The following is a 107,715-nucleotide window of genomic DNA, read 5'->3' on the forward strand; positions in this document are numbered from 1 at the left end:
CCGGCACCGCGCGGGCCGCCGCCCCCGCGCGCCTGAGCCGCGGCCGCGGCGCCCCAGCCTGACCCACCGCAGTTTCATGCCCGCCCGGCACGGCGCCCGGGGGCCGGATCCGCCCGGCCCCGGCGCCGCTCCGCCGCGCGTGCAGCCGATCGAAAGTCACCGAACATGACCCCCCAGCCCCCCACCCCGCCGGCGGCCCGGCCGCTCTACCAGGCCGTCTGGCGCTGGCATTTCTATGCCGGACTGCTCGTGCTGCCCTTCATGGTGCTGCTCGCCGTCACCGGCGCGCTCTACCTCTTCCGGGAGGAGATCGACGCCATCGTCCACCGCGACCTGATGCGCGTCGCCCCGGTGAGCGCCGAGTCGGCCCTGCCGCCCTCCGCGCTGCGCGATGCCGCCCTGCAGGCCGTGCCCGGCACGGCGACGAAATACGTGAGCCCCGCCGCCCCCGACCATTCCGCCGAGCTGGACATCCGCGCGGCCGACGGCACGCTCACCGCCGTCTACCTCGACCCCGCCACCGGCGCGGTGCTGGGCAGCCTGCCCTACCGCGGCACCCTGAGCTGGACCGTGCGCAACCTGCACAGCCTGAAGATCGCCGGCCCCTGGGGGCGCGCGCTGATCGAGATCACCGGCGGCATGTGCATCCTGCTCGTGGCCACCGGCGTCTTCCTGTGGTGGCCGCGCGGCCAGGGCGGCGGCGTGGTCAGCGTGCGCGGCACGCCGGGGCGACGGGTGTTCTGGCGCGACCTGCACGCGGTGCTGGGCCTCGGCGCGGGCGGCTTCATCCTGTTCCTCGCGATCACCGGCATGCCCTGGTCGGGCATCTGGGGAGCGAAGGTGAACGAACTCGCCAACGGGCAGAACTTCGGCTACCCCGCCGGCCTGCGTGTGCAGGTGCCGATGTCGGACACCGCGCTCGACGCGGTCTCGCCCGCCACCTGGTCGCTCGGGCAGGCGCGGGTGCCGCTCTCGGGCCCGGCCTCCGGCGCGGATATCGGCATCGACCGCGCGGCGGAGATCCTGCACGCGCGCGGCATGGCGGCCGGCTACACGCTCGCGCTGCCCGCGACACCCGAGGGGGTCTACACCGGCTCGGTCTATCCCGACGACCTCTCCGCCCAGCGGGTGATCCACCTCGACCGCTACTCCGGCACCGCGCTGCTCGACATGAGCTACGCCGATTACGGGCCGCTGGGCCGGGCCCTCGAATGGGGCATCAACGTGCACATGGGCCAGCAATACGGGCTCACGAACAGGCTGGTGATGCTCGCCGCCTGCCTCGCCATCGTCGGGCTCGCGGTGACAGCGGCGGTGATGTGGTGGAAGCGCCGGCCGGCCGGCCGGCTCGGCATCCCGCCCTGCAGGGCGGACGGCCGGGCGCTCGCCGGGCTCTTCGCCATCCTGCTGGCAGGCGGGGCGATCTTTCCGCTCACCGGCGCGGTTCTGGTGGCGCTGATGCTGCTCGACCGGCTGTTCGTGGCCGGGCGCCCCGCCGCCACCGCCGCCTGACCGCCGGCGCACCCGCCCTCGCCGGCGGGTGCGCTCAGCCCTCCACGGCCACGCCGAAGACCACGATGAGCAGGCCCAGCACCGCGAGCCCGGCGAAGCCCGCCTGCACCGCCGGCCAGGCCCCGCGCCGCCGCGCCCCCGCCAGCGCCACCGCCGACTGCAGCGCGTAGTAGAGCGCGAAGGCCCGCGAGGCGTAGGCGATGATCTCGAAGACATCCGCCATCCAGGTGAGCGCCAGCCCCACACCCACCAGCAGGGCGTAGCCGCTGCGCGGGCCGATGCGCCCGGCCGAGAGCTCGGCGATGAGCCCGCCGGAGCCGGAGGTGTCGGCCACCGCGGCGCTGAGCTGGGCGGCCAGCGCCGCGGCCACCAGCATCAGCGGCAGCACCGGGGCCACCACCTCCATCATGTCGATGATCGCGGTCTCCTCGAGGCGCAGGTCCGAGCGCTCGAAGACGTAGGAGATCAGGCAGATGTAGACCACGTAGATCGCCGTCGCGAGCAGCTGCGACCAGCGCATGGAGCGGATGCGGGTGCGCGCGTCGTAGGCCGCGCCGAGGTAGCGCGAGGTCTCGAAGCCCTGCACGGTCACGATCAGCCCGAAGAGCAGCGCCACCGCCTGCCAGCCGGTGCGCTCGGGGGCGAGGAACACGAGGCTGCCCGCCGACGCGCTGCGGCCGAAATGCAGCGCCAGCCCCGCCAGCAGCCCGGCGATGATGGCGAGCTTGAGGCTCACCGTCACCTGCTCCACCCGCTCCAGCGCGGCGAAGCCCCGCGTCCAGCCCACGACGAGGATGAGGAGCAGCATCGCGCTGGTGAGCACCCGGGCCGCGAAGGCGGTGTCGTAGGGCGTCAGGCTTACCCCGAAGGCGCCGAAGAGGTTGAGGTAGTAGGCGACGGAGATGAAATAGGCGAAGGCGAGCGCCCAGGAGGAGGCGGTTTCGAGCGCGGTCTCCGGCCGGCCACGGGCGTCCTCGCCCGCCTCGATCACGCCGATGTTGTAGCGGATGGCACTGCCGAAGGCCCAGGCCACGGCGCAGAGCGCCAGCATCGCGAGCGGTGCCCAGGCACCGTAGGAGGCGTCGAGCACCGGGCCGAGCACGAGGAAGCCGCTGCCGATGATGGAGGCGAGCGGCGTGACCGTGGCGCGCCAGCCCCGCCCGCCGCGGCGGTGCAGCCACCAGAGCCCGGCGACCCCCAGCAGGGTGGCGCCGAGAATCAGGAGTGTATCGCTCAAGTCTGGGGTCTCCGGAGTGCCGGCCCGCGCCGCGCGGGCCACTTGCGACGTGCTTACGTCTCCGGCCCGGCCCGATGCAATGCCCCGGGCTCGCGAGTCACCCGGCGCCCGGCGCGCGCGGTGCCGATCATTTCGATACGGAGGATACCCGCAGCCGCCGGAAACCCCGCCCGGAGGGGCGGATAATGGCCCGCCTGGCGGGCCGTTTCACGGCGGAAGGGTAAATGGTGCACCCGGAGCGATTCGAACGCCCGACCCCCAGATTCGTAGGCAGTGTGAAGTCACTGATATTGCAGGGAAAGGCCGGCAAACCGCCGGAAAATTTTCCCTTGCGGATCAAGGGCATATTTTTGAGCCGCAAACTGGATCGCGGCCGGACGAGAACGAAAAGGCCGACCCTGCGGCAACAGGATCGGCCCGAAATCACACTTCGAAGCAAGCGCTCCACGCGGATTCTAATCGCTTCGCCCCTCCCCCCGCAAGCGTGACGCGCGTCCTCAACTTCACCCGCGCATTCAACCAGCTGACAGCCATCGAACAGGAAGCGGCTTTCACGTCGCTCCTGCGGCACTTCGAGCTGCCGGAAAATGAAGAAGTGCCGCCGTTTATGACCTCGCGCGAGACCGCGAAAACGTGGGCGGAGAGCACACCGCTGGATGAATTGAAACACGTGATGGTCGCCTGTTGGCACTGTCTGCCCTCAAGCGACCGCCGCTCTTTCCTCAAGCGCTTCGGGGGAGGACTGCGCAATGCGTCATGAGATGTTGCAGGGGCCAGGCGGCCACTCCCTTGATGAGCTGTTGTACTACATGCGGTCTGTTGCTGGCCGGTCCGACAACGAATGGGAGCGCAACTTCGCCCGCTCCATGCTCCGGCATGGGAAGCGCACCACGTGGCACCCGTCCCCCAAGCAGGAACGCATCATGCGGAGGATGGTCTCCGAGATGCTGACCGACGAGGACGCGAGCCTGATCGATGACGAAAGCACAGACGAAGGAGGGCGTTTCAACCACGCCTGACCGCGAACCTGTGTCGATTGGACGGTTCAGACGGTGGCGTTCGACACAGCACTAAGGCCTGCCACGGGGCGATCCCATAGGCCAACCGCAGCCCGAAAGCTCGAAGCGGGGGATCAGGCGCCAGACCCGGCGTCTCAAGTAGCGAGCAAGCCCGAGGCGGGGTCACACGACCTCGGGCGCCCAAAGCGATGGACCGGCTCCGTTGAGCAGATCTTCACGCGAAGGGCTAGGGACCAACCTGAGGATTTTCCTCGGGCTGGTCACCCTATGCCCTTCGCTCCGAACCTCACCATTGAGCAGAGAGACAGAGGACCACATGAACGAAGAAGCGCTGACGAATTGGAGGAAGCTCGGAGACATCGTGCGCGAGCTTTGCCAACGACAACCCGAGCCCCGGGGGCGTTCCTGATGGCTGCATGGCCCTACAACACGAGCAAATGGGCAAAGCTCCGCAATACCAAGCTTTCAGCTAGACCTCTCTGTGAGATCTGCGAGCGGCGTGGCCTTGTCGAAGAAGCCGTTGCCGTCGATCACTTCGTGCCCGTGCGCCAAGGTGGCAGCCCCTTCCCCTCGCTGGACGGATTGTTGTCTCTCTGCGAACGCTGCCACAACGAAAAGTCGGCGGCGTTTGACCGGCAGGGTGGCAAGCAGTTTCGTCGCCGCTTCAAAGGCTTTGATGCTGACGGCAATCCGATTGATCCGTTCGACGTCTGGCACGCCGCGCGCCCCCGGGGGGCCTCAAAGGACGGGCGTTAGCGGCCCCCTGACCGATGACACCACTGCACGTTTACTTAATAACCAAATGAAATCAGGAGATTGAGCACATGGGACAACGCGGCATCGGTGCAAAGCCAAAGAACCTGAGCCTCATTGAAGGAGGCGCTCCGGACCTCTTCAACCCTCAGGGACGGCCGCCCATGTCCCGCGCAATGCCGTGGGAAGCACCCGGCTTGTCGCGTGTTGATCGGGTTGTGGCCTTCCTCGAGTTCCTCCCGATCACCCAGGGCGCGCTTGCCGGCCAGAAACTCCGGGTGCGCCCGTGGCAGCGGCGCTTCCTCGAAGCCGTCTACGCCGAGGACGAGAACGGCGAGCGCACGGTGCGCACCGCGGTGCTCTCGATGCCGAGGAAGAACGGCAAGACCCAGATCGTCGCCGGGCTGGCTCTCTGCCATCTCATGGGGCCTGAGGCGGAGCAGCGGGGCGAGGTGTATGCCGCCGCCAACGACCGCTTCCAGTCGGGCAAGACCTTCAACGAAATCGCCGCGATCCTCGACAACCTGCCCGAGCTCGACAACCGGGTGAACGTCACCAAGTTTCGCAAGGAGATCGAGGTGCTGGCCGGCGCTGGCAAGGGCTCGATCTTCGCCGCCCTCTCCGCCGATGCCGCCGGCAAGCACGGCCTCTCGCCCAGCTTCATCGTCTACGACGAGCTGGGCCAGGCGCCGAAGCGCGACCTCTACGAGGCGCTGGACACGGCAATGGGCGCACGCGATGAGCCGCTGATGACAGTCATCAGCACTCAGGCGGCCGATGACCATGCCGTCATGTCCGAGCTGGTGGACTACGGCATGAAGGTGAACGCCGGGGAGATCGAAGACCCCGCGTTCCACCTGACCTTCTACGGCGCATCCGACACGGACGATCCGTGGGACCCGGAGACATGGGCAAAGGCGAACCCGGCTCTTGGTGACTTCCGCAGCCGCTCCGACGTGCAGCGGCAGGCCGCCCAGGCGCAGCGGATGCCGAGCGCGGAGCACAGCTTCCGGAACCTGATCCTGAATCAGCGCGTCTCGGCCCACGTCCGGTTTCTGGCGAAGGCGGAGTGGGATGCGAACGGCGGTGAGCCGGACCTCGCCGCGCTCGCCGGCCGCCCGTGCTTCGGCGGGCTCGACCTCTCGGCCTCCCGCGACCTCACCGCCTTCGTGCTGGTGTTCCCCCAGGACGATGGAAGCTTCGACGTGGTGCCCCGCTTCTACCTGCCCGAGGCCGGCCTGCGCGACAAGTCGGAGGCCGACCGCGTGCCCTACGATGTGTGGGAGCGGCAAGGGTGGCTCACGACCATCCCCGGCGCGACGGTCGATCCGTCCTTCGTCGCCCATGACATTGCCGAGGCGGCCGCAGAGTTCGACCTTCAGGGGCTCGCCTATGACCGCTGGCGCATCGAGGATCTGAAGCGCGAGCTGAACGCCGTGGGCGCCGACCTGCCGCTGAAGGAGTTCGGCCAGGGCTTCAAGGACATGGCCCCGGCCATCGACATGCTGGAACGGCTGGTCGCCGAGGGCCGGCTGCGCCACGGCGGCAACCCGATCCTGACCATGTGCGCGGCGAATGCCGTCATTGAGAGAGACGCGGCGGGCAACCGGAAATTAGCCAAGCATAAGAGCACTGGTCGTATTGACGGAATGGTGGCATTGGCGATGGCTTTAGCTGCAGCGGGGAGGCCGGCAGAATGCGCCCTACCGGCGTGCCTTCTGGAACTCCTCTAACAACAACGTTCGTTGGATACTTTTCATTCACAAAAGACTCAATTAATGGCGAAATAAATACTGAAAAAACAACAATAATCATCGAAACACACGATATCCATATTGATATACGTGAAATTCTCTCAATTTGATATCTATGCTCCGCCTCTGAGAGAATTTCGCGGGCCCTCTCATAGCCGGCATCCGTGAGAAAGGTGGCCATACCTGTCTCTTCATGCGAATTCCAGTACTCAGGCCTTGTATACGAGCTCGGAAAGTGAAGCCCATGGAGTTTTATTTTCTCTACTAGTATTTCCGTGCTTCTTCTCTGAATAGCCTCCCATGTAACTAAACGCCGACGCGAATATTCTACAAGGGTAGATTCATCAATATTATCATAATTTTCTCGTGAATATTTTAGATACGTCTTTCTCTGCTCTTCCTGAGATTTCTCAAGCTTCTCCAAGTCTGACTCAAGATGCTTAAGCTTTTCACTTCTCTTCATTCCTTCAACCTAACTCCGATCCCTCCACCGTTTTCAGGGATGAACTCGACTCCTGCTTTTTCTAGCGTCGCGCGGAGCCTGTCGAGCGTCGATTGCTTAGCGTCGGAGCCGTTCTCGATCCGACTGATCGTGTTCGCTGTGACACCGGAAAGCTCTGCGAGATCGCGAACGGATAGGCGCGTCGCAGCGCGGGCCATGCGAAGCTGAGCAGGCTTCATTTGTACAATGTCCAAATTTGCATTGACGTAGTCCCATTTTGGATGGTATTTGGACACTATACCAATCTACAGGGACAATCACCATGCTGAACATCACTCGTCGCGCCGTTCTCGGCGCGCCCGCACTCGCTCTGCCATCAGCCATCCCCCTCACCCTCCAGGCGGCGCAGCGCAAGGATCCGCACCCTCTATATCTCGCCCGCTGGCGCGAGGCACGGGACGCTATCAATGCCCCCGGACTTGATGAGGACAGCGTCGAGGCCGAAGCGCTCTACAGCGAGATGTGCGTTGCCGAGCAACTCATTTCCACGAGGCCGGCAGCCACTGCGAGGGGCCTTGTTGCCCAGCTCGTGTTCTTTCGGGAGTGCTTCCCAGCGTTCGTGGATTTCGGCTATGGCCCGGATTGCCATCCTCTGACCCTAGTCGCCTGCGCCGAAATGACTGCGCGACGACTGGCGGAAATGAGGTGATCGCCCTCAGGGGCCTCCAATGTACCGAAATACACTTAGTGTACATTGCGCAATAAGGCTTGACAGGCACCTATCTGAATCATATGCATTTGGCATCATGAAGAGCGGACCTTTCATCCAGTGCATTGCCGACACGTACCGCGTCGAGGAGAAGACCGTGAAAACGGTCGCTCGCTTCCTTAAGGAGGCGGGGCTGCTCACCACGGGGGCACGCGGTGTCAACGCTCCTGACATGACCGCACGCGACGCGGGGCGGATGACCATCGCCTTGCTCGGCTCCGACCGTCCCGGCCGGGCGGTTGAGACGGTTTCGGCCTTCGGGGCACTGACGTGCGACCCTGAACAGTCTAATGTCCCCCAGTCGATCATCGCGCCCGACGCCGACTATTGGCCCAGTCTCGACGAGACGCTGGAAGCATACTTCTCGGCCGAGGCCAGCGGGTTGAGTGATCGCGTGGCTTCGGTGGAGCTGCGGCCGCACAACATGACGGCCGAGATCGAACTGCTTAAGGGTAACAGCGATCTCACGCCGCGCCTCGTCTTCACCCTGTCGGCCGCGACCCGCGAGGAATTGAACAGGGCCTATGAAGGGATTTCCGCCCATCAAGGTATCCGCGTGGCGCGCTCGCTCGGCGCGGGAGACCTTCTCCCGCTGATGGTCGCGATCCACGAGGCGTAGGACCCACAACATAAAACCGGCCGGGGCGGCCAATGTCGCCAAACCTCACCCGCCCCAGCCTCGACCTGCAAACCCCAAACGGAGAATCGCAGATGCATTCCCTTAACACGATGCGCGAGCAGCGCGCATCAAAGGTTGCCGAAATGCGCAGCCTGAGCGAGGCGGCGCAGTCCGCCAACCGCGACCTCGACACTAGCGAGCGCACCCGCTTCGACACCCTCGAAAGCGAGGTGCGCGGCCTTTCCACTCGGATCACCGATGCCGAGAAACTGGCCGAGTTCGAGCGCCTCGAGGAGCGCGGCGAGCAGGTGAGCGGGCCGATCGGGCGCGAGCTGCGCGGCTACTCCGTCGCCAAGGCGCTCACCGAGGGCATGAACGGTCGGCTCTCGGGCCTCGAAGCCGAAATGCACCGCGAGCTGTCGCGGGACCGGAGCGAGACGCGGGGCGTCATGGTGCCCACCGAAGTGCTGTTCGAGCGCCGCGACCTCTCCACCACCACCCCGGCCGATGGCCCCGGATCCAATCTCATCGCCACCCAGCTCGGCTCGCTGACCGACCGCCGCCGCGCCGCGCTCAAGGTGGAGAGCATGGGCGCCACGGTGCTGCGCGGGCTGACCGGCAACCTCGACCTCCCCCGGCTGACCGAGAGCGGTAGTGCCGGCTTCGTGGCCGAGCGCGCCGACGCCACCCGCAGCGACGTGAAGTTCGCCAAGGTGGGCATGACGCCGAAGACGGTGAGCGCCGAATATGCCATCTCGCGCCGGATGATGTTGCAGAGCCAGACGGCGCTTGAGCCGCTCCTGCGCGCCGATCTCGGCTACCTGCTCTCGCAGCGGCTCGACGCCGCCGCCATCATGGGAGGCGGGGCCAACGAGCCCGTCGGCATCCTCGCCGACGCCGATGTGGCATCCCTCACCGCGGCCTCGCTCTCCTCGGACCTGACGGCCGATCTCATCGCGGCGCTGGAACTGGACGACGTGACCGGCACCACCGCGTTTCTCACCCACACTTCCGTGCTGGCCCAGGCGCGCAAGATCAAGGATGGCGACGGCCACGTCATCCCCCTCGCTGAGCTGTTCCACAACCAGCGCGTCGAGGCGTCCACGCAGGTGCCGGCGACCTCGCCCGACCCGCTTGCCTACCCGCTGATCTACGGCGAGTGGGCCAGCCTCTACGTGGGCTACTGGTCGGGCGTGGATATCCTCGTGAACCCGTACCACGCCGACGTGGCCTCCAACGGCGGCGCGCTTCTGCATGCCTTCCTCGACGCCGACGTTGTCGTTCGCCACAAGGAAGGCTTCCGCTGGGCCGAGGTGAACTGATGATCACCCTGATCGAGGCGAAGCAGTACATCCGCATGGACTTCGCTGACGATGACGCGGAAATCGCGGACATGATCGAGGCGGCGGTGCAGCACCTCGCCTCGATCGGAGTGGACGTTACCACCGAGCCCGTTCCAGCCCCGCTCAAACAGGCGGGGTTGATGCTCGTTTCTCACTTCTACGAGGGGCGAGGGGTCATGAACGACGAAGCAAGCAGACTTTCCCCGGCATTCTTCAGGCTGATTGCTCCCTACAGGGAGATCATGCTGTGAGCCAGGAACGCCGCTCCCTTCCCGCCGAGCTGCGTGCCAACGGCCGCCGGCTCGAAGGCTATGCTGCCGTGTTCAATAGCGAGGCGCGCATTGCTGACGCTTGGACCGAGACCATCGCACCCGGCGCCTTCGCCGGCTCGCTCACGTCCGGGCGGGACGTGCTGGCCCTTGTGGACCACGATCCGACCCGCATCCTCGGCCGCACGCGCTCGGGAAGCCTCGCGCTCAGCGAGGACAGCCGAGGGCTTGCCTTCAGGATCGACCTTCCCGACACGCAGTCCGGCCGGGACGTGCTCGCCTTGGCCGAGCGCGGTGACCTCGGCGGCATGAGCTTCGGCTTCACCGCACGAGACGAGCACCGGGACGGCGACCGCCGCGAACTTCGTGCCGTCGATCTGTTCGAAATCTCCGTTGTCGCGGCTTGGCCCGCCTATCCGGACACGCTGGTGCAGGCGCGAGGCCGCCATTGCGCGGGACCGGGGCTGTCCTACGCCGCCCGCACCATCCGCATCATGGAGGCGATGAAATGGGGCTCCTGAGTCGCTTTCTCGGCCGCGAGACGCGCGCCACAACCTCGCTGTCCGATCCCTACTTGGCCGAGTTCTTCGGCCAGGGCGGCGGCGCCCTCAGCTTCGTGGACCCGACCCGAGCCTCCGGCATCGCGGTGGCGCATCGGTGTGTCATGCTGATCGGTGAATTGCTCGCCGGCGTGCCGCTGCACGTCTATCGCCGGGACGAAAAGGGCGGGCGTGATCGCGCCGCCGATCACCCCACCTACCCCGTGCTGCACGACATGCCGAACGAGATGCAGACGGCCTTCGACTTCAGGCTGGCCCTTGTGCTCGATGTGCTTCTGGCCGGCAACGCCTACGCGGAGATCATCCGCAACGGGCGCGGCCAGGTAGTCGGCCTCCGCCGGATCGATGCGGCGAGCATCTCAGTGGAGCGCCTGCGCAACGGCCGACTTCGCTACACCGAGGCCGGCGCGCCCGCGAAGGTGTTCCTGCAGGATGAGATACTGCACATCCGCTACCGCCTCGCTCGCGACGGGGTTATGGGACTGTCCCCGATCCAGATCGGGAGGGAGACCTTCAATCTCGCACTCACCCAGGGCGACACGGCCGCCAAGCAGGCCGCGAAGGGCTTCCGGCCGGAGGGCGCCGTGGTGTTCGCGCAGTCGATCAATCCGACACAGAAGGTGGAGGTTCTGGACAAGCTGCGCCAGAAGATCGAGCGGAACGACAGCACCAGCGGCATCATGGTTCTGGACGGCGGCGCCGATTGGAAGCCCTTCGCCTTCAGCTCGAAGGATGCGGAGTTCCTCGAAAGCCGGAAGCTGACGGCCCTCGATATCTGCCGCGTCTATGGAGTTCCGCCGAGCGCGGCCGGCATCACCGATAACGCGACCTACAGCAACATCGGAGAGGAGAGCCGGGCTCTCGTGCAGCGGTGCCTCGCGCCGATGGCGAAGCGGATCGAGCAGGCCATGAACATGGCCCTCCTCACCGCCGAGAGCCGCAAGGTGTTCTTCGTGGAGCACGATCTTGCCGGCTTGCTCCGTGGTGACCTCGCAGCCCGCTACAGCGCCTACCGCGTCGGCCGGGATGGGGGATGGCTTTCCGCGAACGAAATCCGGAGGATGGAGAACCTCCCCGAGATCGATGGTGGCGACGAGTTCCTGTCGCCCCTCAATATGCAGGCCGTCGGCCAGGTGGAGGGCGAGTGATGGCGAAGGCCCATTTCACCCAAGCCGATATCAAGCGCGCCCTCAAGGTTGCCCACGACGTGGGGCTTAACGTCGCCGGATACCGCATCGAGCCGGATGGAAGCATTCAAGTCATGACGGCGGAAGCTGCCGAAAGTGCGGCAGATCGCGCCTTGGCCGTCTGGGAGAAGTCGAATGCCCCGCGCTAAGCTGAAGGGCGTCAACACGGTGAAGAAGCGGCTCTCGGATGGCACCGTGCGCCGCTACTACTACCATCGAGCCTCCGGCACCCCCCTGCCCTCGGACCCGAATTCCCGCGAGTTCCTGCTCGCCTACGCCGAGGCGGAGAAGGCGCGGCCGAAGGATGCAGGCACCATCGCAGCCCTGATCCGCAGCTACTCGCTGAGCCTCAAGTTCGAGCGGCTGGCGACGAGCACCCAGAAGGAATACCGCCGCATCCTGACGAAGCTGGAAGATCGCTTCGGCACGATGCCGATTGCCGCCCTCGCGTCACCCAAGGTGCGCCGGATCTTCCTCGACTATCACGAGGAGATCGGCAGAGAGCACCCGCGCGAGGCCGACAATCGGATGACCCTGCTCCAGGTCGTCTTCAACTACGCAATCTCCCGGGGCGAGCTGCGCGACAACCCGATTGTGGGCTTGGAGCGCCTTCACCGGGCCGACCGGGCCGAATTCGTCTGGACCGAGCGGGACGTGACCGGCTTCATGAAGGACGCGCCCGCAGAGCTGCAACAGGCGCTGGTGCTCGCCATCTGCACCGGCCAGCGCTACGGCGACCTGATCCGCCTCCGCTGGGCCGACTATGACGGCAACGCCATCACCCTGCGCCAGCGCAAGACGGGCGCCCGCGTCAATGTGCGCTGCCTGCCCACGCTGCGCGCCATGCTCGACGGCATGCCGAAGCGCGGCCCCTTCATCCTCACCCGGCCTGATGGCCGCCCGTGGTTCACCGAGAAGAACGACAAAGCGCTTTCGAAGGCATGGCGCGAGCACGCCCGCGCGGCGGGAATCACCGAGCTGCATTTTCATGACCTGCGCGGCACGGCGGTGACCACGATGAACGAAGCCGGCCTCACGCCGCAGCAGATTGCTTCGGTGACCGGCCACACCTTCAAGTCGGTGCTCACGATCCTTGAACGCTACAGCGCGAGGACGCAGCGGCTCAGTGATGCGGCGATGCTGGCTTGGGAGAACGCTCAGGCAACGGGTTTTGCAAACCCGTTGCAAACCACCCCCCTGACCGCCGAGGCGGTCTGGAAAAAAGAGGAGTGATTGCAAGGTGGTAAATGGTGCACCCGGAGCGATTCGAACGCCCGACCCCCAGATTCGTAGTCTGGTGCTCTATCCAGCTGAGCTACGGGTGCGCTGTGCGGCGTTATCTATCGGGCGACTCGGGGGTATGCAAGAGCGAATTTCGCGGGGAGGTGACAGTTTTTTCTCCCTCCCCCGGAAGCGCGTGCGCACCGGGCAGGTAGATGCGGAAACGCGTGCCCTCGGTGGAGGTGTCGAGCAGCTCGAGACGGCCGCCGTGGCCGCGCACCAGCTCGGCCGCGATGGCGAGGCCCAGCCCGCTGCCGCCCCGGCGGCCCGAACCGCGGAAGGGCTGGAAGAGATTCTCCAGCGCCGAGGTGGGCAGGCCCGGGCCGTCGTCGGCCACGATCACCTCCACGCCCCCCTCCACCGCAACGGCGCTGACGCAGATGATGCCGCCGCCCGCGACGTTCTCCAGCGCCTCGCGCGCGTTGCGCATCAGGTTGCCCAGCACGCGGAAGAGCTGGTCGGGGTCGGCCTCGCAGACCAGCCCCTCGGGCACATCGTTGCGCAGGCAGATGCCGGAATTCTGCGCGCCCAGCAGCTCGCCCTCGCCGATGTCGTCGACGAAGGGGCGCAGCAGCACGCGGCGCGGCTCGGGCGGCGGCTCCTCGGTGCGGCCGAAGTCGAGCGTGCGCTCGCACAGGTTGATCGCCCGGTCGAGCGAGGCCACCAGCTTGGGCGCCACGCGCTTCACCCTGGGGTCGCGGCTCATGTCGATGCGGTCGACCAGAAGCTGGGCGGTGGTGAGCATGTTGCGCAGGTCGTGGCTGATTCGCGCCACGGCGCCGCCGAGCTGGGCCAGCCGCTCCTTCTGCTTCAGCGCCGAGTTGAGCCGCGCCTGCATGTCCTGCAGCGCGTGCTCGGCCTCCGAGAGCTCGCGCATGCGCGAGGAGGGGCGGATGATGCGGCGCGGGTCCTCCGGCGCCTCCTGGAAGCGCGACATGTTGTGCGCCACGCGCTGGATGGGCCGGGTGATGAAGCGGCGCAGCGCGAGGAACAGCAGCACGGCGGCCACGGTGGAGATGGCGAGCGAGAGCGCCGCGATCCCCTGGCCGTGGGCGATGAGCTCGGCGCGCAGCGGGTCCTCGGGCAGCGTGACCTCGATGACCATGCCGCCGCCCTTCACCGGCGGGCCGATCACCCGGATGATGCGGCCGGGAGGCGCGAGCAGGCAGCGCACCGCGTCGCTGAGCAGGGTGAATTCGCTCGCCTCGCGCAGGTCGAAGGTCTCGTCCACCGCGCCGGAGAAGGGCGAGGACAGCACCAGCTCGCGGCGCTGGTCGCGCTGCAGCACGATGTTGAGCACGCCGGCGTTGTCGAGCAGCTCGGCCTCGAGATCGGGTTCGACCATGTCGTCGGGCGTGGCGAGCAGCGCGAGCGAGGCGATCTGCGCCCGTTCCAGGTGCTCGCGCAGGTATTCAACCCGGAAGCGCGACACCGCGGGCACCAGAATCATGACCTCCGCCAGGAGGACGAACAGTGTCGTCAGGAGAATGAGACGCCCGGAGAGGGTATTGAGAAGCATGGGGCCTGTGCCTGTTCGCGCGTAACACGCCGTGTTCACGCAAAAGTAGGGCTTGCCAGGCGGGACGACAATAGCAGCGCCCCGGCCGGACCCCTGCCGCTAGCGCGGCGCGGCGGCCTCGTGCAGCACCGGGCCGGCATAGTCCGGGGTGTCGCGCAGCCAGTCCCTGTAGGCCGAGATCAGCCCGAAGCGCCGGGCGATGAGATATTCCCCGGTGGCCGAAACCGGCCGCGATGCGCGCATCGACCGCACGCCGGTCTGCGCCGAGAGGAAGCGGCGGGTGTTGATGCCGGTGATCAGGCTCCTGAACGCCCCGAGCCGCGCGAGATAGGCGCGGCTCGACGCCCGGGCGGCGGGGCCGGCGGGCCCCGGCAGCGGCCCGCGGTCGAGGATGCGCAGGGCACCGGCGCAGCTCTCGGCGAGAATCACCACCAGCGCCGCCTCGCCCTCGCGCGGGAGGAAGCGGGCACGGTTCTCGTAGTGGCGGCACAGGGCGCGCAGCTCCGGCCCCGGACCGGTGCCGAATCCGCCCTCCACCGCCCCCGCCGGGCGGGCGGAGCAGAGCGCGATCAGCAGGAGGGTGAGGATGAGCCTGGCTGTCATAATTCTGCAGCCTAGCACGGCTATGATTAACGGAAGTGTTCTGTCGCACGGTTTCCCGAACGATTCCGGCCCCGGCATCGCGCGAACCGGCGCCCCTGCCCCGATCCGGAATTGACAGGCCGGGCGCTTGCCTCTATGGAAGCCGCTCGGAATGACCGGGGCCCCCGTGCGAGACAGATGCGCGCGCGCCCCGCCCGGCTTCGGTCGGGACGACACGAAGCAGGAGCGAAACCAATGAAGCGCACTTACCAGCCGAGCAAGCTCGTTCGCGCCCGCCGCCACGGCTTCCGGGCGCGCATGGCCACCAAGAACGGCCGTCAGATCCTGAACCGTCGCCGCGCCCAGGGCCGGAAGAAGCTCTCCGCCTGAGGCGGCGAGACAGGTTCGAGACGATGACACCGCCGGGAACGGGATCGGCCGAGGGAAACCCCGGGGCCGAAGCCGCCCCGGCGGTTTCGTTTTGCCCGCCCGACACGCCTGCGCCCGACGCCCCGCCCCGGGTCTCGACGCTGCTGAAGCGGCGCGATTTCGTGGCGGCATCGAAGGCGCGCCGCCAGGCCATGCCCGGCATGATCGTGCAGGCGCGCCGCCGCGCGCCGGGTGAGGCGGAGGGCATCCGCGTGGGCTTCACCTGTTCCAAGAAGGTGGGCAACGCCGTGGCGCGCAACCGGGCGAAGCGCCGGCTGCGCGAGGTGGCGCGGCTCAACCTCTCCGGCATCGGCCACGCCGGCTGGGACTACGTGCTGATCGGCCGCCGCGAGGCCACCGCCGTCCGCCCCTTCGAGACGCTGGCCGAGGATTTCCGCACCGCCATCGCGAAACTCCACGCGAAGCGCAAATGAGCGCGCCCCGTGGCAGTGCACGGCGTGGCAGTGCACGGCGTGGCCATGCCCCGGGCTGTGGCTGCGCCGCGCGCATGAGCCTCGGCGCCCGGCTGCTCGCGCTGCCGGTGCGCGCCTACCGGCTGGTGTTCTCGCCCTGGGTGGGGATGAACTGCCGCTACACGCCCACCTGCTCGGAATACGCGCTGGAGGCGCTGGAGCGCCACGGCGCCCTGCGCGGCGCCTGGCTCACGCTGCGCCGGCTGCTGCGCTGCCACCCGTTCGGCGGCTCGGGCATCGACAACGTGCCGGACTGACGACTTATCCACAACAGCCCTTGCCGCAGGCGCCGGCTCCACGGTATCAACCGCCATGCTCGACACATCCGACATCCACCCGCTCTTCCACGGCGCCCCGGACAGCACGGAGTTCCGCAAGCTGCGCAAGCGCATCGTGCGCCAGACCCGCGAGGCGCTGGACGCGTTTCACATGGTGGAACGGGGCGCGCGCTGGCTCGTCTGCCTCTCCGGCGGCAAGGACAGCTACACCCTGCTCGCGGCACTCACCGAGCTGCAGTGGCGCGGGCTGCTGCCGGTGGAGATCCTCGCCTGCAACCTCGACCAGGGCCAGCCGAACTTCCCCGCCACCGTGCTGCCCGAGTTTCTCGAGCGCATGGGCGTGAAGCACCGGATCGAGTACCAGGACACCTATTCCATCGTCACCGACAAGATCCCCTCCACCAAGACCTTCTGCGCGCTGTGCTCGCGCCTGCGCCGCGGCCATCTCTACCGCATCGCGCGGGAGGAGGGCTGCTCGGCCGTGGTGCTGGGCCATCACCGTGACGACATCCTCGAGACCTTCTTCATGAACCTGTTCCACGGCGGGCGGCTGGCCACCATGCCGCCCAAGCTGCTGAACGAGGAGAAGGACCTCTTCGTCTACCGCCCGCTCGCCTTCGTCTCGGAGGCGGATTGCGAGAAGTTCTCGAAGGCGATGAACTACCCGATCATCCCCTGCGACCTCTGCGGCAGCCAGGAGGGCCTGCAGCGCGCCCAGGTCAAGCAGATGCTCGACGGCTGGGAGCGCAACAGCCCTGGCCGCCGCCAGGTGATGTTCCGCGCCCTGATGAACGCCCGGCCGAGCCACCTGCCCGACCCCGCGCTGTTCGACTTCGCCGCGCTGATGCGCGACACCCCTCCGCCGCCGGCAGAATAACCGCGCCGGCCGGCGGGCCGCGGCGCTTGTACCGCAGGGCCCCGCGCCCCAATTCCCCTTGACGTTGTCGGCCCCAGACTGTTCAAACCGGGCGGACTTTCCAGACCCATTTCGAGCCGGAGCCCCCGATGGACAACCAGAACAGGAACATGATCCTCGCCATTGCGCTGAGTCTCGTGGTTTTCATCGGCTGGTACGCCATCTTCCCGCCCGAGCCGCCGCAGGAGCCGACCCCGGCCGAGCAGACCGCCGAGCAGCGGGAGGCGCAGGAGCCCCAGGCCCCCACCCTGCCGCAGGACCCCGTGGCCGAGCGCGCCGAGGCCCTGGGCCAGACGCAGCGCATCAAGGTGGAAAGCCCGCTGCTCACCGGCTCGATCTCGGTGAAGGGCGGGCGCATCGACGACCTGCACCTCAACGCCTTCAAGGAAACCATCGAGCCCGGCTCCGACACGGTGGTGCTGTTCTCGCCCACCGGCAGCGCCGAGCCTTACTTCGCCACCTACGGCTGGCTGGTTGCTCCCGGCTCCGACACGCCGACGCCCAACCCCAACACGCCCTGGCAGGTGGAAGGCGCCGACACGCTCACCCCCGACAGCCCGGTGACCCTTTCCTGGGACAACGGCGACGGCCTCACCTTCCGCCGGGTGATCTCGCTCGACGACCGCTACATGTTCACCATCGAGCAGACGGTGGAGAACACCACCGACGCTTCCGTCTCGCTGATCCCCTACGGCTACGTGGCGCGCCGCGGCACCCCGCCGGACGCGCATAACCGCCTGGTGCACGAGGGCGGCATCGGCGCGGCCGACGGCACGCTCACCTACCCCGGCTGGGAGGACATGGAGGACTTCGAGGGCGTGGGGCCGAACGGCGCGCGCTTCGAGAAGATCGACGTGACCGAGACCGGCTGGATCGGCCTCACCGGCAAGTACTTCATGGCCGCGATGGTGCCGGAATTCGGCCAGCCCTTCGAGGCCTTCTACCGCTACGGCACCGTGGGCCAGACGCCCGAGCACCAGACCGAGGTGCGCCTGCCCGCGGTCGACGTGGCCGCCGGCGAGACCGCCTCCGTCACCACCCGGCTCTTTGCCGGCGCGAAGGAGGTCAAGACCCTCCAGCACTACCGCGACACGCTCAACATCCCGCAGTTCGACGACGCGGTGGACTGGGGCTGGTTCTACTTCCTCACCAAGCCGATCTTCGAGGTGCTGCACTGGCTGCAGGGCCACATCGGCAACATGGGCTGGTCGATCATCCTGCTCACCTGCCTGATCAAGGCGGTGCTCTTCCCGCTGGCCTACAAGTCCTACGTCTCGATGTCGAAGATGAAGAAGCTCCAGCCCGAGATGGAGGCGCTGAAGAAGCGCGCCGGGGACGACCGGATGAAGCTCCAGCAGGAGATGATGGCGCTCTACAAGAAGGAGAAGGTGAACCCCGCCGCGGGCTGCCTGCCGATCCTGCTGCAGATCCCGGTGTTCTTCTCGCTCTACAAGGTGCTCACCGTGACGCTCGAGATGCGCCACGCGCCCTTCATCTGGTGGATCCACGACCTCTCCGCCCCGGACCCGACCTCGATCCTCAACCTCTTCGGCCTGCTGCCCTGGGGCGTGCCGGAAGCGGGCTCGATGTTCGCCCTGCTCTCCATCGGCGTGTTCCCCATCCTGATGGGTGTCACCATGTGGCTGCAGCAGAAGCTGAACCCGGCGCCGGCCGACGCCACCCAGGCGATGATCTTCGCCTGGATGCCCTGGGTGTTCATGTTCATGCTCGGCTCCTTCGCCTCGGGCCTGGTGATCTACTGGTGCGCGAACAACATCCTCACCTTCGCCCAGCAATATGCCATCATGCGCTCGCAGGGGGTCGACGTGGACGTGTTCGGCAACGTGAAGCGCAGCTTCAAGCGCAAGAAGAAGGACGCCTGACATGGCCGCCGCCCTTGCCGCGATCTACCGCCACCCGGTGAAGAGCCTCGGTGTCGAGGCCCTCGACGAGGTGCGCCTCGAGGCGGGGCAGACCATGCCGGGCGACCGGGTCTGGGCCGTGGCCCACGAGGCCTCGAAGTTCGACCCCGCCGCCCCCGCCTGGGTGCATTGCGCGAACTTCGCCCGGGCGGCGAAGGCCCCGCAGCTCATCGCCGTCACCGCAGCGCTGGCGGAGGACGGCGAGACGGTCACCTTCTCCCACCCCCACCGCCGCGACCTCACCGCGAAGCCGGACACGGCCGAAGGCGCGGCCGCGATCGTGGAATGGATGAAGCCGCTGGTGCCCGAGGGCCGGGCAGCGCCCGCCGCCATCGCCCGCGCGCCGGGCCGCGGCATGACCGACACCGACTTCCCCTCGATCTCGCTGGGCAGCGTCGCCACCCTGCACGCGCTCTCCCACGCGGCGCGCCACCGGCTGTCGCCGCTGCGCTTCCGCATGAACCTGTGGTTCGAGGGCACCCTGCCCTGGGAGGAGTTCGAGTGGGTGGGCCACCAGTTCACCCTCGGCGGCGCGCGGCTGCGCGTGGCCGAGCGGGTGGGCCGCTGCTCGGCCACCACCGCCAACCCGGAGACCGGCGAGGTGGATGTCGACACCCTCAAGGTGCTGCGTGACACCTGGGGCCACACCCAGTTCGGCGTCTATGCCGAGGTGATCGAGCCCGGGCTCGTGCGCCGCGGCGACACGCTCAAGCGCGTCTGAGAGGCACCGCATGGAACAGGTCTTCACCCTCGCCGAAGCCCCCGACGCCGCCACCGCCGAGGCGGGGCGCAAGCTCTTCGCCGGCGAATGCGACTTCGTGAAGGGCGTGGTGGCGATGTCGGGCCTGCCCGATGCCGACCGGCTGGAGATCTGCTTCGCCGGGCGCTCGAACGTGGGCAAGTCATCGCTGATCAACGCGCTGACCGGGCGCAAGGGCCTCGCACGCGCCTCCAACACCCCCGGCCGCACGCAGGAGATCAACTTCTTCGATCTCGCCGGCGGCACGATGTACATGGTCGACCTGCCCGGCTACGGCTATGCCGAGGCGCCGGTGAAGGTGGTGCAGAAGTGGCAGGACCTGCTCAAGGCCTATCTCGCCGGCCGCCAGACCCTGCGCCGCGCCTATGTGCTGATCGACAGCCGCCACGGGGTGAAGCAGGTCGACCACGACATCATGAAGCTGCTCGACCGGGCCGCCGTCTCCTTCCAGTGCGTGATGACCAAGGCCGACAAGCCCGGCCGCGCCGAGCTGGAGCGCACCATCGCCCAGACTGCCGAGGCGCTGAAGCAGCACCCCACCGCCTTCCCCGAGATCATCCTCACCTCCTCGGAGAAGGGCGACGGCCTCGCCACCCTGCGCGGCGCGATCTACACGCTGAGCCAGCAGGGCTGACCCTCCCTGCCCCTCAGCCCGCCGGGCTGAGCAGGCCCTGGCGCAGCCGCCGCGCCCCGGCCCAGAGCGCGAGTGCCACGCCGGTGGCAAGCACATACCACGCCGGGCGGATCGAGTAGTCGAACTGCAGGTTTGCCGCCAGAACGGCCGAGGCCGGCGCATTGGTGGCCACCGCATACCAGCCCGCCTCCAGCCCGGCGGTGGCAAGCCCCGAGACCACCCCGATCCCGGCCCAGACCAGCGGCGAGGCCAGCGACAGGCCGCGCGCCTGCGCCCCCCGCGCCGCCATCATCAGCACGAAGAGCCCGGCCATCAGCACGGGCTCGGTCACGTCGAGCTTCGACTGCATGAAGAAATGCAGCAGCCCCAGCACCGCGATGAGGTAGACCGCCCGGTGCAGCCGCTGCCAGTTGCGCCCCAGCCGGCGGATGGCCGAATCGGTGGAGGTGACCCCCAGCGCCACCAGCCCGGCCAGCGCCACGAACCCCACCACGAGATACCAGCGCTGCACGATCTCGCTCACCGTGCGCGCGAGGCTGCCGGTGTCGACCGCGTAGATGGCAAGATGCGCCAGCACGTAGAACATCGCCGTGAGCCCCAGCATGCGCCGCGCGATCACCAGCCGCGGCAGGCCCAGCCGGCGCAGCGGCGTGATGGCGAGCGTGATGAGCAGGAAGCGGATGGTCCAGAGCCCGGTGAAATGGATCACCTCCTCCAGTGGCCGCGGGCCCAGGTCGGCGTTCAGTGCCCGCCAGCCGATCCACAGCGCCGGCGCCAGCGCCCCGGCAAAGGCGATGCTGCGGATCCAGGAAAATCTCCCGGCGCGGTCTGTCCATGGCGTGTCCATGCGGGCTCCTTCCCTGCGGCTCTCCTGCCTAATCTATGCGATCGGCGGGCAAATGGATGTTTCAGCGCTTCACTTCTGCGGCAGCCCGGGTGAGAGGCGCCCGCGCCAAAGAACTGGCCTCGGGGCGCGACTGTGTTTAAAAGCGGTCCGATCCTGCCACCCCCGGAGACCCGAGAATGGAGAAATCCGCTGCCATGAAACGCGACTGGATCGCCACAGCCCGCACCCTGAGCGAAGCCCTGCCCTACCTGCAGCGCTACGACGGGGCGACCGTGGTCATCAAGATGGGCGGCCACGCGATGGGCGACGACGAGGCCATGGCAGCCTTCGCCCGCGACATCGTGCTGATGAAGCAGTGCAACCTGCACCCGATCATCGTGCATGGCGGCGGCCCGCAGATCGGCGAGATGCTCAAGCGCCTCGCCATCCAGTCCGAGTTCGTGAACGGGCTGCGCGTGACCGACGAGGCCACCGTCGAGGTGGTCGAGATGGTGCTCTCCGGCCGCATCAACAAGCGCATCGTGCAGGCGATCAACGCCCAGGGCGGCAAGGCCGTGGGCCTCTCCGGCAAGGACGCCAATCTCGTGATCTGCGAGAAGGCGATGAAGACCGTGAAGGACCCCGACAGCAACATAGAGAAGGTGCTCGACCTCGGCCTCGTCGGCGAGCCGGTGGAGACGCATCCGGAAGTGCTGCGCACCTTCATGGCGAGCGATTTCATCCCCGTCATCGCCCCGGTGGCCGCGGGCCGCAACGGCGAGACCTTCAACGTGAACGGCGACACGATGGCCGGCGCCATCGCCGGCGGCATCAAGGCCGAGCGCCTGCTGCTGCTCACCGATGTCTCGGGCGTGAAGAACGCCGAGGGCGAGGTGATCACCCAGCTCACCCGCGCCGATGTCGCCTCCCTCACCACCGACGGCGTGATCCGCGGCGGCATGATCCCCAAGACCGAGACCGCGCTGAAGGCGATCGACGCCGGCGTGGGCGCGGTGGTGATCCTCGACGGCCGGGCGCCGCATGCCTGCCTGCTCGAGCTGTTCACCGAGCATGGCGCGGGCAGCCTGATCCGGCCCTGATCCCTCCTGACAGGATGCTGTCAGGAGGGGGTGCCCATTGTCCTCCCCGAGGCCGCCGGCAGTCGGCGGCCCGGACCTGAAGGGAGACACCGATGGGCATCATCGCCAGCTTCACCTACCGCCGCCGCGCCGACGTGAGCGAGGAGGCCCTGCTCGAGGCCTCGGCCGCCACGGCCGAATGGTTCCGCGACCGGCCGGGCTTCGTCTATCGCAGCCTCGCGCGCGATGCGGACGGGCTCTACCACGAACTCGTGTTCTGGACCGACGAGGCCTCCGCCGCCGCCTCCGACGCGGTGTTCTTCGATCACGCACCCAACCGCACCTATGTCGACCTTGTCGACCGCGCCAGCCTCGAGCGCGCCCGCATGCCCGAGCTGCAGACCGCCCTCTACCGGGCCATGGCCCCCGCGTGAGCCGGCGGGCGGACCGGCTGTTCCGCCTCGTGCAGGAGCTGCGCGGCCGGCGGCTCGCCGTCACCGCCGCGCAGCTCGCCACGGCGCTGGAGGTCTCCGAGCGCACCATCTACCGCGACATCGCCGACCTGATGGCCTCCGGCGTGCCGATCGACGGGGCGGCGGGGGTGGGCTACCGGCTCGCCCCCGGCTACGACCTGCCGCCGGTGATGTTCACCCGCGACGAGGTTCTGGCGCTGCTGGTGGGCGGGCGGATGGTGCGCGCCTTCACCGACCCCGGGCTCGGCGCCGCCGCGGCCTCCGCCGAGGCCAAGATCCGCGCCATCCTCGACGACAGGGCCCGCACCGCGGCCGACCGCCAGCCCTACCGCGTGCCGCTCCTGCCGCGCGACGATGCCGCCCGCGCCCGCCACCAGCGCCTGCGCGCCGCCTGCGAGGCCCGGCTGCGCCTCGCCTGCCACTACCGCGCCCTCGACGGCACCGACAGCCTGCGGGTGATCTGGCCGCTCGGCCTCATCGGCTGGAACGGCGTCTGGACCCTCGCCGCCTGGTGCGAGCTGCGCGACGATTACCGCACCTTCCGCTTCGACCGGCTGCTGAGCCTCGAGCCCACCGGAGACTGCTTTCCCGACCGGGAGGACCGCAGCCTCGCGGGCTACCTCGCCACCGTGCCGCACGACCCCGCCTGAGCGGGGTTGACCGGGCCGCGCCGCGCGAAAAGGATCGGGGCATGACAGCCGATGATCTCATCGCCGACGCCGCGCGCTCCGGCCTCGTGGCCCTCGGGCCCGTGGCGCCGGGGGCAGGCGCGCCGGTGCCGCCGGGCTCGCGCAGCCTCGTGCTGCTGCAGCCGGACGGGCCGCGCTTCTGGCCGGTGTTCGCCGCGAGCCCGGAGGCGGCGGACGGCGGGCCGCACCCGCTCGACCGCTGGTCGCGCCGGGTGGTGGGCGGTCTCGCCGCGCGCGCGGGGGGCACGGCGCTCTTTCCCTTCGACGGGCCACCCTGGCCGCCCTTCCTGCGCTGGCTGCAGGCCGCGGGGGCCGCCGTCTCGCCGACGGGCCTGCTGGTGCACCCGCGCGCCGGGCTCTGGCTTTCCTGCCGCGGGGCCGTGGCGCTTGCGGCGCCCGCGCCCGAGCCGCCCTGCGCGCGCTGCCCCACCCGGCCCTGCCGCAGCGCCTGCCCGGTGGGGGCCTTCGGCGCGGGCGGCTACGATGTCGCGGCCTGCGTGGCGCATATCTCCGGGCCGGCGGGGGCCGATTGCCTCCTGCGGGGCTGCCGGGCCCGGCATGCCTGCCCGGCGGGCGCCGGCTTCACCCCCCTGCCCGCGCAGGCGGCACATCACATGAAAGCCTTCCTCGCCGCCCGCCGCGGCCCGGAAGGCGACGATGTTGCGTCAGTTTGATGACGTCCTTTCCTGTGGATAACCCTGTGGACAATCGAGCCGGCGCTTGACGCAGTGCAGCGAATTGGGGCCATCCTTGCGCCATGAAACATCTCGTTCTCATCCGTCACGCCAAGTCCTCCGTCGCCGATCCGACGCTCGAGGACAGGGACCGCCCGCTCAACGAGCGCGGTCGACTTGCTGCGCCGATCGCCGGTGCCTGGCTGGCCGAGCGGGCCCTCCGCCCCGACCATGTCTTCCTCTCCCCCGCGCTGCGCTGCACCGAGACCTGGGCGCGCGTGGCACGGCAGTTCGACACCGTGCCCGAGCCGGTGATCGAGAACGGCCTCTACATGGCCGACCCCGCCACCATGCTCGAGGTGCTGCACGGCGCCCCGGACGCGGCGCAGACCGTGTTCATGCTGGGCCACCAGCCCGGGCTGGCGAGCTTCCTGCGCCGGCTGGCAAACCGCGAGACCCCGGCGCGCTGCGCCCGGGCCTTCACCAAGTTCCCCACCGCCGGCATCGCGGTGATGAGCTTCGGGGACGGCCCCTGGGCCGAGACCGGCTTCAACAGCGGCCAGTTCGAGGATTTCGCCGTGCCCAAGGAGCTGGTCTGACCGCATCCGCCACGGCCGCAAACGCGAAGGGGCCCCGCCTGAACCTGCAGGCGGGGCCCCTCGCGTGTCTGCCGGCCGGGCTCAGTGCCCGAGGATCTGGCTCAGGAACAGCTTGGTGCGGTCCGACTGCGGGTTGTTGAAGAACTCCCGCGGCTCGTTCTGCTCGACGATCTGGCCCGCGTCCATGAAGATCACCCGGTTCGCCACCGCCTGGGCGAAGCCCATCTCGTGGGTGACGCAGAGCATGGTCATCCCCTCCTCGGCGAGCTCGATCATCGTGTCGAGCACCTCCTTGATCATCTCGGGGTCGAGCGCGGAGGTGGGCTCGTCGAAGAGCATGATGCGCGGCTTCATGCACAGCGAGCGGGCGATGGCCACGCGCTGCTGCTGACCGCCGGAGAGCTGGCCGGGATACTTGTTGGCCTGCTCCGGGATGCGCACCTTGCGCAGGAAGTGCATCGCGGTCTCTTCCGCTTCCTTCTTGGGGATCTTGCGCACCCAGATCGGCGCCAGCGTGCAGTTCTGCAGGATGGTCAGGTGCGGGAACAGGTTGAAGTGCTGGAACACCATCCCGACCTCGGAACGGATCTTGTCGATGTTCTTGAGGTCGGAGGAGAGCTCGGTGCCGTCGACGACGATCGAGCCCTTCTGGTGCTCCTCGAGCCGGTTGATGCAGCGGATGAGGGTCGACTTGCCCGAGCCGGAGGGGCCGCAGATGACGATGCGCTCGCCGCGGTTCACGGTCAGGTTGATGTCGCGCAGCACGTGGAACTCGCCGTACCACTTGTTCATGCCGGTGATCTGGATGGCCACCTCGTCGGAGACCGTCATCTTGGTGGTGGGGGCAGCAACAGCTTCCATGGCGGTTTCCTCAGCGATGGTCGGTCTTGAGCTTGCGCTCGAGATACTGCGAATAGCGGGACATCCCGAAGCAGCAGATGAAGAAGAAGAGCGCCACGAAGCCGTAGAGCTCCCACACGATGCCGTTCCAGTTCTGGTCGGCGCGGATCGGGGCGATGACCCCCAGCGGGTCGAACATCGCGATCACCGACACCAGCGTGGTGTCCTTGAACAGGCCGATGAACGTGTTCACGATGCCGGGGATCGAGATCTTGAGGGCCTGCGGCATGATGATCAGCCGCGTGGCCATCCAGTAGTCGAGCCCCAGCGCGTCGGCCGCCTCATACTGGCCCTTGGGAAGGGCCGCAAGCCCGCCGCGGATCACCTCGGCCATGTAGGCGGAGGCGAAGAGCACCACGAGGATGAGCACGCGCACCAGCAGGTCGAAGTTGGTGCCCGGCGGCAGGAAGTAGTTGAGCAGGGTCGAGGCCACGAACAGCAGCGTGATCAGCGGCACGCCGCGGATGAACTCGATGAAGCCCACGCAGATGGTCTTCACGATGAACAGCCCCGACTGCCGGCCGAGCGCCAGCAGGATGCCGATGGGGAAGGAGCCGGCGATGCCCACGATGCCGATGATGAGCGTGAGCAGGAAGCCGCCCACCAGCCGTGTCTCCACCCGGGGGAGGCCGATGGGGATGAGGTCGGCGATCAGCCCGCTCAGCGGGTCGACGATGAACATCAGCCAGACGATCAGCGCCACCGCGGCCGCCAGCAGCCCGCCCAGCGGCCCGCCGTGGTCGTTCACGAAGCGGAACACGTAGAAGGCCAGCGGGAAGCTCGCCATCACCAGCAGCGGGCCCCAGATCGAGCCGCCGAAGATGAGGAAGTAGCACAGCATCGGGTAGGCCGCGGTGAAGGCCAGCAGCCTGCGCGGCAGGTGCGAGGCCAGCACCGGCGCGGCGGCGACGATGAGCAGCAGGAAGGCGAGTATCGGCCGCCAGTAGGCGTCGGAGGGGTAGAAGCCGAAGATGAACTGGTTGAACCGCTCGTTGATCACCGCGAAGCAGGCGCCGGTGTCGATCTCGCGGCACTGGGCCAGGCTGTCGGCCACCCAGACCGAATGGATGAACCAGGGCGCGATGCTCACCACCGCGTAGACGATGATCGCGACCGAGATCACCGACAGGATGGCGTTGGGGATGGAGGAGAACAGGTTCTCGCGCATCCACTTCACCGGGCCGGTCTCGGAGGCCGGCGGCGGCGCGGGCGGGATCTGCGTCTGGGCGACGAAGCGGATGGTGTTGGACTGCGTGTCGCTCATCTCAACGCTCCTTCAGCTTCATGCGCTCGTTGTAGATGTTCATGAACACCGAGATCGTCAGCGACACGATCAGGTAGAAGGCCATGAGCAGCAGCAGGCATTCCATCTCGCGGCCGGTCTGGTTGAGCGTGATGCCGCCCAGGGTGCCGGTGGCGTCCATGTAGCCCACCGCGATGGCGAGCGAGGAGTTCTTGGTGAGGTTGAGGTAGTTCGAGATCAGCGGCGGGATGATGATGCGCATCGCCTGCGGCAGGATGATGAGGCGCATGGTCCAGGACGGGCGCATGCCGAGCGCGCTGGCGGCTTCCGTCTGGCCACGGGACACCGCGAGGATGCCGGCGCGCACGATCTCGGCGATGAAGGCGCCGGTGTAGAGCGAGAGCGCCAGCCAGAGCGCGATGAGGCTGTCGCGCATGTGGATGCCGCCGCGGAAGTTGAAGCCCCTGAGCTCCGGGTAGCCGAGGTGGAAGCCGAGTGCCACCAGCACCACCACGGGCGGGATCACGATCAGCCCGACGGAGGGCCAGAAGGTGTGCGGGCGCTCGCCGGTGGCGGCCTGCTTGCGCGTGGCCTGGGCGCCGAGGCGCTTCGCCCCCCAGATGCCGGCGGCCAGGGCCGCGACGAAGAGCACGAGGTCGAGGCTGATGCCGAAGTAGCCGCCGATGTCGAGCGTGCCGAGGCTGCGCGAGAACAGCGGCTCGGGCACGTAGAAGCCGCGGTTGGTGAAGGCCATGGAGCCGAGGACCATCGAGGATTCCGCGTCGTCGCCCCGGAAGGCGTTGGGGGCGGGCAGGCTCTCGTTGATGGCGGCGGCGAAGATCAGGATCCAGATCAGCACGGGGACGTTGCGGAAGCCCTCGACGTAGATCGTCATCAGCCGGGCCACGACCCAGTTGTTGGACAGGCGCAGCACGCCGGCGACGACGCCGAGCAGCGTGGCCGTGACACATCCCATCACCGCGATGAGCAGCGTGTTGAGGATGCCGAGCATGGCGGCCCGGGCGTTGCTGTCGGTGTTCTGGTACTCGATGAGCTGCTGGTTGATGTCATACCCCGCCGGCGTCCAGAGGAAGCCGAAGCCGAAGGTCTTTCCCAGCGCCTCGAGATTGCTGATCGTGTTGCTCACCAGCCAGCCGAGCGCGAGCATGAACAGCACGAGCGCGATGATCTGGATGGTGACGGATCGGTATCGGGTGTCGTAGAGGAGCATTCCGAGACGGAACGACTCCGAAGAATGCGGGTCCGTTGTTGCAGCCATGGCGCCCTGTTCTCCCTCGCTGGCTGGATAAGGCCGACCCCACTCTCCCCGTCGCGGCCGGTTGGTCCCGGTCCTGCGCTTGCCGTGAGGGTCGGTTGTGTCTGAGCCGCCCCGCGTTGCGGGGGGGCGGCCAGCTCGGGCCGCGCCGCCTGCGCGTGGCGGCGGCGCGGCCCTGGTCCGGGATCAGATCAGCGGAACGGCGGGGCGTAGAGCAGGCCGCCCTGGGTCCACTGGGCGTTCAGGCCGCGTGCGAGGCCGATCGGGGTCTTCTCGCCGATGTTGCGCTCGAAGATCTCGCCGTAGTTGCCGCCGGCGGCGATCGCCTTCACGGCCCATTCCTTGTCGAGGCCCATCATCGCGCCGTACTCGCCTTCGGTGCCGAGCATGCGGTTGATTTCCGGGTTGTTGGTCGGGGCCTTGGACATCTCCACCACGTTGGCGGAGGTCACGCCCAGTTCCTCGGCGATCACGAGGGCGTTGAAGGTCCAGCGCACGATGTCCGCCCACTGGTCGTCGCCCTGGCGCACGAGGGGGCCGAGCGGCTCCTTGGAGATGATCTCGGGCAGGATGATGTGATCCGCCGGGGTCTCGAAGGTGGCGCGGGTGGCGGCGAGGCCGGAGGCGTCGGTGGTGTAGACGTCGCAGGCGTTGGCGAGATACTTCTGCTGCGCCTCGGCGTTGGTCTCGATCGGAACCGGCTCGTAGCTCATGCCGTTGATGCGGAAGTAGTCCGCCAGGTTGAGCTCGGTGGTGGTGCCGGTCTGGATGCAGACGGTCGCACCGTCGAGTTCCTTCGCGGAGGTGACCCCGAGGTCCTTGCGCACCATGAAGCCCTGGCCGTCGTAGTAGTTCACGCCGACGAAGGTGAACTTCAGGTCCACGTCGCGCGAGTAGGTCCAGGTGGTGTTGCGCGCCAGCATGTCGACCTCGCCCGAGGCGAGCGCGGTGAAGCGGGTCTTGCCGGTGGTCGGCACGAAGTTGACCTTCTTGCCATCGCCGAGAACGGCGGCGGCCACGGCACGGCAAACGGCGACGTCGAACCCGTCCCACTCGCCCGAAGCGTCGGTGAATGCAAAGCCCGGCACGCCGGTGGCGACGCCGCAGTTCAGCGTTCCGCGGGCCTTCACGTCCTCCAGCGTCGCCGCGGACGCCATCCCGGCGAGCAGGCCGGCGGCAGCGATCGTGCCGAAGAATACGGATTTCTGCATAACTTACCTCTTCCCTGTTGGCCCTGTCCGGACCGTATCTGGACCTTGCAGTCCGGTTGTGGGTCAGACCCGGCTGACCTTACTGGCAGGGATTCTGAACGTTTCGGCGGATCGGCGTCAAGGGGGACGCGGCGTCGCGAGCCGCCAAATCAGTCCGGCTGATCTATTTGCTTCCGTGATAGGCGCAATCGATTATTGTTATGGCAGCGTGAGAGCGCCGCCCGGCGCAGCCGGGTGGTTTCGCCCGGCGCGAAGGGCCGGGCCGGGGCCGGATTCGCCCCCTGTCCGGGCCGCGCGGGCGCCGCGGCCCCGGGCTGCCGCCAATGCCCCGCTCCCGCTGCGGAGCGGCCGATTCGCCCCGCCCGGCAGCGGCGGCGGGCGGGTTACCTTGACATGGGCGGGCGCGCGCGCGAAGAGGCGGGAGAAAGGCAGGTTGCGATGATCCTTCTCCAGGTTGCCCTCGGCGGCGCCATCGGCGCCACGCTGCGCTACCTCACCGGCTCGGTGCTGATGCGCCTGTTCGGCACGGGCTTCCCCTACGGCACGTTCTTCGTGAACATCGTCGGCAGCTTCGCGATGGGGGTCCTGGCGGTGGTGCTGGCCGAGCGGATGCCCGGCGGCTGGGCCCGGCTCTCGCCCCTGCTGATGACCGGGCTGCTCGGCGGGTTCACCACCTTCTCCGCCTTCTCGCTCGACGCCATATATCTCTTCGAGCGCGGGCGCCACGCGCTGGCGCTGTTCTACGTGGGCGGCTCCGTGCTGCTGTCGATGGGTGGTCTCATGGCCGGACTGGCCCTTGCAAGGATGGGTACGCAATGAGCGGTGTGCAGCAGATCGAGATCCCCGAGGGCGAGGCCGGCCAGCGCCTCGACCGCTGGTTCCGCAAGCGTTTCCCCCAGGTGAACCAGGGCCGCATCGAGAAGATGCTGCGCAAGGGCGAGATCCGGGTGGACGGCGGGCGCGCCAAGTCCAGCCAGCGGCTGGAAGCCGGCCAGACCATCCGCGTGCCCCCCCTGCCCGACGAGGCGCCGGAGCCCGATTACGGTGCCCCCGCCCCGCAGCGCCGCACCGTGTCCGACGCGGATGCCGAGATGATCCGCGCCTGCGTGATGTGGCGCGACGAGCACCTCATCGCGCTCAACAAGCCGCCGGGCCTCGCGGTGCAGGGCGGCACCGGCACCCTGCGCCACATCGACGGCATGGCCCCCGCGCTCGCCTTCGACGGCGAGCCGCCCAAGCTCGTCCACCGGCTCGACCGCGACACCTCCGGCGTGCTCCTGCTGGCCCGCACCGGGCGCGCGGCGGCGGCGCTCGCCAAGGGGTTCCACGCCAAGACCACCCGCAAGATCTACTGGGCCGCGGTGGCCGGCGCGCCGCATCCGAAGGCGGGCACCATCCGCTTCGGGCTGGTGAAATCGGGCGGCGATTCCGAGCGGATGGTGTGCATCCACCCGCGCGACATCGACACCACCCCCGGCGCCAAGCGCGCCACCACCGATTACACCGTGATCGAGGCGGCGGCGAAGCGCGCCGCCTGGGTGGCGCTCGCCCCCATCACCGGCCGCACCCACCAGCTGCGCGCCCACATGGCCGAGATCGGCCACCCGGTGGTGGGTGACGGCAAGTACGGCACCAACCGCCAGACCAACGAGGGCGACGGCTGGGGCGCCCAGCTCGGCGGCTCGGTGAGCCGCAAGCTGCACCTGCACGCCCGCTCCATCGCGCTCGACCATCCGGTGACCGGCCAGCGCATCTCCTTCACCGCCCCCCTGCCCGAGCACATGGCCCGCACCTGGGAATTCTTCGGCTGGGACCCGCGAGAGGCCGCCGCCGACCCGTTCGAGGAGCTTGAATGACCCGCCCCCTCCGCCTCGTCGTCTTCGACATGGACGGCACGCTGATCGACAGCCAGGAACTCATCAAGGAGGCCATGCGCCGGGCCTTCGCCCTCGGCGGCCTGCCGGCGCCGAGCGACGCGGACACGCTGTCCATCGTCGGCCTGTCGCTGCCCGAGGCGATCGCCACCATGGTGCCCGGCCTGCCGCCCGCCGAGGTGCTCTCGCTCACCGAGGCCTACAAGCAGGCCTTCGTGGCCCTGCGCGCCGAGACCGGCGGCGAGGCGGCGGCGCCGCTCTACCCCGGTGCGCGCGCGGCCCTCGAGCGGCTGCATGCCGAGGAGCACACCCTGCTGGGCGTCGCCACCGGCAAGGCGCGCCGCGGGCTCGACCACGTGTTCCACGCCCACGGGCTGGGGCATTTCTTCGCCACCGCCCAGACCGCCGACCTGCACCCCTCCAAGCCGCATCCCTCGATGCTGGAGACCTGCCTGCACGAGACCGGCGTCGACGTGGCGCATTCGGTGATGGTGGGCGACACGGAGTTCGACATCGCGATGGGCCGGGCGGCGGGCTTCCGCACCATCGGGGTGAGCTGGGGCTATCACCCGGTCTCCCGCCTGCGCGAGGCCGGCGCCGAGCTGATCATCGACCATTACGACGCGCTCGACGAGGCGCTGGAGCGCCTGGCGGTGCCGGCATGAGCTCCGCCTGGGCCCCGAAGCGCTTCTGGAAGGCCGCGGGCGTGGCGGAGGCCGAGGGCGGCCATGCCATCACCCTCGACGGCCGGCCTGTCCGCACCCCCGCCAAGGCGGCCCTGGTGCTGCCCACCCGCGCCCTTGCCGAGGCCGTGGCCGCCGAGTGGGACGCCCAGGGCGAGACCGTCGACCCCGCCTCCATGCCCCTCACCCGGCTGTCGAACACCACGCTCGACCGCGTGGGCCCGGCCCATGACGAGGTGGCGCTGATGGTGGCCGAATACGGCGGCACCGACCTGCTGTGCTACCGCGCCGAGAGCCCCGAGGCCCTCGCCGCCCGCCAGGCCGCCGCCTGGGACCCGCTGCTCGACTGGGCGGAGGCCACCTACGGCGCCCGCCTCGCGCCGGTGGCCGGGGTGATGCATGTCGCCCAGCCGCCCGAGGCACTGGCGCGCCTTGCCGCGGCGGTCGCCGGCCACCCGCCCTTCCGCCTCACCGCGCTCGCCGATCTCGTGTCGCTCTCCGGCTCGCTGGTGATCGGGCTCGCGGTGGCCGAGGGGCATCTTTCCGCCGAGGCCGCCTGGCCCTTGTCGCGCATCGACGAGGACTGGCAGAGTGAGCAATGGGGCTCGGACGACGAGGCCGAGGCCCAGGCCGCGCTGAAGCGCGCCGATTTCCTGCGGGCCGAGCACATGCTCGCCCTGCTCGCCGCCTGACAGGGGCGCATCACGGGGGACAGACAGAGGCCATGACCGCACCGCTCACCGCCCGCTCCGAGGCCGACCTGCTGCCGCGCGAGGCCTATGCCCGCCTCTCCGGCCTCGAGATCATGACCGAGATGGTCGAGGGCCGCCTGCCTGCCCCGGCCATCACCGGCACGCTGGGCTTCCGCGTGGCCGAGGTGGCCGAGGGCCGGGTGGTGTTCGCCGGCACGCCGGATTTCTCGGTCACCAACCCGATGGGCACGGTCCATGGCGGCTGGTACGGCGCGCTGCTCGACAGCTGCATGGCCTGCGCGGTGATGACCTGCCTGAAGGCCGGCACCTTCTACACCACGCTCGAGTACAAGGTGAACATCATCCGCCCCATCCCGCTGGGCACCGAGGTGTTCGCCATCGGCAAGGCCCATCACGCAGGCCGCTCCACCGGCGTGGCCGACGGGCGGATGGAAGACGCGGAGGGCCGGCTCTACGCCACCGGCTCGACCACCTGCATCGTGATGAAGGCCTGAGGCCATTGCGCGGCGGGTGGTCATCATCGGCGGCGGCATCATGGGGGCCTCGCTGGCCTGGTGGCTCACCCGCAGCGCCGACGCGCCGGCGGTCACCGTCATCGAGCGCGATCCTTCGCTGGCGCGCGCCTCCTCCATGCTCTCGGCGGCCTCGATCCGCCAGCAATACTCCACGGTGGAGAACATCCGCCTCTCCCGCTTCGGCTGGGAATTCCTGAGTGCCGCGCCCGAGCTGCTCGGCGTCGACGTGGGCCTGAAGCGCCGTGGCTACCTCATCCTCGCCCGCCCCGAGGGCCGCGCCACGCTGGAGGCAAACTCCGCCCTGCAACACGCCGAGGGCGTGGCGACCGAGCTGCTCGAGCCCGAGGCCCTCGCCGCCCGCTTCCCCTGGCTCAACACCGAAGGCATCGCCCTCGGCGCCCTGGGGCGCGACGAGGGCTGGTTCGACCCCGCGCTGCTGCACGGCGGCTTCCGCGCCGGCGCCCGGGCGCGTGGGGCGGACTGGGCGCACGGCACCGTCACCGGCATCGACATCGCGGGCGGCCGTGCCACCGGCGTGCGGCTGGAGAGCGGCGACCGGCTCGCGGCCGACATGGTGGTGAACGCCGCCGGCTGGCAATCCGGCGCCGTCGCCGCCCTGGCCGGGCAGGAGCTGCCCGTGGGCCCCGACCTGCGCACGGTCTTCGTGCTCTCCTCGCCCGACAGCGCCCACATCAACGCCACCGCCCCGCTCACGGTCGACCCCGGCGGCGTGTGGTTCCGCCCCGAGGGCGCGGGCTTCATCGCCGGCATGGAGGCCCCCGCCCCGGCCGCCGACCCCTGGGCCTTCGCGCCCGACTGGTCGCAGTTCGAGGAGGCTGTCTGGCCGCTGCTCGCCGCCCGGGTGCCGGCCTTCGAGCGCCTGCGCACCACCGGCGCCTGGGCCGGCCACTACGACTGGAACCGCGCCGACCAGAACGCCCTGCTCGGCCCCCTGCCCGGGCTCGACAACCTGTTCCACGTCTCCGGCTTCTCCGGGCACGGGCTGCAACAGGCCCCGGCGGTGGGACGCGGCATGGCCGAGCTGATCCTCACCGGCGCCTGGGCCACCCTCGACCTCTCCGCCTTCGCCGCCACCCGCCTCGCCGAGGGCCGGCGCGTGGTGGAGCTGAACGTGATCTGAAGCCCTGCGGGCCGGGCCGCTCCGATGCCGCGTCCGGGACACGGCCCGCGCCCGGACCGCCCCGGCCACCAACCGTTCCCGCCGAGAGCGGAACTGGCGATGCAGTTGCCCGGTCGGCATGCCCTCCGCAGACCACGCCCTTCCCCGGGATCGAGCACCCTCCCCGACCGCCGCGCGGCACGCGCGGCCCGGCCCACACCGGAGGAGACGCGCCCGGAGGGCGGGTCGACGCAGGACGGGAGGGCTCCCCCTCCGCTCGCCAGGGGCCTTGCGGCCGGGGTTCTCCCGTGTGGCCCCCACTTGGCGGTGACCGCCCCTTTGGGCCGGGCCGGGTACTGCGCACCCGGCGGGAGCCTCACTCGGAGGATTTCATCCGCTGGGCGCGGAGCTTGACGAAATAGTCGACGCGTTTCTTCAGCTCGCGCTCATGGCCGCGCTCGACCGGGACGTAGTAGACACCGCGCTTCATGCCGTCGGGGAAATAGTTCTGGCCGGAGAAGCCGTCCTCGGCGTCGTGGTCGTACTGGTAGCCGGCGCCGTAGCCGACGTCGCGCATCAGCCTCGTGGGAGCGTTCAGGATGTGCTTGGGTGGCGGCTCGGAGCCGGTGCGGCGGGCGGCGTCCATCGCCGCCTTGTAGGCGGTGTAGGCCGCGTTCGACTTCGGCGCGAGCGCGAGGTGCAGCACGGCCTGGGCCAGGGCCAGCTCGCCCTCGGGCGAGCCGAGGCGCTCGTAGACCTCCCAGGCGGTGAGGCAGAGCTGTGCGGCCGAGGGGTCGGCGAGACCGATGTCCTCCACCGCCATGCGGGTGATCCGCCGGGCGAGGTAGCGCGGGTCCTCGCCGCCCGAGAGCATGCGCGCCAGCCAGTAGAGCGCGGCGTCGGGGTCGGAGCCGCGCACGGATTTGTGCAGCGCGGAGATGAGGTTGTAGTGCTCGTCGCCGGACTTGTCGTAGCGCGGCGCGCGGCGGGCGAGACGGCGGGTGAGTGCCTCGCGGTCCAGCACATCAGGCGCGCCGATCACCTGCTCGGCGAGGTTGAGCAGCGCCCGCCCGTCGCCGTCGGCCATCTCGAGGATCGCGTCGCGCGCGCCCGCGTCGAGCGGCAGCGGGCCGGAGACCCGTTCCACCCGCTCCAGCATCTCGCCGAGCGCCGCCGCGTCGAGCCTGCGCAGCACCATCACCGTGGCGCGCGACAGCAGGGCGGCGTTCAGCTCGAAGGACGGGTTCTCCGTGGTGGCGCCCACCAGCACGATGGTGCCGTCCTCCATGTGCGGCAGGAACCCGTCCTGCTGGGCCTTGTTGAAGCGGTGGATCTCGTCGACGAAGAGCAGCGTGCCGCGGCCCTGCTGGTGGCGCAGGCGGGCGGCCTCGAACACCTTGCGCAACTCCGGCACGCCGGTGAAGATCGCCGAGATCTGCACGAAGGCGAGGTCGGTCTCGGAGGCGAGCAGCCGGGCGATCGTGGTCTTGCCCACCCCCGGCGGCCCCCAGAGGATGAGCGAGGAGAGATGCCCCGAGGCGAGCATCGCGCCCAACGGGCCGTCCGCGCCCAGCAGGTCCTCCTGCCCGATCACCTCGGCCAGCGTGGCGGGGCGCAGCCGGTCCGCCAGCGGGCGCGGGCCCTCGGCCGCGGCGGCGGCGGGGCGGGAGGCGGGATCGCTATCGAAAAGGTCAGCCATGTCCTTCACATGCGCCAGAGCGCCCCGCTTGGCAAGCCCGCGCGGGAGCCTCGCGAGCAGCCCCCCTGAAGCAACGGGCGCGGGGGCCCGGCTTCCTGCCTGACGAGCTGCCGCCCGGCCGGCGACCGCGCATGGGCGGCAGGGGTTCGCGCCGTGGTGACGCACAGCGCAACGCGGCCGTCCCGGCCGGCCGAAATCAGGGCGCTCGGGGACCGGCAGCGATCCGCATCTGCACGGCGGGCAAGTCCGCGCGGGAGGGACAGCGGCTCGGGAATCGCGGAATGCCACGAGGCCGGACGCGGGCACCTCGCCTGCGGGACATTGCCTGTCGCTGGCGGCTGCGCGGAAGCCCGCCGAATGCTGGGGGCGCCTCGATGAGGCGCGTCTTGCCGGGCAGGTGCGGGAGCACCGGCCCGCAGACGACCGGCGGCGCCGGACATCTCTGGCGGCACCCTGCCGCCACCCACCTCACGCGAGCGGGAGAGAACCGTGTCCGCGCCGCGCCCCGGCACTGGCCACCGCCAGGCTCCGCGCGATCCCCGGACATGCAAAAGGCCGCCCCGGGACGGGGGCGGCCTTCGAGCCTGAGAGCGGTGCGCGGCCGAAGCCGCGGAGGGCTCACTCCTCCTCGGCGGCCTCGAGCTCGGCCACGCGGGCCTTGTCGGCGGCGCCCTTGGCGGCCGGGTCGCGGTCGACCAGCTCGATGATCGCCATCGGAGCCATGTCGCCGTAGCGGAAGCCGGCCTTCAGCACGCGGGTGTAGCCACCGGCGCGGTCCTTGTAGCGGGCGGCCAGCGCGTCGAACAGCTTGGCGACGGCGGCATCCTGCTTCAGCTGCGCGGCGGCGAGACGGCGGGAGTTCAGGTCACCGCGCTTGCCCAGGGTGATGACCTTGTCCATCACGCGCTTGAGCTCTTTCGCCTTCGGCAGGGTGGTCTTGATCTGCTCGTGCTCGATGAGCGAGCAGACCATGTTGGCGAACATCGCCTTGCGGTGTTCGTGGGTCCGGTTCAGCTTCCGGTAGCCGTTGGAATGACGCATGTCATGTGTCCTTTTGCGAGTTGTACTTTGTCCGGCCTCATCTGGCGGAGGCCTCCTTGGGGCGGAGTACCCGGGCAGTCACGACCGCCCCGGAAACCGGGGCGGCCGCGTAGAAACTCAGAAGTGGTCTTCGTACTTCTTGGCCAGCTCGTCGATGTCGTCGGGCGGCCAGTCAACCACGTCCATGCCGAGGTGGAGGCCCATGGTGGTGAGCACTTCCTTGATCTCGTTCAGCGACTTGCGGCCGAAGTTCGGGGTACGGAGCATCTCCGCCTCGGTCTTCTGGATCAGGTCGCCGATATAGACGATGTTGTCGTTCTTCAGGCAGTTGGCCGAGCGCACGGAGAGCTCGAGCTCGTCGACCTTCTTGAGCAGGAGCGGGTTGAACTCCAGCTCCTCGGCGGCGTCGGAACGCGTGTGCGTCTCCGGCTCCTCGAAGTTCACGAACACGGTGAGCTGGTCCTGCAGGATGCGGGCCGCGTAGGCGATCGCATCGTCAGGGGTCAGCGACCCGTCGGTCTCCACGGTGAGGGTGAGCTTGTCGTAGTCAAGCACCTGGCCCTCGCGAGTGGGTTCGACCTTGTAGCTCACCTTCTTGACCGGCGAGAACAGCGCATCGACCGAGATCAGCCCGATCGGGGCATCCTCGGGGCGGTTCTTGTCGGCGGCGACATAGCCCTTGCCGGAGGCGATGGTCAGCTCCATGTGGAGCGTCGCACCGTCGTCGAGATGGGCGATCACGTGATCGGGGTTGAGCACCTCGATCCCGTTCGTCACCTGGATGTCACCGGCGGTCACTACACCCGGGCCGGTGGCCGAGAGCACGACACGCTTGGGGCCTTCCACTTCCATCTTGAGCGAAACGCCCTTGAGGTTGAGGACGACATCGGTCACATCCTCGCGGACCCCGGCGATCGAGGAGAACTCGTGCAGCACTCCATCGATCTGGATCGAGGTGATCGCGGCCCCCTGGAGCGAGCTCAGCAGCACCCGGCGCAGGGCATTGCCGAGCGTCAGGCCGAAGCCCCGCTCCAGCGGCTCCGCAACGGCGACAGCCTGCCGGCGCGCGTCGTGGCCGGGGCGGATGTCGAGCTGCTGCGGACGGATAAGTTCCTGCCAGTTCCTGTGGATCATGTCGTGGTCCTCCATCCTTGCCCTGGGTCGGATCCGCGATCCGGGCTCTCGAGGAAAATTACAAAAGGCGCACAGGCCGGGATTCGCATCCCGGCCCGCACGCTGAATGGGGGCATCAGACCCGGCGGCGCTTCGGAGGACGGCAGCCGTTGTGGGCGATCGGGGTCACGTCACGGATCGCGGTGACGGTGAAGCCGACGGCCTGGAAGGCGCGAAGCGCGGACTCGCGGCCGGAACCGGGGCCCTGCACCTCGACCTCGAGGGTACGCATGCCATGCTCCTGCGCCTTCTTCGCGGCGTCCTCGGCGGCAACCTGCGCGGCGTAGGGGGTGGACTTGCGGGAGCCCTTGAAGCCCATCGTGCCGGCAGAGGACCACGCAATGGCGTTGCCCTGCGCGTCGGCGATCAGGATCTTGGTGTTGTTGAAGCTCGAATTCACATGGGCCACGCCCGATGCGATGTTCTTGCGTTCCTTGCGCTTGGGCGCTGCGCGTTTTTCGCGTGCCATCGTCCGGCCTCCTTACTTCTTCTTGCCGGCGATCGGCTTGGCGGGACCCTTGCGGGTGCGGGCGTTGGTGTGGGTCCGCTGACCGCGCACCGGCAGGCCGCGACGGTGCCGCAGGCCGCGGTAGCAGCCGAGGTCCATCAGCCGCTTGATGTTCACGGCGCGCTCGCGCCGCAGGTCGCCTTCCACCGCGAGATTGGCGTCGATGAACTCGCGAACCGCGAGGACCTCGGCGTCGGACAGCTCGTTCACCCGGCGGGTGGACTCGATGCCGACGGCGCTGCAGATTTCCTTGGCAGTCGTGTTACCGATGCCGTGAATGTAGGTAAGGGCGATCTCAACACGTTTACCGGTTGGGATGTTTACGCCCGCAATGCGTGCCACGTCTCAAGCTCCGTTCATCTCTCGGCCCGCGCGAGGGGCCTTTGTCACAATCAAAGCCGACCCTGCTGCCCGCGAAGAGGGCCGCAAGTCCGGCTGAACGGGTCCCGTCCCGGACCCCAAGGCATCCCGCGCTCCCGAGGTGAAATCGTAGTTGGAAGCGACTCTCGATAGAGAGAGCGCGGAGTATAGAAAACGGGCTCCTGCCGTCAAGGCAGGAATCCCGTCGCAGTCAAGGTTTTTTTCAGGCTTCCAGGGCAGAAGCGATCGAGGCGGTGACCGTCCCGATTTCCGCCATGCCGTCGACCGTCACCAGCTTGCCCTGCCCTTCGTAATAGGCGATGAGCGGCGCCGTCTCGGCGTGGTAGGCAACGAGCCGGCCGCGCACGGTCTCGGCGTTGTCGTCGGCCCGGCGCTTGAACTCGTGGCTGCCGCACTTGTCGCAGGTGCCTTCCACGGCCGGCTTCTTGAAGCTGTCGTGGTAGCCCTCGCCGCATTTGGCGCAGGTGTAGCGGCCGGACACACGCTCCACCAGCAGCTCGTCATCCACTTCCATGGAGACGACACGGTCGAGGTCCATGCCCTTGGAGGAGAGCATCTCGTCGAGCGCGCTGGCCTGGGCGGCGGTGCGCGGGAAGCCGTCGAAGATCACGCCGCTGGACACATCCGGCTGGTCGAGCCGCTCGGAGACGATGGCGTTCACGATCTCGTCGGAGACGAGCTGGCCCGCATCCATCACCGCCTTGGCGCGCTTGCCCACCTCGGTCTGCGCGGCCACAGCGGCGCGCAGCATGTCCCCGGTCGAAAGCTGGATGAAGCCTTTCGTGTCCATCAGGATCCGGGCCTGGGTTCCCTTGCCGGCACCCGGCGGACCAAGAAGGATAATGTTCATTTGCGTTTTCCTCTCCCCTTGCCCCGCAGGCGCGACTTCTCGATCAGGCCCTCATACTGGTGCGCCAGCATGTGCGACTGGATCTGGTTGATCGTGTCCATGGTCACCGAAACCACGATCAGCAGCGAGGTGCCGCCAAAGTAGAACGGGACCGAAGCCTGCGAAATGAGGATTTCGGGCAGGAGACAAACCGCCGCAAGATAGGCGGAGCCGACAACCAGCAGGCGCGAGACGACGTAATCGAGATACTCCGCGGTGCGCGGACCAGGGCGCAGGCCGGGAACGAATCCCCCCTGCTTCTTCAGGTTGTCCGCCACGTCTTCGGATTTGAAGGCGACATTGGCGGTGTAGAAATAGGTGAAGAACACGATCATCGCCGCGAACGCCACCAGGTAAAGCGGCTGGCCATGGCCGAGATAGGCCGCGACATAGCTCAGCACGCCGGTCGAATCGCTGCCGGCGAAGCTGGTCACCGTGGTGGGCAGCAGCAGCAGCGAGGAGGCGAAGATGGCCGGGATGACGCCGGCGGGGTTCACCTTGATCGGCAGGTTCGAGTTGGAGCTGTCATAGACCTTCATCCCCACCTGGCGCTTGGGGAACTGGATGATGATCTTGCGCAGCGCGCGCTCCATGAACACCACGAAGGCGACCACGACCACCGCCATCACCATGATGCCGATGATCATGCCGGCCGAGATCTGGCCCTGGCGGCCGAGCTCGAAGAACTGCACGAGAGCGCTCGGCAGGCCCGCCACGATGCCGACGAAGATGATCAGCGAGATGCCGTTGCCGATGCCGCGGGCGGTGATCTGCTCGCCCAGCCACATCAGGAACATCGTGCCGCCGACCAGCGTCACCACGCAGGTGGCGCGGAAGAACCAGCCGGCCTCCAGCACCAGGTTCTGGCTCTCGAGCCCCACGGCGATGCCGTAGGCCTGGAACAGCGCCAGGATCACCGTGCCGTAGCGCGTGTACTGGTTGATTTTCTTGCGGCCCGATTCACCCTCTTTCTTGAGCTGCTCGAGAGAGGGGATCATCGAGGCCATGAGCTGCACGATGATCGAGGCCGAGATGTAGGGCATGATGCCGAGGGCGAAGATCGCCATGCGGCCCAGCGAGCCGCCGGTGAACATGTTGAGCATGCCGCCGATGCCCTGCCCCGCGCGCTCGAAGAACGCCTGGAGCTGTACCGTATCCACCCCCGGAACGGGGATATGCGTGCCCAGCCTGTAGACGATCAGCAGGGCTAGGGTGAACAGGATCCTGCTCTGCAGGTCCTTGGCCTTCCCGAAGTTGCCCCAACTGAGGTTCTGGGCCATCTGTTCCGCGGCCGATGCCATGCTCCACCCTCCAAAATTGCGCCGCCCGGGTCTGATGACCGGGGCGGCGCCGCAGACGTATCCGATCTAAAGTGCGCGGCGCGCACCCACAAGCCTTATTCCGCCGCAGCGGCTTCCGGAGCGCTCACCTTCAGGCTGCCGCCGGCGGCTTCCACCGCGGCGATGGCGGCCTTGGAGGCGCCGGTGACCTCGAGGGTGACCTTCGAGGTGATCGCGCCCTTCGCCAGCACGCGGATGCCGTCGAGCTTGCGGCGCACGGCGCCGGAGGCCACGAGCAGGTCCTCGGTGATCGGCGCGGAGGCGTCGAGCTTGCCGGCGGCGATGAACTTCTCGATGATGCCGAGGTTGATCACGGCGTGGTTCTTCGAGAACGGCGCGTTGGTGAAGCCGCGCTTCGGCAGGCGCCGGTAGATCGGCATCTGGCCGCCTTCGTAGCCGTTGATGGCCACGCCCGAACGGGACTTCTGACCCTTGATACCGCGGCCACCCATCTTGCCCTTGCCCGAACCCGGGCCACGGCCGATGCGCTTCGCGGTCTTGGTTGCGCCGGGCTTGTCGGCGATCTCGTGAAGTTTCATGACGCTGTCTCCTCTGGCCGGACGCGGGAGCGGAGCGTCAGGGGCTCCCGGACACGGCATGTGTGGCGGGCGGCGGCTGCCGGCCCCTCAAACGCGGCGTCCCGGGCTTGACCCGGGACCCCGATCTTCAGGCCCCCCGGAGGGAGCGGGGAGCGGCGATTACTCGCGCTCCTCGATGATCTGAACGAGATGCGGGATCTTGTTGACCATGCCGCGGATGGACGGGGTGTCCTCCAGCTCACGGGTCTTGTGCATCTTGTTGAGGCCGAGGCCGATCAGCGTGCGGCGCTGAACGTCCGGGCGGCGGATCGGCGAACCGATCTGCTTGACGACGATGGTCTTTGCCATTGCTCCGGTTCCTTACGCTTCAGCCGCTTCCGGGGCGTCATGGTCGTTCCGGGGCAGGATGTCCGCCACCTTCTTGCCACGACGCTGGGCCACCTGGCGCGGGCTCGACTCGCCGACGAGCCCGTTCATGGTGGCGCGGATCATGTTGTAGGGGTTCTGCGAGCCGATGGACTTCGCGACCACGTCCTGGATGCCGAGCATCTCGAACACGGCGCGCATCGGACCACCCGCGATGATGCCGGTACCCTGCGGGGCGGCGCGCATCACCACCTTGCCGGCGCCGTGGCGGCCAGCCTGGTCGTGGTGCAGCGTCCGGCCCTCGCGGAGCGGAACCCGGATCATCTGGCGCTTCGCCTGCTCGGTGGCCTTGCGGATCGCTTCCGGAACCTCGCGGGCCTTGCCCTTGCCGAAGCCCACGCGACCCTTCTGGTCACCGACAACCACGAGAGCTGCAAAGCCGAAGCGCTTGCCGCCCTTCACGGTCTTCGAAACGCGGTTGATCGCGACGAGGCGATCGGCGAATTCCGGGGTTTCGTCGCGGTCGCGACGGTCCCGACGGTTGTCTTCCCGTGCCATTATCGCCTCCTCAGAACTTGAGACCGCCCTCACGGGCGGCATCCGCAAGGGCTTTCACCTTGCCGTGGAAAAGGTAGCCGCCACGGTCGAAGACGACTTCCTCGACACCGGCGGCCTTGGCGCGCGCGGCGATCTCGGAGCCGATCTTCGCGGCAGCCTCGACGTTGTTCTTGCCCATCAGGCCCAGCTTGGACTCGAGGGTCGACGCCGCGGCCAGGGTCACGCCCTGCGCGTCGTCGATCACCTGGACCGAGATGTTCTTGGACGAGCGGTGAACGCTCAGCCGGGGCTTGCCGCCGCCGACCTTCTTCAGCCTGCTCCGCACGCGCATACGGCGTTTCTGGAACAGCGCAAGTTTGCTCATAGCCATCTTGTTGCTCCTTACTTCTTCTTGCCGTCTTTGCGGAAGATGAACTCACCCTTGTAGCGGATGCCCTTGCCCTTGTAGGGCTCGGGACGCCGCCAGTCGCGGATCTTGGCCGCCACTTCGCCGACTTCCTGCTGGTCGATGCCCTCGATCGCGATCTCCGTCGGCTTGGCGCAGGTGATCGTGATCCCGTCGGGGATCGGGAAGTCGACGTCGTGGGAGTAGCCGAGCGCGAGCTTCAGGACCTTGCCCTGAACCTGGGCGCGGTAACCGACACCCTGGATCTCGAGCTCTTTCTTGAAGCCCTGGGTCACGCCGGTGACCAGGTTCTCGACCTGGGTCCGGGACATGCCCCACTGCTGGCGGGCACGCTTGGACGTGCCGCGCGGTGCCACCACGACGGTGCTGTCTTCGACCTTGATGTCGACATCATCGGTCGCGCGGAAGGTGCGGACGCCCTTGGGCCCCTTCACCTCGATGGTCTGGCCCGAAACGGAGGCAGAGACGCCACCAGGGATCGGAACCGGTTTCTTGCCGATACGAGACATTGCCAGCTCCCTCAGAACACGGTGCAGAGCACTTCGCCGCCGACGTTGCCGGCACGGGCCTGCGCATCGGAGAGGACGCCCTTCGGGGTGGAAAGGATCGCCACGCCGAGACCGTTGCGGACCGACGGGAGTTCCTTCACGCCCTTGTAGACGCGGCGACCGGGGGTGGAGACGCGCTTGAGCTCGCGGATGACCGGCGTACCGTCGAAGTATTTCAGTTCGATCAGGTAGTTCGGCTTGCCCTTCACGCTGTCATCGAGGCTGTAGCCCCGGATGTAGCCTTCGGAGGCAAGAACGTCGAGCACCCAGCCGCGCAGCTTCGACGCAGGCGTAATCACCTTCGTCTTGCCGCGCATCTGCGCGTTGCGGATGCGGGTCAGCATATCGCCGAGAGGATCGTTCACAGACATCTAACCCCTCCTCACCAGCTGGATTTGACCATGCCCGGGATCTGGCCCATCGAGGCCAGGTCGCGCAGGGCGATACGGGACATCTTCAGCTTCCGGTAATAGGCTTTCGGACGACCCGAAACCTGGCACCGGTTGTGGAGACGCGTGGGCGAGGAGTTGCGGGGCAGCTTGGCGAGCTTGAGGCGCGCCTTGAACCGCTCGGACATCTCCAGGTTCTCGTCAGTTGCGATCGCCTTCAGCGCTGCCCGTTTGGCGGCGTACTTGGCGACCAGCTTCTCGCGCTTCTTCTCGCGCTCGATCATGGATACTTTGGCCATTCTCTCCTCCGCCTCAGTTCTGGAAGGGCAGGTTGAAGTGCTTCAACAGCGCCTTCGCTTCCGCATCCGTAGCAGCGGAGGTGCAGATGACGATGTCCATGCCCCAGACCTGATCGACCTTGTCGAAGTTGATCTCGGGGAACACGATGTGCTCCTTCAGGCCCATGGCGTAGTTGCCACGGCCGTCGAAGCTCTTGCCCGAAACGCCGCGGAAGTCGCGGATACGGGGCATCGCGATGGTGGTCAGGCGGTCGAGGAACTCGTACATGCGGTCCGCGCGAAGGGTCACCTTCACGCCGAGCGGCATCTCTTCGCGAACCTTGAAGCCCGCGATGGACTTCTTCGCCTTGGTGATGACCGGCTTCTGGCCGGCGATCGCCATCAGGTCGTCGTGGGCGGACTTGATCTTCTTGGAATCAGAGACCGCTTCGCCGACGCCCATGTTCAGGACGATCTTCTCGAGCTTCGGGATCATCATCTCGTTCTTGTACGAGAATTCTTCCTTCAGCGCCGCGCGGACCTTCTCCTTGTAGAGAGCGCGCAGGCGGGGCGTGTAATCAGCCATCGATCGTCTCCCCGGACTTCTTCGCGAAACGGACCTTCTTGTCGCCCTCGATGCGGAAACCGACGCGGGTGGCGCCGCCGTCCTTCGGGTCGACCAGAGCGAGGTTCGACAGGTGGATCGCAGCCTCTTTCGAGATGCGGCCGCCCTGGCTCGTCTGGGTCTGGCGGGTATGGCGGATGGCCATGTTGACGCCCTTCACCACAGCGCGCTCTTCCTTCGGCAGCACCGAAAGGATCTCGCCCTGCTTGCCCTTGTCCTTACCGGCAAGAACGATGACGGTGTCGCCCTTCTTGAGTTTCGCAGCCATCAGAGCACCTCCGGCGCCAGCGAAATGATCTTCATGAAGTTCTTGGCGCGCAGCTCGCGGACGACCGGGCCGAAGATACGGGTCCCGACCGGCTCACCCTGGTTGTTCAGGATGACGGCAGCGTTGCGGTCAAAGCGGATGGCGGTGCCGTCTTCGCGACGCACTTCCTTCGCGGTGCGAACGATGACGGCCTTGCGGACGTCGCCCTTCTTCACGCGGCCCCGCGGAATGGCTTCCTTGACGGAAACCACAATGATGTCGCCCACGGACGCATACTTGCGATGCGAGCCGCCGAGGACCTTGATGCACTGAACCCGGCGGGCGCCGGAGTTGTCAGCGACATCCAGATTGGTCTGCATCTGGATCATTGGGTTACTCCCGACCTGTGGGGACCTGCCCCACGGTTTCGACTAACCGGGCCTGGTGGGAAACCGCCTCAGGCGGTTGCGGTCACCACGGCCCAGCGTTTGCTCTTCGAGACCGGGGCGCACTCTTCGATGCGCACGGTGTCGCCGGTCTTGAACGTGTTCTCCGGGTCATGCGCCCGGTACTTCTTGGTCATCCGGACGGTCTTCTTCATGACCGGATGCGTGAAACGACGCTCGACCAGGACCGTGACGGTCTGGTCGTTCTTGTCGCTCACGACGGTGCCCTGCAGGATGCGCTTCGGCATTCTCGTCTCTCTCCGATCACTCGGCCGCGGAAGCGGCCTTCTGGTTCAGAATCGTTTTCACGCGTGCCACGTCCTTGCGGACCTGGCCCATGCGTGAGGTGTTCTCGAGCTGGCCGGTGGCCTGCTGGAAGCGGAGGTTGAAGGCCTCCTTCTTGAGCGCCACGAGCTGGTCACGCAGCTCATCGGGCGTCTTGTCGCGCAGTTCGGCGGCGTTCATCGCCATATCCCTTCATCAGAAGTCATGGGAAGAAGCCCCATGCTTTTCCAACCAAAATAAAGGCCGAGGCCCCGGATGACTCCGGGGCCCTGCCCTTACCAATCCTCGCGCTGGACGAACCGGCACTTGATCGGCAGCTTCATGGCGGCCAATCGGAGGGCCTCCCTTGCCACATCTTCGGCCACGCCGTCAAGCTCGAACATGATGCGGCCAGGCTTCACCTTGGCCGACCAGTATTCGACGGAACCCTTGCCCTTACCCATACGAACTTCGGTGGGCTTCTGCGTCACCGGGTTGTCGGGGAAGATGCGGATCCAGACACGGCCCTGGCGCTTCATGTGGCGGGTCATCGCGCGGCGGGCCGCCTCGATCTGCCGCGCGGTGATGCGCTCGGGTTCGGTCGCCTTCAGGCCGAAAGACCCGAAGTTGAGATCGGTACCGCCCTTGGCCTCACCATGGATGCGGCCCTTGTGCAGCTTGCGGAATTTTGTGCGCTTCGGCGAAAGCATCTCTTATCCTCCTCAGGCGCCGCGCTGCGGGCGCCCACCGGCACCCTCCTGCAGCTCGGCCTGGCGACGGTCACGGGCGGCGGGGTCATGCTCCATGATCTCGCCTTTGAAGATCCAGACCTTGATCCCGATGATGCCGTAGGCGGTGAGCGCCTCGGACGTCGCGTAATCGATGTCGGCACGCAGGGTGTGCAGCGGAACGCGGCCCTCGCGGTACCACTCGACGCGGGCGATTTCCGCACCGCCGAGCCGGCCGCCGAGGTTGATGCGGATGCCCAGGGCACCCATGCGCATCGCGTTCTGCACCGCACGCTTCATGGCGCGGCGGAAGGAGACGCGGCGCTCCAGCTGCTGGGCGATGTTCTCGCCGACGAGCTGGGCGTCGATCTCCGGGCGGCGCACTTCAACGATGTTGAGGTGCAGCTCCGAATCGGTGAGCTTCGCAACTTCCTTGCGCAGCGTCTCGATGTCGGCGCCCTTCTTGCCGATGATCACGCCGGGGCGCGCCGAGTGGATCGTCACCCGGCACTTGCGGTGCGGGCGCTCGATGATCACGCGGCTGATGCCGGCCTGGGCACAGCGCTTCTTGATGAACTCGCGGATCTTGAGATCCTCGTGCATCAGGCGGCCGTAGTCCTTGGTGTCAGCGTACCAGCGGCTGTCCCAGGTGCGGTTGACCTGCAGGCGCAGGCCGATCGGATTGACCTTCTGTCCCATTATGCCTGCTCCTCGACCTGACGGACCTTGATGGTGATCTGGCTGAACGGCTTCATGATCTTGCCGAACCGGCCGCGGGCGCGCGGGTGGCCGCGCTTCAGCACCAGGTTCTTGCCGACGTAGGCCTCGACCACGACCAGCTCATCGATATCGAGCCCGTGGTTGTTCTCGGCGTTCGCGATGGCGGACTGAAGGCACTTCTTCACGTCCACGGCGATGCGCTTCTTCGAGAAGGTGAGATCGGTCAGCGCCTTGCCGACCGGCTTCTTCCGGATGAGCTGCGCGACGAGGTTCAGCTTCTGAGGGCTGGTGCGCAGCATGCGCGTCTTCGCCATCGCCTCGTTTTCCGCCACGCGACGGGGGTTTTTCTTCTGTCCCATGGCTTACTTCCGCTTCGCTTTTTTGTCGGCAGCGTGACCGTAGTAGGTACGGGTCGGGCTGTACTCGCCGAATTTCTGACCGATCATCTCCTCGGTGACGTTCACCGGGATATGCTTCTGGCCGTTGTAGACGCCGAAGGTGAGACCCACGAACTGGGGCAGGATCGTCGACCGGCGCGACCAGATCTTGATGACTTCATTGCGACCGCTCTCGCGCGACTTCGCTGCCTTCTTGAGGACATACGAGTCGACAAAGGGGCCTTTCCAGACGGAACGTGACATAGGGCTGGCTCCTTATTTCTTGCGCTGGTGGCGCGAGCGGAGGATGAACTTATCGGTCGCCTTGTTGGTGCGCGTCCGATGACCTTTGGTCGGCTTGCCCCAGGGGGTAACCGGGTGACGGCCACCGGAGGTGCGGCCTTCACCACCGCCGTGCGGGTGGTCGATCGGGTTCATGGCGACACCACGGACCGACGGGCGGATGCCCTTGTGCCGGTTGCGGCCAGCCTTGCCGATGTTCTGGTTCGAGTTGTCGGGGTTCGACACCGCGCCAACCGTGGCCATGCACTCCTGGCGGACGATGCGCAGCTCGCCCGAGGACAGGCGCAGCTGGGCGTAACCGCCGTCACGGCCGACGAACTGGGCATAGGTGCCTGCGGCGCGGGCGATCTGGCCACCCTTGCCGGCCTTCATCTCGACATTGTGCACGATCGTGCCGATCGGCATGCCGGAGAAGGGCATCGCGTTGCCCGGCTTCACGTCGACGCGGGAGCCCGCGATCACCGTGTCGCCCACCGCGAGACGCTGCGGGGCCAGGATGTAGGCCTGCTCGCCGTCTTCATAGCGGATGAGCGCGATGAACGCCGTCCGGTTGGGGTCGAACTCGACCCGCATCACCAGGCCGGGCACATCCCATTTGCGCCGTTTGAAATCGACGATGCGGTAGAGGCGCTTCGCCCCACCGCCCTTGCGACGCATCGTGATCCGCCCGGTGTTGTTCCGGCCGCCATTCTTCGTCAGGCCCTCGGTGAGAGACTTGACGGGGCGGCCTTTCCACAGCTCCGAACGGTCGATCAGAACCAGACCTCGCTGGCCCGGCGTCGTCGGCTTGTATTTTTTCAACGCCATCTTGCTGTCTTCCGCTTCACTGGTTGTTCAAGACGTAAATGCGATGCCCGACGAATCGGGCACCGCGTGCATGTATCAGAGACCGGTGGTGACGTCGATGGTCGCGCCATCGACAAGCGTCACATAGGCCTTCTTGACGTCGTTCCGGCGGCCGATCTGGCCACGGAAGCGCTTCACCTTGCCCTTGGTGATGGTCGTGTTGACCGACTTCACCTTGACGTTGAAGAGCGTTTCCACGGCGGCCTTGATCGCCGGCTTGGTCGCGTCTATCGACACCTCGAACACCACGGCGCCGCTCTCGGACGCCAGGGTGGCCTTCTCGGTGATGATGGGCCGACGGATCACGTCGTACTGTTCGGGCTTCGCACTCATTTCAGGCGCGCCTCCAGCGCTTCCACGGCAGCCTTGGTCAGCACGAGCTTGTTCCGACGCAGGATGTCGTAGACGTTGGCGCCCTGGCTCGGCAGCACATCCACGTTCTCGAGGTTGCGCGCCGCACGGGCGAAGTTTTCGTTCACCTCGGCGCCGTCGATGAACAGCACCTTGTCGAGGCCGAGCTTGGTGAGGCTCTGGCGCAGCTTCGCGGTCTTGGCCTCTTCCATCGACGCGGTGTCGATGATGATCAGCTCACCCGCAGCGGCCTTGGCCGAGAGAGCATGCTTGAGACCGAGAGCGCGCACCTTCTTCGGGAGCTCGTGCGCGTGGCTGCGCACGACCGGACCCTTGGTGGTGCCGCCGTGGCGGAACTGCGAGACGCCCTTGCCACCGTGACGGGCACCACCGGTGCCCTTCTGACGGTAGATCTTCTTGTAGGCGTAGCTCACCTCGGACCGGGTCTTGGTCTTGTGAGTACCGGCCTGGCGCTTCGCGAGCTGCCAGCGCACGACGCGCTGCAGCAGGTCGGCGCGCGGCTCGAGCCCGAAGACGTCGTCGGCGAGGTCGATCTCGCCCGCCGAACCGGCGTCAAAGTTGATCACATCGGCCTTCATTCTTCCGCGCCTCCTTCGGGGGCTTCAACGGGAGCTTCCGACTGGGCGGCGGCACGGATCGCGGCCGGCATCGGCAGACCCTCGGGGGCCTTCACCTTCACCGCGTCCTTGATCGTGACCCAGCCACCCTTGGAGCCGGGGACGGCGCCCTTGACCATGACGAGGCCGCGGTCGACGTCGGTGCGCACCACTTCCAGGTTCTGGGTCGTGACACGGACGGCACCCATGTGGCCGGCCATCTTCTTGCCCTTGAACACCTTGCCGGGGTCCTGGCACTGGCCGGTGGAGCCGTGCGAACGGTGGGAGATCGACACACCATGCGACGCCCGGAGGCCGCCGAAGTTGTGCCGCTTCATCGCACCGGCGAAACCCTTACCGATCGAGGTCCCCGCGATGTCGACCTTCTGGCCGGCGAGGAAGTGATCGGCGGTGATCTCGGCACCGACCTCGATGAGGTTGTCCGGGGTCACACGGAACTCGGCCAGGCGGCGCTTCGGTTCCACGCTCGCCTTGGCGAAGTGGCCGCGCATCGGCTGGCTGACATTCTTCGCGCGGATGGCACCGGCACCGAGCTGGACGGCGGAGTAGCCGTCCTTCTCGGCCGTGCGCTGCGCGACGACCTGAACGTTTTCCATCTGCAGGACGGTCACAGGGATCTGCTTCCCGTCCTCCATGAACAGCCGGGTCATGCCCAGCTTCTTTGCGAGTACTCCAGAGCGCATCGTTCCGCGTCCCCTCAGAGCTTGATTTCGACATCAACGCCGGCGGCGAGGTCGAGCTTCATCAGCGCGTCCACCGTCTGCGGCGTCGGATCAACGATATCCAGGAGGCGCTTGTGCGTCCGGATCTCAAACTGCTCGCGGCTCTTCTTGTCGATGTGCGGACCACGAAGAACCGTGAACTTCTCGATTTTGTTCGGCAGCGGGATCGGCCCGCGTACCGTTGCACCCGTGCGCTTGGCCGTGCTCACGATCTCCGCGGTGCTGGCGTCCAGCACACGGTAGTCGAAGGCCTTGAGCCGGATGCGAATGTTCTGACCTTGCATGTGACCGCCTCTTGGGATCGCTAGGTAGCTTCAAACGAAATGGCCGGGGGCGTATCCCCCGGCCAAGGGGTTTCCAGGCTCGCGCCTTACTCGATGATCTTGGAGACCACGCCGGCGCCGACGGTGCGGCCGCCTTCACGGATGGCGAAGCGGAGCTTCTCTTCCATCGCGATCGGGGCGATCAGGGTCACCGTGAACTTCAGGTTGTCGCCCGGCATCACCATCTCGGTGCCCGAGGGCAGCTCGACGTTGCCGGTCACGTCCGTGGTCCGGAAGTAGAACTGCGGACGGTAGTTGGTGAAGAACGGGGTGTGACGACCGCCCTCTTCCTTGGTCAGGATGTAGGCCTCGGCCTCGAACTTGGTGTGCGGCTTCACCGAACCCGGCTTGCACAGCACCTGGCCACGCTCCACGCCCTCACGGTCGACACCACGCAGCAGCGCGCCGATGTTGTCGCCCGCCTCGCCGCGGTCCAGCAGCTTGCGGAACATTTCCACGCCGGTGCAGGTGGTCTTCTTCGTGTCGCGGATACCGACGATCTCGATTTCCTCGCCCACGGTGATCACGCCACGCTCGACGCGGCCGGTCACGACGGTGCCGCGGCCGGAGATCGAGAACACGTCCTCGATCGGCATCAGGAACGGCTGGTCGATCGGACGGTCCGGGGTCGGGATGTACTCGTCGACCGCGGCCATCAGCTCGCGCACCTTCTCCTCGCCGATCTCCGGGTTGCGCTCTTCGAGCGCGGCCAGGGCGGAACCCGCGATGATCGGGATGTCGTCGCCGGGGAACTCGTAGGAGGAGAGCAGCTCGCGCACTTCCATCTCGACGAGCTCGAGCAGCTCGGGGTCATCCACCTGGTCGACCTTGTTCAGGAACACCACCAGCGCCGGCACGCCGACCTGGCGGGCGAGCAGGATGTGCTCGCGGGTCTGCGGCATCGGGCCGTCGGCCGCGTTCACCACGAGGATCGCGCCGTCCATCTGCGCCGCACCCGTGATCATGTTCTTCACGTAGTCGGCGTGGCCCGGGCAGTCCACGTGCGCGTAATGGCGCGCCGCGGTCTCGTACTCCACGTGGGCGGTCGAGATGGTGATCCCGCGCGCCTTCTCTTCCGGCGCGGCGTCGATCTGGTCATACGCCTTGAAGTCACCGAAGTACTTCGTGATCGCCGCGGTCAGGGACGTCTTGCCGTGGTCGACGTGACCGATCGTCCCGATGTTCACATGCGGTTTGTTCCGCTCGAATTTAGCTTTAGCCATTTCCGTGTCCTTTCGTCGGCCTTCGCACAGGGTGGGGTTTCCCCCACCGCGCTACGCGAATTTCGCCTGGATTTCCTGAGAGATGTTCGCCGGCACCGGCTCGTAATGGTCGAACTGCATGGTGAACTGCGCGCGGCCCGAGGACATGGAGCGCAGGTCGTTGATGTAGCCGAACATGTTCGCGAGCGGCACGAAGGCGTTGACGACATTCGCGTTGCCGCGGGTGTCCTGCCCCTGCACCTGGCCGCGACGGGAGGTGAGATCGCCGATCACGCCGCCGGTGTACTCGTCCGGGGTCACGACCTCGACCTTCATCACCGGCTCGAGCAGCTTCGCGCCGGCCTTCTTGAGGCCCTCGCGCATCGCCGCACGGGACGCGATCTCGAACGCCAGGACGCTCGAGTCCACGTCATGGTAGGCACCGTCGACCAGCTTCACCTTGAAGTCGATCACCGGGAAGCCGGCGAGCGGACCGGAGTCCATGACCGACTTGATGCCCTTTTCCACGCCGGGGATGTATTCCTTCGGCACCGAACCGCCCACGATCTCGGAGACGAAGCTGTAGCCCTCGCCCGGCTCGGTCGGCTGGATGACCAGCTTCACGCGCGCGAACTGGCCCGAGCCGCCCGACTGCTTCTTGTGGGTGTAGTCGATCTCGGCCTCGTGGCCGATGGTCTCGCGGTAGGCCACCTGCGGCGCACCGATGTTCGCCTCGACCTTGAACTCGCGCTTCAGGCGGTCGACCAGGATGTCGAGGTGAAGCTCGCCCATGCCCTTCATGATGGTCTGGCCGGACTCGGGGTCCGAGTAGACCTGGAAGGACGGGTCCTCGGCCGCGAGGCGCTGCAGACCGAGAGACATCTTCTCCTGGTCGGCCTTCGACTTCGGCTCGATGGCGATCTCGATCACCGGCTCCGGGAAGCTCATGGTCTCGAGGACGACCGGCTTCGCGGTGTCGCAGAGCGTGTCACCGGTGGTGGTGTCCTTCAGACCCGCGATCGCGATGATGTCGCCGGCGAACGCCTCGGAGATTTCCTCCTGCTTGTTCGCGTGCATCATCACCATGCGGCCGATGCGCTCCTTCTTGTTCTTCGTCGAGTTGAGCAGCGTGTCGCCCTTGGCGACCTTGCCCGAGTAGACGCGAACGAAGGTGAGCGAGCCCATGAACGGGTCGTTCATGATCTTGAAGGCGAGGCCCGAGAACGGCTGCTCGTCATCCGCCGAACGGGGGATGTTGCGGGTTTCCGTCTCGTCGCCGGGCAGGAAGCCCATGTAGGCGGGCACGTCGAGCGGGCCGGGCAGGAAGTCGATCACCGCGTTGAGCATGGGCTGCACGCCCTTGTTCTTGAACGCGGAACCGGCCAGCACCGGCACGAAGGCCATCGCCAGGGTGCCCTTGCGGATGAGCGCACGGAGGGTCGGCTGGTCGGGCTCCTCGCCCTCCAGGTACTTCTCCATGACCTCGTCGTCCATCTCGACGGCGAGCTCGATCATCTCGGCGCGCATTTCCTCGGCCTTGTCCTTGAGCTCCTCGCGGATCTCCCGGATCTGCCAGGTCGCACCAAGGTCCTCGCCTTCCCACACCCACTCTTTCATGGTGATCAGGTCGACGTGGCCCTCGAGCTCGGTCTCGGCGCCGATGGGCAGCTGGATCGGCATCGGCTGGGCGCCGGTGCGGTCCTTGATCATGGCGACGCAGTTGAAGAAGTCGGCGCCGATCTTGTCCATCTTGTTGACGTAGACGATCCGCGGAACCTTGTAGCGGTCGGCCTGGCGCCAGACGGTCTCGGTCTGGGGCTCGACACCGGCGTTGGCGTCGAGCACGCAGACGGCGCCGTCGAGCACGGCGAGCGAACGCTCGACCTCGATGGTGAAGTCAACGTGGCCCGGGGTGTCGATGATGTTGAACCGGAACTTGGCTTCCTCGGGGGTGTTCCCGTAGATGCCCGTCGGGTTCACGCCATCTTCGGTGCGGAACCAGAAGGTGGTCGTCGCAGCCGAGGTGATGGTGATGCCGCGCTCCTGCTCCTGCTCCATCCAGTCCATCGTCGCGGCGCCGTCATGCACCTCGCCGATCTTGTGGCTCTTGCCGGTGTAGTAGAGGATACGCTCGGTCGTGGTGGTCTTGCCGGCATCAATGTGGGCCATGATGCCGAAGTTGCGGTAGCGTGACAGAGAGAAGTCGCGGGCCATCGGTCCAGTCCTGACGTTGAGTTACCAGCGGTAATGGCTGAACGCTTTGTTCGCGTCGGCCATCTTGTGGGTGTCTTCACGTTTCTTCACGGCGGTACCGCGGGAGTTCACGGCGTCGAGCAGCTCGCCGGCGAGGCGCTCTTCCATCGTGTTCTCGTTGCGGCCGCGCGAGGCGGTGATCAGCCAGCGGATCGCGAGAGCCTCGCGGCGCTCCGGGCGGACCTCGACGGGCACCTGGTAGGTGGCACCGCCCACACGGCGGGAGCGGACTTCCACCGAGGGCTTGATGTTGTCGAGCGCCTCGTGGAACACTTCCACCGGCGCACGCTTGATCTTGTTTTCGACGCGCTCGAGGGCACCGTAGACGATCCGCTCGGCGGCCGACTTCTTGCCGTCGTACATGAGGTTGTTCATGAACTTGGTGAGCACCCGATCGCCGAACTTGGCGTCGGGGAGAACTTCACGCTTCTCTGCGCGGTGGCGTCGCGACATCTCGTTGTCTCCTGAGCGCTGGGGCTCTGTCTAGCTGGAGCAGTCGCGAACCGCGTACCTGCATCCCGTGTTGTTCCTCGGTCCCTTCGGGGCCGGGCGCCGGGGCGCCCTGTCCCTCCGGTGTTCAATGGGCCGGCCTTGCCTCCGGTCCCGTCTGCCACGGCCAGCGCGCTTTCGGCGGTGCTGAACCATGTTGCCGCATCACAGTTCCGCGGCATGTCTCCCCTGCCCTGCCCGGGCCGCCGCGAGGGGCGATCCGGCCCGGTGGTCCCGGGGAGGCACTGCGCGCCGTACCGGCGCCGGCAGTCGTGGCGAACAGGTGGCCTCCGCCAGGAGGCCAGCCCATCAGATCACTTCGGCCGCTTCGCGCCGTACTTGGAGCGGCGCTGGCGGCGGTTCTTCACGCCCTGCGTGTCGAGCACGCCGCGCAGGATGTGGTAACGCACGCCGGGAAGGTCCTTCACACGGCCGCCGCGGATGAGCACAACGGAGTGCTCCTGCAGGTTGTGGCCCTCACCGGGGATGTAGGAGATGACCTCGAACCCGTTGGTGAGACGCACCTTCGCGACCTTGCGGAGAGCCGAGTTCGGCTTCTTCGGCGTGGTGGTGTAGACGCGCGTGCAGACGCCACGCTTCTGCGGGCAAGCCTGCAGGTGCATGGACTTCTGACGCTTCACTCGGGGCTGCCGCGGCTTGCGGATCAGCTGCTGAATTGTCGGCATTGGGCTTAGACCCCGTTCAACCAGTTTCGTCGCACGATCCGCGAAGAGTTCGCGAAACGCAAAAAAGGCCGACACCGGGCCTGAAGGGCCCGCCGCGGCGAAATTCCAGAGGACCGAGGGGCGAACCCTGGGTCGTGACCGCCAGTCTTTTGGCATCCGGATGACAGATTCCCTGTTGCGGAATCATGCACCCGAGCGCGCGGAACCTACGGAGTAGGCCCCCGGATGTCAACCGCATAGCAAGCCGGTTGCTCCCGGGGGGAAGCGCGCGTGGTCCGTCTACGCGGATTCGCCGGGCATTTCCACCCCAAACTGCCGATAAAGCCCCTCGAACCCCGCGCCGGGGCCCGATCGGCCCCCGGGCGGCAGAACGACAGGGGCCGGAGCGGATCTCTCCGCCCCGGCCCCTGCCCTGTCACATGCACCGCGGGCAGAAGCCCGGGCGGATCCGATCAATCGAAGAACGGATCGCCGGTCGGCTCGGCGTGCTCTTCCTCGGGCTGCGCCGCGATGGCGGCCTCGGCGGCGGCTGCCGCCTCGGCCTGGCGCTCCGCGATCACGCGGGCGTCGCGGTCCTGCGCGACCTGGCGGATCTTCTGGATCGCGCCACCGGTACCGGCCGGGATCAGCCGGCCGACGATGACGTTCTCCTTCAGGCCCACGAGTTTGTCGCGCTTGCCCTGGGTCGAGGCCTCGGTGAGCACCCGCGTCGTCTCCTGGAAGGAGGCGGCGGAGATGAACGACCGGGTCTGCAGGCTGGCCTTGGTGATGCCGAGCAGCACGGGGCCGCCCTCGGCGGGCTCGCGGCCCTCCTTGATCGCCTTGGCGTTCTCCTCGTCGAACTCGACGCGGTCGACCTGCTCGCCGGGCAGCAGCGTGGTGCCGCCCGACTTGGTGATCTCGATCTTCTGCAGCATCTGGCGAACGATCACCTCGATGTGCTTGTCGTTGATCTTCACGCCCTGCAGCCGGTAGACGTCCTGCACCTCGTTGATGAGGTAATCGGCCAGGGCCTCGATGCCCATGATCGCCAGGATGTCGTGCGGCGCCGGGTTGCCGTCCATGATGTAGTCACCCTTCTGGACAAAGTCGCCTTCGGCCACCGGGATGTGCTTGCCCTTGGGCACCATGTACTCGACCGGATCCGCGCCTTCCTCGGCCGGCTCGATCGTGATCCGGCGCTTGTTCTTGAAGTCGCGGCCGAAGCGGACCGTACCGTCGATCTCGGCGATGATGGCGTGGTCCTTCGGACGCCGGGCCTCGAAGAGCTCGGCCACACGCGGCAGACCGCCGGTGATGTCCTTGGTCCGCGCGCCCTCGCGCGGGATACGCGCCAGGATGCCGCCCGCCGGCACGTCCATCCCGTCCTCGACGGAGAGAATGGCGTCCACCGACATGCCGTAATGGGCCGGGTTGCCGTTGTCGAGCCGCATGGGCTCGCCGGTCTCGGCGTCCATCACGATGATCTCGGGCTTGAGCTCGTTGCCCTTGGGCGCCGAGCGCCAGTCCGACACGATGCGCTGGCTGATGCCGGTCGCCTCGTCCGTGTCCTCGCGCACCGAGATGCCCGGGATCAGGTCGACGAACTTCACGCGGCCCGCCTTCTCCGAGATGATGGGCAGGGTGAACGGATCCCACTCCATCAGCTTGGTCCCGCGGGAGACCATGTCGCCTTCCTTCACCAGCAGCTTGGCGCCGTAGGCGGCCTTGTGGGTCGCCCGCTCCACGCCCGCCTCGTCGGTGATCACGATCACCACGTTGCGGCCCATCACGAGGATATCGCCGTCGGCGGTCTCGATCAGGTTGCGGTTGCGGATGGCCACCTTGCCCTCCACCGAGGCTTCCACGAACGACTGGCTGCCGCCCTGGGCGATGCCGCCGATGTGGAAGGTGCGCATGGTCAGCTGCGTGCCGGGCTCACCGATCGACTGCGCGGCGATGATGCCGACAGCCTCGCCCGGGTTCACCTTGGTGCCGCGCGCCAGGTCACGCCCGTAGCACTGGGCGCAGATGCCGTCATCCGCCTCACAGGTGAGGGGCGAGCGGATCTTGACCGTCTGGACCTGCGCCGCCTCGATCGACTCCGAGTCCCGCTCGTCGAGCAGGTGACCGCGGGTGAACAGCACCTCGCGGCTGATCGGGTCGATCACGTCCTCGGCCAGCACGCGGCCCAGGATGCGCTCGGAGAGCGAGGCCACGACCTCGCCGCCCTCGACCACGGTCGAGGCGGTGATGCCGGCATCGGTGCCGCAATCATCGATCTTGATGATGCAGTCCTGCGCCACGTCGACGAGACGACGGGTGAGGTAGCCCGAGTTCGCGGTCTTCAGCGCGGTGTCGGCAAGGCCCTTGCGCGCGCCGTGGGTCGAGTTGAAGTACTCGAGCACGGTGAGGCCCTCCTTGAAGTTCGACACGATCGGCGTCTCGATGATCTCGCCCGAGGGCTTGGCCATCAGGCCGCGCATGCCGCCCAGCTGCTTCATCTGCGCCGGAGAGCCACGCGCACCGGAATGCGCCATCATGTAGACCGAGTTGGGCTCCATCTGGCGCCCTTCCTCGTCGAACTTCACCGAGGAAATCTCGGCCATCATCGCGTCGGCCACCTTGTCGGAGCACTTCGACCAGGCGTCCACCACCTTGTTGTACTTCTCGCCCTGGGTGATCAGGCCGTCGAGGTACTGCTGCTCGAACTCCTTCGCGGCATCGCGGGTCTCGTTCACGATGGACCACTTGGTGTCCGGGATGACCATGTCGTCCTTGCCGAAGGAGATGCCGGCCTTGAACGCCTCGCGGAAGCCCAGCGTCATGATCTGGTCGCAGAAGATCACCGATTCCTTCTGGCCGCAGTAGCGGTAGACGGTGTCGATGACCTCACCGACCTCCTTCTTGCGAAGCAGGCGGTTGACGATCTCGAACGGGGCCTTGGCATTCTTCGGCAGCAGCGCGCCGAGCCGCAGGCGGCCGGGCGTGGTCTCGAAGCGCTTCATCACCAGCTCGCCGTTCTCGTCGACCTGCTCGAGACGAGCGGTGATCTTCGAGTGCAGCGTGACGGTGCCGGCCTCCAGCGCGTGGTCGACTTCCTCGATGTCGCGGAACACCATGCCCTGGCCGGCCATCCCCTCCTTCTCGAGGGTGATGTAGTAGAGGCCGAGGATCATGTCCTGCGACGGCACGATGATCGGCTTGCCGTTGGCCGGCGAAAGCACGTTGTTCGTGGACATCATCAGGACGCGCGCCTCGAGCTGCGCTTCCATCGAAAGCGGCACGTGCACGGCCATCTGGTCGCCGTCGAAGTCGGCGTTGAAGGCCGAGCACACCAGCGGGTGAAGCTGGATCGCCTTGCCCTCGATCAGGGTCGGCTCGAAGGCCTGGATGCCCAGACGGTGCAGCGTCGGCGCACGGTTCAGCAGAACCGGGTGCTCGCGGATCACCTCGTCGAGGATGTCCCAGACCTCCGGACGCTCCTTCTCCACCAGCTTCTTCGCCTGCTTCACGGTGCTCGAGAGCCCCTTCGCGTCAAGCCGCGAGTAGATGAAGGGCTTGAACAGCTCCAGCGCCATCTTCTTTGGCAACCCGCACTGGTGCAGCTTCAGCTCCGGCCCGGTCACGATCACCGAGCGGCCCGAGAAGTCCACGCGCTTGCCGAGCAGGTTCTGGCGGAACCGGCCCTGCTTGCCCTTGAGCATGTCGGAGAGCGACTTCAGCGGGCGCTTGTTGGCACCCGTGATGACGCGGCCCCGGCGGCCGTTGTCGAACAGCGCGTCCACGGCTTCCTGCAGCATGCGCTTCTCGTTGCGCACGATGATGTCGGGCGCGCGCAGCTCGATCAGCCGCTTCAGGCGGTTGTTGCGGTTGATCACGCGACGGTAGAGGTCGTTGAGGTCCGACGTGGCGAAGCGGCCACCGTCCAGCGGCACCAGCGGGCGCAGCTCGGGCGGGATCACCGGCACCACGGTGAGGATCATCCACTCCGGGCGGTTGCCGGACTCGAGGAAGTTCTCCACCAGTTTCAGGCGCTTGATGATCTTCTTTGGCTTCAGCTCACCGGTCGCGACGGAGAGATCCTCGCGCAGCTGGTCGGCCTCCTGCTGGAGGTCGATGGCAGCCAGCATCTCGCGGATGGCCTCGGCGCCGATGCCGGCGGTGAAGGCGTCCTCGCCGTACTGGTCCTGCGCGTCGAGGTACTCCTCCTCCGTCAGCATCTGGCGATGCTTCAGGTCGGTGAGGCCCGGCTCGATGACGACATACTGCTCGAAGTAGAGGATGCGCTCGAGGTCGCGCAGCGTCATGTCCAGCATCAGGCCGATGCGCGACGGCAGCGACTTGAGGAACCAGATATGCGCCACCGGGGCGGCCAGGTCGATGTGACCCATCCGCTCGCGACGCACCTTCTGGAGCGTGACTTCAACGCCGCACTTCTCGCAGGTAACCCCGCGATACTTCATGCGCTTGTACTTGCCGCACAGGCACTCGTAGTCCTTGATCGGGCCGAAGATACGGGCGCAGAACAGCCCGTCCCGCTCCGGCTTGAAGGTGCGGTAGTTGATCGTTTCCGGCTTCTTGATCTCACCGTACGACCAGGAAAGAATGCGCTCCGGGCTCGCGAGCGAGATCTTGATCTCGTCGAAGGTCCGCGGAGGCGCACTCGGATTGAACGGGTTCATGACTTCCTGGTTCATCTCGTAACCTTTCGTCCTTTCACGTGGCGGTTGCCCGCCGGGGTGGATGGGCAGCACGCACGGCTGCCCGCCCCGTTCATCATTCGGTACCGGAATCCAGCAGCTCGACGTTCAGGCCGAGCGAGCGGATTTCCTTCACGAGGACGTTGAAGCTCTCGGGCACGCCGGCCTCGAAGTTCTCCTCGCCCTTCACGATCGCCTCGTAGACCTTGGTGCGGCCCGCCACGTCGTCCGACTTCACCGTCAGCATTTCCTGCAGGGTGTAGGCGGCGCCGTAGGCTTCGAGCGCCCAGACCTCCATCTCGCCGAAACGCTGGCCGCCGAACTGGGCCTTGCCGCCCAGGGGCTGCTGCGTGACGAGGCTGTAGGGCCCGGTCGAGCGTGCGTGGATCTTGTCATCCACGAGGTGGTGGAGCTTCAGCAGGTACTTCATGCCCACCGTCACCTTGCGCGCGAAGGCCTCGCCCGAGCGACCGTCATAGAGGGTCGACTGGCCGGAGGTCTCGAAGCCGGCCTTGGCCAGCGCCTCGTTCACGTCGCCTTCCTTCGCACCGTCGAAGACGGGCGTGGCGATGGGAACGCCGCGGGTCACGTTGCCGGCAGCCTCGAGCAGCTCGTCGTCCGACATGTCGGCGGTGGCGTCGGCGTAGGTCTCGTCACCGTAGACGAACTTCAGCGCGTCCTTCACCGGGGTCATGTCGCCCTTGGAGCGGTACTCGTCTAGCGCGGTCTGCACAGTGAGGCCGAGGCCGCGCGCGGCCCAGCCCATGTGCGTCTCCAGGATCTGGCCGACGTTCATGCGGCTCGGCACGCCGAGCGGGTTGAGCACGAAGTCCACCGGGGTGCCATCGGCGAGGAACGGCATGTCCTCCTCCGGCACCACGCGGGAGATGACGCCCTTGTTGCCGTGACGACCGGCCATCTTGTCGCCGGGCTGCAGCTTGCGCTTCACCGCGACGAACACCTTGACCATCTTCATCACGCCGGGGGGCAGGTCATCGCCGCGGCGAACCTTCTCCACCTTGTCCTCGAAGCGGCGGTCGAGCACCTTCTTCTGGGCGTCGAACTGCTTGTTCAGCGCCTCGATCCGGGCCTGCTCCGCCTCGTCGCCGATCACGAGCTGCCACCACTGGCCGCGGGAGAGCTCGCCGAGCAGGTTCTCGGTGATCTCGGAGCCGGACTTCACGCCCTTGGGCCCCTTCACCGCGGACTTGCCGAGGATCATCTCCTTCAGGCGCGCGTAGATGTTGCGCTCGAGGATGGCGAGCTCGTCGGCCCGGTCACGGGTCAGCCGCTCGATCTCCTCGCGCTCGATCTGCAGCGCGCGCTCGTCCTTGTCCACGCCGTGACGGTTGAAGACACGAACCTCCACCACGGTGCCGTAGTCGCCCGGGGACATGCGCATCGAGGTGTCGCGCACGTCGGCGGCCTTCTCGCCGAAGATGGCGCGGAGGAGCTTTTCCTCCGGCGTCATCGGGCTTTCGCCCTTGGGCGTGATCTTGCCCACGAGAATGTCGCCCGGCCCCACTTCGGCGCCGATGTAGATGATGCCGGCCTCGTCGAGGTTGCGCAGCGCTTCCTCGCCCACGTTCGGGATGTCCCGGGTGATCTCCTCGGGCCCGAGCTTGGTGTCTCGCGCGGCGATCTCGAATTCCTCGATGTGGATCGAGGTGAACACATCGTCCTTCACGATGCGCTCGGAGATCAGGATCGAGTCCTCGTAGTTGTAGCCGTTCCAGGGCATGAACGCGACGAGCACGTTCTTGCCGAGGGCGAGCTCGCCGAGATCGGTCGAGGGGCCGTCGGCCACCACGTCGCCGGCACGCACGGTGTCACCCACCTTCACCAGCGGACGCTGGTTGATGCAGGTGTTCTGGTTCGAGCGCTGGAACTTGCGCAGACGGTAGATGTCCACGCCCGGGTCGCCCGGCTCCATCTCGTCGGTCACGCGCACGACGATACGGGTGGCGTCGACCTGGTCGATCACGCCGCCGCGCCGCGCGGTGATGGCAGCACCGGAATCACGCGCCACCACTTCCTCGATGCCGGTGCCCACGTAAGGCGCCTCGGCGCGGAGGAGCGGCACCGCCTGGCGCTGCATGTTCGAGCCCATGAGCGCGCGGTTCGCGTCGTCGTTCTCGAGGAACGGGATCAGCGAGGCCGCGACCGAGACGAGCTGCTTCGGCGACACGTCGATGTAGTCGATGTGGTCGATCGGAGCGAGCTGGAACTCGCCGCCCTTGCGGGTGGAGGCCATGTCGTTGATGAAGCGGCCGCCCTCGTCGAGCTGCGCGTTCGCCTGGGCGATCGTGTACTTCATCTCCTCGGTGGCCGACATGTAGACGACCTCGTCGGTCACCTGGCCGTTGTCCACGCGGCGGTACGGGGTCTCGATGAAACCGTACTTGTTCACGCGGGCGAAGGAGGCGAGCGAGTTGATCAGGCCGATGTTCGGGCCTTCCGGCGTCTCGATCGGGCACATGCGGCCGTAGTGGGTCGGGTGCACGTCGCGCACCTCGAAGCCGGCACGCTCACGGGTCAGACCGCCCGGGCCAAGCGCCGAGAGACGACGCTTGTGCGTGACCTCGGAGAGCGGGTTGGTCTGGTCCATGAACTGCGACAGCTGCGAGGAGCCGAAGAACTCGCGCACGGCCGCGGCGGCCGGCTTCGAGTTGATCAGGTCCTGCGGCATGATCGTGTCGATCTCGACGGAGGACATCCGCTCCTTGATCGCGCGCTCCATGCGCAGCAGGCCGACGCGGTACTGGTTCTCCATCAGCTCGCCGACCGACCGGACACGGCGGTTGCCGAGGTGGTCGATGTCGTCGATCTCGCCCTTGCCGTCACGCAGCTCCACCAGCGCCTTGATCACGGCGATGATGTCCTCGTTGCGCAGCACACGGGTGGTGTCCGGCGCGTCGAGGTCGAGGCGCATGTTCATCTTCACCCGGCCCACGGCCGAGAGGTCGTAGCGCTCGGGGTCGAAGAACAGGGTCGAGAACATGGTGTCCGCGGCTTCCACCGTGGGCGGCTCGCCGGGGCGCATCACGCGGTAGATGTCGATCAGCGCGCTCTCGCGGTTGTAGTTCTTGTCCGCGGCCATGGTGTTGCGGATGTAGGCGCCCACGTTCACGTGGTCGATGTCGAGCGTCGGCACGGCGTCGTAGCCGGCGTCCAGCAGCTCCTGCAGCAGCTTGTCGGTGATCTCGTCACCGGCCTCGGCATAGATGTAGCCGGTCTCGCCGTTCACCATGTCCTTGGCCACGTAACGGCCGATGATGCCCTCGTAGGGCACCAGCACCTCGGTGACCTTGCCCTCGTCGATGAGCTTCTTCACGGTGCGCGGGGTCACCTTCTTGCCGGCCTCGGCGATCACCTCGCCGGAGGCGGCGTCGATGATGTCATGGGTCGGCTTGGTGCCGCGGATGCGGTCGGCGAAGAACGGCGCCGCCCAGCCGGAGCCCTCGCGCCGGTAGGTCATGGTGCCGTAGAACGCGTCGCAGATGCCCTCCTGGTCGAGGCCGAGGGCATAGAGCAGCGTGGTCACCGGCAGCTTGCGGCGACGGTCGATGCGCGCGAAGACGATGTCCTTGGCGTCGAACTCGAAGTCCAGCCACGAGCCGCGATAGGGGATCACGCGGGAGGCGAACAGCAGCTTGCCGGAGGAGTGGGTCTTGCCGCGGTCATGGTCGAAGAACACGCCGGGAGAGCGGTGCATCTGGCTCACGATCACGCGCTCGGTGCCGTTCACGACAAAGGTGCCGTTCGCGGTCATCAGCGGCATGTCGCCCATGTAGACGTCCTGCTCCTTGATGTCCTTCACGGAGCGGGCGCCGGTGTCCGGGTCCACTTCGAAGACGATCAGGCGCAGGGTGACCTTCAGCGGCGCCGAGTAGGTCATGTCGCGCTGCTGGCACTCGTCCACGTCGTATTTCGGGTGCTCCAGCTCGTAGCGGACGAACTCGAGAACCGCGGTCTCGTTGAAATCCTTGATCGGGAAAACCGACTGGAAGACGCCCTGGATGCCCTCCCCGTCAGCCGGGATTCCCGCGTCGCCGGACTTGAGGAAGAGGTCGTAGGAGCTCTTCTGGACCTCGATGAGATTGGGCATTTTCGCGACTTCCGCGATCTTGCCGTAGAATTTCCGAATGCGCTTGCGGCCGGAATACGTCTGAGCCATGCTCGTCCTTACCTATGCTGTTGCCGCGACGGGTGGGGAGAACCGTCGCGCAGCGTTCCGCCTGGGGGTGGGATCCAATGCGTAAAACGGCTTCCCACACCGCTTTTCCCGGATCCGTCGTGCCCTCCAGGACAGCCCTTTGAACGGCTGCCCGAGACGACACGGGCTGAAGCCGCGAAACCGCGGCTCCAGCCTAGTGCATCAGCAATCTGTAGCGGGCATTGCCGCCCGCCGTCCAGATTACTTGAGTTCGATCTTGGCGCCAGCCGCTTCCAGCTTCGCCTTGATCTCTTCGGCTTCGGCCTTCGGAGCCTGCTCCTTGACGGCCTTGCCGCCGGCCTCGACCAGTTCCTTCGCCTCTTTGAGGCCCAGGCCGGTGATGGCGCGGACTTCCTTGATCACGTTGATCTTCTGGGCGCCGGCCTCGACGAGGATCACGTCGAACTCGGTCTTCTCCTCGGCGGCCGGACCGGCCTCGGCAGCGGGGCCGGCCATCATGACGGCGCCGCCGGCGGCGGGCTCGATGCCGTACTCGTCCTTGAGGATGTTTTTCAGCTCGGAAGCTTCGAGAAGGGTCAGACCCACGATCTCTTCAGCAAGTTTCTTCAGATCAGCCATGGCTATATTCCGTTCAGTTCGTTGAATGTATCCGGTGTCGGTTGCCCGACCGGGTTCACATTGCCGTTATTCAGGCCGCTTCGCGCTCTTCCAGGGTCTTGAGGATCCCTGCAATGTTCGAAGCAGGCGCGCCAATCGCAGAGGCAAGGTTGCTTGCCGGTGCACCGATCATGCCGACGATGGTCGCGATGAGTTCTTCGCGCGACGGCATGTTGGCGACCGCCTCGACCCCTGCGGGGTCAAGCACCGTCTCGCCCATCGCCCCGCCAAGGATGACATACTTGCTGTTGTCCTTGGCATAGGCCTTCGCGACTTTCGCCGCTGCAACGGGGTCCTCGGAGTAAGCGAGCACCGTCTGACCCTTGAGGAACTCACCCATCGCGGACGAGGGTTTGCCATCAAGGGCGATCTTGGCGAGCCTGTTCTTCGCGACGCGGACCGCACCACCTGCTTCACGCATGCGGGCACGGAAATCCTGCATCTCGGCAACCGTGAGACCGGCGTAGTGAGCCACCACGACGACACCAGAGTCCGCAAAGATCTGGCCGAGTTCCTCGACCACACTTTCCTTTTGGGCTCTTTCCACAGTCTTGCTCCAGTACAGTGGCGGTCCGGGGATATCCCCTCGCCGCCGGCTCGTGTGAACCGGGAGCGAACTCCCGGTCTCTCAGGTCCCGTCCGGGGTCCCGCCAAGATCCGATCGGCCCGTGGGCCAGGTCTGATCCTGTCCGTTCCCCGTCTATGGCAGGATATTAAGCCCCTGCGGGCACCCACCGTCTCGGACGGATGGCCCCCTCCCCGAAGGGAGGCGGCCGGACATCCCCGGGCCTGAAACCCGGGGAATTCCTCTTACTCGGCGACGGCGTCGGAGACGGCCACCGAGACGCCCGGCCCCATGGTGGAGCTGAGCGAGATCTTCTTCATGTAGACGCCCTTGGCGCCGGCCGGCTTCGCGCGGTTCACGGCGGCGACGAAGGCCTTCACATTCTCCGCGAGCTTCTCGGCATCGAAGCTGGCCTTGCCGACCGAACCCTGGATGATACCGGCCTTCTCGACCTTGAACTGGACCTCGCCGCCCTTGGCGTTCTTCACCGCGGTCGCGACATCCATGGTCACCGTGCCCACTTTCGGGTTCGGCATCAGGTTGCGCGGGCCGAGGATCTTGCCGAGGCGGCCGACGATCGGCATCATGTCCGGGGTCGCGATGCAGCGATCGAACTCGATCGTGCCGCCCTGGATGGTCTCCATCAGGTCCTCGGCGCCCACGATGTCGGCACCGGCTTCCCTGGCCTCGTCCGCCTTCGGGCCGCGGGCGAAGACCGCCACGCGCACCGTGCGGCCGGTGCCGTTCGGCAGGTTCACCACGCCGCGGACCATCTGGTCCGCGTGGCGGGGGTCCACGCCGAGGTTCATCGAGATCTCGACGGTCTCGTCGAATTTCGCCGAGGCGGCACCCTTGATGAGGGCCAGGGCGTCGGAGACCGGGAGATCGGCCTTGCCCGCGAACTGGGCGCGGGCGGCGGTGATGCGTTTACCGTGCTTGGCCATGATTAACCCTTCACCTCGATACCCATCGACCGGGCGGAGCCCAGGATGATCTGCATCGCGCCCTCGACATCGGTGGCGTTGAGGTCGGCCATCTTCGCCTCGGCGATCTCGCGGACCTGCTTCACGCTGACCGAGCCGGCAACGGCGCGGCCGGGGGTCTTGGACCCGCCGTCGAGCTTCGCGGCCTTCTTCAGGTAGTACGACGCCGGGGGCGTCTTCGTCACGAAAGTGAACGACTTGTCCTGATAGTAGGTGATGATGCAGGGAATGGGCATCCCCGGCTCCATCTCCGCGGTCTTCGCGTTGAAGGCCTTGCAGAATTCCATGATGTTGATCCCGCGCTGACCGAGCGCAGGGCCGATGGGGGGCGACGGGTTCGCCTTGCCGGCCTTCACCTGAAGCTTCAGGGAGCCGATAACTTTCTTGGCCATGGGGCCATCCTCCAATTACCACCCGAAGGACGCGACCTCCGGGCACTGCGGTTCGTGGTCCGGCACCGCGGCGCGCCGCGACGACCTCCCACGCTTGAGACGGTCAGGACGCTTTCTGCACCTGGCCGTATTCCAGCTCGACCGGGGTGGCCCGGCCGAAGATCGACACGGTCACCTTGAGGCGGGCGTTCACGTCATCCACCTCCTCGACCATGCCGGCGAAGCTCTCGAACGGGCCGTCGACCACGGTCACCTGCTCACCGATCTCGAAGGTGATGGCCGGACGCGGCCGCTCGATCCCTTCCTCGACCTGGTTGAGCAGGCGGGCCACCTCTGCGTCGCGCAGCGGGGTCGGCTTGCCCTGCGGACCGAGGAACCCGGTCACGCGGTTGGTATTCGCGACGAGGTGATAGGTCTCGTCCGTCAGCTGCATCTTCACCAGCACATAGCCCGGCATGAAGCGCCGCTCGCTCTGCACCTTCTTGCCCCGACGGACCTCGACGACCTCCTCGGTCGGCACGAGCACGTCCTCGATCAGCTCGGAGAGACCCTTCTGCTCGGCCCCTTCCTTGATCGACTCGGCCACCTTCTTCTCGAAATTCGAAAGAACATGTACCGAGTACCAGCGCTTGGCCATGAGACCTCGTCCTCACCGTGTCTTGAGGGCGAAAAACCGGCCGTCCGGCACTCTCGCCCCAATAAATTTGAGCGCGCAACCCGAATCAGCGCGCGCCCCTCTCATCGTCGGAGTGTCGCACTTACAGGCGACGGCCGGGAAAATCAAGAGGCGAGGGTCAGGATGCCTTCGAGCCCGAGCTGGATGATCTGGTCGACCGCAAAGAAGAAGATGGCCATGATCGTGGCCATGATGAAGACGATGATCGTGGTGGTCACCGTCTCGCGCCGCGAGGGCCAGACCACCTTGGCAGCCTCGGCCCGGACCTGCTGCATGAACTGGAATGGGTTGCTGCGCGCCATCACTCTCACCTTCCCGTCTCGTCCGCGCTGGCAGGGGCGATAGGACTCGAACCTACGACCCTCGGTTTTGGAGACCGATGCTCTACCAACTGAGCTACACCCCTGTGCCCCCGTGCCGGGCCGCCAGGCCCGCTCCGGGTGCAAGGCCTGCGCGGCCAAGCTTGCGTCCCGCCGGCTCCCCAGGACGGGGCGCTCCGGCGAGCCCCCGCTTCCTACCGACTCGGCTCACCCGTTTCAAGCCAAGAATGCATGCCCCGTACCGCTTTCACCGGGCTTTTTTCACCCCTCCCCCGCCGCATCCCTCCGGACGCTATCCGCCCGCGCGGCAGCGCCTCGGAAACCCGCGCGGCAGCGCCCTGAAACGGGCCCGCCGTGACGCCGCGGAACATGGGGGAGAGAAGGGTATATCGTGCGCCGCACCCCGCCTTTCAACACCCCGCAAAAGCGAACGGGCCGCCCGGTGAGGGGCGGCCCGCAGGCTGTCGATGGCTCCGGGCCGGGGCCCGGGTCCGATCACTCGATGATCTTGGAGACCACGCCGGCGCCGACGGTGCGGCCGCCTTCACGGATGGCGAAGCGGAGCTTCTCTTCCATCGCGATCGGGGCGATCAGGGTCACCGTGAACTTCAGGTTGTCGCCCGGCATCACCATCTCGGTGCCCGAGGGCAGCTCGACGTTGCCGGTCACGTCCGTGGTCCGGAAGTAGAACTGCGGACGGTAGTTGGTGAAGAACGGGGTGTGACGACCGCCCTCTTCCTTGGTCAGGATGTAGGCCTCGGCCTCGAACTTGGTGTGCGGCTTCACCGAACCCGGCTTGCACAGCACCTGGCCACGCTCCACGCCCTCACGGTCGACACCACGCAGCAGCGCGCCGATGTTGTCGCCCGCCTCGCCGCGGTCCAGCAGCTTGCGGAACATTTCCACGCCGGTGCAGGTGGTCTTCTTCGTGTCGCGGATACCGACGATCTCGATTTCCTCGCCCACGGTGATCACGCCACGCTCGACGCGGCCGGTCACGACGGTGCCGCGGCCGGAGATCGAGAACACGTCCTCGATCGGCATCAGGAACGGCTGGTCGATCGGACGGTCCGGGGTCGGGATGTACTCGTCGACCGCGGCCATCAGCTCGCGCACCTTCTCCTCGCCGATCTCCGGGTTGCGCTCTTCGAGCGCGGCCAGAGCGGAACCCGCGATGATCGGGATGTCGTCGCCGGGGAACTCGTAGGAGGAAAGCAGCTCGCGCACTTCCATCTCGACGAGCTCGAGCAGCTCGGGGTCATCCACCTGGTCGACCTTGTTCAGGAACACCACCAGCGCCGGCACGCCGACCTGGCGGGCGAGCAGGATGTGCTCGCGGGTCTGCGGCATCGGGCCGTCAGCCGCGTTCACCACGAGGATCGCGCCGTCCATCTGCGCCGCACCCGTGATCATGTTCTTCACGTAGTCGGCGTGGCCCGGGCAGTCCACGTGCGCGTAGTGGCGCGCAGCGGTCTCGTACTCCACGTGGGCGGTCGAGATGGTGATCCCGCGCGCCTTCTCTTCCGGCGCGGCGTCGATCTGGTCATACGCCTTGAAGTCACCGAAGTACTTCGTGATCGCCGCGGTCAGGGACGTCTTGCCGTGGTCGACGTGACCGATCGTCCCGATGTTCACATGCGGTTTGTTCCGCTCGAATTTAGCCTTTGCCATCGCCTTCGTCCCAGTTTCGCCGGACCGGGAAGTGGTCCGGAAGATTCACGCGCAGGCCACTTAGGCAGAAACGCGGCACATGGCAACAGGAATGTCCCCCCTATGCGCGGTTTCGTCCCGTTCCGACGGGGAAACGGGAGGCCTGCGGCACCGGACTCTGAGGCCCGCGCCGGACCGGGCGTGGGGAGGAATGGAGCGGGTGATGGGAATCGAACCCACGTCTTAAGCTTGGAAGGCTTCGGCTCTACCATTGAGCTACACCCGCGACCGGCGCCCATATAGCGCCGCATCGCCCTCCCCTGCAAGCCCCCGCTTCGGCATGGCTTTCCGCGGCGCCGGGCCCGGGCCTCCGCGACGCGGGGCGCGACAGCGCCGCCCCGGCATGCTCAGATGACCTCACGTGAAGCCAGGGAGGAGAGCCGCCATGCAGAGCGCGTCGGAGCACGTGGAGATCAGCCTCGCCGAGGGGGTGCAGACCATCCGGCTCGACCGGCCGGAGAAGAAGAACGCCGTGACGGAGGACATGTACGGCGCCATCGCCGAGGCGCTGGAGCGCGGCAACACCGACCCCGCCATCGGCGCGCATCTGTTCTGCGGGCAGCGGGGCGTCTTCAGCGCGGGGCAGGACCTCTCGGCCTTCCTCGCGCCGGGCGAAGGCGTGCCGCCGCAGCTCGACCGGTTCCTCGATGCCCAGGTGCTGGCGGAGAAGCCCATGGTCGCGGCGGTGGACGGCATGGCCATCGGCATCGGCACCACGCTGCTCATGCAGTGCGACATGGTGTTCTGCAGTCCGGCCGCGGTGTTCCGCACGCCCTTCACCGATCTCGGCGGGGTGCCGGAGAACGCCTCCTCGCTGCTGGCCCCGCAGATCATGGGGCCGCTCTGGGCCTTCGAGCTGCTGTGCCTGGGAGAGACCTTCGGGGCGGAGCGGGCGCTGGCCGCGCGGCTGGTGAATGCCATCCTGCCCGCGGAGGCGCTGGAGGCGCATGCCTTCGGCGTGGCGGCGCGGCTGGCGGCGAAACCGCCCCTCGCGCTGGCCGAGGCGCGCGCCCTCATGCGCGGGCCGGCGGAACTGCGGCTGGAGGTGAGCCGGCGGGAGCGGACGCGGTTCTTCGAGCGTATCCGCTCGGAGGAGGCGCGGGCGGCGCTGGCCGCCGCCTTCGCGCCGAAGCCCTCAGCGCACCCGGGCTGAGACCGGAACCGCCACCGGCACCGATGCCGGGCGGAACAGCTCGAGCCGGGCGAGCAGCGCGGTGACCTGGCGCGGCGTGGCGGCGGTGATCATGCCGCCGGCCACCAGCGCCACGAGGCCGGAGAGCGTGGCCTCGCCCGGGATCTCGCCGAACCAGACAACCCCCACGGCCACGGCCGCGATCACGTTGAAATAGGTGAAGGGCGCCAGCACCGAGGCCTCGCTCAGCCGGAAGGCCAGGATGGTGAGCAGGTGGCACAGGGCGGAGAGCACGCCGAGCACCAGCGCCCAGCCGAGGTAGGCGGTGTCGAGCTGCGGCACGCCTTCGGCGAAGGCGAGCGGGGCGATCATCGCGGCGCCCATCAGGCTCTGCAGCGCGAGCGGCGCGAAGGTGCCGGAGGTGGCCCGCTGCGCGCGCGAGGCGGTGTAGAACCCGCCCAGCATCGCGCCGCCGGCCAGCGCCAGCAGCGTGCCCCGCTCGAGCCCCATGCCGGGGTCCATGATCACCACCGCGCCGAGGATGCTCAGAAGCGAGCCGATGACACGGGTCTGGGTGAGGCGCTCGCCGAGGAAGATCACCGAAAGCACGGTGGAGACGATCGGCGCGATGAGGAAGCCGCCCACGGCCTCGGCCATCGGCACCATGGAGAGCGCCATGATGAAGCTGGTCATCGCGCCCATCATCAGGGCGGCGCAGAGCACCTGGCCGCCAAGGCCCGCGCGCTCGATGCGCAGCGATTCGCCCCGCGCCTTCGCGGCGACGACGGAGACGAGCCCGGCTGCCATGTACCTGGTAAAGCAGATGAAAATCGGCGTGTAGGCCAGTGACATTTCCTTCGCGACGCCGTCGAGAGCGGGCGTGAGCGACATTGCGGCCAGAATGTACCAGATACCGTTTTTCATCTTTTACCCTGTTTCAAATCAGCTTCTCGGCCGCGTGGCGGAACAGAAATGAGACTGCGCGCAACCCTAGGATGATTCCATTCTTACTAGACCGGAGATTGATCGCGCAAGAGTTGATACACACTAATTAACAATGAGTTACCGAATAGCTGGCATTAACACTCCTGGCGTGCAGGCCGGGAGCAATTCAACCGGGAATGATCGAGAGGGATCAGCGCCTTGCGGCGTCACTCTCCGTAAGGGCGAGTGGAGCGGCGTCGCGCAGCACCGCGAGGGCGGCGGCGGAGAAATCCTCGCCGTCGCGCAGGTGCCGCGGGCCTTCGTGCATCACCAGCGGCGCGAGCAGCCGGAACGGGCCGCGGCCGCCCTTGCGCGCGGTCAGGATCACCCGGCCCGCGGCCCGGCCCTCGCGCGCGGTGACCGGCAGCACGCAGGCGTGGCCGGCGCGGGTGCCGAGCGCGGTGATCAGCTCGGGCAGGCGCTCGGCGCGCTGGATGAAGGTGAGCCGGCCGCCGGGGCGCAGCCGGCGCAGCGCCGCGTCCACCCAGAGGCAGAGCGGCGTGGCGCTCTCGCGGTTCGCGCGGTCGCGGCCAGCATCGGCGGCGGCGGGGCTTCCGGGGGCGAAGTAGGGCGGATTCGAGATCACGTGATCGAAGCTCAGGCCGCGCACCTGCACCGGCGGGGCGGCAAGATCGCCCTCGTGCACGGCGAGGGTGAGCCCGGCCTCCGCCGCGTTGCGCCGGGCGAGATCGGCGTAGAAGGGCTGCAGCTCGAGCCCGTGCAGCTCCAGCCCCGGCACGCGGGTGCCGAGGCAGAGCGCCGCCGCCCCGACGCCGCAGCCCAGGTCGAGCACCCGCTCGCCCGCCAGCGCCGGCACGGCGGCGGCGAGCAGCACCGGGTCGGTCGCCGCCCGATAGCCGTCGCGCGGCTGCCAGAGCATCAGGCGGCCGTCGAGGAAAGCGTCGCGCGTGAGCGCCGCCGTCATGGGTCCGGCGACCACTCGATCTCGTGGTCCGCCAGCATGCGCCGCGCGAGGTGAAGCTGGTCCCGGGCCACCATGATCCGCCGCGGCAACACGCCTATGCTGCCCTCGAGCACGCTCATGTGGACGTCCAGAACGAAGCAGTCTATACCCTCGCCTTCGAGCAAGGCGGTGACGAGGGCGATGAGCGTCGGGTCATTGGTCCGGAGGAGTTCCTGCATGGCACTGGTGATACTTCGCCACGACCCGCAGGTCGAGACCGCGTTGCACGGACAGACGACACAGTCACGCGACAGACAGTTACGCGACAGGGGCATGCGAGGGGGACTTATGCTGACCGGGGATCCGCTGGAACAACTCATGTCGCGGCTCGGGGCCGACCTCGATGCGGTGAACGGCCTGATCCGCGAGCGGATGGCCAGCGAGCACGCGCCGCGCATCCCGGAAGTGACAGCCCACCTGATCGAGGCCGGCGGCAAGCGCATCCGCCCGCTGCTCACCGTGGCCTCCGCGCGCATCTGCGGCTACGAGGGCCCGCATCACCTCGGCCTCGCCGCCACGGTGGAGTTCATCCACACCGCCACGCTGCTGCATGACGACGTGGTCGACGAGAGCAGCCAGCGCCGCGGCCGGCCCACGGCGAACCTGCTCTGGGACAACCAGTCCTCCGTGCTGGTGGGCGACTATCTCTTCGCCCGTGCCTTCCAGCTCATGGTCGAGCCGGGCAACCTCAAGGTGCTCTCCATCCTCTCCAACGCCTCCGCCGTGATCGCGGAGGGCGAGGTGCTGCAGCTCGCCAAGGCGCGTTCGCTGGAGATGGACGAGGCCACCTACATGCAGGTGATCCGCGGCAAGACCGCCGCCCTCTTCGCCGCCGCATGCGAGGCCGGCGCCGAGATCGCCTCCGCCGCGCCTGCCCATGTGGCGGCGCTGCGCGACTATGGCAACGCGCTCGGCATCTCCTTCCAGATCGCCGACGACCTGCTCGACTACGGCGGCAAGACCGCCCAGCTCGGCAAGAACACCGGCGACGATTTCCGCGAGGGCAAGGTGACCCTGCCGGTGCTCTACGCCCTCGAGGCGGCCGACGCCGGGGAGCGTGCCTTCTGGACCCGGGTCATCGAGACCGGCGAGCAGCGCGAGGGCGACCTCGAGCAGGCCATCGCCCTGATGCAGCGCCACGGCGCGCTGGAGCGCACCCGCGAGCGCGCGCTCGACATCTCGGCCGAGGCCAAGGCCCGGCTGGAGGACCTGCCGCGCGGCGAGCTCACCAGCCTGCTGGCCGACCTGGCCGATTTCGTCGTCTCCCGCGTGGTCTGACGCCGGCCGCCGGACGGGGGCAGCCGCTCGCCGGCCGCGAAACCGGTTCGCAACCGGCGGGCATCCCCCGCGGGACCGGCCCGCCCGGATCACCGACCGAGGCACGGGCCCCGTCAGCCGGCCCGCACCAGCCCACCGCCGGGGCGGCGCTCGATCCGCCCCGTGAGCTCCAGTTCCCCGATCACCTGCAGCACCTGCCAGGCCGGGGCCCCCGCCTGGCGCAGGATGTCGTCCTCCGAGGCCGGGGCATGCGAAAGCAGGCTCTCCACCCGTTCCGGCAGGCCGCCCGGCGTGTCCGCCCCGCCCGGCGCCTCCGCCCGGGCCTGCGCGTCCGGGCCGGGCGCTTCCGCCTCCGGCGGCTCGCCGGGAAATGCGCTGGCGGCCAGCGCGCCATTGCCGGGATATTCCAGCGCCTCCTCCACGTCATCGGCGTCGCGCACCAGCATCGCCCCCTGGCGCAGCAGCCGGTTGCAGCCGCCCACCCGGGGGTCGAGCGGCGAGCCGGGCACGGCCAGCACCTCCCTGCCCTGTTCCAGCGCCAGCCGCGCGGTGATGAGCGAGCCCGAACGCTCCGCCGCCTCCACCAGCACCACGGCGCGCGACAGGCCGGAGACGATGCGGTTGCGGCGCGGAAAATGGCGCGAGGTCGGGGTTTCGCCCATGGCAGCCTCGCTCAGCAGCAGGCCGTTGAGCGAGATCTCCTCGGCGAGGTCGTCGTTCTCGGCCGGGTAGATGCGGTCCAGCCCGCCGGCCAGAACCGCGATCGTGCCACTGGCCAGGGCGGCGCGATGGGCGGCGGTGTCCACCCCGCGCGCGAGGCCCGAGACGATGGCATGGCCGCGCCCGCTCAGCTCCTGCGCCAGCAGCGCCGCCATCCGCCGCCCGCCGGAGGAGGCGTTGCGCGCGCCGACGACCGCGATGCAGGATCCGTGCGCGAGCCCGGGCGAGCCCCGCGCCCAGAGCATCGGCGGCGGGTCGGCGATCTCGGAGAGCAGTGCGGGATAGTCGGGCGCGCCGAGGCAGAGCAGCCGCGCGCCGAGCGCCCGGGCGCGGCCCAGTTCCTCGTCCACCAGCCCCGCGGGCGCGGCCTCCGGCCGGCGACCGCCCTCGCCCGCCACGTCCGGCAGGGCCTCCAGCGCCGCGCCGGCCGAGCCGAAGCGCGCCAGCAGTGCCCGGAAGCTCCGCGGGCCGACATGCGTGCTGCGCGCCAGGCGCAGCCAGTCATGCGCCTCCGCCGGCGTGCGCGGCACGGGCAGGCTGCCCGGAGCCGGAATGGGTTGGTGATGGGTCATGCTCAGGCCTCCCCGCGGAAGGGGAGAGCTTGGCCGCGACATGATTAACGGCGGGTTAAGCCCCGCCCGGTCGGCTCCGGGCGCCGGCCCGCCCGCTCAGGCGCGCTTGCCGATCTTGGGCTCGGCGCCGCGCAGCAGCCGGGCGATGTTGCCCCTGTGCGACAGGAAGATCATCAGCGCCAGCAGCACCCCCACCCAGACCGCGCCCTGCGCGCCCACCACCGCGAGCCAGACCGGCGAGAGCGCCGCCGCCACCAGGGCGGAGAGCGAGGAGTAGCGCAGCGCGAAGGCCACCGCGAGCCAGGTGGCGCAGGCCAGCAGCGCCGCCGGCCAGCTCAGCGCGAAGAGGATGCCGAGATAGGTCGCCACCCCCTTGCCGCCGCGAAACCCGATCCAGACCGGGAAGAGATGGCCGAGGAAGGCGCCGATCGCCGCGACATGCGCCGGCATCGGCCCCCAGAGCGCGCCGAGCACCAGCACCGGGATGGTGCCCTTCAGCGCGTCGCCCAGCAGGGTGACGGCGGCAGCACCCTTGTGGCCCGAGCGCAGCACGTTTGTGGCGCCGATGTTGCCCGAGCCCTGCTTGCGCGGATCCGCGAGGCCGAAGAGCCGCGAGGAGAGCACGCCGAAGGGGATCGAGCCGCAGAGATAGCCGATCAGGAGCGCGAGAAGCACCAGCCCCGGGGCCGCCGCGAGATCCGGAAGATATGCGTCCATCAGCCCTGCTCCCGCGCGAAGACCTGCCCGCCCCCGACCCAGGTGCCGAGGACACGCCCCTGCATGCGTCGCTGGTCGAAGGGCGTGTTCTTTGACTTGGAGCGCAGGGTGTAGCGGTCAAGCACGAAGGGGGCGTCGGGGTCGAAGAGCACGAGGTCGGCCGGCGCGCCCTCCGCCAGCCGCCCGCCGGGCAGGCCGAGCAGCTTCGAGGGGTTGAGCGCCAGGCAGGCGAAGAGCCGCGGCAGGCTCACCATGCCCGAATGCACCATCTGCAGGGCGGCGGGCAGCAGGGTCTCGAGCCCCACGGCGCCGGGGGCGGCCTCCTCGAAGGGCAGGCGCTTCGACTCCTCGTCCTGCGGGGTGTGGAAGGAGCCGATCACGTCGATCAGCCCGTCCGCCACTGCCTGCACAAGCGCCACGCGGTCCTCCTCCGGGCGCAGCGGCGGGGTGATGCGGAAGAAGGTGCGGTAATCGGCGATGTCGTATTCGTTGAGGGTGAGGTGATGCACGTTGGCGCCCGCGGTCACCTTCAGCCCCTGCGCCTTCGCGGCGGCGAGCAGCGGCAGGGCGGCGGCGGTGGAGATCTGGTCGGCATGGCCGCGCGCCCCGGTCATCTCCAGCATGGCCAGGTCGCGGGCGAGCTGCAGCTTCTCGGCCAGCAGCGGCGCCGAGGGCAGGCCCAGCTTGGAGGCGAAGGGCCCGGAGGTGGCCGCCGCCCCCTCCGAGAGGCCCGGCTCCTGCGGGTGGAAGATCACCAGCGCGTCGATGCCCACGGAGTAGATGAGCGCGCGCTGCAGCAGGCGGGTGTTGCGCACCGGGCGCACGCCATCGGTGAAGGCCACGGCGCCCGCGTCCTTCAGCAGGCCCATCTCCACCATCTCGCGGCCCTCGCGCGCCTTGGTGAGGGCGGCCATGGGCAGCACCCGCACCGGGCTCGACTCGCGCGCGCGGCGGAAGGCGAATTCCAGCGTCTCGGGGTCGTCGATCGGCGGGATGGTGTCGGGGCGGGTGACCATGGTGGTCACCCCGCCGGCCGCCGCCGCCAGCCCGCCGGTGCGGAAGCTCTCCTTGTGGCGCTCGCCCGGCTCGCCGATCTTCACCCCGATGTCGACGATGCCGGGGGCGAGGCAGCGCCCCCCGCAGTCCACCACCCGGTCCGCCGCGGGCACCACCGCCGCCTCGGGCAGCACCGCGACAATGGCGCCATCCTCCACGAGCAGCCCGCCGCGGGCTTCGGTTCCGGCTTCTGGGTCGATCAGGCGGGCATCGGCGAAGAAGGTCTTCATGAGGTCAAACGATCCACTCTGGGTTTGAACCGGGAAGAGGCGGGCTGCCCTCAGGCAAGCAGGCTCTCCCGGCCGTTGTGGGTGGGGCGGGAGAGCAGGTCGAGCACGGCCATGCGCACGGCCACGCCCATCTCCACCTGTTCCTGGATCACCGAGCGGTTGATGTCGTCGGCGATCTCGCCGTCGATCTCCACGCCGCGGTTCATCGGGCCGGGGTGCATCACGATGGCCTCGTCCTTGGCGTAGCCCAGCTTCTCGGCGTCGAGCCCCCAGCGGTGGAAATACTCGCGCTCGGAGGGGATGAAGCCGCCGTCCATGCGCTCCTTCTGCAGGCGCAGCATCATCACCACGTCGGCGCCCTCGAGCCCCTCGCGCATGTCCTCGAAGACCTCGACGCCGAACTTGTCGACACCCGTGGGCATGAGCGTGCGGGGCCCGACGAGCCGCACCCGGTTCTCCATCTTGCCCAGGAGCAGGATGTTGGAGCGCGCCACGCGGCTGTGGGCGATGTCGCCGCAGATCGCCACGGTGAGCCGGTGCAGCCTCCCCTTGCGGCGGCGGATGGTGAGCGCGTCGAGCAGCGCCTGGGTGGGGTGCTCGTGGCGCCCGTCACCGGCGTTGATCACCGCGCAGTTCACCTTCTCGGCCAGCAGCGCCACGGCGCCGGAATTCTGGTGGCGCACCACCAGCAGGTCGGGGTGCATGGCGTTGAGGGTGAGGGCGGTGTCGATCAGCGTCTCGCCCTTCTTCACGCTCGAGGTGGCCATGGACATGTTGAGCACATCCGCGCCGAGCCGCTTGCCGGCGATCTCGAAACTCGCCTGGGTGCGGGTGGAATTCTCGAAGAACATGTTGATCATCGTCCGGCCCGCGAGGCCGCCGACATGCTTGTCGGGCTGGCGATTCCGGCTGACGTATTGCTCCGCGAGATCGAGAATGTCGGTGATCTGGCCCTGGGAAAGGCCCTCGATACCCAGTAGGTGCCGCATGGGCCGCCTCCCCCGCTCGAACAAGTGCGAGCGCCTTATGGCACCGGCAAGGGCGCGGAGCAAGGCTCGTGAGCGGGCCTCCCCCCGGCCCCCCTCCGGCGTGTTTCAGCCGAGACGGGCGGCCGCGGCCTCCGACGCCGCGCGCCTCCGGGCGATGAAGGGCGCGATGCGTTCCGTAACGCGGGCCAGCAGCTCCGGTGCGGCGGTGCGCGGCGCGCCGCTGTCGAAGGGTGGCGCGGGGTCGTATTCGATTTGCAGCTGGATCTCGCGCGCCGCCTCCTCGCCCAGCACCTCCGCCGCCACGGCGAGGGCGAAATCGATGCCCGAGGTCACGCCCGCCCCGGTGATGCGGTTGCCGTCGCGCACCACGCGCTCGGCCACCGGCTCGGCGCCGAAGAGCGCGAGCTGGTCGAGCGAGGACCAGTGGCAGGTGGCGCGCCGCCCGGTGAGCAGCCCCGCCGCCGCCAGCACCAGCGAGCCGGTGCACACCGAGGTGACCAGCCGGCAGCCGGGCGCGAGCCGACGCAGGGCACCGAGCACCTCGGCATCCTCCATCAGCGCGATCTGCCCCGGCCCGCCGGGCACGCAGAGGATGTCGAGCGCCTCGCAGTCCGCCAGCCGCATGTCCGGCAACAGGCCGAGGCCGCGGTCGGAGCGCACGGGCTCGAGGGTCTTCCACAGGAGCGACACTTCCGCGCCGGGCATGCGGGAAAAGACTTCCAGCGGCCCGGTGAGGTCGAGCTGGGTGAGATCGGGGAACAGCAGCAGTCCGATGCGGATGGTCATGGCGCGGGGCCCTCCTCGTGGCACGAGACAGCGAGAGCGCGCCGCGGCCTTCGGCAAGCAAGGCGCGCCGGGGCTGCGAGGTCAACCGGGCACGCGCCCGGCGCGGCGTCTCGTCAGCACGTCTGCACCGCCCCGCATGCGGCGCAACTCCGAGTCTGCCCGCCTCTGGCGGGGTTCCGAGTCTGCCCGCCGCTGGCGCAACTCCGAGCCTGCCCGCCTCCGGCGCAATCCCGAGTTTGCCCGCCTCTGGCGCAACTCTTGGTCTGCCCGCCTCCGGCGGGACGCAAAGAAAAAGGGGCCGCGCGCACGGCCCCTTGCAGTCGTGGTGTTTCCTCCCGGAATCACCCCTCGGTCTTTTCACCGACCTTGGTCAGGGTCATCCGCTCCAGCCCCGCGGCAATGCCGATGCCTTCCTGCCCGGACACGGACAGCGGCTGGAGCGAGATGGCATCTCCGGACCCGCCGACGAGCACCTTCGCGCCCGCCCCGAGGCCGAGGGCCGCGTCCGCGCTGGCGCCGACATACGTGCCCTCCATCATCTGCGGATTATACTCGCCGCTCGTGGTCAGAACACCCCATTTGATGGTCTGCTGGCTCACCGCGTTCAGGTCGATCCCGATCTTGTCGATGTCGCCGACGTAAACCTGGTCCCAGGCGTCGTCCTTGCCATCGAGGGTGCAGACATACTGGCTGTTGCTCAGCACCACGATGTTCGACTTGCCCGTGAGATCGCAGGTGAGCACGCCCACGTCGATCTTTGCCGGCTCGTCAGCCTGCGCGGCAACCGCGCCGAGACCGCTCGCGGCCAGCAGGGAAGCGACCAAAAGACCACTGCGTTTCATGACTTCTCCTTTCGGGGTCCGTTTCGGGCACATAACGCTCCCGGGGCGGAAAGGTTCCGTCCCGCCGGGCGAGAATGCGCGGGAAATCGCCGATTCGCAGCCGCGTTGCACCCGCCCGGCCCGCTCCGTGCGCGCGTCGTGCAACGCGGCGGCGCGCAGGCCCCGGCGCGGGGAGCCGCGCGGGAAGCCGGCCGGTTCGCGGCCGCGGCGCCGAGGGCCCGCTCGCCGCTTCCCTCGCCGCCGCGGATAGGCTAATCCGTGGGACATGCAGGACACCGGGAGCAGCTTTCACGCCGACCTCGCCATGCTCGAATGGCTGATCGAACTCGGTGCCGACGAGGCCTCGGGCGACACGCCCGTCTGCCGATACGGGCCCGCGCCCTCCCCCGACGCGGCGCCCTCCCCGCATCCCGGCCCCGCCGAGGCGCCGGCCGCGCCCGCTCCCCGCGCTGCCGCGGAGCCGGCGCGCCCGACCCCCGCGACACCGCGCCCGGCGGAAGACCCCGCGGCAGAGCAGATCCGCGCCGCGCGCGAGATCGCTGCCGCCTGCGTCTCGCTCGACGGGCTCTCGGCGGCGCTCGCCGGCTTCGAGGGCTGCCCGCTCAAGCGCGGCGCGCGCAACACCGTGTTCTCCGACGGAAACCCGGCCGCCCGCCTGATGGTGATCGGCGAGGCGCCCGGCCGCGAGGAGGATGCCGCCGGCCTGCCCTTCGTCGGCCGCTCCGGCCAGCTGCTCGACCGGATGCTCGCCGCCGTCGGCCTGTCGCGCCGGGCGGAGGACCCCGCCCAGGCGGTCTACATCACCAACGTGCTGCCCTGGCGCCCGCCGCAGAACCGCGACCCCTCCTCCGACGAGATCGCGATGCTCACGCCCTTCCTGCACCGGCACATCGCGCTGGCCCGGCCCGAGATGCTGCTGCTGATGGGCCGTACAGCCGCCTCCACCCTGCTGGGCACCTCCACCGGCATCACCCGGCTGCGCGGCACCTGGGCGGAGGTTGACGGCCTGCCCGCCATGCCGACCTTCCACCCCGCCGCGCTGCTGCGCAACCCGCTGCAGAAGCGCCCGGTCTGGTCCGACCTGCTGGCCGTGGCCGCCCGGCTCGGCCTGCCCGAGCGCCCGGGCCGGCCGCCGGCCTGACCGCGCGCCGGATCCCGCCTTCCCTTCCCCGAGAGGAGCCGACATGAGCACCGCCCCGAGCGAGAGAGCGTTCATCCCGGTGAGGATCGCCGTCCTCACCGTCTCCGACACCCGCAGCCTGGCCGACGACCGCTCCGGCGACACGCTGGCCGCGCGCATCGCCGAGGCGGGCCACCACCTCGCCGCCCGCGACATCTGCCCGGACGAGCGCGCCACCATATCCGGCCGGCTGCGTGCCTGGATCGCCGACCCGGAGGTGGACGTGGTGCTCACCACCGGCGGCACCGGCCTCACCGGCCGCGACGTGACCGTGGAGGCCCACCGCGATGTCTACGAGAAGGAGATCGACGCCTTCGGCACCGTGTTCACCATCGTCTCGATGGAGAAGATCGGCACTTCGGCGGTGCAGAGCCGCGCCTGCGCGGGCGTTGCGGGCGGAACCTATCTCTTCGCGCTGCCCGGCTCGCCCGGCGCCTGCCGCGACGCCTGGGACGGCATCCTGAAGGCGCAGTTCGACTACCGTCACCGCCCGTGCAATTTCGTCGAGATCATGCCGCGGCTCGACGAGCACCAGCGCCGCAAATGACCGACCGGCCCGACGACCCCGAGGCCTGCGCCTTCACCCCGTTGGGCGACTGGTCGTCTCCCGGCCTTCGCCGCGGCGCGGCGGTGCTGATCGAGGACCCTGCCGGCCGCCTGCTGCTTCAGCTGCGCGACGACATCGACACGGTGGCCGCGCGCGGCCAGTGGTGCCTGTTCGGCGGCGGGGTGGAGCCGGGCGAGACCCTGCGCGAGGCGGCCCTGCGCGAACTCGAGGAGGAAACCGGCCTCGCGCCCTCGCCGGAGCGGCTGGCGCCCTTCTGCCGCGCGGTCTCCACCTCGCCGGCGCGCACCCGGCTCTACGTCTACCGCCTGCGTCTCGCGGTCGACCCCGCGCGCATCCGGCTCGGCGAGGGCGCGGGCTTCGCCCTGCTCACCCCCGCGCAGCTGCGCCGCTACGAGATCGTGCCCTTCCAGCGCCCGATCATCGAGCAGCACCTCGCCGGGAAGGCCTGAGCGGCGGAGACAGCCGGCGCTGACCCGGGCGCCAGCCAGAGCGGCAGCGCGCCGGATCCCCGGGCGCGTCACGCAGACGGCAGCACGGGATGGGCCCCGAGGCTTGCCGCCCCGGGCCGGAAGGCGATGGCCCATTCCGCCCGTCCGGCACCGCAACCGGTCCCCCCGGCAAGGCGACAGGCTTGCGGCGGGCCTGCACGGCAACGGCGCCTGCCCGCCGGCCCTCTCCCCGGCACTGCCCCCGGCGAACTACAGATGAGTGTCGCGAACACCGCCCTCCGGAGCGGAGAGCGGAGAGCGGAGAGCGGAGAGCGGAGAGCGGAGAGCGGAGAGCGGAGAGCGGAGAGCGGAGAGCGGAGAGCGGAGAGCGGAGAGCGGAGAGCGGAGAGCGCGCCTGCCCTGCCCCCGCCCGGCGCGCAACTCCCCTTTCACACCGCGTTTCCCAAGGCTTCCGCCAGGCGCGAAGGGCCGCGCCCGACCCTGGGTGGGCGCATCGACACGCGTGGTCGGCGGTTTATCCCCAAAGCCCCGGACTCGGGCTGCGCGGCGCGCCACATCGCCATCGCGCCCTCCCGGGGGGAGGGTCGGGCGCGGCCCGGGAGGGTCGCCCGGGCGAAGGGGAAACGCTGCAGGCACGGCGCTGCATCGCCGTACGGCAGACGGTGGCGCCGCCCCACGGGTGCCGCGAGGGGCGAAGGCCCCCCCGGGGCCTGCGCCACGCCCGGCGAGCTGCGGGGGCGCAAGCCCCCTCGGCGAGCCGGGCGTTCCTGCCTCGCGGACCGCTACCTCGGGGCCGGGCAGCCGTGGATCTCCACCGCCCGGCCGCCGCCGATCAGCGTGACACGCAGGCTGGAGCGATCCAGCGCAAGCGGGCCGGCACCGAGGTAGTCGATCGCGGCGCGTGCCGACACCGTGTGACCGCCCTCGAGCTGCGGATCCGCAGGCTCGATCCAGAGGTCCTCGACCGGGCTCTCCATCATCACCACCTGCGGCGCGGCGCTCAGCGCATGGTCGAAGCGCACCCGGGCATCGATGTCGAAGCCGTCGCCCTGCGGCACCAGCGTGCAGCTCACCTCCGTGACCCCGGCCTGGTCCGGGCTCTCGGGCAGGCGCTGCAGCCAGTCGCGGATCACTCCGGCCGAGGGCGCGGCCGGCGCGCCGGGGCTCATCTCGCCCAGGGCCAGCGCCTCGGCCGGCACGCAGATATCCGCGCACACGCCGTATTCCATCTCCACCGCGACATGCAGCGGTGCGGAGGGGTCGCGCGGCACCAGCTTCACCGGCAGCACCAGCCGGTCGTGGTAGCCCAGGGTCTGCATGCCGTAGGAATCGATCACCTCCGGCACCGGCCAGAAGAACTCCACCCGCTCGAGATTGCGCGAGCCCGACCAGTCGAAGCTCGGCGGTATGCCCGCCTCGCCCGGGGCGCGCCAGTAGGTCTTCCAGCCGGGGGCGAGGCTCACGGCGATCGCGACCATGCGCGCGCCGTCGCGCTCCGCCCAGCCGTCGATCAGCGCAACCTCGGAGGGCGGCGCGGATTGCGCGGCGGCGGGCAGCGTGGCGCCGGCTCCGGCGAGGGCGGCTAGGGCCGCGGCGAGGGCGATCTGGCGTGTCATCGCCATTCTCATGCCGGGTTGCGCGGGGCGCGTCCAGCCCGCCGTGGGCAACGCCCGGTCACTTTCCGGAGATGCCGCGCGAGCGCCATGGCGCCCCGCCCGCCCCCGTCACCCGCCGGCCCGGCCGCCGCCGCCCCCCGCGAATGCCGCGCGCGTGACTTGACCTGCCCCCCGCCTGACCGCATTTCATAGGCATGGGCGAAACCGAAACCACAGATTTCCTGAACGGAAAGGTGCTGATCGCGATGCCGGGCATCGGAGATCCGCGCTTCGAGCGCTCCGTCATCTTCATCTGCTCGCACAGCGATGAGGGCGCGCTGGGGCTCATCGTGAACCGTCCGGCGCCGGGCATCGGCTTCGGCGACCTGCTGGGCCAGCTCGACATCGAGGAGGGCAGCGGCGCGCGCCAGCTGCGCATAATGCTCGGCGGCCCGGTGGAGCGCAGTCGGGGCTTCGTGCTCCACTCGGACGATTACGTGCTCGCCGAGGCCACCCTCCCCGTCGCCGACGGCATCGGCATGACCGCGAGCATAGACATCCTGCGCGCCCTCGCCAGCGGCGAGGGGCCGGAGCACGCCATGCTGGCCCTGGGCTATTCCGGCTGGGGCCCCGGCCAGCTCGAGGAGGAGATCCGCGCCAACGGCTGGATCACCGGCGAGGTGGACGACGGGCTGATCTTCGGCGAGGACGATGCCGGCAAATGGTCCGCCGCCCTGCTGCGCCTCGGGGTCGATGCCAGCATGCTCTCGCGCGACGGCGGCATGGCCTGACGCAGGCGGCCCGGCGGAGCGGCGCGAACCAGGCGCGTGGCTTCCCGACCGCGGCGCGAGCCCGGCCTCCCGCCCCGTCCCTCCCCCCGTGATGCGCGCCCCGAATGATGCGGGATCGGCCCCGCCCCCCCCCCCGCGAGCCGACCCTTCCGCGCGGCGCCGCACGCTGCGAGTCCGGCCACGGTCAGGGAAAGGGGAGCGGTTGCAGCTGCGAAGGCCCGGCCATCGCCGGCCAGCGGGCGGTTCGCCCCCCTCCGGCGGACCAGCCGCATGGCGCGCCCCTCGGGCCCGGAACACGGGCGAACACTCCGTGGCACCGCGGGCCGAGGCGCGCGTGCGGCCCGGTTTCCGGGCAGCACGACCCAGCCCCGCGCGTCGGGCCCGCCCCGCTGCACCGCCCCGCTGCACCGCCCCGCTGCACCGACGTGCCGAGCCGACGCCCCGGGCATCCGAGCCCCGGTCTGGCCGCCCGCGCCGTGGGCGCGCCCCGTTCAGTCGGCCGAGAGGAAGAGCGGTCGCGGCTCCAGCACGATGACGGTCGGCTCGCGCGGCAGGTCGGCGAGGCTCACCTCGACCTCGCTCGTACCCGGCCGGCGGATCTCGAAACCGTCGGGCATGCCGGCGAGGAACCGCTCCAGGTTGCCCGGCCCGAACCAGTGCATCGGCAGCACCACCCGCGCCTTCACCCGGTCGAGCACCCGGATCATCGAGGCCAGGTCCATGGTGTAGCCGCCGTCGACCGGCGCCATCACCACGTCGAGCCGCCCCATCATCGCGTATTGCGCCGGCGAGGGCTCGTGGTGCAGGTGGCCCAGATGGCCGATGCACAGGCCCGCCACCTCGAAGACGAAGATCGAGTTCGCATCGGGCTCGCGCCCCGAATAGGAGCGGATGTCGGTGGTCACGTTGCGGATGATCGTGTCCTCGATCTCGAGGTAGTGCTCGGCCGGCATGTCCGCGGTATCGCCCCAGCCGCGCAGCACATGCGCGATCGCAGGGTCCGGGCTGGAGGTGAAATGCGAGGAATGCGCCTTGTTCATCGTCACCACGTCCGGCACCACGCCCGAGAGCGAATAGCCGGTGTAATCGGTGACGATGCGCAGGCCGGCCTCGGTCTCTAGCAGGAAGCTCGCATGACCGAGAAAGTGCAGCCGCACCCTGTCCGGCGTCAGCGGATCGGCGAAGGCGGCGGGCACCGGCGCGGTGCCCGGGGGCCTCACCATCCCGGCGAACTGCACCCCCGGCACGTTCTGCGCCAGGGCCACGCAATGGCTGGGCGCCCAGGGCTCGGCCCGGGCGGGCGCAAGGAAAGACAGGCAGAGGAGGGTCGCGGCACCGGCCGCAAAGGCACAGGACATCAGGCGGATCATCGCAATCTCCGTCATCGGGTCTGCGCTCCAGCCTAGCCTGCACCCGGCCCCGGACGAATTCACCAAAGGGTGATCGCTGCACCGCGGCAGGGCCACGGGGCCTCGCGCCGGCCCACCCCGCGCGGCCCCGACCGCCCGGGCGGAACGGCGGCGGACCGCCCCGCGCGCGAGCCGGAGCCCCCACCGGGGCCGCAGCGGACGGCGGGGTGCGGCGCCCTGCCCGCGCTCCGCTCAGGCGCCGTAGGCGAGGCCGATCCCGGCGAGGCTCACCGGGACATCGCGCAGCGGCGGGCCGGCCGCCTGCGTCGGCGTGGCGGTGGCGCTCTGCCAGTCCTCGCCCGCCTCGAGCAGCACGCCGCCCTGCGGCCGCCCGCCCCGGTGCAGCCGCAGGTCGAGCCGCTGCACGGGAAACAGCCCGGCGCAGGGCCCGCTCAGCGATGCGCCCAGCGGCAGCACCAGGCTGCCCAGCAGCGCCTCGCCGAACCGGGCCAGCGGCACGCGCTCCACCTCGCCGCTCGGCCGCTGCAGGCCGAGGGCCACCTCCTCCACCGGGCCGGAAAGAGCGATCTCGAGCTGAACCGCCTCCCAGGTGCCGGGCAGGCGCCGGTCGCTCAGCGCGCGGCGCACCCGCAGCCCGATCCCCCCGACCGCGGTCTCGGCCAGCAGCGGGCAACTGCGCTCCAGCCGCCGGTGCAGCGGCGCGGGGTCGAGCGCGAAGCCGTGCCGCGCCAGCTCGGCCAGCATCATGTCGAGATCGGCCGCCAGCACCGAGGGCAGCGTCAGCGCCCGCAGCGGCCAGGCCGGCCAGGGCATGTCCGTGCCGGTGGCCGCCGCGGCGGCGAAGAGCCGGTGTGCCTCCACCGCGGCGCCGCCGCAGCCCACGCGCAGCTCTCCCGGCCCGAGGGCGAGCTCGGTGGCACGGGTGAGCGGCTCGAGCGCCACCAGCTCGGCGGCGGATTCGAGCGCCCGGCGCGCCGTGGCCGGCACGTCGCCCGCCGCCTCGTCGAGCCGCGCCGCGGCCGACCAGGGCCCCACCGGCTGCCTGTGCCACATCCGCGTCAGCACCGGGTGGCGGATCGACAGGGCCAGCACGTTGCGCAGCGCCGTCTCCGAGGCCGCGGTGAGCACCAGCGGCCCCGGCGCCTCCACCACGCTGCCGCCCTGCCGCCGCACCGAGGCGAGCACCGCCGAGAGCATACCCGCGCTGCCGCCGGGAATGTCGCGCACCGTGGCCGGCAGGCGCGGCAGCACCAGCCGCCAGTAGGGGGCCTCCGGCTCCATCCGCAGGGTCGAGACACCGGCGGCGCGCGCCTCGCCCTCGATGTGCACCATCATGCCCTGCCGGGCCACCGTGCTCTCGAGCACCGAGAGCACCCGGTCGAGTTCGGCGCCACCGAGCTCGTGCGGCAGGTCGACCGCCACGCAGTCCTCCGCCGCGAGCGGCCGGATCAGCACGAGGGAGAAGCCCGCCTCCGCCGCGGCGGCCACCTCCCAGGGCAGGCGCCGGCGCATGCCCTCGCCCCGCACCGTGAGCACCGTGCGCGCGCGCCCCATAATGGGCCGGAAGCCGGACCAGGCGCCGCCGCCCTCGTGGCGCAACCCCAGAACGGTGCCGACCGGCACGCCCGGAAAGCGCGGGTCGGGCCATCGGCGGACCATCTCCTCGGGGTCGCCGCTCTCGATGCCGGGCAGGCTCTCGGCGTCCATCGCCCGGCGCAAGGGGTTCTCGAACACCGGCAGCAGGTGGCCGCGCCCCAGCCCCAGCCCCAGCGCCAGCGCATCGCCCAGCCGCAGGCACATGGCCGCCTGCTCGTCCACCGGGGTCTCGAGGTAATCCATCGGGCAGACCGCGGGCAGCGACGAGCGCCACACCGGCGAGCCGCCCGGGCCCAGCCGCGCGTCGAGCGCCCAGCCGGTGCCGGTGGAGCGCAGCAGCGCGCCGGGCAGCACGTCGGCCCGCAGCGCCTCCAGCAGCGCGCCGGGCGCCACCGCCGAGACCCGCAGTTCCTCCGCGATGGAGATGATCGGGCGCACGCCCTCGGGCGAGCCGCCGCCCGGCTCCTCCGCCCCATCCGTCCACTGCGCCCGAAAATCCTGCGTCATCCGCGCAGTCTAGCGCGGCGGCACCAGCGCGCAACGACCTCGAGCACCGCCGGGCGCCCACCCACGGCACGCCTTAAGAAGCATTGCGCAGCGGCCCGGGAAACGTATTCTGCGCCGGAGAATTCCCGCAGGAAAGGAACGAGACATGGAACTCAACGGCAGCCGCACCATCGCTGCGGACCGCGCGACCGTCTGGGCCGCGCTGAACGATCCGGATGTCCTGCGCGCCTGCATCCCCGGCTGCAGCGAGCTCACCGGCAGCCCCGACGAGGGCTTCGAGGCCACGGTCACCCAGAAGGTCGGCCCGGTGAAGGCGACCTTCAAGGGCGCGGTCACCCTGTCGGACATCGTCGAGGGCGAAAGCTACACCATCTCGGGCGAAGGCAAGGGCGGCGCCGCCGGTTTCGCCAAGGGCGCCGCGAAGGTCTCGCTGGCCGAGGTGCCGGAGGGCACCGAGCTCACCTATGTCGTCGATGCGAAGGTGGGCGGAAAGCTCGCCCAGCTCGGCTCGCGGCTGATCGACGGTTTCGCCAAAAAAATGGCCGACCAGTTCTTCGAGCGCTTCCAGACCGCCGTGGAGGGCCCCGCCGCGACCGGCGAGGCGCCGGCCGCGGACGCCTCCCCCGAGGAGAAGAAGAAGTCCTGGCTCGGCAAGCTGATGGGCTGAGCCGCCACGCTCCCGCTCCGCGCCCCGCGGGCGGGAGGTTTTGCCTGCATTTTACCTGAATCGCCGGCCGACAACCCCCGATTGATCACCGGCCATTAGGATTCGCTGCACATAGTCCCTCCCGATCGACAGTGCGGAGACAGGCTCCGCCATCTGAGTCTGAGCGGGAGAGCTGGGAATGCAGGTCAACAAGCTGGTGCGTGGTGCAACACTGGGAAGCGCGGTCTTGCAGGTCGTGCTGTGCGGGCTCGCGCTGCGGGAACTGGCCGGGGCACCGGAGGAGGGCAGTTCCGACCTCGCGGGAGGGTTCCTGCTCGCGGCCCTGGGTCTCGCGGTGCTCCTTGTCGCCGGGCAGGTGCTCGGCGGGCGCGGCGGTGAGGCCTCGCTGGCCGAGGCTCTGCGCAGCCGCCTCGGGCTCGCCCCCGGCACCGGGCCGGACACCCTGCTCGCCCGGCTGGACGCGGCCCGCGAGAAGAGCCGCACCGCGGAAGACGTCGTCCATTCGCTCGACCGGGCGACCACGATGGTGATGCTCGCCGACAAGGACTACCAGATCCGCTACTTCAACGGCTCGCTGCGCGACATGTTCCGCAAGCACGAGGATTCGATCCGCAAGGACCTGCCCAACTTCGACATCGAGAAGCTCGTCGGCTGCAACATCGACATCTTCCACAAGCAGCCCGCCGCCACCCGCGCCCTGCTCGACAATCTCAAGGGCACGCATATCGCGCGGCTGCGCCTCGGCGGGCGGCACCTGCGCCTCGCGGTTCATGCCGTGCATGACGCGAAGGGCAATCGTACCGGCACCATGGTGGAATGGCGCGACGACACGGAGGAGCGCCGGGTGCAGGAAGAGCTGGAGCAGGTGATCGCCCGCGCCTCCGGCGGCAGCTTCGCCGGCCGCGTCGACACCCGGATCGAGAACGGTCCGCTGCGGCGCATGGCGGAATCGGTGAACAAGCTCATCGATGCGGTCGACCACGGGCTCTCCGAGGCGCTCACCGTCATCGACGGGATGGCCAACGGCAATCTCACCCTCAAGATGACCGGCGCATACTCCGGCGAATTCGGGCGGCTGCAGACCAATCTCAACGGGCTCGGCGCCCGGCTGAGCGAGCTCGTCGCCATGATCCGCGACACGAGCAACACGATGCAGGACACGCTCTCGGCCATCGTGGCCGACGCGGCCGACCTCTCCAGCCGGGCCGAACAGCAGGCCAGTGCCCTCGAGGAAACCGCCGCCACCATGGAAGAGATGTCCGCCACGGTGCGCTCCAACGCCACCAACGCGAAGGAGGCCGACGGCCTGGCCAATGCCTCCTCGCAGTCGGTTCAGCAGGCCGGCGAGGTGGTGAAGGAAACCGTCGCCGCGATCGAGCGCATCGAGGTCAGCTCCGGCCGCATCGCCGAAATCATCTCGGTGATCGACTCGATCGCCTTCCAGACCAACCTGCTCGCCCTCAACGCCGCCGTGGAGGCAGCCCGGGCGGGCGATGCCGGTCGCGGCTTCGCCGTGGTGGCCTCCGAGGTGCGCACCCTGGCCCAGCGCTCCTCCGAATCGGCGAGCGACATCAAGAACCTGATCCAGGCCGGTGAAGCGAATGTCGCCGACGGCGTGATGCTGGTGCGCCAGACCGGCGAAGTGCTCGACACCATCCTCAGGTCCGTCACCGCCCTCTCCGGCAAGGTCTCCGAGATCGCCGGCGCCAACATCGAGCAGTCCGCCGGGGTGGACGAGATCACCTCCAACGTGAGCCATCTCGACCAGATCACCCAGGAGAACTCGGCCCTCGCCTCGAAGAGTGCCTCCGCCGCCCAAGAAGCCATGAGCCGGGCCGAGAAACTCGGCGAACTGATCGCCTTCTTCAAGGCCGGAGACGCCGCCTTCGCTTCCGGCAGGCACGCGGCCTGAGCCGGAAACCGGCCCGACGCCCCGGCGGCTCCCGGCGCCAGCCGTGAGCCCGGCGCCGGCCCCGCCCGGGGGCTGTGTCCGCGCACCCGGCGCCCTGTCCCCCGACGCCCCGCGGCAATCCGAAGCGCCGTCCCGGAATGCAAGCGGAGCGGGGGCCCTCCGGCACCCCGCTCCGCGTGTCACCTTCAGGGTCTGTCGGACCTCATTCGAGCCCGGCGAGCACCTCGTCCGAGAACTCCGCGTTCGCGGTCACGTTCTGCACGTCGTCGTCATCCTCGAGCGTGTCGAGCAGCTTGAGCAGCTTCTGAGCGCCCTCGGCGTCGAGCTCGGTCGTGGTCTGCGGCTTCCACACCAGCCGGGTGGACTCGGCCTCGCCCAGCGCGCTCTCCAGCGCGGTGGAGACATCGTTGAGATCCTCCATCGCACACCAGATCACGTGGTTCTCCTCCGAGCTTTCCACGTCCTCGGCGCCGGCCTCGATCGCGGCCTCCATCACCGAGTCCTCGTCGCCCACCGCGGCGGGGTAGACGATCTGCCCCTTGCGGTCGAACATGAAGCTCACCGCCCCGGTCTCGGCCAGGTTGCCGCCGAGCTTGGAGAAATAGGAGCGCACGTTCGAGGCGGTGCGGTTGCGGTTGTCGGTCATCGCCTCGACGATGACGGCCACGCCGCCCGGCCCGTAGCCCTCGTAACGGATCTCGTCGTAGTTCTCCGCGTCACCGCCCATGGATTTCTTGATCGCGCGGTCGATCACGTCCTTGGGCACCGAGTTGGACTTGGCCTCCTTCACCGCCAGGCGAAGGCGCGGGTTCTTGTCCGGATCCGGGTCGCCCATCTTGGCCGCGACGGTGATTTCCTTCGCGAGCTTCGAGAACAGCTTCGAACGGGCGGCGTCCTGCCGGCCCTTGCGATGCTGGATATTGGCCCATTTGGAATGTCCGGCCATCACGTGCCTCTTGTCGAATGAATTTCGGATGTCTGGCGGCGCTTATATGCGAGAGGCCGAGCACGGTTCAAGCGCGGCTTTGCCCGGGCCCACGCCGAAGGGGGCCGCGCCCGGAGGGACCGCAAGGTCCCGACGCGCCCGCCGAGGCGGAGGGGGCCTGCCCCCTCCTCCGAGGCGGGCGCCCCCCGCCAGGTGTCACAGCGGCCAGAACAGCGGGATGAGCAGGCTCGCCACGATGCCCAGCAGCAGGTTCATCGGCACGCCGATGCGCATGAAATCGGTGAAGCGATAGCCGCCCGGCCCGTAGACCAGCGTGTTGGTCTGGTAGCCGATCGGGGTGGCGAAACAGCAGGAGGCCGCCAGCATCACCGCCACCACCAGCGGCGTGGGGTCCACGTCCAGCACCTTCGCGAGGTTGAGCATCACCGGTGTCATCACCACCGCCACTGCGTTGTTGGAGATCATCTCGGTGAGGATCGAGGTGAACATGAACACCACCGCCACCAGCAACCAGTGCGGCAGCATGTCGAGCCCGGGCGCGATGGCCCCCACCACGAGGTTGATCGCCCCGGAGCTCTCCAGCGCCGCACCCACCGCGAGCATGGCGAAGATCAGCGCCAGCAGCCGCCCCTCAACGAAGTCGAAGGCCTCGTCGGCATCGATGCAGCGGGTGAGCAGCACGATGGCCACGCCGATCATCGAGGCGGCGAAGATCGGGATGACCTCGAAGGCCGAGAGCACCACCACCGCGCCGAGCACCGCCAGCACGATGGGCGCATGGCCGCGGCGGTAGGGCCGCTCGGTGGGCTGGGCGATGTCCACGAGGTCGACATCCTGTGCGAGGCGCTGGATGTCCTCCGGCGCGCCCTCGAGCAGCAGCGTGTCGCCCACGCGCACCACCACGTCGTCGAGCTGCCGGCCGATGCCGCCGATGTTCTGGTTGCGCCGGTGCACGGCCAGCGGGTAGACGCCGTAGCGCCGCCGCAGCCGAAGCCGGCCCAGGGCGCGCCCCACCAGCCGGCAGCCCGGCGAGATCAGCGCCTCCACCGTCACGGTCTTGCGCGAGGAGAGCTTGTCCACCGTGTGCACGGCGCGGCTGTTCTTCAGCCCCAGCAGCTCGTCCACCCCGGTGCGCAGCACCACCCGGTCGCCCTCGGCCAGCACCACGTCGGGGAACTGGCGGCGCAGGGATTCGTCGCCGCGCAGCACGTCGATCACCCGCATGCCGTCGCGCTGGAAGATGTCGACCTCGAACACCTTGCGCCCGGCGATGGGGCTCTCCTCCGGGATCGCCACCTCGGTGAAGAACTTCAGGCTCTTCTTCTCGCTCAGGAAACCGCCCACGGTGCCGCGGTCCGGCAGCAGGCGCGGCGCGGCGACGGTCATGTAGGCCACGCCGGCCACGGCGAGGATCACCGCCAGAGGCGTGATCGAGAACAGGCTGAACCCCTCCAGCCCCTGCGAGCGCACGATGCCGTCCACCAGCAGGTTGGTCGAGGTGCCGATCAGCGTGCACATGCCGCCCAGGATGGTGGTGTAGGAAAGCGGGATCAGCAGCTTGGAGGGCGCGAGCCCCAGCGTGCCGGCCAGCCGCACGGTGACGGGGATCATCATCACCACCACCGGCGTGTTGTTCATGAAGGCCGAGGCCACGAGGATGAACAGCGCGAAGATCGCGATCACCCCGGTGGCGTTGCGCCCGGCCTGGGCCGAGATCACCCCGGTGAAATAGCTCAGGGCCCCGGTGCGCACCAGCGCGCCGGAGAGGATGAACATGGCCGCGATGGTCCAGGGGGCGGCGTTGGAGAACACGCCCAGCGCGTCACCCGTGCTCAGCACCCCGGAGGCAAGCAATACGGCGGCCCCGCCGATCGCCACCACCTCGGTCGGGTAGCGCTCGCTCACGAAGAGAGCGAACATTCCCACCACAACCGCAAGGGAGAGGATCGCGGGCCAGAGTTCGGCAAACGGCACTTCGGTCAATTGGGTCTCCGGTCCGGTTTTGCGAGATGATGATCGGGTGCGCTGCAGCACGCAAGCGCTTATACGGCCCCGGCTTCCGGCGCCGCGGCCCGGCCGGGGACAGGCGCCTGCGCCGCCGCGGGCCGTTATCGCGCGGCAGCGCGGAGCGGGCGGGGCGGGCGAGGCGGGGCGGAGGCTCAGGCCGGCCCGCGCCCTGCCGGCGGCCCGGCCCGGGGCTGCACCAGCGCGATGCCGAGCAGAACGAGCCCCAGCGCGGCCCAGACCGCGGAAGTATAGCCCTCGCTGAGCACCAGCATGCTCCAGAACACCCCGGCAACCGTGACGACATATCCCACCTGGGCCGAGAACACCGGCCCGGCGGCGCCGATCAGCCAGATGTAGCCCACGTAGCCCAGCACGTTGATGGCCGCTCCCCCGGCCAGCGCCCACTCCGCCCCCTCCCAGGGGCCGGAGAGGTCGAGCGTGCGGCCGGTCGCCATGGCCACGGGAAGCGAGATCATCAGCGAGATCGCCACGGCGCCGATGAGCATGGTCACCGGGTCGAGCCCCGGAGGGCTGCGCCGCGCCACCCAGCTGCCTTCCACCGCGTAGGCCAGGGCCGAGCCGATGCCGAGCAGCAGGTAGGGCGCCGCACCCGGGTCCGGCAGGGCCTCGGGCGAGGCGAGCAGCACGATGGCCGCCAGCCCCAGCACCACCCCGAGCAGCCGCAGCGGCGTGGGCCGGTCGAGCCTCAGCGCCGTGGCCAGCATCAGCGAGAACAGCGGCACGGTGGAGACCGCGACCACCGCGATGCCGGCCGGCAGATGTGCCAGCATCGAGAGCGAGAGCACCGAGGGCAGCAGGGTGCCGAACACCCCCACCCCGGCGCAGAACCCCAGCTCGCGCCGCCCCACCGGCAGGGGCGAGCCGCGCAGCAGCGCGATGGGAAGCAGGATCACGAGCGCGAAGCCCTGCTGCCACACCGCCATGCCCAGCGGGTCGTGGCCGGTCGAGGTGGCGATCTTGGTGACGGGAATGCCGAGCCCCCAGACCGCGCCCACGCCGAGCAGGATCGCCGAGAGCCGGGGCACGTTCATCGGGGCGCGGCCTCCGCGAGCTGCCCGCCCGAGCGCACCGCCCATACGCCGGTGGCCCGGCCGGTGCGGTCGTCGGTCTCGACCACCACGCCGGCGAGGGTGGCGGGGGTTTCCGCCGGGGTGAAGCGCCCGCCCGGCATGCCGGTCACGAAGCGGCGCAGCGGCTCGCCCGCGTCCATGCCGATCACGCTGTCATAGCTGCCGCACATGCCGGCATCGCTGAGATAGGCCGTGCCCTTCGAGAGGATCATCGCGTCGGCCGTGGGCACATGCGTGTGGGTGCCCACCACCAGCGAGGCCTGGCCGTTGCACCAGTGCCCGATGGCCATCTTCTCGGAGGTGGCCTCGGCGTGGATGTCGACCACGATGGCCGAGACGGCAGCACCCAGCGCGTGGCGGCGCAGCTCGGCCTCGAGCGCCGAGAACGGGTCGTCGTAGGGCTGTTTCATGAACACCCGGCCCAGCGCCTGCATCACCAGAACCCGGCGCCCGCGGCTGGCCTCGAAGATGCGCGCGCCGCGCCCCGGCGCCTGTTTCGAGATGTTGAGCGGCCGCACGATGCGCTCGTCGCGCTCGATATGGGTGAGCATGTCCTTCTGGTCGAAGGCATGGTCGCCGAGGGTCACGCAATCGGCCCCGGCCTCGAACAGCAGGGCGGCATGCGCCGCCGAGAGCCCGTGCCCCGAGGTCGCGTTCTCGCCGTTCACGATGGCGAAGTCGATCCGCCACTCGGTCTTCAGCCGGTTGAGGTTTTCCGTGATCGCGGTGCGCCCGGCGCGGCCCACGACATCGCCTAGAAAGAGAATACGCATGCTCCTGCTCTATCCGCAGCACCCCCGCCCGGCAAGACGCATGTCACCGCGCACGGTCAGGCGATCACGCCGGCCTCGGTCACCACCGCGTCGAGCGGGGCATCGGTGGGCTCCAGCGGCACCGCCGCGCAGCGCTGGCCCTCGTAGGCGAAACCGAGCGCGAGGCGCGGCCCCCGGGCGCGGAGCTGCGCCAGCGTGCGGTCGTAGAACCCGCCGCCGTAGCCCAGCCGGTTGCGCCCGGCATCGAAGCTCACCAGCGGCACCAGCAGCAGGTCCGGCTCCAGCCACGCGCCCTCCGCCGGCACGGCGGCGCCGAAGGGCCCGGGCACCAGCGCGGCGCCGGGGTTCCATTCGCGGAAGGCGAGCGGCGTGGCCTTTTCCACGATCACCGGCACGCAGACGCGCAGGCCGCGGTCGAGCAGCGCCTCCATCGCCGGGCGCGGGTCGATCTCGGTGCGGATGGGCAGGTAGCCCGAGGCGATGCGCGGCGCCGGCGCGCCCTCGCCGGCGCGGGCGTCGAGAAGGCCCAGAAGCCGTGCCGCCGCCGCCGCCCCCGCGAGGCCTGCCCCTGCCGCATGCGCCGCGGCCCGGCGTTCGAACCCGTCGCGGCGCGCCTGCGCCTTCACCTCGGCAATCATCCCGGCGCCTCCCCATGCGAAAACCGCCCCCTGCATGGCAGAGGGCCGGGCCTGCGTAAAGCGGAGCGTGGAGAAGGGCGGCGGGCCCGTCGCGACCGTGGAGGCGTCAGATCCTCGAGAGCCTGGATAACCAGGTGGGCGCCAGGTGCGATAGGCCACGGCCAGTCACAGAGCCAGCTCCCTCGAGCATGAATAGGCCACCAGGAAATGTCCCCGCACGGGAAGGACAGCACCCGCCAAGGGGAGATGTAGCGCCCGCCCGGGACGATTTACAGGGGGGCGGGCAGGAAATTCGCACGCCCCCCGGCGTTGACAGGCCCGTTCCCTTTGTGTTCCGTTAAGACCATGCAGGATACCCTCCCCCAGATGATGCCCGGCCAGGCGCTCGCCCGCGGCGCCTGCCGGATGCTGATGCGCGTGGGCTTCGCGCCCGTGACCGAATTCGTGCCCGGCCCGGGGCTCAGGGCAGACATCTTCGCGCTGGGGCCGAAGGGCGAGCTGTGGATCGTGGAGTGCAAGTCCGGCCTGGCGGACTACCGCTCGGACGCGAAATGGCAGGGCTACCTGGAGTGGTGCGACCGGTTCTTCTGGGCGGTGGACGCGGAGTTCCCGGCCGAGATCCTGCCCGAGGAGAGCGGCCTCGTGATCGCCGATCCGTATGACGGCGAGATCCTGCGCATGGGGGCGGAGAGCCGGCTGCCGGCCGCAAGGCGCACCGCCCTCACCCGGCGCTTCGCGCGCAGCGGCGCCGAGCGCCTGCGCCGCCTGCTCGACCCATGGCCGCAGGAGCTCACGGGCGGCGCCTGACCCCGGGTGCTGCGCCCGCCGCAGGCAAGCTGCCCCGCGATGCCTGGCGCTCCCGCCTCTCTCGCGTCATCCGCGCCGGAAGGCGAAGCGCCCGTGCCCCGCGGCGCCCGCCAGGCGCTTGCGCGGGCCGGTGGGGTCGCGGCCTGGCACCGCGGGGGCGCCTCTCCCGAGCCCCCCGCGGGTGTCTTTTCACCGCGCCGGGCGGCGCATCGGCATGCCCGGCGCGGCGCGGCTTACTTGCGGCCCTTGCCGCCGCCCTTCTTGGGCTTGGCCGCCGCGCGGGCCCGCTCGGCGGCGGCGCGCAGCTCCTCGGCGATCTCCTCGGCCTCCTCGGGGTCGAAGTCGAGCGGCAGGTCGATGCCGTCGCCCTCGATGTAGATGCGCACCATCCCCAGGCTGGTGGGCCCGATCTGGATGCCGGCCGGCGTGTCGCTCTCGCGGTCGATGCCCATGTCTGTCTCCGTTTCGCGTGGCTTCCGTTTCCTGCTAGAGTGCCGCGCAGACGGGCGCAAGCCCGCCGGCGCCCCCGCCTGTCGCGGATTGCGTACGGGCGGGGGCGAACGGGGGCTTGCATTCCCCGTCGGGCTGCCGTAGATGAGCCCCGCGTGCCGACGTAGCTCAGTTGGTTAGAGCACTAGATTGTGGATCTAGGGGTCCCCCGTTCGAGCCGGGGCGTCGGTACCATACCCCTCTTGCCCGGTGTTCTGGCCTGCATCTTCCCGCAGCCTTGCCCCCTTTCCCCCGTGCAACGCGGCTGTTACGGTTTTTCCGAAGCAACCCATGCATGGTGGTCCATGAATTCCCAATCAGGCTCTCTCAGCCTTTCGGTTTCCCCGAATCTTTCCTCCGACGATTTCGATGGCCTGCGCGACTGGATCCGCGAATACCGTGTGGAGGAAATCGAATGCGTCACCCCCGACCTCGCGGGAATCGCCCGGGGCAAGGTGATGCCGGCGGCGAAATTCATCCGGGAAACCGGCATCAAGCTGCCCACCTCGATGTTCTTCTCCACCATCAACGGCGACTACGCCGAGGAGGTGGGCTCCGCCCTCTACACCGACAGCGACCTCACCCTGGTGCCGGACCTCTCCACCACCCGCGCCGTGCCCTGGGCCACCGACGCCTCGCTGCAGATCATCCATGACGTGCAGGACCGCGACGGCAACGTCTTCCCGGTCGCGCCCCGCCAGGTGCTGCGGCGGGTCTGCGAGCTCTACGCGGCGAAGGGCTGGGTGCCGGTGGTGGCGCCCGAGCTCGAATTCTACCTCACCCAGCCCAACACCGACCCCGACCTGCCGCTCGAGCCGCCGGTGGGCCGCTCCGGCCGGCGCAGCCACGGCAACCAGGCCTTCTCGCTTTCCGCGGTCGATGAATACGAGCGGGTGATCGAGCTGATCTACGATTACGCCGACGCGCAGAACCTGCAGATCGACACGATCATCCAGGAATCGGGCGCCGCCCAGCTCGAGATCAACACCATCCACGGCCACCCGATGAAGCTCGCCGACGAGGTGTTCCTCTTCAAGCGGCTGATCCGCGAGGCCGCCCTGCGCTGCGGCTGCTACGCCACCTTCATGGCCCGCCCCTATTCCGACCAGCCCGGCTCGGCCATGCACATCCACATGTCGGTGGAGGACCAGGCGGGCAACAACGTGTTCTCCCTGCCCGACGGCAAGGCCTCCGACCTCTACAATTTCTTCGTCGGCGGCCAGCAGCAGTTCTTCCACGCCGCCGCCGCCCTCGCCGCGCCTTACGTAAACTCCTACCGCCGGCTGGTGCCCGGCTGGTCCGCCCCCATCAACCTCGACTGGGGCGAGGACAACCGCACCACCGGCCTGCGCAGCCCGCAGGCGAGCCCGCGCGGCCGCCGGGTGGAAAACCGCGTGGTGGGGGCGGATGCGAACCCCTACCTCGCCCTCGCCGCCTGCCTCGCCTGCGGCTACCTGGGCATGACCCAGCAGATCAAGCCGCGCGTGAAGGTGGATTTCGAGACCGACAGCTACACCCGCGCCCGCGACCTGCCCTATTCGCTGCTCGACGGGGTGGACGCGCTTGGCGGCTCGAAGGACATGCGCGAGGTGCTCGGCCCCCAGTTCGTCGACATCTACGCCGCGGTGAAGCGCGCCGAGCATGACCAGTTCATGCGCGTGATCAGCCCCTGGGAGCGCGAGCACCTGCTGCTCAACGTCTGAGCCCCCTGCCCCGATACCGAAGCCTGAAAGACCCCCGATGAGCAGCGCCGACCTTCTCCACTGGAACGACCGCCCGGGCCAGCACGCCCCCTCCTGGTACGCCGAGAGCGCCCGCCCCTTCCCCGACCAGCCGCCCCTTGCCGGCGACGTGACCGCCGATGTCTGCGTGGTGGGCGGCGGCTTCACCGGGCTCTCGGCGGCGCTGCATCTCGCCGAGCGCGGCTTCTCCGTGCGGGTGCTGGAGGCGCATCGCGCCGGCTGGGGCGCCTCGGGGCGCAACGGCGGCCAGGTCGCCTCCGGCCAGCGCATCGCCCAGGACGAGATCGAGCAGATGGTGGGGCGCGAGCATGCCCGCCGCGCCTTCGACATCGGCACCGGCGCCGCCCAGCTGGTGCGCGACCTGATCGACCGCCACGGCATCGACTGCGCCTACAAGCCCGGCGTGATGGAGGCAAACCATCGCAAGCGCTTCGATTCCCACGCGAAACATTACGTGGAGAAGCTGCGCTCCGAGTATGACTACCACTCCGTGCGCTACCTCGAGCCCGCGGAAGTCTCCGACATGCTGGGCACGAAGGTGTTCTCCGCCGGCATGATCGACATGGCCTCGGGCCACATCCACCCGCTCAACTTCGCCCGCGGCCTCGCCGCCGCGGCGCTCTCCGCCGGCGCGGTGATCAACGAGCGCTCGCAGGTGACCGGCATCAGCCAGGGCCCGAAGGTGACCGTGCGCACCGAGGGCGGCTCGGTGACCGCCGACCACCTCATCCTCGCCTGCAACGGCTACATCGGCGACCTCGAGCCGGAAACCAACGCCCGGGTGCAGCCGATCAACTCCTATGTCATCGCCACCGAGCCGCTCTCCGAGGAGCTGGCGGCCGAGGTGAACCGCGACGATGTCGCCATCTTCGACACCCGTTTCGTGGTGAACTACTGGCGCCTGTCCGAGGACCGGCGGATGATCTTCGGCGGCCGCGAGAGCTACGGCTACCGCTTCCCCGACGACATCAAGGAAAGCGTGTTCCGCCGCATGCTCACCCTCTATCCCCAGCTCTCGCACGTGAAGGTCACGCATGGCTGGGGCGGCACGCTGGGCATCACTTGGTCGCGCCTGCCCTGCTTCCGGCGCGTGGGCGGCAACATCCTGTCGCTGTCCGGTTACTCCGGCTCGGGCGTGGCCATGGCCACCATGGCCGGCCAGATCGGCGCCGAGACCATCGCCGGCCAGGCCGAACGCTTCGACGTGATGGCCGGCCTGCCGACAAAGCCCTTCCCCGGCGGCCCCGGCTTCCGCCACGCGCTCATGTCGCTGGGAATGCTGTGGTTCTCGCTGCGCGACCGTCTCTGACCGGCGGCAGCGCGGCCCGCCCCGGGCGAGGTTGCCCGGTCCGAGACCACCCCGGGCGACCGCCGCGCGCAGCCACCGCGAGTGACTGCACCGCGTGAGCGCCCCGGACGACTGCCCGAGTGACGGTCCCGGGCGCGCGATTCCGGCAGGCGCCTCACCCCGCGCCGCGCCTCGGGGCAAGCGCAGCCCGGGCCCGACCCGAAGCCCCCTTCCCCCAAGAGGATCCGCGGCACGCGGAGCCCGAGACAGGAGGCGTGACCGGCCCCGCCCGGGGCCGGTCTCCGTATCGCGACGGGCTCAGCGGGTGAGGAACGCGTCCACCGCGGCGATGAACTCCCGCGGCTTCTCCGCATGCAACCAGTGGCCGGCGCCCGCCAGCGTCTCGAACTCGGCGGCGGGGAACAGCGCGCGCACCGCCTCCTCGTGCTTTGGCCGCACGTAGGGCGATTTCTCGCCGTGCAGGAACAGCGCCGGGCCGTCGAAGCGCCCCTGCGTGCCCGGCCACTCGATCACCTCCTCCATCACCGCGTCGAGCGCGTCGAGGTTGAGCTTCCAGCGCGCGCCCTCCGGCGTCACCGCGAGGCTCTGCAGCAGGAAGGCGCGCATCGCAGGGTCGTCGATGTCGCGGGCGAGCTGCGCATCCGCCTCGCCCCGGGCGGTCACCGCGCCGAGGTCCACCTTGCGCATCGCGGCGATGAACTCCGCGTGGCTGTGGCTGTAGGACACCGGCGCGATATCCGCGACGATGAGCTTGCGCAGCAGCGCCCCCTCGCGCAGCGCCAGCACCATCGCCGCCTTGCCGCCCATCGAGTGGCCCAGCAGGTCGGCCGTGCCGCCGCACAGCTCGCGGATCACCGCGGCGATGTCGCCCGCCATGTCGTCGTAGCTGTGGCCGGGGGCGTGGAAACTGTCGCCGTGGTTGCGCTGGTCGACCACGACCACGCGGCGGGCGGCGGCGAGCTTGCGCGCGATCGCCCGCCAGTTCCGCGCCGAGCCGAAGAGCCCGTGCACGATCACCAGCGGCGGTGCGGTCTCCTCGCCCTCAGGCGCGTAGATGTCATGGTTGAGCAGGGTCATGCGCGGGTCTCCTCGCCGGGTTGCGCCCGAAGGCTGTCCTCCCCGGGGATGTAGAGCAATTCGCCGCGCATTTGAAACCTGCACCGCGGCAGGGCGCGGGGGCGGCGCGAAAACCGTTGCGCGGGCGCCGGCACGGCGGCATCGTCGGGGCTGCGGCCGCCGCCGGGGGCAGGCCGCTGAAGGGCACGCCCTGTCACACGCCTGCCCGAAAACCATCCTACGCAGGTCGCCCCGCCCGTTTGCGCAGAAGGATCCCCCATGCTCGACCGCCGCTCCTTCCTCCTCGGTGCCGCCGCCGGCGGCGCGATGATCTCGCTCCACCCGTTCTCCGCCCGCGCCGCCGCCGGCCAGGCCCACCTGCGCGTGCTCTCGACCACCGACCTGCACGTGCATGTCTACCCTTACGACTATTACGCCGACCGGCCGACCGACACCCACGGCCTCGCCCGCACCGCCGCCATCATCCGCGACATCCGCGCCGAATCGACCAACTCGATCCTGGTCGACAACGGCGACTACCTGCAGGGCAACCCGATGGGCGACTACATCGCCTACGAGCGCGGCATGAAGGAGGGCGACCTGCACCCGGTCATCCAGGCGATGAACGTGCTGGGCTACGATTGCGGCACGCTGGGCAACCACGAGTTCAACTACGGCGTGGGCTTCCTCGACAAGGTGAACGCCGGCGCGAATTTCCCCGTGGTCTGCGCGAATTTCGCGAAAAGCCTCGGCGCCGCCCCGCGCGAGGACGCCCTGCACCTGAAGCCTTACGTGCTGCTCGACCGCGAGGTCACCGACGGCGCGGGCGAGACGCACCCGATCCGCATCGGGCTCATCGGCTTCGTGCCGCCGCAGATCCTGCAATGGGACCAGAAGCACCTCGAGGGGAAATTCGCCGCGCGCGACATCCTCGCCGCCGCCCGGGCCTGGGTGCCCGAGATGCGCGAGGCGGGGGCGGATATCGTCGTCGCCCTCTCGCATTCCGGCATCGACCCGCGCCCCGAGGCCGAGCACATGGAGAACGCCTCCTGGCACGTGGCGGGCGTGGAGGGCATCGACGCGGTGGTGACCGGGCACAGCCATCTCGTCTTCCCCGGCCCGAAGTTCGACGCCGCCGCCGGCATCGACCCGGAGAAGGGCACGCTGCAGGGCAAGCCCGCCACCATGGGCGGCTTCTGGGGCTCGCACATGGGGCTCATCGACCTGATGCTGGAGCGCGACGGCGCGGGCTGGCGCGTGCTCTCCGCCGAGACCGGCGCGCGGCCGATCTACGAGCGGGTGGAGAAGGAGAACATCCCCCTCGTCGAGAGCGATGCGGCGGTGCTCGACGCCATCCGCCCCGAGCACGAGGCGACGCTCGCCTACATCCGCCGCCCGGTGGGCGAGACCTCGGCGCCGCTGCATTCCTACTTCGCGCTGGTGGCGGACGACCCCTCGGTGCAGATCGTGAACCAGGCGCAGAGCGCCTATGTGGCCGAGATGATGCGCGGCACCGAGTGGGAAGGGCTCACCATCCTCTCTGCCGCCGCCCCCTTCAAGGCCGGCGGCCGCGGCGGCCCGGAGTATTACACCGACGTGGCGCCGGGGCCGGTGGCGATCAAGAACGTCTCCGACCTCTACCTCTACCCCAACACCATCCGCGCGGTGCTGATCGACGGCGCCACGGTGCGCGAATGGCTGGAGATGTCGGCCGGCATCTTCAACCAGGTGCCCGAGGGGGCGGAGGACGCGGTGCTGCTCAACCCCGGCTTCCCCTCCTACAATTTCGACGTGATCGACGGGGTGAGCTACGAGATCGACCTCACGCAGCCGCCGCGCTACACCGCGAAGGGCGAACTGGCAAACCCCGACACGCACCGCATCGTGAACCTGATGCGGGACGGCAAGCCCCTGGACGAAGGGCAGAAATTCGTCGTCGCCACCAACAATTACCGCGCGGGCGGCGGCGGCAATTTCCCCGGCTGCGACGGCTCGACCATCATCTTCGTCGGGCCCGACACCAACCGCGACGTGCTGGTGCGCTACATCGTGGAGAAGGGCACGGTGAACCCCTCGGCCGACGGCAACTGGCGCTTCGCCCCGGCGGGCGGCGCCACGGTGCTGTTCGAGAGCGGGCCGAAGGGGCGGGAGCATCTGGGGCAGGTGAAGGGAGTGGACATATCGGAGGCCGGCGAGGGCGCGGAGGGGTTCGCGCGCTACCGCATCACCCTCTGACCCCGGCGCGGGGGCCCGGCCGGGCGTCTTGCCCTCGGGGGCATCGAGCCCCGTCGGGCAAGGGCCGGCTGCCGCCGGCCGGCCCGGCCCCCCACGCGCCCTCCCGGCTTGCCAGAGCGCGGCGCCGCCGCTATAGGGACCGCGGACGATTGCGCGCCTTCCCGGCGCGGCTGCATTCTTTCGAGGAACCGATGGCCAAGATCAACGGCAATGAAATCCGTCCCGGCAACACGCTGGAACATGATGGCGGCCTCTGGGTCGCGGTGAAGGTGAGCCACGTGAAGCCCGGCAAGGGCGGCGCATTCGCCCAGGTCGAGATGAAGAACCTGCGCAACGGCTCGAAGCTCAACGAGCGCTTCCGCTCCGCCGACAAGGTGGAACAGGTGCGCCTCGAGCAGAAGGACCAGCAGTTCCTCTTCGAGAGCGACGGCATGCTGACCTTCATGGACAGCGAGACCTTCGAGCAGATCGCCCTGCCGGCAGACCTGCTGGGCGACCGCCGCCCCTTCCTGCAGGACGGCATGACCGTGACCATCGAGTACTACGACGTGGAGGCGCTGAACGTCTCCCTGCCCGAGAAGGTGACCTGCACCGTCGAGGAGACGGAGCCGGTGGTGAAGGGCCAGACCGCGGCGAACAGCTTCAAGCCGGCCACGCTCGACAACGGCGTGCGCATCACCGTGCCGCCCTTCGTGGCGCAGGGCGAGCGGATCATCGTCAACACCGAGACCTTCGAGTACGTCGAGCGCGCCTGAGCCGCGCCCGGCCCCGTGACACAGCAGCCCCCGGCCCGGCCGGGGGTTTTGCGTTTCGCCCCTCCGGCGCTTGCGCGCGAACGCGCCCCGGTTGTATGCGGAACAGGACCCGACCCGGAAGGACCGAACACCCATGAGCACCGCATCCCCGAATCTCAACGTGATGATCAAGGCGGCCCGCAAGGCGGCCCGCGGCCTGGTGCGCGATTTCGGCGAGGTGGAGAACCTGCAGGTCTCGATGAAATCCGCCGGCGACTTCGTGTCCCGCGCCGACATCAAGGCCGAGCAGGTGATCCGCGAGGAGCTGATGGAAGCCCGGCCGAACTACGGCTGGGTGGGCGAGGAAAGCGACGCCGTGACCGGCAAGGACCCCACGCGCCGCTGGATCGTCGACCCGCTGGACGGCACCTCGAACTTCCTGCACGGCCTGCCGCACTGGGCGATCTCCATCGCCCTGGAGCACAAGGGGGAGATCGTGGCCGGCGTGATCTACGATCCGATCAAGGACGAGATGTTCACCGCCGAGAAGGGCTCCGGCGCCTGGCTCAACGACCGCCGCCTGCGGGTGAGCGGCCGGCGCGAGATGATCGGCTGCCTCTTCGCCACCGGCCTGCCCTTCGCCGGCAAGGGCGACCTGCCCGCCACCCTGCGCGACCTCGGCCGCCTGCTGCCGCAGTGCTCGGGCGTGCGCCGCATGGGCTCTGCCGCGCTCGACATGGCCTATGTCGCCGCCGGCCGCTACGACGGCTACTGGGAGCGCTCGATCAACATCTGGGACATCGCCGCGGGCGTCGTGATCGTGCGCGAGGCGGGCGGTTTCCTCGGCGGCATGGGCGAGGCCGACATCCTGGAAGCCGGCTCCGTGCTCTGCGCCAACGAGCCGATGTACGCGCCCCTGCGCAAGCTGCTGGTGGACTGACCCCGGGGCCGCGGCCCGCGTATCCCGGACGCCCCGCTCGCACCGCGACGCGGGGCGTTTTCGTGACAGGCGTCCGCGCGCCTCCGCGCCCCCCCTACCGACGCCACGCCGTCATCAGCGGGCCGTCGGCGCCGAAGACCGGGTCCGTTGCGGGCAGCGGCACGCGGGCGATCAGCGCGGGGCCGTCGCCACGGTCTTCCGGGCGGCCGCGGCGGGTTTCGAAACGCTCCTGGCCCGGCGGGTAGGCGCCGCAGACCTCGAAATCCGGGCTGGAGGAGAGACGACAATGGCCGGTGCCGGCGGGCAGGATCAGCGTGTCGCCGGCGCTCACGGTGAAACGCTCGCCCGTCGGGCCTCCCAGCATCAACTCGGCCGTGCCGGCGGAGACGGACAGCGCCTCGTGCGCGTCCGGATGCCAGTGGTGGTAGTCGAACACCGTCCACACCCATCCGCCGCCCCAGCCGTTGGCCGCCAGGACGCGCTGCACCCCCGGCGCACCGAGGCCCGGGTCCAGCGCGCCGCGCAGGATGACCACGGCCAGCCCGGGGTTGTTCGGGATCACGCCGTCATCGGCGAAATGCCGGGTGATCACCTCGCAGTTTCCACTCATCCCGCGGCCCTCCCATGTCCGATCTCTCTGCCGGCCGAACGCGCGGCTCGCGCCACGGTTCCGCCCGATCGGCCGAGCCGACCGGGGCGCCGGCGCGTGTCCGGTCGGCCGCGGTGCGGTGCCGACTGCCATCCGGTGCGCCTGCCGCAGACAGGAATTGCCCGCCGCGGGCTTCGGGCTTCGGGCTTCGGGGATGACGCGCCTCGCGCCTGTTCGCCCGGCGTCACGCGCGTCGCCCCTCCCGGTACAAGGCTGGCAGATGCGCGCGCGGCGTGTGTTCGCGCGCATGGCCGGCAGGCCCGGCGGCTCACCCGGCCCGCGGGCGGCAGCGCCGTGCGCGCAGCGGGGTGCTTCGCTCCCCGAGGGCCGCGACCGGGCGCCTCGCCCGGGCGCCGCTCAATGCTCCGATGGCGGGCCCGCAAGCCGGCGTTCAGGCCTCGATGCGGCGCAACACCGCCTCGCCGGCACGCATCTCGCCCGTGGCCCGGTCGAGCCGCACCAGCGCCAGCGCCTCGCCGCCTGCGACAGAGCCGATGGTGCCGACAGACTTGCCGTCGGCATTGCTGATCTCGGCGCCCGGCGGCGGGGCAGTTCCTTCGACCGCGAGGCGCACGAGGCCACGGCGCAGCTCCGCCTTGTGCTTCATGCGCGCCGTCACCTCCTGGCCCACGTAGCAGCCCTTGCGGAAATCGACCCCGTGCAGCCGCTCGAACCCGGCCTCGAGGATGAAGGTCTCGTCGCGGCGCAGCTCCGCCCCGGTGGCCGGCACGCCCAGCCGCACCCGCAGCGCCTCGTGCGCGGCGCGGGCCGCGGCATCCACGGGCAGGTCGAGCGCGGAGGCCGGCGCGTAGACCCGCAGGCCGAGCGCGGGCTCGCGCGGGTCGGTGACGGCGAGCAGCCCCGCGGGCGGCGCGGCGCCCTGCGGCAGCAGCGCCACGCCGAGGCCCGAGTCGGCGATGGTCACGTCCCTGCGCAGCCGGTACATGGCGAGACGGCGGGCCAGCGCCTCCGCCCCCTCGGCATCGGTGTCGAGCAGCACATCCGCGCCGTCGGCCACCAGCAGGAAATCATGGAGAAACTTGCCCTGCGGGCTCAGCAGCGCCGCGTAGAGGGGCGCGCCCTCCCCCAGCCGGCGGACATCGTTGGTCACCAGCCCCTGCAACAGCTCGCGCGCATCCGGCCCCGAGAGGCGCAGGATGGCGCGTGTATCGTCGAAGAACCCACCCGTCGCGGTGGCCCCAAGCGGCTCGGTCGGCATGATTACACCCTCCATCGGCAAACTCGAGTGTCGCGCAACCCGATCCGGACAGGTATAAATCCTCAACAGTCATGGCAAGGTATCGTCACGCATGTCGGCTCCGATTTCGGTGATCATCCCCACGCAGGACGAGGCGGCCAGCCTCGGGCCCTGCCTGCGCGCGCTCTACGACGGGCTCGGCGCCGGGCTGCTGCGCGAGCTGATCATCGCCGACGGCGGCTCCGGCGACGGGATCGAGGAACTGGCCGAGGAACTGGGCGCGCGGGTGGTGCATGCGCCGGGCGGGCGCGGCCACCAGCTCGCCGCCGCGGCGGCCGAGGCGCGCGGCGCCTGGCTGCTGGTGCTGCACCCGGGCAGCGTGCCCGGCCCCGGCTGGATCGAGGCGGTGAGCGGGCATATCCGCACCCGTCCGGGCAAGGCTGGCTGGTTCCGCCTGCGCTTCGATGCGCCCGGCCTCGCCCCCGCGCTGGTGGCCGGCTGGGCGAACTGGCGCTCGCGCGTGCTTGGCCTGCCGCTGGGCGACCAGGGCCTGCTGGTGCCGCGCG

The 107,715-nt window shown here is 68.9% G+C and carries 117 protein-coding genes and 4 tRNA genes (1 of these 121 only partly in view); 47 read left to right on the forward strand and 74 right to left on the reverse strand.

Features of this window, described 5'->3' with window-relative positions; all coding sequences use genetic code 11:
• Positions 1-165 precede the first annotated feature (165 nt).
• The gene (locus tag D3P35_RS06430; protein ID WP_118133701.1) at positions 166-1,512 is read left to right on the forward strand and encodes a PepSY domain-containing protein; all 1,347 of its coding nucleotides are present in this window, start codon (positions 166-168) and stop codon (positions 1,510-1,512) included.
• Between the two features lie 34 nt (positions 1,513-1,546).
• Here D3P35_RS06430 and D3P35_RS06435 read toward each other — a convergent pair whose 3' ends face one another.
• A complete protein-coding gene (locus tag D3P35_RS06435; RefSeq protein ID WP_198670495.1) occupies positions 1,547-2,749 on the reverse strand; it encodes a hypothetical protein in 1,203 nt (400 codons plus the stop codon).
• Between the two features lie 484 nt (positions 2,750-3,233).
• Between D3P35_RS06435 and D3P35_RS26065 the strand changes: the two genes are divergently transcribed.
• The 4 genes from D3P35_RS26065 to D3P35_RS06450 all read left to right on the forward strand — a co-directional run bounded on the left by D3P35_RS26065 (position 3,234) and on the right by D3P35_RS06450 (position 6,254).
• Entirely contained in the window at positions 3,234-3,509 is a 276-nt protein-coding gene (locus D3P35_RS26065) for a hypothetical protein (protein WP_157982052.1), read from the forward strand.
• Positions 3,499-3,768, forward strand: a complete 270-nt coding sequence (locus tag D3P35_RS06440; RefSeq protein WP_232830404.1) for a hypothetical protein — start codon at positions 3,499-3,501, stop codon at positions 3,766-3,768. Before D3P35_RS26065 ends, D3P35_RS06440 begins: the two co-directional genes overlap by 11 nt.
• 408 nt (positions 3,769-4,176) lie before the next feature.
• Complete coding sequence (locus D3P35_RS06445; protein WP_118133703.1) at positions 4,177-4,524, forward strand: HNH endonuclease; 348 nt, start codon at positions 4,177-4,179, stop codon at positions 4,522-4,524.
• A gap of 68 nt (positions 4,525-4,592) precedes the next feature.
• On the forward strand, positions 4,593-6,254 hold the full coding sequence (locus tag D3P35_RS06450) for a terminase large subunit (protein WP_118133705.1): 1,662 nt from the start codon (positions 4,593-4,595) through the stop codon (positions 6,252-6,254).
• A gap of 480 nt (positions 6,255-6,734) precedes the next feature.
• Here the strand turns inward: D3P35_RS06450 and D3P35_RS06455 are convergent, their stop codons facing one another.
• Positions 6,735-7,013 (reverse strand): helix-turn-helix domain-containing protein, encoded by a 279-nt coding sequence (locus D3P35_RS06455; RefSeq protein ID WP_232830405.1) that lies wholly within the window; start codon positions 7,011-7,013, stop codon positions 6,735-6,737.
• A gap of 26 nt (positions 7,014-7,039) precedes the next feature.
• Between D3P35_RS06455 and D3P35_RS06460 the strand changes: the two genes are divergently transcribed.
• The 8 genes from D3P35_RS06460 (at position 7,040) to D3P35_RS06495 (ending at position 12,697) form a co-directional block, all read left to right on the forward strand.
• Positions 7,040-7,426: a hypothetical protein gene (locus D3P35_RS06460; RefSeq protein ID WP_118133709.1), complete on the forward strand. Its 387-nt coding sequence runs from the start codon at positions 7,040-7,042 to the stop codon at positions 7,424-7,426.
• 157 nt (positions 7,427-7,583) lie between these two features.
• On the forward strand, positions 7,584-8,105 hold the full coding sequence (locus tag D3P35_RS06465) for a hypothetical protein (RefSeq protein WP_157982053.1): 522 nt from the start codon (positions 7,584-7,586) through the stop codon (positions 8,103-8,105).
• 92 nt (positions 8,106-8,197) lie between these two features.
• On the forward strand, positions 8,198-9,427 hold the full coding sequence (locus D3P35_RS06470; RefSeq protein ID WP_157982054.1) for a phage major capsid protein: 1,230 nt from the start codon (positions 8,198-8,200) through the stop codon (positions 9,425-9,427).
• Positions 9,427-9,699 carry a head-tail connector protein gene (locus D3P35_RS06475; RefSeq protein ID WP_118133715.1) on the forward strand — a complete coding sequence of 91 codons (273 nt, stop codon included), beginning with the start codon at positions 9,427-9,429 and terminating at the stop codon, positions 9,697-9,699. The genes D3P35_RS06470 and D3P35_RS06475 overlap by 1 nt, the downstream gene beginning before the upstream one ends.
• A complete protein-coding gene (locus tag D3P35_RS06480; protein WP_118133717.1) occupies positions 9,696-10,238 on the forward strand; it encodes an HK97 family phage prohead protease in 543 nt (180 codons plus the stop codon). The genes D3P35_RS06475 and D3P35_RS06480 overlap by 4 nt, the downstream gene beginning before the upstream one ends.
• Entirely contained in the window at positions 10,226-11,425 is a 1,200-nt protein-coding gene (locus D3P35_RS06485; RefSeq protein ID WP_118133719.1) for a phage portal protein, read from the forward strand. The genes D3P35_RS06480 and D3P35_RS06485 overlap by 13 nt, the downstream gene beginning before the upstream one ends.
• A complete protein-coding gene (locus D3P35_RS06490; protein ID WP_118133721.1) occupies positions 11,425-11,613 on the forward strand; it encodes a hypothetical protein in 189 nt (62 codons plus the stop codon). The genes D3P35_RS06485 and D3P35_RS06490 overlap by 1 nt, the downstream gene beginning before the upstream one ends.
• Positions 11,600-12,697 (forward strand): tyrosine-type recombinase/integrase, encoded by a 1,098-nt coding sequence (locus D3P35_RS06495; protein ID WP_118133723.1) that lies wholly within the window; start codon positions 11,600-11,602, stop codon positions 12,695-12,697. The genes D3P35_RS06490 and D3P35_RS06495 overlap by 14 nt, the downstream gene beginning before the upstream one ends.
• A gap of 15 nt (positions 12,698-12,712) precedes the next feature.
• Here the strand turns inward: D3P35_RS06495 and D3P35_RS06500 are convergent.
• From D3P35_RS06500 to D3P35_RS06510, 3 genes are all read right to left on the reverse strand, one after another.
• Positions 12,713-12,789: transfer RNA gene (locus D3P35_RS06500), tRNA-Arg, on the reverse strand.
• An 11-nt stretch (positions 12,790-12,800) separates the two neighbouring features.
• Positions 12,801-14,195: a sensor histidine kinase gene (locus D3P35_RS06505; RefSeq protein WP_370030393.1), complete on the reverse strand. Its 1,395-nt coding sequence runs from the start codon at positions 14,193-14,195 to the stop codon at positions 12,801-12,803.
• 168 nt (positions 14,196-14,363) lie between these two features.
• A complete protein-coding gene (locus D3P35_RS06510) occupies positions 14,364-14,867 on the reverse strand; it encodes a hypothetical protein (protein ID WP_118133727.1) in 504 nt (167 codons plus the stop codon).
• Between the two features lie 234 nt (positions 14,868-15,101).
• Between D3P35_RS06510 and rpmH the strand changes: the two genes are divergently transcribed.
• The 7 genes from rpmH (at position 15,102) to yihA (ending at position 20,258) form a co-directional block, all read left to right on the forward strand.
• Complete coding sequence (gene rpmH / locus D3P35_RS06515; RefSeq protein WP_118133729.1) at positions 15,102-15,236, forward strand: 50S ribosomal protein L34; 135 nt, start codon at positions 15,102-15,104, stop codon at positions 15,234-15,236.
• Between the two features lie 23 nt (positions 15,237-15,259).
• Complete coding sequence (gene rnpA / locus D3P35_RS06520) at positions 15,260-15,709, forward strand: ribonuclease P protein component (protein WP_118133731.1); 450 nt, start codon at positions 15,260-15,262, stop codon at positions 15,707-15,709.
• A gap of 74 nt (positions 15,710-15,783) precedes the next feature.
• Positions 15,784-16,005 (forward strand): membrane protein insertion efficiency factor YidD, encoded by a 222-nt coding sequence (gene yidD, locus D3P35_RS06525; RefSeq protein ID WP_118133733.1) that lies wholly within the window; start codon positions 15,784-15,786, stop codon positions 16,003-16,005.
• A 55-nt stretch (positions 16,006-16,060) separates the two neighbouring features.
• Positions 16,061-16,903, forward strand: coding sequence for a tRNA 2-thiocytidine(32) synthetase TtcA (gene ttcA / locus D3P35_RS06530; protein WP_118133735.1), 843 nt, complete (start codon positions 16,061-16,063; stop codon positions 16,901-16,903).
• A 128-nt stretch (positions 16,904-17,031) separates the two neighbouring features.
• Positions 17,032-18,825, forward strand: coding sequence for a membrane protein insertase YidC (yidC, locus tag D3P35_RS06535; protein WP_118133737.1), 1,794 nt, complete (start codon positions 17,032-17,034; stop codon positions 18,823-18,825).
• Position 18,826: 1 nt separating this feature from the next.
• Positions 18,827-19,585 (forward strand): MOSC domain-containing protein, encoded by a 759-nt coding sequence (locus D3P35_RS06540; protein WP_118133739.1) that lies wholly within the window; start codon positions 18,827-18,829, stop codon positions 19,583-19,585.
• A gap of 10 nt (positions 19,586-19,595) precedes the next feature.
• Entirely contained in the window at positions 19,596-20,258 is a 663-nt protein-coding gene (gene yihA, locus D3P35_RS06545) for a ribosome biogenesis GTP-binding protein YihA/YsxC (protein WP_118133741.1), read from the forward strand.
• Between the two features lie 13 nt (positions 20,259-20,271).
• Here the strand turns inward: yihA and D3P35_RS06550 are convergent, their stop codons facing one another.
• A complete protein-coding gene (locus tag D3P35_RS06550) occupies positions 20,272-21,105 on the reverse strand; it encodes a sulfite oxidase heme-binding subunit YedZ (RefSeq protein WP_118133743.1) in 834 nt (277 codons plus the stop codon).
• A 176-nt stretch (positions 21,106-21,281) separates the two neighbouring features.
• Here D3P35_RS06550 and argB point away from each other — a divergent pair, with 176 nt between their 5' ends.
• From argB to D3P35_RS06570, 5 genes are all read left to right on the forward strand, one after another.
• On the forward strand, positions 21,282-22,184 hold the full coding sequence (gene argB, locus D3P35_RS06555) for an acetylglutamate kinase (protein WP_232830406.1): 903 nt from the start codon (positions 21,282-21,284) through the stop codon (positions 22,182-22,184).
• A 92-nt stretch (positions 22,185-22,276) separates the two neighbouring features.
• Complete coding sequence (locus D3P35_RS26710) at positions 22,277-22,597, forward strand: hypothetical protein (protein ID WP_232830407.1); 321 nt, start codon at positions 22,277-22,279, stop codon at positions 22,595-22,597.
• The gene (locus D3P35_RS06560) at positions 22,594-23,286 is read left to right on the forward strand and encodes a YafY family protein (protein ID WP_232830408.1); all 693 of its coding nucleotides are present in this window, start codon (positions 22,594-22,596) and stop codon (positions 23,284-23,286) included. The genes D3P35_RS26710 and D3P35_RS06560 overlap by 4 nt, the downstream gene beginning before the upstream one ends.
• Positions 23,287-23,327: 41 nt before the next feature.
• On the forward strand, positions 23,328-23,999 hold the full coding sequence (locus D3P35_RS06565; RefSeq protein WP_118133747.1) for a ferredoxin: 672 nt from the start codon (positions 23,328-23,330) through the stop codon (positions 23,997-23,999).
• 83 nt (positions 24,000-24,082) lie between these two features.
• Positions 24,083-24,598, forward strand: a complete 516-nt coding sequence (locus D3P35_RS06570) for a histidine phosphatase family protein (protein ID WP_118133749.1) — start codon at positions 24,083-24,085, stop codon at positions 24,596-24,598.
• 81 nt (positions 24,599-24,679) lie between these two features.
• On the opposite strand, the gene D3P35_RS06575 is transcribed toward D3P35_RS06570, so the two are convergent.
• From D3P35_RS06575 to D3P35_RS06590, 4 genes are all read right to left on the reverse strand, one after another.
• Complete coding sequence (locus D3P35_RS06575; protein ID WP_118133751.1) at positions 24,680-25,459, reverse strand: amino acid ABC transporter ATP-binding protein; 780 nt, start codon at positions 25,457-25,459, stop codon at positions 24,680-24,682.
• A 10-nt stretch (positions 25,460-25,469) separates the two neighbouring features.
• The gene (locus D3P35_RS06580; RefSeq protein ID WP_118133753.1) at positions 25,470-26,762 is read right to left on the reverse strand and encodes an amino acid ABC transporter permease; all 1,293 of its coding nucleotides are present in this window, start codon (positions 26,760-26,762) and stop codon (positions 25,470-25,472) included.
• A gap of 1 nt (position 26,763) precedes the next feature.
• Positions 26,764-28,020: an amino acid ABC transporter permease gene (locus D3P35_RS06585; RefSeq protein ID WP_118133755.1), complete on the reverse strand. Its 1,257-nt coding sequence runs from the start codon at positions 28,018-28,020 to the stop codon at positions 26,764-26,766.
• 188 nt (positions 28,021-28,208) lie between these two features.
• Positions 28,209-29,228 (reverse strand): amino acid ABC transporter substrate-binding protein, encoded by a 1,020-nt coding sequence (locus D3P35_RS06590; protein ID WP_118133757.1) that lies wholly within the window; start codon positions 29,226-29,228, stop codon positions 28,209-28,211.
• Between the two features lie 438 nt (positions 29,229-29,666).
• Here D3P35_RS06590 and crcB point away from each other — a divergent pair, with 438 nt between their 5' ends.
• The 6 genes from crcB to D3P35_RS06620 are packed head-to-tail and all read left to right on the forward strand — an operon-like array spanning position 29,667 to position 34,154.
• The gene (crcB, locus tag D3P35_RS06595; protein WP_232830409.1) at positions 29,667-30,047 is read left to right on the forward strand and encodes a fluoride efflux transporter CrcB; all 381 of its coding nucleotides are present in this window, start codon (positions 29,667-29,669) and stop codon (positions 30,045-30,047) included.
• Positions 30,044-31,084, forward strand: coding sequence for an RluA family pseudouridine synthase (locus D3P35_RS06600; RefSeq protein ID WP_118133760.1), 1,041 nt, complete (start codon positions 30,044-30,046; stop codon positions 31,082-31,084). Before crcB ends, D3P35_RS06600 begins: the two co-directional genes overlap by 4 nt.
• Positions 31,081-31,767, forward strand: a complete 687-nt coding sequence (locus tag D3P35_RS06605) for an HAD-IA family hydrolase (RefSeq protein ID WP_118133762.1) — start codon at positions 31,081-31,083, stop codon at positions 31,765-31,767. Before D3P35_RS06600 ends, D3P35_RS06605 begins: the two co-directional genes overlap by 4 nt.
• Positions 31,764-32,477: an ATP12 family chaperone protein gene (locus tag D3P35_RS06610; protein ID WP_118133764.1), complete on the forward strand. Its 714-nt coding sequence runs from the start codon at positions 31,764-31,766 to the stop codon at positions 32,475-32,477. Before D3P35_RS06605 ends, D3P35_RS06610 begins: the two co-directional genes overlap by 4 nt.
• Before the next feature lie 32 nt (positions 32,478-32,509).
• Positions 32,510-32,992: a PaaI family thioesterase gene (locus D3P35_RS06615; RefSeq protein ID WP_118133766.1), complete on the forward strand. Its 483-nt coding sequence runs from the start codon at positions 32,510-32,512 to the stop codon at positions 32,990-32,992.
• A gap of 16 nt (positions 32,993-33,008) precedes the next feature.
• Complete coding sequence (locus D3P35_RS06620; RefSeq protein ID WP_232830410.1) at positions 33,009-34,154, forward strand: FAD-binding oxidoreductase; 1,146 nt, start codon at positions 33,009-33,011, stop codon at positions 34,152-34,154.
• Between the two features lie 355 nt (positions 34,155-34,509).
• On the opposite strand, the gene D3P35_RS06625 is transcribed toward D3P35_RS06620, so the two are convergent.
• The 43 genes from D3P35_RS06625 to D3P35_RS06835 form a co-directional block, all read right to left on the reverse strand.
• Positions 34,510-35,832: a replication-associated recombination protein A gene (locus D3P35_RS06625; protein WP_118133770.1), complete on the reverse strand. Its 1,323-nt coding sequence runs from the start codon at positions 35,830-35,832 to the stop codon at positions 34,510-34,512.
• 618 nt (positions 35,833-36,450) lie between these two features.
• A complete protein-coding gene (gene rplQ / locus D3P35_RS06630; RefSeq protein ID WP_118133772.1) occupies positions 36,451-36,873 on the reverse strand; it encodes a 50S ribosomal protein L17 in 423 nt (140 codons plus the stop codon).
• Between the two features lie 117 nt (positions 36,874-36,990).
• Entirely contained in the window at positions 36,991-38,007 is a 1,017-nt protein-coding gene (locus tag D3P35_RS06635) for a DNA-directed RNA polymerase subunit alpha (protein ID WP_118134093.1), read from the reverse strand.
• Positions 38,008-38,122: 115 nt separating this feature from the next.
• Positions 38,123-38,515, reverse strand: coding sequence for a 30S ribosomal protein S11 (rpsK, locus tag D3P35_RS06640; protein ID WP_118133774.1), 393 nt, complete (start codon positions 38,513-38,515; stop codon positions 38,123-38,125).
• Positions 38,516-38,527: 12 nt separating this feature from the next.
• Entirely contained in the window at positions 38,528-38,896 is a 369-nt protein-coding gene (rpsM, locus tag D3P35_RS06645) for a 30S ribosomal protein S13 (RefSeq protein ID WP_118133776.1), read from the reverse strand.
• Positions 38,897-39,137: 241 nt separating this feature from the next.
• On the reverse strand, positions 39,138-39,785 hold the full coding sequence (locus tag D3P35_RS06650; protein WP_118133777.1) for an adenylate kinase: 648 nt from the start codon (positions 39,783-39,785) through the stop codon (positions 39,138-39,140).
• The gene (secY, locus tag D3P35_RS06655; RefSeq protein WP_118133779.1) at positions 39,782-41,125 is read right to left on the reverse strand and encodes a preprotein translocase subunit SecY; all 1,344 of its coding nucleotides are present in this window, start codon (positions 41,123-41,125) and stop codon (positions 39,782-39,784) included. The genes D3P35_RS06650 and secY overlap by 4 nt, the downstream gene beginning before the upstream one ends.
• Before the next feature lie 95 nt (positions 41,126-41,220).
• Positions 41,221-41,703 (reverse strand): 50S ribosomal protein L15, encoded by a 483-nt coding sequence (gene rplO, locus D3P35_RS06660; RefSeq protein ID WP_118133781.1) that lies wholly within the window; start codon positions 41,701-41,703, stop codon positions 41,221-41,223.
• A 159-nt stretch (positions 41,704-41,862) separates the two neighbouring features.
• Positions 41,863-42,051 carry a 50S ribosomal protein L30 gene (gene rpmD / locus D3P35_RS06665; RefSeq protein ID WP_118133783.1) on the reverse strand — a complete coding sequence of 63 codons (189 nt, stop codon included), beginning with the start codon at positions 42,049-42,051 and terminating at the stop codon, positions 41,863-41,865.
• 12 nt (positions 42,052-42,063) lie between these two features.
• Complete coding sequence (rpsE, locus tag D3P35_RS06670) at positions 42,064-42,627, reverse strand: 30S ribosomal protein S5 (protein ID WP_118133785.1); 564 nt, start codon at positions 42,625-42,627, stop codon at positions 42,064-42,066.
• A gap of 10 nt (positions 42,628-42,637) precedes the next feature.
• The gene (gene rplR / locus D3P35_RS06675; RefSeq protein WP_118133787.1) at positions 42,638-42,997 is read right to left on the reverse strand and encodes a 50S ribosomal protein L18; all 360 of its coding nucleotides are present in this window, start codon (positions 42,995-42,997) and stop codon (positions 42,638-42,640) included.
• Positions 42,998-43,008: 11 nt separating this feature from the next.
• The gene (rplF, locus tag D3P35_RS06680) at positions 43,009-43,542 is read right to left on the reverse strand and encodes a 50S ribosomal protein L6 (RefSeq protein ID WP_118133789.1); all 534 of its coding nucleotides are present in this window, start codon (positions 43,540-43,542) and stop codon (positions 43,009-43,011) included.
• 11 nt (positions 43,543-43,553) lie between these two features.
• Positions 43,554-43,952: a 30S ribosomal protein S8 gene (rpsH, locus tag D3P35_RS06685; protein ID WP_118133791.1), complete on the reverse strand. Its 399-nt coding sequence runs from the start codon at positions 43,950-43,952 to the stop codon at positions 43,554-43,556.
• An 11-nt stretch (positions 43,953-43,963) separates the two neighbouring features.
• Positions 43,964-44,269 carry a 30S ribosomal protein S14 gene (gene rpsN / locus D3P35_RS06690; protein WP_118133793.1) on the reverse strand — a complete coding sequence of 102 codons (306 nt, stop codon included), beginning with the start codon at positions 44,267-44,269 and terminating at the stop codon, positions 43,964-43,966.
• A 13-nt stretch (positions 44,270-44,282) separates the two neighbouring features.
• Positions 44,283-44,834: a 50S ribosomal protein L5 gene (gene rplE / locus D3P35_RS06695; RefSeq protein WP_118133795.1), complete on the reverse strand. Its 552-nt coding sequence runs from the start codon at positions 44,832-44,834 to the stop codon at positions 44,283-44,285.
• A complete protein-coding gene (gene rplX / locus D3P35_RS06700; protein WP_118133797.1) occupies positions 44,827-45,141 on the reverse strand; it encodes a 50S ribosomal protein L24 in 315 nt (104 codons plus the stop codon). Before rplX ends, rplE begins: the two co-directional genes overlap by 8 nt.
• A complete protein-coding gene (rplN, locus tag D3P35_RS06705) occupies positions 45,141-45,509 on the reverse strand; it encodes a 50S ribosomal protein L14 (RefSeq protein WP_118133799.1) in 369 nt (122 codons plus the stop codon). Before rplN ends, rplX begins: the two co-directional genes overlap by 1 nt.
• Before the next feature lie 68 nt (positions 45,510-45,577).
• Entirely contained in the window at positions 45,578-45,814 is a 237-nt protein-coding gene (gene rpsQ / locus D3P35_RS06710) for a 30S ribosomal protein S17 (protein ID WP_118133801.1), read from the reverse strand.
• A 16-nt stretch (positions 45,815-45,830) separates the two neighbouring features.
• The gene (gene rpmC, locus D3P35_RS06715) at positions 45,831-46,031 is read right to left on the reverse strand and encodes a 50S ribosomal protein L29 (RefSeq protein WP_118134094.1); all 201 of its coding nucleotides are present in this window, start codon (positions 46,029-46,031) and stop codon (positions 45,831-45,833) included.
• A gap of 95 nt (positions 46,032-46,126) precedes the next feature.
• Positions 46,127-46,540, reverse strand: a complete 414-nt coding sequence (gene rplP / locus D3P35_RS06720; protein ID WP_118133802.1) for a 50S ribosomal protein L16 — start codon at positions 46,538-46,540, stop codon at positions 46,127-46,129.
• Between the two features lie 12 nt (positions 46,541-46,552).
• Positions 46,553-47,257: a 30S ribosomal protein S3 gene (gene rpsC, locus D3P35_RS06725; protein ID WP_118133805.1), complete on the reverse strand. Its 705-nt coding sequence runs from the start codon at positions 47,255-47,257 to the stop codon at positions 46,553-46,555.
• A complete protein-coding gene (gene rplV / locus D3P35_RS06730) occupies positions 47,257-47,637 on the reverse strand; it encodes a 50S ribosomal protein L22 (protein ID WP_118133807.1) in 381 nt (126 codons plus the stop codon). The genes rpsC and rplV overlap by 1 nt, the downstream gene beginning before the upstream one ends.
• 3 nt (positions 47,638-47,640) lie before the next feature.
• Complete coding sequence (gene rpsS, locus D3P35_RS06735; protein ID WP_118133809.1) at positions 47,641-47,919, reverse strand: 30S ribosomal protein S19; 279 nt, start codon at positions 47,917-47,919, stop codon at positions 47,641-47,643.
• Positions 47,920-47,931: 12 nt separating this feature from the next.
• Entirely contained in the window at positions 47,932-48,765 is an 834-nt protein-coding gene (rplB, locus tag D3P35_RS06740) for a 50S ribosomal protein L2 (protein WP_118133811.1), read from the reverse strand.
• A 75-nt stretch (positions 48,766-48,840) separates the two neighbouring features.
• The gene (locus D3P35_RS06745) at positions 48,841-49,137 is read right to left on the reverse strand and encodes a 50S ribosomal protein L23 (RefSeq protein ID WP_118133813.1); all 297 of its coding nucleotides are present in this window, start codon (positions 49,135-49,137) and stop codon (positions 48,841-48,843) included.
• Positions 49,134-49,754 carry a 50S ribosomal protein L4 gene (gene rplD, locus D3P35_RS06750; protein ID WP_118133815.1) on the reverse strand — a complete coding sequence of 207 codons (621 nt, stop codon included), beginning with the start codon at positions 49,752-49,754 and terminating at the stop codon, positions 49,134-49,136. The genes D3P35_RS06745 and rplD overlap by 4 nt, the downstream gene beginning before the upstream one ends.
• Complete coding sequence (gene rplC / locus D3P35_RS06755) at positions 49,751-50,476, reverse strand: 50S ribosomal protein L3 (RefSeq protein WP_118133817.1); 726 nt, start codon at positions 50,474-50,476, stop codon at positions 49,751-49,753. The genes rplD and rplC overlap by 4 nt, the downstream gene beginning before the upstream one ends.
• A 14-nt stretch (positions 50,477-50,490) precedes the next feature.
• A complete protein-coding gene (rpsJ, locus tag D3P35_RS06760) occupies positions 50,491-50,799 on the reverse strand; it encodes a 30S ribosomal protein S10 (RefSeq protein WP_118133819.1) in 309 nt (102 codons plus the stop codon).
• Between the two features lie 86 nt (positions 50,800-50,885).
• Positions 50,886-52,061 carry an elongation factor Tu gene (tuf, locus tag D3P35_RS06765; protein ID WP_118133821.1) on the reverse strand — a complete coding sequence of 392 codons (1,176 nt, stop codon included), beginning with the start codon at positions 52,059-52,061 and terminating at the stop codon, positions 50,886-50,888.
• A 51-nt stretch (positions 52,062-52,112) separates the two neighbouring features.
• A complete protein-coding gene (gene fusA, locus D3P35_RS06770; protein ID WP_118133823.1) occupies positions 52,113-54,254 on the reverse strand; it encodes an elongation factor G in 2,142 nt (713 codons plus the stop codon).
• A gap of 21 nt (positions 54,255-54,275) precedes the next feature.
• A complete protein-coding gene (gene rpsG / locus D3P35_RS06775; protein ID WP_118133825.1) occupies positions 54,276-54,746 on the reverse strand; it encodes a 30S ribosomal protein S7 in 471 nt (156 codons plus the stop codon).
• Positions 54,747-55,096: 350 nt separating this feature from the next.
• On the reverse strand, positions 55,097-55,468 hold the full coding sequence (gene rpsL, locus D3P35_RS06780; protein WP_118133827.1) for a 30S ribosomal protein S12: 372 nt from the start codon (positions 55,466-55,468) through the stop codon (positions 55,097-55,099).
• A 452-nt stretch (positions 55,469-55,920) separates the two neighbouring features.
• Positions 55,921-60,147: a DNA-directed RNA polymerase subunit beta' gene (rpoC, locus tag D3P35_RS06785; protein WP_118133829.1), complete on the reverse strand. Its 4,227-nt coding sequence runs from the start codon at positions 60,145-60,147 to the stop codon at positions 55,921-55,923.
• 79 nt (positions 60,148-60,226) lie between these two features.
• Positions 60,227-64,327, reverse strand: a complete 4,101-nt coding sequence (rpoB, locus tag D3P35_RS06790) for a DNA-directed RNA polymerase subunit beta (RefSeq protein ID WP_118133831.1) — start codon at positions 64,325-64,327, stop codon at positions 60,227-60,229.
• Positions 64,328-64,567: 240 nt separating this feature from the next.
• Positions 64,568-64,945 (reverse strand): 50S ribosomal protein L7/L12, encoded by a 378-nt coding sequence (gene rplL, locus D3P35_RS06795; RefSeq protein WP_118133833.1) that lies wholly within the window; start codon positions 64,943-64,945, stop codon positions 64,568-64,570.
• 70 nt (positions 64,946-65,015) lie between these two features.
• Positions 65,016-65,531, reverse strand: coding sequence for a 50S ribosomal protein L10 (gene rplJ / locus D3P35_RS06800; protein ID WP_118133835.1), 516 nt, complete (start codon positions 65,529-65,531; stop codon positions 65,016-65,018).
• A 263-nt stretch (positions 65,532-65,794) separates the two neighbouring features.
• The gene (gene rplA, locus D3P35_RS06805; protein ID WP_118133836.1) at positions 65,795-66,493 is read right to left on the reverse strand and encodes a 50S ribosomal protein L1; all 699 of its coding nucleotides are present in this window, start codon (positions 66,491-66,493) and stop codon (positions 65,795-65,797) included.
• A 2-nt stretch (positions 66,494-66,495) separates the two neighbouring features.
• The gene (gene rplK / locus D3P35_RS06810; RefSeq protein WP_118133838.1) at positions 66,496-66,924 is read right to left on the reverse strand and encodes a 50S ribosomal protein L11; all 429 of its coding nucleotides are present in this window, start codon (positions 66,922-66,924) and stop codon (positions 66,496-66,498) included.
• 103 nt (positions 66,925-67,027) lie between these two features.
• Positions 67,028-67,561 carry a transcription termination/antitermination protein NusG gene (nusG, locus tag D3P35_RS06815; protein WP_118133840.1) on the reverse strand — a complete coding sequence of 178 codons (534 nt, stop codon included), beginning with the start codon at positions 67,559-67,561 and terminating at the stop codon, positions 67,028-67,030.
• 143 nt (positions 67,562-67,704) lie between these two features.
• Positions 67,705-67,902 carry a preprotein translocase subunit SecE gene (gene secE, locus D3P35_RS06820; protein WP_118133842.1) on the reverse strand — a complete coding sequence of 66 codons (198 nt, stop codon included), beginning with the start codon at positions 67,900-67,902 and terminating at the stop codon, positions 67,705-67,707.
• A 28-nt stretch (positions 67,903-67,930) separates the two neighbouring features.
• Positions 67,931-68,006: transfer RNA gene (locus D3P35_RS06825), tRNA-Trp, on the reverse strand.
• Between the two features lie 409 nt (positions 68,007-68,415).
• A complete protein-coding gene (tuf, locus tag D3P35_RS06830; protein ID WP_118133821.1) occupies positions 68,416-69,591 on the reverse strand; it encodes an elongation factor Tu in 1,176 nt (391 codons plus the stop codon).
• Between the two features lie 191 nt (positions 69,592-69,782).
• A tRNA-Gly gene (locus D3P35_RS06835) sits at positions 69,783-69,856 on the reverse strand.
• 159 nt (positions 69,857-70,015) lie between these two features.
• On the opposite strand from D3P35_RS06835, the gene D3P35_RS06840 reads away from it, so the two are divergent.
• Positions 70,016-70,783, forward strand: coding sequence for an enoyl-CoA hydratase-related protein (locus D3P35_RS06840; RefSeq protein WP_118133844.1), 768 nt, complete (start codon positions 70,016-70,018; stop codon positions 70,781-70,783).
• Here the strand turns inward: D3P35_RS06840 and D3P35_RS06845 are convergent.
• From D3P35_RS06845 to D3P35_RS06855, 3 genes are all read right to left on the reverse strand, one after another.
• Positions 70,766-71,686, reverse strand: coding sequence for a DMT family transporter (locus D3P35_RS06845; RefSeq protein WP_118133846.1), 921 nt, complete (start codon positions 71,684-71,686; stop codon positions 70,766-70,768). The genes D3P35_RS06840 and D3P35_RS06845 overlap by 18 nt on opposite strands.
• 211 nt (positions 71,687-71,897) lie before the next feature.
• On the reverse strand, positions 71,898-72,671 hold the full coding sequence (locus D3P35_RS06850; protein WP_118133848.1) for a tRNA1(Val) (adenine(37)-N6)-methyltransferase: 774 nt from the start codon (positions 72,669-72,671) through the stop codon (positions 71,898-71,900).
• Positions 72,668-72,889, reverse strand: a complete 222-nt coding sequence (locus D3P35_RS06855; protein WP_118133849.1) for a DUF2007 domain-containing protein — start codon at positions 72,887-72,889, stop codon at positions 72,668-72,670. Before D3P35_RS06855 ends, D3P35_RS06850 begins: the two co-directional genes overlap by 4 nt.
• Before the next feature lie 109 nt (positions 72,890-72,998).
• On the opposite strand from D3P35_RS06855, the gene D3P35_RS06860 reads away from it, so the two are divergent.
• Positions 72,999-73,988: a polyprenyl synthetase family protein gene (locus tag D3P35_RS06860; protein ID WP_118133851.1), complete on the forward strand. Its 990-nt coding sequence runs from the start codon at positions 72,999-73,001 to the stop codon at positions 73,986-73,988.
• A 113-nt stretch (positions 73,989-74,101) separates the two neighbouring features.
• Here the strand turns inward: D3P35_RS06860 and dprA are convergent, their stop codons facing one another.
• The 6 genes from dprA to D3P35_RS06890 all read right to left on the reverse strand — a co-directional run bounded on the left by dprA (position 74,102) and on the right by D3P35_RS06890 (position 79,900).
• Positions 74,102-75,280, reverse strand: coding sequence for a DNA-processing protein DprA (gene dprA, locus D3P35_RS06865; protein WP_198670496.1), 1,179 nt, complete (start codon positions 75,278-75,280; stop codon positions 74,102-74,104).
• Positions 75,281-75,376: 96 nt separating this feature from the next.
• The gene (plsY, locus tag D3P35_RS06870; RefSeq protein ID WP_118133856.1) at positions 75,377-75,997 is read right to left on the reverse strand and encodes a glycerol-3-phosphate 1-O-acyltransferase PlsY; all 621 of its coding nucleotides are present in this window, start codon (positions 75,995-75,997) and stop codon (positions 75,377-75,379) included.
• Positions 75,997-77,283, reverse strand: a complete 1,287-nt coding sequence (pyrC, locus tag D3P35_RS06875; protein WP_118133858.1) for a dihydroorotase — start codon at positions 77,281-77,283, stop codon at positions 75,997-75,999. Before pyrC ends, plsY begins: the two co-directional genes overlap by 1 nt.
• Positions 77,284-77,333: 50 nt before the next feature.
• Positions 77,334-78,272, reverse strand: coding sequence for an aspartate carbamoyltransferase catalytic subunit (locus D3P35_RS06880; protein ID WP_118133860.1), 939 nt, complete (start codon positions 78,270-78,272; stop codon positions 77,334-77,336).
• 105 nt (positions 78,273-78,377) lie between these two features.
• Positions 78,378-79,058, reverse strand: coding sequence for a DJ-1/PfpI family protein (locus D3P35_RS06885; protein ID WP_118133862.1), 681 nt, complete (start codon positions 79,056-79,058; stop codon positions 78,378-78,380).
• 341 nt (positions 79,059-79,399) lie between these two features.
• A complete protein-coding gene (locus tag D3P35_RS06890; protein ID WP_157982056.1) occupies positions 79,400-79,900 on the reverse strand; it encodes a DUF992 domain-containing protein in 501 nt (166 codons plus the stop codon).
• 265 nt (positions 79,901-80,165) lie between these two features.
• Here D3P35_RS06890 and D3P35_RS06895 point away from each other — a divergent pair, with 265 nt between their 5' ends.
• The 3 genes from D3P35_RS06895 to D3P35_RS06905 are packed head-to-tail and all read left to right on the forward strand — an operon-like array spanning position 80,166 to position 82,097.
• The gene (locus tag D3P35_RS06895; protein ID WP_118133866.1) at positions 80,166-81,041 is read left to right on the forward strand and encodes a uracil-DNA glycosylase; all 876 of its coding nucleotides are present in this window, start codon (positions 80,166-80,168) and stop codon (positions 81,039-81,041) included.
• 43 nt (positions 81,042-81,084) lie between these two features.
• Positions 81,085-81,627, forward strand: coding sequence for a molybdenum cofactor biosynthesis protein B (moaB, locus tag D3P35_RS06900; protein WP_118133868.1), 543 nt, complete (start codon positions 81,085-81,087; stop codon positions 81,625-81,627).
• On the forward strand, positions 81,624-82,097 hold the full coding sequence (locus tag D3P35_RS06905; protein ID WP_118133870.1) for an NUDIX domain-containing protein: 474 nt from the start codon (positions 81,624-81,626) through the stop codon (positions 82,095-82,097). The genes moaB and D3P35_RS06905 overlap by 4 nt, the downstream gene beginning before the upstream one ends.
• A gap of 782 nt (positions 82,098-82,879) precedes the next feature.
• On the opposite strand, the gene D3P35_RS06915 is transcribed toward D3P35_RS06905, so the two are convergent.
• Complete coding sequence (locus D3P35_RS06915; protein WP_157982057.1) at positions 82,880-83,713, reverse strand: protein-disulfide reductase DsbD domain-containing protein; 834 nt, start codon at positions 83,711-83,713, stop codon at positions 82,880-82,882.
• 194 nt (positions 83,714-83,907) lie between these two features.
• On the opposite strand from D3P35_RS06915, the gene D3P35_RS06920 reads away from it, so the two are divergent.
• Complete coding sequence (locus D3P35_RS06920) at positions 83,908-84,483, forward strand: YqgE/AlgH family protein (RefSeq protein WP_118133874.1); 576 nt, start codon at positions 83,908-83,910, stop codon at positions 84,481-84,483.
• A 491-nt stretch (positions 84,484-84,974) separates the two neighbouring features.
• Here D3P35_RS06920 and D3P35_RS06925 read toward each other — a convergent pair whose 3' ends face one another.
• Together D3P35_RS06925 and D3P35_RS06930 are read right to left on the reverse strand one after the other, a co-directional pair.
• Positions 84,975-85,868, reverse strand: coding sequence for an MBL fold metallo-hydrolase (locus D3P35_RS06925; RefSeq protein WP_232830411.1), 894 nt, complete (start codon positions 85,866-85,868; stop codon positions 84,975-84,977).
• Positions 85,869-86,084: 216 nt separating this feature from the next.
• Positions 86,085-87,956, reverse strand: a complete 1,872-nt coding sequence (locus D3P35_RS06930; RefSeq protein WP_157982058.1) for a hypothetical protein — start codon at positions 87,954-87,956, stop codon at positions 86,085-86,087.
• A 145-nt stretch (positions 87,957-88,101) separates the two neighbouring features.
• Between D3P35_RS06930 and D3P35_RS06935 the strand changes: the two genes are divergently transcribed.
• Both D3P35_RS06935 and D3P35_RS06940 read left to right on the forward strand, forming a co-directional pair.
• Complete coding sequence (locus D3P35_RS06935) at positions 88,102-88,623, forward strand: CoxG family protein (RefSeq protein WP_118133878.1); 522 nt, start codon at positions 88,102-88,104, stop codon at positions 88,621-88,623.
• A 178-nt stretch (positions 88,624-88,801) separates the two neighbouring features.
• Positions 88,802-90,535 carry a methyl-accepting chemotaxis protein gene (locus D3P35_RS06940; RefSeq protein WP_118133880.1) on the forward strand — a complete coding sequence of 578 codons (1,734 nt, stop codon included), beginning with the start codon at positions 88,802-88,804 and terminating at the stop codon, positions 90,533-90,535.
• 202 nt (positions 90,536-90,737) lie between these two features.
• On the opposite strand, the gene D3P35_RS06945 is transcribed toward D3P35_RS06940, so the two are convergent.
• The 5 genes from D3P35_RS06945 to D3P35_RS06965 form a co-directional block, all read right to left on the reverse strand.
• A complete protein-coding gene (locus D3P35_RS06945) occupies positions 90,738-91,481 on the reverse strand; it encodes a YebC/PmpR family DNA-binding transcriptional regulator (protein ID WP_118133882.1) in 744 nt (247 codons plus the stop codon).
• 195 nt (positions 91,482-91,676) lie between these two features.
• Positions 91,677-93,464: an SLC13 family permease gene (locus D3P35_RS06950; protein ID WP_370030457.1), complete on the reverse strand. Its 1,788-nt coding sequence runs from the start codon at positions 93,462-93,464 to the stop codon at positions 91,677-91,679.
• A 176-nt stretch (positions 93,465-93,640) separates the two neighbouring features.
• Complete coding sequence (locus D3P35_RS06955; RefSeq protein WP_198670497.1) at positions 93,641-94,540, reverse strand: DMT family transporter; 900 nt, start codon at positions 94,538-94,540, stop codon at positions 93,641-93,643.
• On the reverse strand, positions 94,537-95,352 hold the full coding sequence (locus D3P35_RS06960; protein ID WP_118133886.1) for a TIGR00282 family metallophosphoesterase: 816 nt from the start codon (positions 95,350-95,352) through the stop codon (positions 94,537-94,539). The genes D3P35_RS06955 and D3P35_RS06960 overlap by 4 nt, the downstream gene beginning before the upstream one ends.
• Before the next feature lie 56 nt (positions 95,353-95,408).
• Positions 95,409-95,990: a 5-formyltetrahydrofolate cyclo-ligase gene (locus tag D3P35_RS06965; protein ID WP_118133888.1), complete on the reverse strand. Its 582-nt coding sequence runs from the start codon at positions 95,988-95,990 to the stop codon at positions 95,409-95,411.
• A 345-nt stretch (positions 95,991-96,335) separates the two neighbouring features.
• Between D3P35_RS06965 and D3P35_RS06970 the strand changes: the two genes are divergently transcribed.
• The gene (locus D3P35_RS06970; RefSeq protein WP_232830412.1) at positions 96,336-96,797 is read left to right on the forward strand and encodes an MmcB family DNA repair protein; all 462 of its coding nucleotides are present in this window, start codon (positions 96,336-96,338) and stop codon (positions 96,795-96,797) included.
• Between the two features lie 233 nt (positions 96,798-97,030).
• On the opposite strand, the gene D3P35_RS06975 is transcribed toward D3P35_RS06970, so the two are convergent.
• Entirely contained in the window at positions 97,031-97,249 is a 219-nt protein-coding gene (locus D3P35_RS06975) for a DUF6324 family protein (RefSeq protein ID WP_118133893.1), read from the reverse strand.
• 155 nt (positions 97,250-97,404) lie between these two features.
• Here D3P35_RS06975 and D3P35_RS06980 point away from each other — a divergent pair.
• The 3 genes from D3P35_RS06980 (at position 97,405) to D3P35_RS06990 (ending at position 100,337) form a co-directional block, all read left to right on the forward strand.
• A tRNA-His gene (locus tag D3P35_RS06980) sits at positions 97,405-97,481 on the forward strand.
• Between the two features lie 110 nt (positions 97,482-97,591).
• Positions 97,592-98,989, forward strand: coding sequence for a glutamine synthetase family protein (locus tag D3P35_RS06985; protein ID WP_118133895.1), 1,398 nt, complete (start codon positions 97,592-97,594; stop codon positions 98,987-98,989).
• A gap of 37 nt (positions 98,990-99,026) precedes the next feature.
• Positions 99,027-100,337, forward strand: coding sequence for an FAD-binding oxidoreductase (locus D3P35_RS06990; RefSeq protein ID WP_118133897.1), 1,311 nt, complete (start codon positions 99,027-99,029; stop codon positions 100,335-100,337).
• Between the two features lie 297 nt (positions 100,338-100,634).
• Here the strand turns inward: D3P35_RS06990 and D3P35_RS06995 are convergent, their stop codons facing one another.
• A complete protein-coding gene (locus D3P35_RS06995) occupies positions 100,635-101,408 on the reverse strand; it encodes an alpha/beta fold hydrolase (protein ID WP_370030541.1) in 774 nt (257 codons plus the stop codon).
• A 264-nt stretch (positions 101,409-101,672) separates the two neighbouring features.
• Here D3P35_RS06995 and D3P35_RS07000 point away from each other — a divergent pair, with 264 nt between their 5' ends.
• From D3P35_RS07000 to D3P35_RS07010, 3 genes are all read left to right on the forward strand, one after another.
• On the forward strand, positions 101,673-103,628 hold the full coding sequence (locus D3P35_RS07000) for a bifunctional 2',3'-cyclic-nucleotide 2'-phosphodiesterase/3'-nucleotidase (protein WP_118133901.1): 1,956 nt from the start codon (positions 101,673-101,675) through the stop codon (positions 103,626-103,628).
• A gap of 191 nt (positions 103,629-103,819) precedes the next feature.
• Positions 103,820-104,383 (forward strand): elongation factor P, encoded by a 564-nt coding sequence (efp, locus tag D3P35_RS07005; protein ID WP_118133903.1) that lies wholly within the window; start codon positions 103,820-103,822, stop codon positions 104,381-104,383.
• Between the two features lie 133 nt (positions 104,384-104,516).
• Entirely contained in the window at positions 104,517-105,302 is a 786-nt protein-coding gene (locus tag D3P35_RS07010) for an inositol monophosphatase family protein (protein ID WP_118133905.1), read from the forward strand.
• A gap of 94 nt (positions 105,303-105,396) precedes the next feature.
• Here D3P35_RS07010 and D3P35_RS07015 read toward each other — a convergent pair whose 3' ends face one another.
• Together D3P35_RS07015 and D3P35_RS07020 are read right to left on the reverse strand one after the other, a co-directional pair.
• Positions 105,397-105,912, reverse strand: a complete 516-nt coding sequence (locus D3P35_RS07015) for a cupin domain-containing protein (RefSeq protein ID WP_118133907.1) — start codon at positions 105,910-105,912, stop codon at positions 105,397-105,399.
• A gap of 430 nt (positions 105,913-106,342) precedes the next feature.
• On the reverse strand, positions 106,343-107,170 hold the full coding sequence (locus D3P35_RS07020) for a folate-binding protein YgfZ (RefSeq protein ID WP_118133909.1): 828 nt from the start codon (positions 107,168-107,170) through the stop codon (positions 106,343-106,345).
• Positions 107,171-107,261: 91 nt separating this feature from the next.
• Between D3P35_RS07020 and D3P35_RS07025 the strand changes: the two genes are divergently transcribed.
• Positions 107,262-107,715: the 5' portion of a glycosyltransferase gene (locus D3P35_RS07025; protein ID WP_118133911.1), read on the forward strand. Its footprint extends 245 nt past the window's final position; 454 of the gene's 699 nt are visible here — the first part of the coding sequence; the start codon lies at positions 107,262-107,264; its stop codon lies beyond the right edge, outside the window.

The organism is Oceanicella sp. SM1341, assembly GCF_003448965.1.
Lineage (GTDB): Bacteria > Pseudomonadota > Alphaproteobacteria > Rhodobacterales > Rhodobacteraceae > Paroceanicella.

Bases quoted from the DNA above. Each gene is read 5' to 3' on its own strand.
- rpmC (WP_118134094.1), bottom strand. From the start codon at position 46,031: ATGAACGCCGCCGAACTGCGCGACAAGACGCCCGATGAGCTGCGTGAC.
- D3P35_RS06615 (WP_118133766.1), top strand. From the start codon at position 32,510: ATGACCGCACCGCTCACCGCCCGCTCCGAGGCCGACCTGCTGCCGCGC.
- D3P35_RS07015 (WP_118133907.1), bottom strand. From the start codon at position 105,912: ATGAGTGGAAACTGCGAGGTGATCACCCGGCATTTCGCCGATGACGGC.
- rplC (WP_118133817.1), bottom strand. From the start codon at position 50,476: ATGCGCTCTGGAGTACTCGCAAAGAAGCTGGGCATGACCCGGCTGTTC.
- D3P35_RS06440 (WP_232830404.1), top strand. From the start codon at position 3,499: ATGCGTCATGAGATGTTGCAGGGGCCAGGCGGCCACTCCCTTGATGAG.
- rplE (WP_118133795.1), bottom strand. From the start codon at position 44,834: ATGGCTGATTACACGCCCCGCCTGCGCGCTCTCTACAAGGAGAAGGTC.
- D3P35_RS06430 (WP_118133701.1), top strand. From the start codon at position 166: ATGACCCCCCAGCCCCCCACCCCGCCGGCGGCCCGGCCGCTCTACCAG.
- yidD (WP_118133733.1), top strand. From the start codon at position 15,784: ATGAGCCTCGGCGCCCGGCTGCTCGCGCTGCCGGTGCGCGCCTACCGG.
- D3P35_RS06965 (WP_118133888.1), bottom strand. From the start codon at position 95,990: ATGATTGCCGAGGTGAAGGCGCAGGCGCGCCGCGACGGGTTCGAACGC.
- nusG (WP_118133840.1), bottom strand. From the start codon at position 67,561: ATGGCCAAGCGCTGGTACTCGGTACATGTTCTTTCGAATTTCGAGAAG.
- D3P35_RS06920 (WP_118133874.1), top strand. From the start codon at position 83,908: ATGGGCGAAACCGAAACCACAGATTTCCTGAACGGAAAGGTGCTGATC.
- D3P35_RS06935 (WP_118133878.1), top strand. From the start codon at position 88,102: ATGGAACTCAACGGCAGCCGCACCATCGCTGCGGACCGCGCGACCGTC.
- D3P35_RS06445 (WP_118133703.1), top strand. From the start codon at position 4,177: ATGGCTGCATGGCCCTACAACACGAGCAAATGGGCAAAGCTCCGCAAT.
- D3P35_RS06475 (WP_118133715.1), top strand. From the start codon at position 9,427: ATGATCACCCTGATCGAGGCGAAGCAGTACATCCGCATGGACTTCGCT.
- D3P35_RS06505 (WP_370030393.1), bottom strand. From the start codon at position 14,195: ATGATTCTGGTGCCCGCGGTGTCGCGCTTCCGGGTTGAATACCTGCGC.
- fusA (WP_118133823.1), bottom strand. From the start codon at position 54,254: ATGGCCCGCGACTTCTCTCTGTCACGCTACCGCAACTTCGGCATCATG.
- tuf (WP_118133821.1), bottom strand. From the start codon at position 52,061: ATGGCTAAAGCTAAATTCGAGCGGAACAAACCGCATGTGAACATCGGG.
- secY (WP_118133779.1), bottom strand. From the start codon at position 41,125: ATGGCATCGGCCGCGGAACAGATGGCCCAGAACCTCAGTTGGGGCAAC.
- rplD (WP_118133815.1), bottom strand. From the start codon at position 49,754: ATGAAGGCCGATGTGATCAACTTTGACGCCGGTTCGGCGGGCGAGATC.
- pyrC (WP_118133858.1), bottom strand. From the start codon at position 77,283: ATGAAGACCTTCTTCGCCGATGCCCGCCTGATCGACCCAGAAGCCGGA.
- D3P35_RS06985 (WP_118133895.1), top strand. From the start codon at position 97,592: ATGAATTCCCAATCAGGCTCTCTCAGCCTTTCGGTTTCCCCGAATCTT.
- D3P35_RS06585 (WP_118133755.1), bottom strand. From the start codon at position 28,020: ATGGCTGCAACAACGGACCCGCATTCTTCGGAGTCGTTCCGTCTCGGA.
- D3P35_RS06470 (WP_157982054.1), top strand. From the start codon at position 8,198: ATGCATTCCCTTAACACGATGCGCGAGCAGCGCGCATCAAAGGTTGCC.
- rplR (WP_118133787.1), bottom strand. From the start codon at position 42,997: ATGGCTATGAGCAAACTTGCGCTGTTCCAGAAACGCCGTATGCGCGTG.
- rpsK (WP_118133774.1), bottom strand. From the start codon at position 38,515: ATGGCACGCGAAAAACGCGCAGCGCCCAAGCGCAAGGAACGCAAGAAC.
- D3P35_RS07010 (WP_118133905.1), top strand. From the start codon at position 104,517: ATGAGCACCGCATCCCCGAATCTCAACGTGATGATCAAGGCGGCCCGC.
- D3P35_RS06575 (WP_118133751.1), bottom strand. From the start codon at position 25,459: ATGGAAGCTGTTGCTGCCCCCACCACCAAGATGACGGTCTCCGACGAG.
- rplL (WP_118133833.1), bottom strand. From the start codon at position 64,945: ATGGCTGATCTGAAGAAACTTGCTGAAGAGATCGTGGGTCTGACCCTT.
- rplQ (WP_118133772.1), bottom strand. From the start codon at position 36,873: ATGCGTCATTCCAACGGCTACCGGAAGCTGAACCGGACCCACGAACAC.
- argB (WP_232830406.1), top strand. From the start codon at position 21,282: ATGGAGAAATCCGCTGCCATGAAACGCGACTGGATCGCCACAGCCCGC.
- D3P35_RS06610 (WP_118133764.1), top strand. From the start codon at position 31,764: ATGAGCTCCGCCTGGGCCCCGAAGCGCTTCTGGAAGGCCGCGGGCGTG.
- D3P35_RS06895 (WP_118133866.1), top strand. From the start codon at position 80,166: ATGCAGGACACCGGGAGCAGCTTTCACGCCGACCTCGCCATGCTCGAA.
- D3P35_RS06485 (WP_118133719.1), top strand. From the start codon at position 10,226: ATGGGGCTCCTGAGTCGCTTTCTCGGCCGCGAGACGCGCGCCACAACC.
- D3P35_RS07020 (WP_118133909.1), bottom strand. From the start codon at position 107,170: ATGCCGACCGAGCCGCTTGGGGCCACCGCGACGGGTGGGTTCTTCGAC.
- rplV (WP_118133807.1), bottom strand. From the start codon at position 47,637: ATGGGACAGAAGAAAAACCCCCGTCGCGTGGCGGAAAACGAGGCGATG.
- D3P35_RS06880 (WP_118133860.1), bottom strand. From the start codon at position 78,272: ATGCGGCACCTACTGGGTATCGAGGGCCTTTCCCAGGGCCAGATCACC.
- D3P35_RS06845 (WP_118133846.1), bottom strand. From the start codon at position 71,686: ATGAAAAACGGTATCTGGTACATTCTGGCCGCAATGTCGCTCACGCCC.
- ttcA (WP_118133735.1), top strand. From the start codon at position 16,061: ATGCTCGACACATCCGACATCCACCCGCTCTTCCACGGCGCCCCGGAC.
- crcB (WP_232830409.1), top strand. From the start codon at position 29,667: ATGATCCTTCTCCAGGTTGCCCTCGGCGGCGCCATCGGCGCCACGCTG.
- rplK (WP_118133838.1), bottom strand. From the start codon at position 66,924: ATGGCCAAGAAAGTTATCGGCTCCCTGAAGCTTCAGGTGAAGGCCGGC.
- D3P35_RS06885 (WP_118133862.1), bottom strand. From the start codon at position 79,058: ATGACCATCCGCATCGGACTGCTGCTGTTCCCCGATCTCACCCAGCTC.
- rplF (WP_118133789.1), bottom strand. From the start codon at position 43,542: ATGTCTCGTATCGGCAAGAAACCGGTTCCGATCCCTGGTGGCGTCTCT.
- plsY (WP_118133856.1), bottom strand. From the start codon at position 75,997: ATGGACGCATATCTTCCGGATCTCGCGGCGGCCCCGGGGCTGGTGCTT.
- yidC (WP_118133737.1), top strand. From the start codon at position 17,032: ATGGACAACCAGAACAGGAACATGATCCTCGCCATTGCGCTGAGTCTC.
- rpsG (WP_118133825.1), bottom strand. From the start codon at position 54,746: ATGTCGCGACGCCACCGCGCAGAGAAGCGTGAAGTTCTCCCCGACGCC.
- tuf (WP_118133821.1), bottom strand. From the start codon at position 69,591: ATGGCAAAGGCTAAATTCGAGCGGAACAAACCGCATGTGAACATCGGG.
- rpsS (WP_118133809.1), bottom strand. From the start codon at position 47,919: ATGTCACGTTCCGTCTGGAAAGGCCCCTTTGTCGACTCGTATGTCCTC.
- rplO (WP_118133781.1), bottom strand. From the start codon at position 41,703: ATGAAACTTCACGAGATCGCCGACAAGCCCGGCGCAACCAAGACCGCG.
- D3P35_RS06450 (WP_118133705.1), top strand. From the start codon at position 4,593: ATGGGACAACGCGGCATCGGTGCAAAGCCAAAGAACCTGAGCCTCATT.
- D3P35_RS06495 (WP_118133723.1), top strand. From the start codon at position 11,600: ATGCCCCGCGCTAAGCTGAAGGGCGTCAACACGGTGAAGAAGCGGCTC.
- D3P35_RS06890 (WP_157982056.1), bottom strand. From the start codon at position 79,900: ATGAAACGCAGTGGTCTTTTGGTCGCTTCCCTGCTGGCCGCGAGCGGT.
- D3P35_RS06960 (WP_118133886.1), bottom strand. From the start codon at position 95,352: ATGCGTATTCTCTTTCTAGGCGATGTCGTGGGCCGCGCCGGGCGCACC.
- D3P35_RS06510 (WP_118133727.1), bottom strand. From the start codon at position 14,867: ATGACAGCCAGGCTCATCCTCACCCTCCTGCTGATCGCGCTCTGCTCC.
- efp (WP_118133903.1), top strand. From the start codon at position 103,820: ATGGCCAAGATCAACGGCAATGAAATCCGTCCCGGCAACACGCTGGAA.
- yihA (WP_118133741.1), top strand. From the start codon at position 19,596: ATGGAACAGGTCTTCACCCTCGCCGAAGCCCCCGACGCCGCCACCGCC.
- D3P35_RS06940 (WP_118133880.1), top strand. From the start codon at position 88,802: ATGCAGGTCAACAAGCTGGTGCGTGGTGCAACACTGGGAAGCGCGGTC.
- D3P35_RS06540 (WP_118133739.1), top strand. From the start codon at position 18,827: ATGGCCGCCGCCCTTGCCGCGATCTACCGCCACCCGGTGAAGAGCCTC.
- rnpA (WP_118133731.1), top strand. From the start codon at position 15,260: ATGACACCGCCGGGAACGGGATCGGCCGAGGGAAACCCCGGGGCCGAA.
- D3P35_RS06625 (WP_118133770.1), bottom strand. From the start codon at position 35,832: ATGGCTGACCTTTTCGATAGCGATCCCGCCTCCCGCCCCGCCGCCGCC.
- D3P35_RS06850 (WP_118133848.1), bottom strand. From the start codon at position 72,671: ATGACGGCGGCGCTCACGCGCGACGCTTTCCTCGACGGCCGCCTGATG.
- moaB (WP_118133868.1), top strand. From the start codon at position 81,085: ATGAGCACCGCCCCGAGCGAGAGAGCGTTCATCCCGGTGAGGATCGCC.
- rpsE (WP_118133785.1), bottom strand. From the start codon at position 42,627: ATGGCACGGGAAGACAACCGTCGGGACCGTCGCGACCGCGACGAAACC.
- rpsQ (WP_118133801.1), bottom strand. From the start codon at position 45,814: ATGCCGAAGCGCATCCTGCAGGGCACCGTCGTGAGCGACAAGAACGAC.
- D3P35_RS06490 (WP_118133721.1), top strand. From the start codon at position 11,425: ATGGCGAAGGCCCATTTCACCCAAGCCGATATCAAGCGCGCCCTCAAG.
- D3P35_RS06970 (WP_232830412.1), top strand. From the start codon at position 96,336: ATGCAGGATACCCTCCCCCAGATGATGCCCGGCCAGGCGCTCGCCCGC.
- D3P35_RS06590 (WP_118133757.1), bottom strand. From the start codon at position 29,228: ATGCAGAAATCCGTATTCTTCGGCACGATCGCTGCCGCCGGCCTGCTC.
- D3P35_RS26710 (WP_232830407.1), top strand. From the start codon at position 22,277: ATGGGCATCATCGCCAGCTTCACCTACCGCCGCCGCGCCGACGTGAGC.
- D3P35_RS06460 (WP_118133709.1), top strand. From the start codon at position 7,040: ATGCTGAACATCACTCGTCGCGCCGTTCTCGGCGCGCCCGCACTCGCT.
- D3P35_RS06915 (WP_157982057.1), bottom strand. From the start codon at position 83,713: ATGACACGCCAGATCGCCCTCGCCGCGGCCCTAGCCGCCCTCGCCGGA.
- D3P35_RS06650 (WP_118133777.1), bottom strand. From the start codon at position 39,785: ATGAACATTATCCTTCTTGGTCCGCCGGGTGCCGGCAAGGGAACCCAG.
- D3P35_RS06975 (WP_118133893.1), bottom strand. From the start codon at position 97,249: ATGGGCATCGACCGCGAGAGCGACACGCCGGCCGGCATCCAGATCGGG.
- rplB (WP_118133811.1), bottom strand. From the start codon at position 48,765: ATGGCGTTGAAAAAATACAAGCCGACGACGCCGGGCCAGCGAGGTCTG.
- D3P35_RS06605 (WP_118133762.1), top strand. From the start codon at position 31,081: ATGACCCGCCCCCTCCGCCTCGTCGTCTTCGACATGGACGGCACGCTG.
- dprA (WP_198670496.1), bottom strand. From the start codon at position 75,280: ATGACCCATCACCAACCCATTCCGGCTCCGGGCAGCCTGCCCGTGCCG.
- D3P35_RS06905 (WP_118133870.1), top strand. From the start codon at position 81,624: ATGACCGACCGGCCCGACGACCCCGAGGCCTGCGCCTTCACCCCGTTG.
- rpsJ (WP_118133819.1), bottom strand. From the start codon at position 50,799: ATGCAAGGTCAGAACATTCGCATCCGGCTCAAGGCCTTCGACTACCGT.
- rplX (WP_118133797.1), bottom strand. From the start codon at position 45,141: ATGGCTGCGAAACTCAAGAAGGGCGACACCGTCATCGTTCTTGCCGGT.
- D3P35_RS06955 (WP_198670497.1), bottom strand. From the start codon at position 94,540: ATGAACGTGCCCCGGCTCTCGGCGATCCTGCTCGGCGTGGGCGCGGTC.
- rpmH (WP_118133729.1), top strand. From the start codon at position 15,102: ATGAAGCGCACTTACCAGCCGAGCAAGCTCGTTCGCGCCCGCCGCCAC.
- rpsL (WP_118133827.1), bottom strand. From the start codon at position 55,468: ATGCCGACAATTCAGCAGCTGATCCGCAAGCCGCGGCAGCCCCGAGTG.
- D3P35_RS06745 (WP_118133813.1), bottom strand. From the start codon at position 49,137: ATGAGTGCGAAGCCCGAACAGTACGACGTGATCCGTCGGCCCATCATC.
- D3P35_RS06550 (WP_118133743.1), bottom strand. From the start codon at position 21,105: ATGGACACGCCATGGACAGACCGCGCCGGGAGATTTTCCTGGATCCGC.
- rpsC (WP_118133805.1), bottom strand. From the start codon at position 47,257: ATGGGACAGAAGGTCAATCCGATCGGCCTGCGCCTGCAGGTCAACCGC.
- rplN (WP_118133799.1), bottom strand. From the start codon at position 45,509: ATGATCCAGATGCAGACCAATCTGGATGTCGCTGACAACTCCGGCGCC.
- D3P35_RS06925 (WP_232830411.1), bottom strand. From the start codon at position 85,868: ATGACGGAGATTGCGATGATCCGCCTGATGTCCTGTGCCTTTGCGGCC.
- rpoB (WP_118133831.1), bottom strand. From the start codon at position 64,327: ATGGCTCAGACGTATTCCGGCCGCAAGCGCATTCGGAAATTCTACGGC.
- rpsN (WP_118133793.1), bottom strand. From the start codon at position 44,269: ATGGCCAAAGTATCCATGATCGAGCGCGAGAAGAAGCGCGAGAAGCTG.
- rpsH (WP_118133791.1), bottom strand. From the start codon at position 43,952: ATGTCTGTGAACGATCCTCTCGGCGATATGCTGACCCGCATCCGCAAC.
- D3P35_RS06840 (WP_118133844.1), top strand. From the start codon at position 70,016: ATGCAGAGCGCGTCGGAGCACGTGGAGATCAGCCTCGCCGAGGGGGTG.
- D3P35_RS07000 (WP_118133901.1), top strand. From the start codon at position 101,673: ATGCTCGACCGCCGCTCCTTCCTCCTCGGTGCCGCCGCCGGCGGCGCG.
- rplP (WP_118133802.1), bottom strand. From the start codon at position 46,540: ATGCTTTCGCCGAAGCGCACAAAATTCCGCAAGCTGCACAAGGGCCGC.
- D3P35_RS06860 (WP_118133851.1), top strand. From the start codon at position 72,999: ATGCTGACCGGGGATCCGCTGGAACAACTCATGTCGCGGCTCGGGGCC.
- D3P35_RS06855 (WP_118133849.1), bottom strand. From the start codon at position 72,889: ATGCAGGAACTCCTCCGGACCAATGACCCGACGCTCATCGCCCTCGTC.
- D3P35_RS06565 (WP_118133747.1), top strand. From the start codon at position 23,328: ATGACAGCCGATGATCTCATCGCCGACGCCGCGCGCTCCGGCCTCGTG.
- rpmD (WP_118133783.1), bottom strand. From the start codon at position 42,051: ATGGCAAAGACCATCGTCGTCAAGCAGATCGGTTCGCCGATCCGCCGC.
- D3P35_RS06990 (WP_118133897.1), top strand. From the start codon at position 99,027: ATGAGCAGCGCCGACCTTCTCCACTGGAACGACCGCCCGGGCCAGCAC.
- D3P35_RS06570 (WP_118133749.1), top strand. From the start codon at position 24,083: ATGAAACATCTCGTTCTCATCCGTCACGCCAAGTCCTCCGTCGCCGAT.
- D3P35_RS06930 (WP_157982058.1), bottom strand. From the start codon at position 87,956: ATGACGCAGGATTTTCGGGCGCAGTGGACGGATGGGGCGGAGGAGCCG.
- D3P35_RS06580 (WP_118133753.1), bottom strand. From the start codon at position 26,762: ATGAGCGACACGCAGTCCAACACCATCCGCTTCGTCGCCCAGACGCAG.
- D3P35_RS06635 (WP_118134093.1), bottom strand. From the start codon at position 38,007: ATGATCCACAGGAACTGGCAGGAACTTATCCGTCCGCAGCAGCTCGAC.
- secE (WP_118133842.1), bottom strand. From the start codon at position 67,902: ATGGCGCGCAGCAACCCATTCCAGTTCATGCAGCAGGTCCGGGCCGAG.
- D3P35_RS06945 (WP_118133882.1), bottom strand. From the start codon at position 91,481: ATGGCCGGACATTCCAAATGGGCCAATATCCAGCATCGCAAGGGCCGG.
- rplA (WP_118133836.1), bottom strand. From the start codon at position 66,493: ATGGCCAAGCACGGTAAACGCATCACCGCCGCCCGCGCCCAGTTCGCG.
- D3P35_RS06600 (WP_118133760.1), top strand. From the start codon at position 30,044: ATGAGCGGTGTGCAGCAGATCGAGATCCCCGAGGGCGAGGCCGGCCAG.
- rpoC (WP_118133829.1), bottom strand. From the start codon at position 60,147: ATGAACCAGGAAGTCATGAACCCGTTCAATCCGAGTGCGCCTCCGCGG.